The following is a 113890-nucleotide window of genomic DNA, read 5'->3' as shown; positions in this document are numbered from 1 at the left end:
GCCCTGAAGAGCGGCGGGTCCAGCGGTGGCGGGACCGGCGCGCTGGTGGCGCTGCTCGTGCTGCTGCTGGTCGGCGGTTTCGGGTTCTACGCCTTCTCCCGCAGCAAGCGCAAGAAGCAGGAGGCGCGCCAGGCCGCGGAGCTGGCCGCCGTCAAGCAGACGGTGGACGAGGACGTCACCAAGCTCGGCGAGGAGATCACCGCGCTCGACACCGACGTCAAGCTCCTGGAGAACAAGGCGGGCACCCAGGAGGACTGGGCGCGGGCCCTCGACTCCTACGAGCGCGCCAAGGTCGAGCTCGACCGCGCGAAGCGGCCGGAAGAGCTGCGCAACGTGACCAACGCGCTGGAGGAGGGCCGCTACGCCCTGGCCTGTGTGAAGGCGCGCGTCAACGGCGAGCCGCTGCCCGAGCGGCGCGCCCCCTGCTTCTTCAACCCGCAGCACGGCCCGTCCGTCCGCGACGTGCGCTGGGCCCCGCCCGGCGGCGCGGTGCGCGACGTCCCGGCCTGCGCGGCCGACGCCCAGCGCGTGGAGCAGGGCTTCGACCCGCACACCCGCGAGGTCATGGTCAACGGCGAGCGCAGGCCCTACTACGACGCGGGCCCGGCCTACGCGCCGTACGCCTACGGCTACTACGGCGGCTTCGGCGACATGATGAGCATGATGCTCGTCGGCACCATGCTCGGCAGCATGATGAGCGGCGGCTTCGGCATGGGCGGCTACGGCGCCGGTTACGCCGAGGGCTACCAGGACGCCGGCGGCGACTTCGGCGGCGGAGGCGACGCCGGCGGCGGTGGCTGGGGCGACTGGGGCGGCGGCGGCGACTGGGGCGGCGGCGACTTCGGCGGCGGAGGCGACTGGTAACCGGCCCGGACGATCGCCCGGCCCGGCGCTCGCGCCGTACGGCTCAGGGTCATCGGGACGGCCCCCCGGCATCTCGCCGGGGGGCCGTCCCCTTTTCGCGGGTACGGCCGAGTTCGCGGGTACGACGGGGTCCCTTCGGGGGTACGACCAAGGTGGAGAGGAGCGGCGGCATGACGGGTGATCCGGGGCTGTGGGGGAAGCTCCGCTTCGCCCTGGGGTTCCGGCTCCCGGACGTCCACCGGGACTGGGTGCGGCATGAGCTGCTCGACGCGGGGTGGCGCGGGCGGATGCTGGGCCGGGAGCTGACGGTGATCCTCCCGATCTGCGGCGTGCTGGCGCTGCTGCCCGGCTCGTGGTGGGTCCACCTGGCGGTGCCGGCGCTGGTGTTCCTGCCGAGCCTGTTCGCGATAGCCGTACACGCGGACACGATCCGGGACGCCCGGCTCCGGCAGCACCGGCTCACCACGCCCGAAGGATGATTTCGGGCGGCCCGAAAGAGGAAAAATAAGGGACTTCTTTCATCATTAACCCCCAAATGCAGATTAAGGGGAGCGGATTACGGTTTCCTCATCTAGACTCCACGGCAACCTGGGGCCTTTGTGGGGAGATAACCATGCCACTCCGGGCGCTGCTCACCGGCGTTACCGTGTCCGCGACCACCACGCTCGAAGGCGTCGCGCCGCCCGGGGCCGCGACGGGCGCGCCGGACGGCCCGGGCACCGGTGTGATCGCCCTGGTGGTGGTCGCCCTCCTCCTGGGCACCGGCATCCTCATCCCCACCGCCCTGGTCATCAAGGGCGCCAAGGCCCGCCGCGCGCGCGAGGCCGCCGAGTTCGAGACCGCCCGCAGGCTCGCCGAGGAGGACGTGGACCGGCTGGCCGAGGAGATCCGGGCCCTCGGCGACGGCCGCGACACCTCGGACAACCCCGCGGTGCGGCAGGCCTGGCAGAGCGCGCTCGACGCCTACGACACCGCCAGGTCCACCCTCTCCGGCGCCCGCCGCCCGCTGGACCTCCGGGCCACGGCCAACGCCGTCCAGGAGGCCCGCTACGCCCTCGCCAACCTGAGGACCCATCTCCACCACGACACCTGACGCCCGGTCCCCGGACCTCCCTCACTTCGGAACGTTCCCGGATTTCCTCCGGTCGCGCGGAGCGGCGATTTCCGTCCGCCGTTCACGGCCCCGCGACCCGGCCCGCCCGCGAGAGGCGGAGAAATCGCGATATCGCCGCGGAGAAGCGGAGCGGAAAACGCCCGCGAGACGGTCTCGGGCGGCGGTACGGCGGGGCGGGGTCAGGGTGACGGGGGCAGGAGGGAGCGCGTGAGGGATTCGAGGGCGGCCAGGCGGGGCGCGGACGCCAGGTGGGTGGCGACGGCGGCCAGGAGCAGCTCGGTCACGGCTATCTCGTGGGTGAGTGGGGCGATGGGCCCGGCGGCCTCCCTGGGCAGGCGGATCAGGAGGTCCGCCTCGGAGGACAGGGGGGACTCCCAGGCGTCGGTGACGAGGAGGAGGCTCGCCCCCCGGGCCTTCGCGGCCCGGGCGTAGCGGGCGGTCTCCTCGGAGTAGCGGCGGAAGTCGTAGGCGACCACCACGTCGGCGGGGGTGAGATCCACGAGGGTGCGGGCCTGGGCCGGCACGCCCTGGGGGACCCGGTGGGCGTCGGGGCGCAGGGACGCGAGCTGCCGGATCAGGTACTCGGCGGCCAGCTCGCTCAGCGGGCCGCCCAGGGCCCAGACGGCGTGGGCCTCGGCGAGGCGGGCGGCGGCCGCCGACAGGAGGGGCCGGGGCAGGGCGTCGAGCGTGCGGTCCAGGCCCGTGCGCAGGTCGTCGGCGGCCTGGTGCGGGTCGGGGGACCGCGTCACGTAGTCGCGGAGCCGGGACCGGTCCTGGGCGCGGGCCGTCGCGCGCACCGCCGCCTGGAAGCCGGCGAAGTTCTCGTAGCCCAGGCGGGCGAAGAGCCGGGAGGCCGTCGGCGGGCTCACCCCGGCCCTCTCGGCCAGGGCGCGGAGGGACCCGAGGGCGGCGTACGGATAGTCGTCGAGGATCACTCGGACGATGGCTCGCTCGGCCTTGGGCAGGTCGGGGTAGACCTCGCCGAGGCGGGTGACGACCGGATCGGGCTCCATGGTCACGAATGTTACATGTGAACGCCTCGATGAAACGAATGTTAGGGTTCGACCCATGGGCACCTGGAATGGGCTGATCGACAGCCCGTATCGGCGTTGGCTGGCCGTCACCGAGAACACCCGCGCCGTGTCGCTGGGCGAGGGGAACACGCCGCTGCTGCGGTCGGCGCACCTGTCGGCCGTGACGGGGTGCGACGTGTGGCTGAAGGTCGAGGGGGCCAACCCGACCGGGTCGTTCAAGGACCGCGGCATGACCGTGGCGATCAGCCGGGCCGCCGAGGCCGGGGCCGAGCTGGTCGTCTGCGCCTCCACCGGGAACACCAGCGCGTCCGCCGCCGCGTACGCCTCGCGGGCCGGGCTCGCGTCGGCCGTACTCGTGCCCCGGGGACGGGTCGCGATGGGCAAGCTGGGGCAGACGCTCCGGTACGGCGCGCGGCTGATCGAGGTCGAGGGGAACTTCGACGACTGCATGCGGATCGCCAGGGAACTGGCCGCGCGGCACCCGGTGGCGCTGGTCAACTCGGTCGGGAACGAGCTGCGGCTGTCGGGGCAGCGCACCGTGGCGTACGAGGTCGTGGACGCGCTCGGCGACGCGCCCGACATCCACTGCCTCCCGGTCGGGAACGGCGGCAACATCACCGCGACCTGGGGTGGATACCGGACGTACTTCAAGGAGGGGCCCGCCGCCCGGCTCCCCCGCGTCTGGGGCTTCCAGGCCGCCGGCGCCGCCCCCTTCGTCCACGGCGGCCCCGTGCCCTCCCCCGAGACCGCCGCGACCGCGATCCGCGTGGGCAACCCGGCCACCTGGGACGACGCCCTCGCGGCCCGCGACGAGTCCGGCGGGCTCATCGCCGCCGTGACCGACGAGCAGATCTTCGCCGCCTACCGCGACCTGTCCCGCCACGACGGGATCTTCGCGGAACCCGCCTCCGCGGCGGGCGTGGCCGGCCTCCTCGACCAGCACGCCCGGGGCCTCCTGCCGCCGGGCCTGACGGTCGCCGTCACCCTCACCGGCAACGGCCTGAAGGACCCCGACAGCGCCCTCCTGTCGGCCCCCGGCTCCACCGCCACCCCGCCCACGACGGGTGCCGTGGCCCGGGCCCTCGACCTCACCTGATCCGCGCCGCCGTACGGCCCGCGCGGCGGGGCCCGCCGGGTCAGGTCCCGGCGGGTCGAGGACGAGCGGGTCAAGGACGAGCCGGGCAAGGACGAGCCGGTCAGGGTCGGGCGGGTGAGGGCCGGGCGGCTCAGGGCCGGGCGGGTCAGGGTCTACCGCGTCAGGGCCGGGCGGGGACGGGCGCGGGGGCCGGGGCCGGCGGGATCCGGGGGCGGGCGACGGGCCAGGGGGTCCACCAGTTGGCGGGGCCGGCCAGGCGCATCACGGCGGGGACCAGGAGACCGCGGATCAAGGTGGCGTCCAGGAGGACCGCCAGGGCCAGGCCGACGCCCACCATCTTCAGCAGGACCAGGCCCGAGGTGGCCAGGCAGATCATCACCACCGCGAAGACCACGGCGGCGGAGGTGAAGAGCCTGCCGGTGCGGTCCAGGCCGAGGGCCACCGCCTCGGTGGTGTCCCGGACCCTGCGGTGCTCCTCGGTGATCCGCGACAGGAGGAACACCTCGTAGTCGAGGGAGAGGCCGAAGGCCACGCAGAACAGCAGGCTGGGGACCAGCACGTCGGTCGTGCCGGACACAGCCACGTCGCCCACCATCCAGAGCAGGTGGCCCTCCTGGAAGATGTGGACGAGCACGCCGAACGTCACCGTGAGGCTGAGGGCGTTGAGGACCAGCGCCTTGACCGCCAGCACCGGGCTCCCGGTGAGGAGCAGGATCAGGCCGAGGGTCGTCACCGCCACCAGGCCGAGCGCCGCGCCCAGGCGGTCGCCGATCGCGTCCCGGGTGTCGACGAGCTGGGCGCTCGGGCCGCCGACCAGCAGCGGGCCCGGGGCCTCGGTCCGCCGGATCCGCTCCACCACCGCCCCGCTCTCGGCGGTGTACGGCTCGCCGTCGAGCGTCACGCTCACCCAGGCCCCGCCCGCCCCGATGTACCGCGAGCCGCCCCAGCCCGAGGCGATCGGCCCGCACCCGGCGACGTCCCCCGCCCGGCCGTCGCGGGGGCCCCGGCCGCCGCCGGGTTCCGGCGCCCCCGCACGCGCCGCCCGTTCGGCCCGCGCGCCGCGCTCCCCCGGCGAGCCGGCCTCGCGGCGCTCCTCCCGATCCCGGGCCTTCGCCGCCTTCTCCGACGTCGCCGTCTTCCCCGTCTCCTCCGGCTTCGCGGCCTGCTCAGCCTGCTCAGCCTTCTCCGGCCCCTTCTCCGGCCCCTTCTCCGGCTCGGCCGCCTTCGCCGCCTTCAGCGCTTTCGCCGTACGGCCGGCGGAGGCCGGGCGGGGCTTCGCCCCGGGCTCCCCCTGGGTGCTGACGGCGTGGAGGCGGGAGCGGCGGCCGCCCTCGCAGGGCCGGGGGCGGGGGTACGTGCCGGTGGCGGTGGCGACCTCGCGCACGCCCTCGATCCCGGTGAGCCTGCTCGCGTAGGCCGCCAGGTGGGTCGCCGCGTGCGGGCCCTTGAGGGCCGGGAGGGCGATCATGGTCGCGCCCACGGTGGCCTGGGCGTCGAAGTCCTGCCGGAGCGTCTGCGCGGTCTGCGCGGCGGGGGCGGCGGCCGGGAGCAGGCGGTCGTCGAAGACGCCGAACTTGACCTGCGTGAACGGGGCCGCCAGCGCCAGCAGCAGGACCGTCAGCGGCACGGCCACCAGCAGCGGCCGCCGCATGACCACGCGGGCCGTGCGCCCCCAGATCCCCGGGCCGCGCGGCGTGATCACCCGGCCGGGGACCCGCAGCGCGTCGATCCGGGGACCGAGGACGGACAGGAGCGCGGGCAGGACCACCAGGCTGCTCAGGGCCGCCAGCAGCGTGACCGTGATGCCGCCGTAGGCGATGGAGCGGAGCGTCGGGACGGGGAACAGCAGCAGCGCCGACAGGGAGAGGACGACCGTGGCCGCCGAGAAGAGCATGGCCCGGCCGGTGGTGCGCATCGTGGTCACGATCGCGTCGTACGGCGGGCGGCCGCGGGCCAGCTCCTCCCGGTACCGGGTGACGATGAACAGGCTGTAGTCCACGGCGAGGGCGAAGCCGAGGGCGGTGGCGATGCTCATCGCGAACACCGACACCAGCGTCAGGTCGGTCAGGACGCGCAGGACGGCCATGGTGCCCGTCACCGCGAGCAGGCCCATGAGGACCGGGAGCGCGGCGGCGACCAGCCCGCCGAAGACCAGGAGCAGGATCAGCAGGGTCAGCGGGGCGGCGACCAGCTCGGCGCGGCGGAGGTCCTGCTCGCTGCGGCGCTCGGCCTCCACCTTGACCTGCGCCTCTCCGGTGACCGAGACCGTCAGCGGCCCCTGCCGGCCGCGTACGCCGGGGGCGACGCGGGCGGCGGCCGACGGGACCTCGGCCTCGTCGCCGTGCAGCCGGACGAGCACGAGCCCGGCCCGGCCGTCGCGGGAGCGGAGCGCGGGGGCCGGGGTGGTCCAGTACGACGTGACCTGGGCGACCTCGGGGTCGCGGCGCAGCCGTTCGGCGAGGCCGCGGCCGGCCGCCGCCACGCCGGGCTCGTCCACGGGACGGCCGGCCCGCGCGATCAGGACCAGGTGGGGCGTGCCCGCGCCGAAGTGCCGGGCCAGCCAGGCGTTCGCCCGCTCCGACTCGGCGCCCTCGGGGTTCGCCCCGCCGACGATCAGGCGGTCGTGCACGTCGTGGCCGAACAGCGACGCCACCACCAGGCCGATCGCCGCGAGCGCCAGGACGAGCCGGCGCCGCCGTACCAGACCGCCGATGGGGCCGCGGCGGCGCCGCCCCGCCATCAAACCCGCTCTCCCGGGACGCCGTCCGCGGGGTCGGCCGCGAAGAGGGCGGCCAGGGCCGCCGGGAGGGAGACCGGCGGGGGCAGGCCGAGGTCATGCCCGTCCCTGGCCGGGTCGCACGTCCAGGCCCGCGCCGTCATCTCCCTGACCTTGTCCCGGTTGAGCCAGGGCGTGCGGCCACCGGCCTCCGCGGCCCACGCCGCCGCCCTGACCAGCGGGATCGGGACGGGGACCACGACGGGAGGCCGCCGGCCGAGCGCCCGGGCCAGGGCCGCGCAGACCTCCGCCCACGTGTACTCCCGGCCGTCGTCCACCTCGTAGACCCCGTGCGACGGATCGCCCGGGCGGACCGTCCTCCCCCGCTCCGCCGCCGCGATGAGCACCTCGCACAGGTCGTCCACGTGGATCAGGGAGTACCTCCGCTCACCCAGCCCCGCCTTCGCGACCAGTCCGAGGCGGATCATCGGCAGGAGGGACGGGAGCAGCGCCGGGTCCCCCGGGCCGTACACGATCGGCGGGCGCACGATGATCGTGGGGACGCGGCCGGCGTACTCCCGCGCCACGTCCTCCCCGGCCCGCTTGCTCAGGCCGTACAGCGAGACGGGCCGGCCGGTGAGGCGGGGCCCGGCGGCGGCGAGCGAGGAGCACAGCACCAGGCGGGGCGGGACGGGCCGCTGGGCCAGCGCGCGGACCAGCAGCGACGTGCCGTAGTGGTTGACGCGGAAGTATCCGGCGGCGTTCCTGGCCCGGACCACCCCCGCCAGGTGCACGACGTGGTCCGCGTCGCGCACGGCCTCCTCCAGCCCGTCGCCCGTCGCCAGGTCGCCGATCACCGCGCGGACGGGCAGCGGGAGGCCGCGCGTGCGCCGTACCAGCGCCGTGACCTGCGCCCCCTCGGCCAGCAGCCGCTCCACCAGGCGCCGCCCGACGAATCCCGTGGCCCCGGTGACCAGGTAGCGGCCGCTCATTCAGATCCCCCGTTTGAAGATGCGGTACGTCTTGGACCGCGCGCACCCGATCCCGGACGCGGCGCTGTTGGCGGCGGCGTTCGTGGCGAGGATCCAGGACACCTCGCCGGTCCGGTAGCCGAGCCCGCGCGCGGCCTCCAGCGTGCGCAGGAACATCACCGCCTCGACGCCGCGCCGGCGGAACTCCGGCAGCACGCCCGTCGCCACCACCCGGCAGCCGTCGATCCGGCGCATCGCCGACGCCATGCGCAGCGCCGAGCGCGGCGTCAGCCGGCCGCCGGCGGCGTACAGCGCCTGGTTCACGTCCGGCAGCGTGAGGCAGAAGCCCACCGGCTCCCCGTCCGCCTCGGCCATCAGCACCAGCTCGGGCCGGACCACCGGGCGCAGCCGCCGCGCCTGGGCCGAGAACTCGCGCTCGGTCATCGGCACGAAGCCCCAGTTCGACTCCCACGCCGCGTTGTAGATCCGGCGCATGCGGGCCACCTCGGCGTCGAAGTCGCGCATGTCCACCGGCCGCACCCGCACGTGCGAGGCCAGCCGCTCCGCGACGCGCGCCAGGCGGGGGTCGGCGGGTTCGGCGACCTCGCGCTCCCACGCCCACAGGTCCATCGCGGCCCCGAACCCGCACTCGGCCAGCAGCAGCGGATAGTAGGGCGGGTTGTACGGCATGAGCACGGCCGGCCGCCGGTCGAACCCGTCCACGAGCATCCCGCACTCGTCGTTGGTGGAGAAGTTCACCGGCCCCGACATCGAGGTCAGGCCGCGCCGGCGCAGCCAGTCCGCGGCGGTCTCCAGCAGGGCGTCCGCCGCGAGCAGGTCGTCGGCGCACTCGAACAGGCCGAAGAACCCGTCGGGCGAACCGTGGAACTCCGTGTGGCGGGGGTTGCTCACCGCCGCGACCCGCCCCACCGGCTCACCGCCGCGCCGCGCGAGGAACAGGGCGACCTCGCCGTACTCGAAGAACGGGTTCCGGCTGCGGCTGAGCAGCGCGCGGGCGTCGCGGCGCAGCGGCGGGACCCAGCGGGCGCTGCCGCGGTGGAGCCGGTAGGGCAGGCCGAGGAAGGCCGCCCGGTCGGCGCGGGTCTCGACGGGGGTCACGGTGAGGCCGGCGGTCCGCCGTACGGCGTCGGCCGTCACGGGGCGCCGCGCCCGCTCGCCGGGGTCCCCCGCCGTGTCACGCATCGCACCTCGCACATGGTCGAGCAGTAGCACGTACGGCGGCCGGGGGTGACGGAGCGTCACGCGTGTCGCCGATCGAAGGGAAAGGCTTTAGCCGGGCCGGACCTGGCGGAGCACGAGTCGGCATGGGGACGGCCAAGGACGGCACAAGGAGCGGGGACTGCGCGGCGCGCCTGTGATATCACTGAACGTTACTGCGGGAAGGAGTACGCATCCATGGCCGACGTCTTCGACAAGTGCCGTGCCTGGCCCGACTACCGCGTCGCGGTGGCCGCGGGCATCTACGCCTACTGCACGCCACTGGTCGAGCGGGGCGACGGGACCGAGGTGACCGTCCACGGCGACCGCAAGGTGATCATGGCGGGGTCGAACGACTACCTCGGGCTGTCCACGGACCCGCGGGTCAAGGAGGCCGCGATCGCGGCGGTGCGCTCGCTGGGCACCGGCTGCTCGGGATCGCGGCTGCTCAACGGCACCCTCGCGCTGCACGAGGAGTTCGAGGCGCGGATGGCCTCGTTCCTCGGGCGCGAGGCGGCGATGGTGGGCTCCACCGGCTTCTCGACCAACCTCGCGCTCGCCGCGCTGCTGGGGCAGGGCGACGCCGTCTTCGCCGACCGGCACAACCACGCCTCCCTGGCGGACGCCGTACGGCTGAGCCCGGCGCGCTGCCTGCGGTACCGCCACTCGGACATGGACGACCTGGAGTCGCTGCTCACCACGACGGAGACGGACGCGGCGCGGGTGATCGTGACCGACGGGCTGTTCTCCATGTCGGGGGACCTGTGCGACCTTCCGGGCATCGTGAAGCTGGCGCAGCGGCACAACGCGCGGGTGATCGTGGACCAGGCGCACGACCTGGGGCTGCTCGGGCCGAACGGGCGCGGTGTGGCGGAGTACTTCGGGCTGGAGCCCGAGGTCGACCTCATCGCGGCGACGCTGTCGAAGAGCTTCGGGTCGATCGGGGGCGTGCTGGCCGGGCCGCGCGACGTGATCGACTACCTGCGGCACCAGGCCCGCTCCATCATCTTCACGGCCGCGCTCCCGCCCGCCTCGATCGCGACCGCGCTGGCCGCGCTGGAGATCGTCCGTGGTGAGCCGGAGCGGCGCGGCCGGGTGCTCGACAACGCCGAACGCCTGCACAACGGGCTGCGGGCGCTGGGATACGACACGGGGACCTCGGCGACGCCGGTCATCCCGGTGTACGTCCGGGACGCGCTGCTGTGCATGCGGTTCTGGACGGAGCTGCTCCAGGAGGGCGTGTTCACGAACGCGGTGATCCACCCGGCGACGGCGGTGGGCAACGAGCTGATCCGGGTGAGCGTGATGGCCACCCACACCGAGGAGCACCTGGACCGCGTGCTGTCGGCGTTCGAACGCGCGGGCAGGCGTCTCGGGGTGATCCCGGCGCGGCCGCCCGCCTCCTTCGACCAGGTGAGGATGGCGCGGCCATGACCGGTCTCACCCGGGGCGAGTACCTCCGCGCGTCGCCGCCGCTGTTCGAGTCGGCGCTGCTGGACCGGTTCACCCGCGTGCGGCCGGCGGTGGTGCTCGCGCTGTACGCCCCGGTGGTGGCGGGCCTGGCGGCCGTCTCCCTGGGGCGGCAGCCCTGGCCGGCCGTCCTGGGGCTCGCCCTGGCCGGGTACCTCGTGTGGTCCCTCGCGGAGTACTGGACGCACCGCCTGCTGCTGCACTTCACCCCGCGCGGGCGGCTGACGGCCCGGGTGCACTGGCTGGTCCACGGCATCCACCACGAGCACCCCCAGGACCCGCTGCGCGCCGTCCTGCCGCCCCTGGCCAGCCTCGTCGTGACCCTGGCCGGCCACGGGGTGCTGCGCCTGGCCCTCGGCCCCGACCACGCGCTCCCGGCCACGGCCGGCTTCGTGGCGGGCTACCTGTCGTACGACCTCCTCCACTACCACCTGCACCACGGCCGCCCGCGCACGCGCCTCGGCCGCTGGCTCCGCAACCGGCACCTGCGGCACCACTTCGAGGACGACACCCGCTGGTACGGCGTCAGCGCCTTCTGGTGGGACCGCCCCTTCGGGACCGCCGGCCCCCGCTGAACCCGCCGGGCCCCCGCTGAACCCGCCGACCTCCGCCGACCCCCGCTGAATCCCGCTGAACCCCGCCGGCCGGGCGGTCAGCGGCCGAACAGGCCCACCAGGGTCCCGCTGGCCAGTTCCCGGTCGGCCACGGCGGCGTGGACGTCCTCGGCGCCGGGCGTCTCGGGCAGGTCGATGTAGTCGCTGAGGGCGAAGACGCGGAAGAAGTAGCGGTGCGGGGGGTCGCCGGCCGGGGGCTTGGGGCCGCTCCAGCCGACGACTCCGGCGGTGTTGGGCCAGGCGACGCCGCCGACCGGGAGCATGCCCTCCTCGCAGCCGCTGGCCCTGGGGTCGATGCGGGTGACGAGCCAGTGCAGGAACGTCCCGCCGGGCGCGTCGGGGTCCTCGCACATGAGGACCAGTTCGGTCGTCCCGTCCGGAGCGTGGGACCACTCCAGCGCGGGGGACACGTTGTCGCCCGTCTGCGCCAGCCGTTCGGGCATGAGCGTGTGGTCGCTGAACGCCTCGCTGCGGATGTCGATCCCCGCCATCGTGTGTCTCCCCCGTTGTCCGCTTCGCCCGTCTACCGGTCGTCCGGGTCGATGATCCGCTCGCCCGAGCCCCACGCGCCCGAGCCGGACTCGTACCCCGCGTCGGGACCCTCGTCCGGGCCTCCCATGTCGTCGAGGTCGAACAGCTCGGACGGCGGGTCGCCCTCCTGGGTGTGCGTCGCGACCACCGGTTCCTCGGTCTCCTCGTGCTGGATGCTCCGCCCGACCGCAGGCTCGTCCTCGCGCACGTCGTACCCCCGGTTCCGTAGACCTGGCGTGTCTGGTTCCGCGCTACCTGTCTGCCCCGTGCCTTCCCGACTATTCGGCCTGGGTGAGGGTCAGGCCCATGGCCTCGTGGACCTCGGCGAGGGTGGCGCGGGCGATCTCGTTGGCGCGGCGGTCGCCGGCCGCCAGGACCTCGCGCAGGTGGGCGCGGTCGGCGGCGTACTCGGCGCGGCGGGCCCTGATGGGGGCCAGGAAGTCGTTGACGGACTCCGTGACCACGCGCTTGAGCCGCGCGGCCCCGCCGTCGCCGATCTCCTCGGCCACTTCCCGGGGGTCGCGGTCCCGGGTGAGGGCGGCGAGCCGCAGGAGGGTGGAGACCCCGGGGCGGCGGTCCGGGTCGTAGGTGATCCGGCGGTCGGCGTCGGTGGGCGCGCGGCGGATCAGCCGGGCCGTCTCGTCGGGTGTCGCCGACAGGGGGATCGAGTTGCCCCGGCTCTTGCTCATCTTCTGGCCGTCGAGGCCGGGCAGGAGCGGCGTCGCGGACATGAGCGCGTCGGGCACCGGGAAGACCGGGCCGTAGCGCTCGTTGAAGCGGCGCGCGATCACGCGGGTGAGCTCCTGGTGCGGGAGCTGGTCCTTGCCCACGGGCACCAGGTTGGCCTTGCAGAACAGGATGTCGGCCGCCTGGTGCGCCGGGTAGGTGAACATCAGCCCGCTCACCGCCTCACGCCCGGACGCGGCGATCTCGTCCTTCACCGTCGGGTTGCGCCGCAGCTCCGACACGCTCACCAGCGACAGGAACGGCAGCAGGAGCTGGTTGAGCGCGGGCACGGAGCTGTGCCGGAAGATCGTCGCGGTGGACGGGGCGATCCCGGCCGCGAGGTAGTCCGCGACCAGCCCCTCCACGTGCTCCGGCAGCCGCTCGGCCACGTCGCGGTCGGTGAGCACCTGGTAGTCGGCCACCAGCACGAACATCTCGACCCCGGCCCGCTGGAGCCGCACCCGGTTGGCCAGCGTGCCGAAGTAGTGCCCCAGGTGCAGCGGCCCCGTCGGCCGGTCCCCGGTGAGCACCCGGAACCCGGCGGGGTCCCGCGCGATGGCACGTTCCAGCTCGTCGGTGCGGCGGCGCGCCGCCTCGAGCACGACGTCCACGTTCTCCATGATCTCTCCCCATCCGGTACGGCGGGCCGGCCGGGCTCCGGCCGTACCCGGAAAAGGGGAAGGGCCGCCCTGCCGGACGGCCCCGCGCGCGCGAAGGAGACCGTCCTAGGACGGCCACCAGCTCAGGCACGCGAAACGATTCATCGGCGCCAGGCTACCGCCCCGCCGCCGGGGACTTCCACTCGCCGGCCAGGACGCTCATCTCGTACGCCGACCACCACTCGCCGCCCGCGTGCGCCACCTCGCGCGCCAGGCCCTCCCGGACGAACCCGAGGCGTTCGTACACCCGGATCGCGCCCGCGTTCTGGACGTACACGCCGAGTTCGACGCGGTGCAAGCCGAGCTCCCCGAAGGCGTGGTCCACGACGTGCCGCACCATCGCCTCGGCGTGCCCCTTCCCGCGCTCGGCCGGGTCCACGATGACCAGCCCGACGCGGCCGGTCCACCCGGGGGTGTCGGTCCGCAGCGTGATGTGGCCCACGGGCTCGCCGCCGTCGCAGGTCAGGGTCCAGGCGCGGCGGGAGTCGCGCTCGTAGAACCGCAGGATCTGACCGCCGTCGAGGGGCCAGGTGAAGCCGCACTTCCCGGACCAGAGCACCATCTCATGGGCGTCCCTGACCCAGGAGGCGATGGCGGCGGCGTCCCCGGGCTCGAAATCACGCATCTTGGTCATTCCGCCTTGCTATCCGAACCCCGGGGATTCGGTCAACCGATACCGGCGGGGTCGGCTCCGCGCCCCCGGGTGTCAGCCCTGCGCCCCCGGGTGTCAGCCCTGCGCCACAGGGTGTCAGCCCTGCGCCCGCGGGGTCAGCCCTGCGCCTGCGGGACCGGCCGGCCCTCGCTGGCCTGGACGAGCACGAAGCCCCGGCCCTGGAACGCGAGCTGGAACGCCTCCCCGCTCCCCCGGCCCACCAGCGCCGACAACTTCACCGTCCGATGCACCCCGACCTTGAGGTCGGCGCTCCAGCAGACGGCGGACTGCGCGTCGGCGAAGGTGGGGGCCGCTCCCGCGTCGAGCAGCACCGGCGCCCCGTGCGCGGTCACCGCGACCCAGCCCGAACCCCGCAGCGTCGTGTTGAACAGGCCGCTGGTGGCCATCCCCGCGCCCTGCACCCGCTGGATGTCCCAGGAGAGCCCCGCGTCGAACGCCAGCAGGTTGCGCCCGTTCACCGTCAGCGCCTCGTTCTCCAGGTAGAACAGGTGCACGTCGTCGGCGTTGTCCGCGACGTACAGGTCGCCGTGCCCGCTCACCCGCATCAGCGGGGCGCCCTCCCCGGTCATCGCCTTCTTCAGGAACTTCCCGATCCCCCCGGCCCCCTGGTAGGCGAAGTCCATCTCCCCCTGATAGGCGACCATCGACCCCTGCCGCGCCATCACCTCCGTGCCGTTCAGCCGGATCCGCGCCATCTTGGAGTTCGCCAGCGCGAAGCCCCCGGGCGACCCGGCCTGGTCGAGATTCCCGAAGAACGATCCCCGCATGACCCGCCTCCCTGCCCTGAGAGCCCCGTCCGGGCCCCGTGCCCCGTAGAACGGCCCTCACCCTCCCCCGGTTCCCCCGCCCGCGCCGTACGGCTCCCGCCGGCCCCCTCCGGCCACGTAAGGCGGGCAGGGGGCGGGCCAGCAGGGCGGGGCGGGGCGGGGGCGGGGCGGGGGCGGGGCGGGGGCGGATCAGCCGGGTCTGGGGCGGGTCAGCGTCCGGCGGTGGCGCGGTAGGCGGCCGGGGACAGCCCGTAGGCGCGGCGGAAGGCGCGGCTGAAGCCCGCCGGGTCGGGGAAGCACCAGCGCGCCGCGATGACGGCCACCGGGTCCGGGCGGGTGAGCAGGTCGCGGCGGCAGCGCTCCAGGCGGCGGGAGCGGATGTGGGCGGCGACGGTGCGCCCCTGGGCCTGGAAGACCCGGTAGAGCTGGCGGACCGAGATGTGGTGGGCGCGGGCCACCACGGCGGGGGTCAGCGCGGGATCGCCGAGGTGGTCCTCGATCCAGGACTCGATCACCGGGAACGGCGGCCCGGGGCACGGCGCCTGCGGGGCGCCGGTGCGCTCGGCGATCGCGCCGGTGACCAGGCTGAGCACGGCCTCGCCCAGGTGGTGCGCGGCCGGGCCGTCCAGCGCGGCGGGGTCCTCGGCCAGGGAACGCAGGAAGGCCGCCACCGGCCGGCCGGAACCGGGGCCGGGGAGCAGGGTCCCGGTCAGCTCGGCGACGCGGCCGGCGGGCAGCGGGAGCACGCCGTGCGGGACCATGACCGTGAGCAGCCGGTGCGCCTCGAAGGTGATCTCCACGGGCCGGGCCACGTCGTAGATCACCACGTCCCCCGGCCGCGCGACGACGTACCGGCCCGACTGCTCCAGGGCGCACGAGCCCTCCAGCATCAGGCCCAGCTTGTAGTACTCCCCCTGCCCGCGCCCGGTGTGGCGGGCGGCCCGCCGTACCTCGTGGGCCGGGGCGCGGACCTCGCTCACGGTCACCGGGCCGAGCGCGCGGCCGACCAGCGCGCCCGGGAAGCCGGGCCCGTCCAGCGGGCGCACCTCCAGCGGGCCGAACGCCGCCGCGACCGCCGCACGCCAGCGGTCGGCCTGGTCACGAGGGGGGAGGAGGGTCGTGTCGACCCGCATGGCGCCTCCTGTGGGCGGACATGGGGCGGCGAGCCCCGCGTTCCTCGCCTGACGCCGGAATGGCACGAGTGGACAACACCACGGCAGGCGTAGTCAACCCGGGCCTGTCAGCCATCGCTATACAGGTGGAACCGACATCCTCCGGCGGGCCCACCCCCGCCCGCCCGTCCCCCGAGGAGTTCGCAGATGGACGACCGCGTCCCTTCCCCCGAGCCCGCCGAGCCCACCGAGGGCGGCATAAGCCGCAAGCAGTTCATGACGACCGTCGGCCTGGGCGCCCTGGCCACGCCCGTCGTGCTCTCCGGCGGCGCGGCGGCGGCCGAGCCCGCCCTGACGCCCACGCCGAGCTGCGACGACGGCGACGACCCGACGCCGGCGCAGATCGAGGGCCCCTACTTCAAGCCGAACTCGCCCCGCCGCACGAACCTCATCACGGCCGGCGTCACCGGCACGCGCCTCACGCTCACCGGCGTCGTCTACACGATGTCCTGCGCCCCGGTCGCGAACGCGCTGCTGGACTTCTGGCAGGCCGACGCGTACGGCCGGTACGACAACGTCGGCTACCGGCTGCGCGGCCACCAGTTCACGACCGCCACGGGCTCGTTCACGCTGCAGACGATCGTCCCCGGCCTCTACCCGGGCCGCACCCGGCACATCCACGTCAAGGTCCAGGCCCCCGGCCGCCCCATCCTCACCACCCAGCTCTACTTCCCCGGTGAGCCGCGCAACGCCAGCGACGCCTACTACAACCCCGCGCTCCTGATGTCGGTCCAGTCCACCCCCACGGGCCGGACCGCGCAGTTCGACTTCGTCCTGCGCATCCCCTGATCCGCCCGTCCGCCTCCCCATCGCCGGTACGGCGTCCTGCCCTGCGCCCGCGGGACGCCGTACCGGAACCACCCCCGCGCGGCACGCTCCCGCCCCGCCGTACGGCTCATGCCGGGGCGGGCCGTACGCCTCACCCGGGCAGGCGTACGGCCCGCGCCGGGCTCGGGGCGCCGTACGGCGGGCCGAGCGCGCGTCGTGGCGCGAACGGTCGAGATCGACGGTAGAGTTGTGGAACACACCGACGCGGGGTGGAGCAGTTCGGTAGCTCGCTGGGCTCATAACCCAGAGGTCGCAGGTTCAAATCCTGCCCCCGCTACCACGTCGAAGGCCCTCCGGGATCTCCCGGAGGGCCTTTCGCGTTCCCGGATCAGAAGCGCCGGCAGGTCACGGCCCAGTTCCCGTTGAGCCGGACCCGAGGCCGATCCTCCTCCGGCTCCTCGTCCTCGGCCGTCCCCTCGGTCACGTCCGCGTCCCAGGCCGCCGCGTCGGCCCGGTAGGACAGGCCGCACCACTCCATGAGATTCCCCCGCCCCAGAAGAGCGAGGTCGGCCCCGCCCGGATGACGGTCGGCCCCGACGACCGGAAACAGCCCCACCAGCCCCGGACAACCCCCCGCCAACGACCCCGAGCCGCCTCCCACGCCACCACCGGCACGAACCACACCACGGCCTCCACGGGCTCTGGGGGCCTGGGCCGGTGGAGGGGATCCCGCATCGCGGGGGTCTCGGTGGGGCATGCGGGCGAATGTAACGGGTCCGCGGTGGAGAATCCGGCCTCGCGCGGAATCCTCCGGAAATCAGCGCGATATCCGTACATAGGGGAAGCACCGGGCAGGCGGCATGCGAAAGGCCCTCCGGGAGATCCCGGAGGGCCTTCGACGTGGTAGCGGGGGCAGGATTTGAACCTGCGACCTCTGGGTTATGAGCCCAGCGAGCTACCGAACTGCTCCACCCCGCGTCGGTGTGTGTCTAAACACTATCCGGGGCCGGACCCGGTGGCAAATCGGTTACCCGCGCCACGCGAAAGCCCGCGCCCGAATTCACGGGCGCGGGCTTTCACGGTGATCGGCGCGTCAGCCGTTCGGTGACGGTGTCGGCGCGGGTGTGCCCGCCGGTGTGGGAGCCGGCGTGCCGGTCGAGGCCGGGGCCGGGGTCCTGGCCTTGTCGCGCTCCTCCTCCAGCCGCTTGAGGGCGGCCTTGAGGTCGGCCTGGGCCTTGGCGTAGCCCGCCAGGTCCTTCTTGGCGAGCGCGTCCTCACCGGCCTGGAACGCCTTCTGGGCGGCCTCGATGGCGCTGAGGACACCCGGTGTCAGGGTGCTCGTCTCGCCCGGCTGCTGCTGCCCCGGCGGCGGCCGGTCCCCCTCGGGCGTGACCGGCGCGTCGCCGAAGACCTGCTTGAGCGCGTCGCCCAGCGTGTCGCCGAAGCCGACCTTGTTGCCGAACATCAGGGCGACCTTCTTCAGGATCGGGTACGGCTCCTGCCCCTCCCTCGGCGCCGCCTGGACGTAGACCGGCTGGACGTACAGCAGGCCGTTGCCGAAGGGGAGCGTCAGCAGGTTGCCGTTCAGCACCTGGGTGGCGCTGTTCGTGCCCGGGCTGCCGCGCAGCAGGTTGAGCTCCGTGGACACCTTCGGGTCCGCGTTGATCGTGTTCTGCGCCTGGCCCGGTCCCTGTATCGCCGTGTTGCCCGGGAGCTGCAGGATCCGCAGCCTGCCGTACGACGCCCCCGGCGTCGCGTCGACCGCCATGAACGCCGCCATGTTCGGGCGCTTCTGCGGCACGAACGCCGTGGTCAGCGAGAACGACGGGGCGCTGTCGCCGGGCATCTTGAGCGACAGGTAGTACGGAGGCTGCCGCATGTTCCCGCGCTCGGTCGGGTCGTTCGGGATGTTCCAGAAGTCCTGCCCGCCGTAGAACGCGTCCGGGTCGGTCACGTGGTACTTCGACAGCACGTCGCGCTGCACCTTGAACAGGTCGTTCGGGTAGCGCAGATGCTGGCGCAGCTCCGGCGAGATGGCCGACTCCGGCTTGACCACGCCGGGGAACGCCTTCATCCACGTCTGCAGGACCGGGTCCTTCTTGCCCCACTCGTAGAGCGTCACCGTGCCGTTGTAGGCGTCCACGGTGGCCTTCACCGAGTTGCGGATGTAGTTGATCCGGTCCCTCGGCTGGCGGGCCAGGCCGCCGGTCTCCGTGGCGGTGTCGCGGGTCGCGTCCTGCAGGCTGCGACTCTGGGAGTACGGGTAACCGTCGGAGGTCGTGTAACCGTCCACGATCCACACGATGCGCCCGCCCACGATCGCGGGGTACGGGTCGCCGTCCAGGGTCAGGAACGGCGCGACCTTGTTGATGCGCTCACGCGGGTTGCGGGTGTAGAGGATCTGCGACTTCTCGTTGATGTCGCCCGAGAGCAGCAGGTTCTTCTCGCCGAACTTGGCGGCGAACAGCAGCCGGTTGAAGAACGACCCCATCGGGACGCCGCCGTTGCCGGCGTAGGTGGTGTTCTGCTGGCCGCTGCCCCCGGTCTCGGGGTAGTCGAGCTCGATGCTCTTGCCACCCTTGGGCCCGCCCACGATGGAGTAGACCGGGGAGTTCTCGCCGAAGTAGACGCGCGGCTCCTTCAGGCCCGTCTGCTTGACGAGATCGCCGGTCGGCGGCATGTCCCCGGCCTCGAAGGCGGGCAGGCCGTACTGGTCCACCTTGTTGCCCGGCGCGGCCACGAAGCCGTATCCGTGCGTGTAGACCAGGTGGCGGTTGATCCAGTTGTCCTGCTGGGCGGGCGGCCCGCTGATCTCGCGCACGGCCACCACGGTGTCGCGGATCGCGCCGGTGGCGTCCGGGTAGCGGTCGATGTCGAGCTGGTCGGGGAACTGGTAGAAGCCCCGGATCTGCTGGAGCTGCTGGTAGGTCCGCGCGAGCAGGGCCGGGTCGAGCAGGCGCACGCCGGAGATCGTCGCGGCCTCGTTCGCCAGTTCCTGGGACGACGCCGTGATCTTGGCGTCGTAGTTGGTCACCTCGGCCTTGTCCACGCCGTACGCCTTGCGGGTCGCCTGGATGTTCTTGGCGATGTACGGCGCCTCCTTGCCCTGCTGGTTCGGCTTGACCTGGAACTGCTCGACGAGGGCCGGGTAGACGCCACCGATCAGGATGGCCGACAGGACCAGGAGGCCGAAGCCGACGCCGGGGAGCATGCCGCCGGGCCGTACGACCGCCGCGAAGAACAGCGCCGCGCAGATGACCGCGATGCTCGCGAGGATCGCCTTGGCCGGCAGGACCGCCGTGATGTCGGTGTACGAAGGCCCCTCGACGAAGCCCCGGTCGGAGAACGCCAGGCCGTACCGGTCCACCCAGTAGGCCACGCCCTTGAGCAGCACGAAGACGCCCAGCAGGACGGCCAGGTGGGCGCGGGCGCCGCGGGTGGCGCGCAGGCCGCCCGGGCTCTGCAGCCGGAAACCGCCGTAGAGGTAGTGCACGACCGTCGCGGCGATCGCGGCCAGCACCACGGCCGCGAACAGGAAGCCCAGGACCAGGCGGATGAACGGGTAGGTGAACGCGAAGAACGACACGTCCAGCCCGAACTGCGCGTCCTTCTCCCCGAAGGGGGTGCGGTTGACGAACTGCAGCCAGGTCTTCCACTGCCCGCTCGTGGACGAGCCGGTGAACAGCGCCAGCACGCCCATCGCGATCAGGAAGATCAGCTTGCGGTGCGGGTCCACGGCCAGCCGGTAGCGTTCGACGCCCTGCTGGCCGCCGAACATCGACATCGCGAACATGGGCCGCAGCCGGTAGGCCAGCAGCATGTTCCCGCCGACGATCCCCACCATCAGCAGCGCGCCCAGCACGAACAACGTCGCCTGGGTCAGCAGCATCGTGGAGAACACCGACGAGAAGTTCACCGACTCGAACCACAGCCAGTCGGTCCAGATGCCGGCGAACACGAAGAACAGCGCGACGACCGCGACGAGCGCGATCGCCACGGGAATCAGCAAACGCGGGCGCCGCGCCATGCGCGCGGAACGTCCCGCTCCGGGGGTCCGGAAGCTCACGCCTCCCCCTCGTCATCAGCGACGGTATGTGACTGAAAACCTACACCCGCAGTGACGTTCGGGAGATCCGCGCCGTTCCCGATTCGCCCGTGGCGATCGGCGGCGCGTCCCGGCGGTGATCAGCGAAGGGGCGCGCCGGGGCTTCGCGGCAGGGGCCCGCCGGGCCCGGCGAGGGGCGACTCGCCGGGCTCACCCGAGGTCAGCGGGCGGACTTTCCGGCCGGGCAGGAGGGGGCGTCGCCGCCCTCGCGCAGCGACTCGACCGAGGTCAGCGCGTCGTGCAGGGTTTCCACCTTCACCAGGCGGAGCCCGTCGGGCTTGGCCTTCACCGCGTCCGCGCAGTTCCCCGCGGGGGTGAGGAAGATCGTGGCGCCGGCGCGGCGGGCGCCGACCATCTTCTGCTGGATGCCGCCGATCGGGCCGACCTTGCCGTCCTCGTCGATCGTGCCGGTGCCCGCGATCGACTTCCCGCCGGTGAGGGAGCCGGGCGTGAGCTTGTCGATGATCCCGAGCGAGAAGATCAGCCCGGCGCTGGGCCCGCCGACGTCGCCGACGGAGATCTTGACGTCGAACGGGAACTTGAACTCCGTGCCCATCACCACGCCGACGACCGACTCGCCGTTGGCGCCCTTGGCCGTGGCGAGCGTGAGGTCCTGCGTCTTCCCGCCGCGCCTGACCTGGAAGCGCACCGGCTCGCCGGGCTTGTGCGAGCGTACGGCCTTGGCGATCGCGTCCACGTCGCCGGCGGGGCGGCCGTCCACCCGCACGATCTCGTCGCCGGGCTTGAGCACGTCGTGCGCGGGGCGGCCCTTCTGGGTGGAGGAGACCTTGACGACCGTCGAGATCGGGATCTTGAGCTCCTTGAGCGCCGCGGCGGTGGCGGTCTGCTGGGAGGTGCTCATCTCCCGGAAGTTCATGTCCTCGACCTCCTTGACGCTCCGGGCGCGCGGGAAGATCGTCTCTTCCGGCACCACGGCCTCCTTGGAGTCGAGCCAGCCCCGCAGCGCCGTGAACAGGTCCACGCGGCTGCCCGGACCGCCCTGGTACGTCACGGTGACCAGGGTGAGCTTCCCGTCGGTCGGATAGGTCTGCCGGCCGCTGATGCTGATCAGCGGCGTGCCCTTGATCGAGCCGAGGGTGTTCTCGGTCGGTCCGGGACGCAGCACGACGTACGGCACGGGCAGGAACGCGCCGGCGACCCCCAGGGCCAGTACGAGGAAGGCCGCCACCATCAGCGTCAGCGCTCTTCGGGACATGGATCGAAGCCTATGCGCTGCGCTCACTCACAGGCGCCGACCCACTCCGCCGAGCCGTCGGCGAAGAGCTGGTGCTTCCAGATCGGCACCTCGCGCTTGAGATCGTCGATCAGCCGCCGCGACGCCTCGAACGCCTCCCCCCGGTGCGGGCAGGCCACCGCGACGATCACCGCGAGGTCGCCCAGCTCCAGGTCGCCCACGCGGTGGACGGCCGCGAGCGCCGACACCGGGTAGTCGGAGGCCACCTTCTCCGCCACCCGCCGCAGCTCGGCCTCCGCCGAGGGGTGCGCCGAGTAGGAGAGCCGGGTGACGCTCTTCCCGTGATCGTGGTCCCGGACGGTCCCCACGAAGAGGGTGGTCCCGCCCGCGTGGTGGTCCCCGACCGCCGCGAACACCTCATCGAGCGACAACGGCGTGTCGCGGATCCCCAGAAGCCGGATGACGTCCACCCCCCGAAGGTACCCCCTCCCCCTTCCCCGCCCGAAGCCCCTCCCCGTCACTCCCGGGCGGCCGGGCCTCCCGCGCCGCCCCTTCCCGCCCGGCTTCGCCGGCCGGGGGCGCGTCGCGTGCCGGGGCGACGGTCCGGCCTGGCTCCGGCCGTACGGCGTGAGCGCGGGCGGGGGCACACGCCGTACCGCCGGACGGGCTTGCGGAGCCGGACGGCCGGCGGAGCCGGGGGGCAGCGGAGCCGGGGGGCAGCGGAGCCGGCGGGGGCAGCGGCGGCGGGCGGTCGGCGTCGGCAGGCAGCGGGGGCGGGCGGTCAGCGGCGGCGACGGCGGCGGGCGCGCCTGACGATGGCGGCGGTGCCGATCACGGCGACGGTGGCGCCGGCGGCGGTCAGGGTGGCGTCCTTGCCGGAGACGCGGCGGCCGACCAGGGCGTGCTTGCCCTCGCGGAGGGCCAGCAGCTCGGACAGGGCGGCCTCGTTGGTCCAGGCGGGCTTCCAGCCGGCCGCGCGGAGGGTCGCGGGGTCCACGACCCACGGGTAGACGACGTAGTGGAGGTCGGTCGCCGGGGCCGGGGTCACACCCAGCCGGTGCAGGCGCTGGGCGGTGCCGAACGTCAGGCCCGCGGGGAGCTCGAAGCGGCGCAGGCCGGAGGTCTCCTCGACCTGTTCCTGGGTGAGCCAGCCCTCGGAGCCGACCGCGACCACGCCGGTGACCTCGCCGAGGGCGGCGAGCTGCAGGGCGCTGACCAGGTCGTCCACGTGGCAGAACTGCCAGGAGGGGAGCGAGCCCTTGACCACCAGGAGGCGGGGGGCCTCGAAGTGGCGGGTGACCACGGTGTCCACACCGGGGCCCACGAGCGCGGCGGGGCGCAGGACGGTCAGCGACAGCCCGGGGTGGGACCGCAGGGAACGGCGGGCCAGGGACTCGATCTCCAGGTAGTCGCCCACGACCCCGGAGTCCGGCTCGGCGGCGACCGGGGAGTCCTCGGGGAGCGGGACGGGGTTCTCGGCGTCCGCGCCGTACACCATCGCGGACGTCACGAGCACGACGCGCTTGACCCGGGCGGCGGCGCTCGCGGTCAGCACGGTCTGGGCGCAGCGCAGGTTGAACGCGCGGCGCTCCTTGGACGGCGCGTCCAGCGATCCGTCGAACGCGAGGTGGACGAGCACGTCGATGTCGGAGATGCGGTTCGCCAAGAGCGGATCCCGGATGTCGAGCACGCGCCAGGTCACGTCCGAGACGTCCCCGCGTTGCTCGTCAATGGCCACTACCCTGCGGAAAAGTCCCGATTCGGCGGCGCGTGCGACGAACGCGCGACCGACCCCGGAGGCGGCGCCCGTGACGGCGACGACTGGTCCTCGGCGGCGTTTTGCGGTGGTCACCCTGCACCCACTTAGCTCTATGGCGGATAACGTGGCGGTTGTGCACTCCATCCTGCCTGAGGTCGAGCGATGACTGGCAATGAGCCCACGGGCCCGAACCCGAACGACCCGAACGACCCTTTCGGCCTGTTCGGGAATCCCGAGCAGATGGCCGCGGCGATGCGGCAGTTCGCCGACATGCTGTCGGCGCAGGCGCAGGCCGCCAAGAGCGGTGAGGCACAGGGGCCGGTCAACTGGGAGATGGCCAAGAACCTCGCCCGCCACGCGGTGTCCGCCGAGGGCGATCCCAGCCTGACCGACGCCGAGAAGCGTTCCACGGTCGAGTCGCTGCGCCTGGCCGACCTGTGGCTGGACGCCGCCACCGAGCTGCCCGCGGCCACCTCCGCCCCCGAGGCGTGGAGCCGGTCCGAGTGGATCGAGAAGACCGTCCCGGTGTGGCGGCAGCTCTGCGACCCGGTCGCCGCGCGCATGGTGGACACGATGGGGTCGGCCATGGGCCAGGACCTGCCCTCCGAGGTGCAGGCCATGGCCGGGTCGCTGCTCGGCATGGTGCGCCAGATGGGCAGCATGATGGTCGGCGGCCAGATCGGCCAGGCCCTCGGCGAGCTGGCCCGCGAGGTCGTGGGCAGCACCGACATCGGCCTCCCGCTGACGACCAACCCCGCGCTCGTGCCCTCGGGCGTCAAGCGCTTCGGCGAGGGCCTGGAGATCCCCGAGGAGGAGATCCGGCTCTACCTGGCGCTGCGCGAGGCCGCCCACCACCGGCTGTTCCAGCACGTCCCGTGGCTCCGGTCGCACCTGCTCGGCGCGGTCGAGGAGTACGCCAGGGGCATCACCGTGGACCTGTCGGGCCTGGAGCAGGCGTTCGCGGGCATGGACCTGTCCAACCCGGAGCAGATCCAGGAGGCGCTGTCGAGCGGCGCCCTCCTCAAGCCCGAGGAGACCGAGCGCCAGAAGGCCGCGCTCGCCCGCCTGGAGACCGCGCTCGCGCTGGTCGAGGGCTGGGTCGCGACCGTCGTGGACGACGCCGCCGAGGGTCGGCTGCCCTCCGCGGGGGCTCTCGCCGAGACCGTGCGCAGGCGCCGGGCGTCGGGCGGTCCGGCCGAGCGCACCTTCGAGACCCTGGTCGGGCTGGAGCTGCGCCCGCGCCGGCTGCGCGAGGCCGCGGCGCTGTGGAACGCCGTCAAGGCCGACCGCGGCGTCGAGGGCCGCGACGCCCTGTGGGGCCACCCGGACCTGATGCCGACCTCCGAGGACCTGGACGACCCCGAGGCGTTCGTACGCCGCGGCGGCGGCGACTGGGACATCTCCGCGCTGGACGACGACAAGTGATGGGCGGCAAGTGACGATCGCGCTCAGCCTCCGCGACGACGCCACGGCCGTGCTCTCCGCCTGGACGGCCCCGTCCGAGGAGCAGGACGCCGTGCGCCGGGACTTCCTCGGCCACCTGGCCGCGCACGAGGACGCCATGTGGCGGTCGTGCGTGCCCGGGCACCTGACGGCGAGCGCGGCGGTGTTCTCCCACGACGGGTCCCGCGTGCTGCTCACGCTGCACGGGATCGTGAAGAAGTGGCTCCAGATGGGCGGGCACTGCGAGCCCGGGGACACCACGCTGGAGCGGGCGGCGCTGCGCGAGGCCACCGAGGAGTCGGGCATCCACGGGCTGACCCTGCTGCCGGGCGGCCCGGTGGCCGTGGACCGGCACCGGGTCGGCTGTCACGGCGGCTCGTGGCACCTGGACGTGCAGTACGCCGCGGTCGCCCCGCCCGGTTCGGAGCCGGTGATCAGTGACGAGTCGCTGGACCTGCGGTGGTTCCCGGTGGACGCGCTGCCCGAGCCGACCGACGACGCCCTCCGCCGGCTGGTCGCGGCGGGGATCGGCCGCCTCGCGCGCTGAGCGCCCGGCATCCGGCCCTCACCGGGCTCCCGGGGCGTCCCGCCCGCTGCCCGTGGCCGGCTGTCCGTCGCCGGCTGCCGGCTGCCGACTGTCCGCCGTCCGGCGCCGGCGGTCCGCTGTCCGCTGCCCGCTGTCCGCTGCCCGCTGCCCGCTGCCTGCTGTCCGCTGTTCGCGCGGAATCTTCACAGCGGGCGCACCCGGGCTTCACATCGCGGCGGCTAGCGTCGGAGTGTGCTGACCGAAGAGGCCGTGCGGCCCGCGCGCCGGGCCCGGCTGTCGCGGGGTCTCCTCGCGTGGGCCCTCGTCGGGCCGGTGGCGGCGTTCGCGGTGCTGCGCGCCGGGGGGCTCGAACGCGGTAACCCGCTGGTCGTGCTCGTGTCGTTCACGCCGTACGCCGCGGTCCTCGCCCCGGCGGGAGTGCTGGTAGCCGTGTGGGCGCGGAGCCGGGCCGCCGTGATCGCCGGGGTCGTGGCGGCGCTCGCGCTGGCCGCCTGCGTGGTCCCCCGGATGTTCGGGACCGAGGCCCGGCCCGGGGTGCCCGTGCGCGTGATGACCGCGAACCTCCTGTTCGGCCGGGCCGACCCCGCCGCGCTCGTGGATCTCGTACGGCGGTCGCGCCCCGACTTCCTCAGCCTCCAGGAGCTCCCGCCGGACGCCGTCGCCCGCCTGGACGCGGCCGGGCTCGGCGGGCTCCTGCCGTACCGCGTCTACCACGCCGGGGAGGGCCCGGACGGCTCGGCGATCTACGCGCGGCACCCGCTGCGGGAGCTGAAGGGGCTGTTCACTCCGGTCGGCCACAACATGCCCGCCGCCCGCGCCGAGGTCCCCGGGGCCGGCCCGGTGGACATCATCGCCGTCCACCCCGCGCCGCCGCTCCCTGGCGCGCGCTGGGCCGACGGCCTGCGCTCCCTCCCGCCCGCCACGAGGGCCGCCCCGCCCGCGGCGATGGCGGGACGCGGATCCGCGGCCCCGGGCGGCGCGGTGCCCCGCATCCTCGCGGGCGACTTCAACGCCTCGCTCGACCACGCCCTCCTGCGGAGCCTCCTCGCCACCGGCTACCGCGACGCCGCCCGGGACGCGGGGCAGGGCCTCACGCCGACCTGGCCGGCGAACCGCCGCCTCCCCCCGCTCTTCACGATCGACCACATCCTGGCCGACCGCCACTTCACCACCGCCTCCGCCGAGGTCCACACCATCCCCGGCACCGACCACCGCCCCGTGACCGCCACCCTCCACCTGACCCCACCCCCCTGACCCTCACCGCCCTGACCCTCACCGCCCTGACCCCACCGCACGCCCCACCCTCTCCACCCGGCCCCCAAGCTCCCGGCGACGACCGGCCACCCCACCTCCCCAGCCCCCGGAAGCCGAAGGCGCTCTTCACGCCGGTCAGCCCCAACATGCCCGCCGCCTGACCAAGGCCCCCGGACCGGCGCGACGGACATGATCGCGGTCCACCCCGCCCTGGAGCGGCGCTCCCCTGCGGAGATTGCGGTCCCTTGTGACGGGGGGAGGAATCCTGGGTCGTCGGCTCAGCGCTCCCGGGAGCGGCGGAAGCCACCTCCCCACAGGTCACCACCCGAAGGTCACCTCTCCACAGGCCCACCTCTCCACAGGCCCACCTCTCCACAGGCCCACCTCTCCAGGGAGAGCTTCCCCGGAGGCACCTCCCAGCTACGCCCCTGCGGATCATTTCCCCCTGGGGCCACCTTTCCGGAGGCCAACCGCCCCGGGGGGGATCGCTCCCTCCCGGTCATCGCCCCAGGCGCGTCTCCCCCAGGGGCGTCTCCCCCAGGCGCGTTTCCCCCAGGGGCGTTCTCCCCGGAGACCTCCTGTCGGGGCGCGCCCCCCTCGCGTCCGTTTCCTCGGCCACCACGGTCGCCGGGGGTGCCCCTCTCGCCGTGATCATGCAGTTTTAATCACAGGGTGTGCGCAAAACTGCATGATCACGGCGACGGTTGAGGGGGTGAGGGCCGGCTCCCGTGGCCGCGCGGTGGGGGTGGCGTGGGGGCGACGGGGAGCCAGGCGGGCCGGGGCTGCTTCATGTCGGGGCGGACTGCCCGTCAGGGGTCCACGCGGACACCAGAGACTCCGGACCCGAACCCGGCGCCAGCCGTACGGCATGAGCCCGCCCCCGGCTTCGCGATCTCGCCATCGTTCGCCCGCCCGGCGCCTCGCCGGAGTACGGCGGGCGCCGGCCGGGGTCATGACGCGGACGGCATCGGGAGCGAGGCGCAGCGCCGGTTCGTCGCGAACGCCTCCCACGAGCTGCGGACCCCCCTGACCCTGCAGCGGGCCATGGCCGAGGTCGCCCTGGCGGACCCGGACGCCTCCGCCGGCTCCCTCCGCGCGGTCCTGACCCGCCTGCTGGCGTCGGGCCGCCATCAGGAACGCCTGATCGAGGCCCTCCTCACCCTGGCCCGCGGCCACCAGGGCGTCCGGCACCCCGAGCCCGTGGACCTGGCGGAGCTCGCGGCCAGATCCCTGGCCCGCGTCCCCGAACCCGGCCCGCGCGTGCGCTCCGACCTGCGGCCCGCTCCCGTGTACGGCGACGCCGCCCTGCTCGACCGCCTCGTCGCCAACCTCCTCGACAACGCCGTCCACCACAACGTCCCCGGCGGCTGGATCGAGATCACGACCCGTGCGGACCAGGCGGGGGCCATCCTGACCGTGGCCAACGGCGGGCCCCTGATCCCGCCCGACCGCGTATCCGCCCTGCTCCAGCCGTTCCAGCGCCTGGACCCGGCCCGCCGTGCCTCCGGCGACCGCCTCGGGCTCGGCCTGTCGATCGTCCAGGCCATCGCCCAGGCCCACCACGCCGCCCTCCGCCCCCGGCCCCTCCCCCAAGGCGGCCTCCAGGTGACCATCGCGTTCCCGCCCGCACCCCCCTCCTGATCATCCGACGACCAGGGGTCCAGCGGACGGCCCGCGGACCGCGGGGACCGGCTCGCGAGATCACAGCGCGGGCCGCGCCGTACGCCACGGGCGGGCGCCCGTCGCCGCAGCCGGGCCGCCGCGTCCTCACCGCGACGAGGCCACCTCCGTCCGCCGTGATCTCGCGGTCCCGCCTCGGCCTCTCCCGGTGTGACCTGGGGGGACGAGGGGCCGGATCGCGAGATCGCGGCGCGGGGCGGCCTGCCGTACGCCGGGGGTCAGCGCGGGAGGGGGTGGCCGGAGAGGAGGGCCCGGGTGGCGTCCCAGCCTTCCAGGGCGGGGTCGAGGTGGTGGAGGTCGGCGGGGGTGCGGAGGCGGTGCCAGCCGGGGGTCTTGGCGACGTCGGGGCGGTCGGGGGCGGCCTTGCGGAGCCGGACGCCCGCGGCGGGGGCGTCGGGGTCGATCCCGGCGGCCCAGCCGGGGAGGGGGAGGCGGGCGGCCAGGGCGACGAGGCCGCCTCCGTCGGCCGGGGCGTAGGCGACCTTCGCGCGGCCCAGGGCGCGGAACAGCTTGGCTATGAGGAGGGGCGGCAGGTCGGGGGCGTCCGCGGTGATGACGGCCGCCTCCGCGCCGGGGGCGGTCGCCAGGCCGGCGAGGGCGTCGAAGGCCGCGGAGGCCGAGGCGGCGTCGATGACGTGGGTGCCGGGCCAGGTGAGGTCGTCGAGGCCGGGGATCGGGGTGGCCAGCGCGAGGCGGACGCCCTCCAGGTTGGAGAGCAGGTCGCAGGTGTCCTCGGTGATCGCGCGCAGGAATTCGCGGGGGTCGATGCCGGGGGGCGCGGCGGCCGCCATGGCGGGGGTGGCCAGGACGGCGACGAAGCGCTCGGTCACCGCGGCAGCTCCTGGTGGGAGGCGCTGGTGTAGCCCTCCAGGAATCCGCGGGCGCGCTCGGCCTTGGGGTAGCGGGCCACGAGCGCCCAGAAGCTCGGGCCGTGGTTCGGGACGAGGAGGTGGACGAGTTCGTGCATGAGCACATAATCGACCACCCAGGAGGGCATGCCCCGCAGGCGGGTGGACAGCCGGATCGTGCGCTGGTCGGGCGTGCACGAGCCCCAGCGGTGCTGCTGGTTGTCCACCCAGCGCACGCTGTCGGGCTCGGCGCGCCCGTCGAGGTAGCGCCGCGAGATGTCGCGGGCTCGCTCCAGGAGGTCGTCGTCGCTGGGCTTGCGGCGGCGCTCCTTGGCGGCGAGCCGGTCCAGCATGCGGCGCACCCATTGGTCCTCGTCGGACTGGCTCAGCCCAGCGGGCAGCAGCACGACGGTCTTGTCACCGTCGCGGTACGCGGAAACGGTTCGTCGCCGTCTGGGACTGCGACGAACCTCGACAGTCTCGGGGGGCACATATGAACGGTAGCCGAGACTCCAGGAATTCCACAGGGGGTGACCGGTATCTTCGCTGGTCAGTCTGTGTTTCCCCAGCTCCGGTAAGAATCGTCCACAGGGTGCTCCACAGGTGTCACACGCCCCGGAAGGCCCTCACCTCCTCCTTTTCACGTCTCGCCCCGGCCGTGCCCGTCAGCGGCCGGTGAATTTCGGCGCGCGGCGCTCGCGTTGCGCGGCCAGGCCCTCCACGAGGTCCTCGGAGGCCATCGTCACGGGCTGGGCGAGGGACTCCCAGCGGAGGGCGGCGTCGAGGGTGGGGTGACCGCCGCCGGCGAGCGCGACCTTGGTCAGCCGCGTGGCGACGGGACCCTTGGCCGCGATCCGGGAGGCGACCTCCAGCGCCTCGGCCAGCACGCGGTCCTTGGGGAACGCGCGGTTGACCAGCCCGAGCGCCGCCGCCTCCGCGCCGGTCACCGTGCGGCCGGTGAGCAGCATCTCGCGTGCCACGCCGATGCCCGCGGCCTTGGGCAGCAGGTGGGTGGCCGCCATCCCCGGGTGGATGCCGAGCGAGGTGAACGGCACGAGCAGCTTGGCGTCGTCGGCGGCGTAGAGCAGGTCGCACGCGAGCGCGAAGCACAGGCCCGCGCCCACGGCGGCGCCGTTGATCGCCGCGATCGTCGGCATCTCCAGCTCCCCGATCGCCAGCCACGTCCGGTAGAAGCCGAGCATGCGGTCGCGCAGCTCGGGGACCGTCCGGGTGTTCCCCTCGGCGATCCACCCCAGGTCGCCCCCGGAGCAGAACGCGCTCCCCGCGCCCGTCACCACCACGCACCGCGCCTCGCGGTCGGCGGCCAGGTCCGCCATCGCCTCCCGCCACGCCCCGGTCAGCTCGTCGGTCATCGCGTTGCGCCGGTCGGGCACGTTGAGCGTGAGGACGACGACGCCGTCCGGCCGCCGCTCGATCAACAGTTCGTCCATGCGCCGCAGAGTAACCCTCCATCGCGCGGCGGCGGGCGGGCCCCGGGCCGCCTGTGGACGGACGCGGTCGTCCACAGGGCGGTTGTCCACAGGCGGCGGGAATCGGCCCCGGGACGGAACGGATCGGTGGCATGGTCGGGGCATGCGACCACGACTGAAGACGGCCCTGCGGCGGGTGCGCCGGGGCCGGCGGGCGGTGCAGTTCGGGCTGCACCCGGCGAGGGCCGTCGTGATCGGCGACCTCGAAGAGCCGCTGATGGAGTTGCTGGGCCACCTGGACGGCACGCTGGATCTCGGGCAGGTGATCGAGCAGGCGGCGGAGCTGGGCGTCGAGGAGGCCACGGTGCGCCGGCTGGTGGAGTTCCTGACGGAGGGCGGCGTGCTGGAGGACGCGTCGGCCCCCGCCGACCCGCTGCGGGCCTGCCTGCCCGGGGAGCGGGACCGGCTGCGCATGGAGATCGACGCGATCGCCTCCCGGCCCGGGGTGACCGACGGCGGCATGCTGACGCTGGCCCGCAGGCGGGCCGCCCACGTGCGGGTCCACGGCGCCGGGCGGGTGGGCGCGCAGATCGCGGCGCTGCTGGCGGCGGCCGGCGTCGGGCATCTGTGCGTGGTGGACCCCTCGCCCGTGACCATGCTCGACGTAACCCCAGGCGGGCTGCGCTGGGATCAGCTCGGCCGGCCGAGGGAGGACGCCGCGGTGGCGCTCGCCCGCGAGGCGATGCCGGGGATCAACGCCTGGAGCGGCGACGGCGCGGCCGGCCCCGGCGACGGACCCCGGCCGGACCTGGCGATCGTGTGCCCGGTCACCCCGCTCGACCCGGCGCGGGTGCGGTCGCTCATGTCCGGCGGCGCCCCGCACCTGGTGGTGACCGCGCTGGAGGACCACGCCACTGTGGGGCCCCTGGTCGTGCCCGGCGAGACGGCGTGCCTGCGATGCCTCGACCTGATCCGGCGCGACCGCGACCCGGCGTGGGCGGAGGTGGCGGCGCGGATCGGCGGGCACCCGCCCGGGGAGGGGGTGTCCGGCGCGGCCCTGGCGGCGGCGACGGCGGGCCTCTCCGCAGGCCAGGCGCTCGCGTTCCTCGACGGGGAGCGGCCCACTGTGATGAACGCAACAGTAGACGTAATGCCTGATTGGCGCTGGAGAAGACGCTCGTGGTCGAGCCACCCGCAATGTGGTTGTAGTCGAAACGACCCACGATCGCTAACAATGGTTGCGTGAGTGACCTCCCCCGCCGCGCCGTAACGCGGTCCGCAAAGCTGGCAGCCCTTCCGCTCGGTTTCGCGGGTCGCACCGCGCTGGGGTTGGGCAAGCGCATGGGCGGCAAGTCCGCCGAAATTGTCGCCCAGGAAATCCAGGAGCGCACCGCCGAGCAGATCTTCAAGGTGCTGGGCGAGCTCAAGGGCGGCGCGATGAAGCTCGGGCAGGCACTCTCGATCTTCGAGGCGGCCCTGCCCCCCGAGATCGCCGGACCCTACCGGGCCACGCTCACCAAGCTCCAGGACGCCGCTCCCCCGCTGCCCGCCTCGACGGTCCACCGGGTGCTGCGGGAAGAGCTCGGCGACGACTGGCGGGAGAACTTCCTGGAGTTCGACGACAGGCCGGCCGCCGCGGCGTCCATCGGGCAGGTCCACAAGGCCGTCTGGCACGACGGGCGCGAGGTCGCCGTCAAGATCCAGTACCCCGGCGCGGGCAAGGCGCTGCTGGCCGACTTCAACCAGCTCTCCCGCCTCGGCAAGCTCTTCGGCGTGCTCCTGCCCGGCCTGGACATCAAGGCCGTCCTGGCGGAATTACGCGAACGCGTAATCGAGGAACTCGACTACTTCCGCGAAGCCGAGGCGCAGCAGGCGTTCGCCGTGGAATTCAAGAACGACCCGGAGTTCCACGTCCCCGAAGTGATCGCTTGCAACGAGCACGTGCTGATCACCGAATGGATGGACGGCACCCCTCTCTCGCGCATTATCAACGAGGGAACTCAAGAGGAGCGCGACCGCGCGGGGCTGTTGTTCGTGCGTTTCCTGTTCTCCTCCCCGTCGCGCGTCGGGATGCTCCACGCCGACCCCCACCCGGGCAACTTCCGCATGACGCCCGACGGCCGCATGGGCGTGCTCGACTTCGGCGCGGTCAACCGCCTCCCCGACGGCTACCCCAAGGTCTTCGGCACCCTGACGCGCATCTTCAACCAGGGCGACATGGACACCGTGGTCCAGGGCCTGCGCGACGAGGGCTTCATCCGGCCGCACATCGAGGTGGACGTGGACGCCCTGCGCGCGTTCCTCGCCCCGTACGTCGAGCCGACCGCCGTGGAGTCCTTCAAGTTCTCCCGCGAGTGGCTCCAGCGCCAGGCCGCCAAGGTCACCGACCTGCGCCCCACGAACGTCGTACGCCAGCTCAACCTGCCGCCGTCCTACGTGCTCATCCACCGTGTCCACGCGGCCGGAGTGGGCGTCCTGTGCCAGTTGGAGGCCGAAGCGCGATTCCGCGACGAGGTCATCCGCTGGGTTCCCGGCTTCGCCGAGTCCGCCACCCAGGAAGAGACCCCAGCCTGACCCGCATGCCGTACCGGCGCCGCTTTTCTCACGCGGCGGCGAAAACCCTTCCGGCATATCCGGATATGTCGGACCGCCACCTGTCGGCAGGTCAGTAAAGCGCGCGCGAACGCCGCCCGGAGGTCACCACCACTCGGGATCCAGGCGGCTCTCTATGCTGCGCAGGTTGTCCCTGCCGCACCTCGGGCACAGGCAACGCTCGGCTCGCTCACCCACGTCCACGGTCCACCCCAGCGTCGTCTCGCCGGTGGCACCGCATCCACTGCACACGACCATGGCTCCGTCACCCCACTCGGTCACCGCCCGCCAGTCTCCCACGCCGGCCCTCCCCGCGAGTGACCCTTGGGGCGTACGGCCCGCGAGCGACCCCCGATCCCCGCGCTCTCGTACGGCCGGCGCGTCCGCCCGATCTCGCGGGGGACAGGGGAAAGGGGAGGAAGCGGGTGCTTCCTCCCCTTTTCTCGGGTCATCGGGCCGGAGGCACTTCGCCCCCCTCGGGCGTCATGCCGAGGTGCCTCCGGCCCTTCCGCGCGCTGGACTCCCTCAGGCCGGATCAACCGGCGAGGAGGATCGCGCGGCGGAGGCGGGACCTGGCACGCTCGGCCCGGCGGTGCGCGCGGCGCAGGGCCACGAGCCGGCGTACCTCGCGTGCCGTCTCCGCCTCCTCTCGGAGGCCGTGTATTCGGTCACGGACCAGTTCTTCTTGGATATATGACGCGCCGGAGGTCCGCTGGGCGGGGACTCGGTAAGTGCTGATCATCTGTCCTGGTCTCCTCGATGTGATGTCGCTCGGTGTGCTGGTGATGTATTAGCTGGTCAGGCCGCGATCTCGGTCTTGCGCGGGCGGCCGCGGGGGCGCTTGCGGGGCACCACCACGCCGCGGAGGACGAGCTCGCCGCCCCAGACGCCCCAGGGCTCCTCACGCTCGAGGGCGCCGGCCAGGCACGCCTGCCGGATCGGGCAGGAGCCGCAGAGGGCCTTCGCGAACTCCACGTCCTGCGGGGACTCCGCGAACCAGAGGTCGGGCGGGTTGGACCTGCACGGGATGTCCGCGTCGTCGAGCCACGCGGTCGCCGGGGCCGCCATGGTCGCCACCTTCCTGTCGTCGTCGCTGCTGGTGTCGGTGCTGGTCAGGGGTTTGGCGGGGTGGAGCGTCGGCTGGAACAAGGGTTCTCCTGGTCGGGGAAACGAAAAGGCCGCGGATCCGGTCTCGGATCCGCGGCCTGGAAGACGCCGGTCGTCAGGTTAAGACCGGTGGTCTCCAGGTCAGCGGACCCTGCGCTTCGCCATTGGCGGCGGCACGCATGAACGGCTGGTCGGCGGAGATCTGGCTGGCGCCACGCTCGGCACCCAGGTGGCCCTGGGACAGCTTGGCGACGGGCGCGGCGGCGACGGCGGTGCCACGACGGCGGACGCCCCGGCCGAGGACAGAGATCTCCCCACGGAGCTCGGTCCCGGCCGCGCACAGGTCCGCCATCAGATAGCGCGACCCGGCGGTCGCGACGACGCCGGCGCGCGTGACACCGGTGGTGTCAGCGCCGGAACGCGCGAAGCCGCGCGCGTCAACGGACGCAGGGGCGAGCCAGAGCTGCGCCGACGACATCGAGATCGTGGTAACCACTGGACTCACCCCTTTCTGTGATCGGCAGGTCGGTCAGAACCGACCTGCACCGGTTGGCTTGCTCTAGACCCTATGTAGCGATGGGAAACTGAGCAACCTATTTTCTACCTGCGATTTCTCACATCTTCGTGAACTTCTTCGCCGCCCCGGGCACCCCGGACCGGCCCACCCGGCCGCCCGCCCCAGCCGCCCGGGCCGTACGGCGGGCCGGGCCGTACGGCGGGCCGGGCCGTACGGCGGGCCGGGCCGTACGGCGGGCCGGGCCGTACGGCGGGCCGGGCCGTACGGCGGGCCGGGCCGTACGGCGGGCCGGGCCGTACGGCGGGCCGGGCCGTACGGCGGGCCGGGCCGTACGGCGGGCCGGGCCGTACGGCGGGCCGGGCCGTACGGCGGGCCGGGCCGTACGGCGGGCCGGGCCGTACGGCGGGCCGGGCCGTACGGCGGGCCGGGCCGTACGGCGGGCCGGGCCGTACGGCGGGCCGGGCCGTACGGCGGGCCGGGCCGTACGGCGGGCCGGGCCGTACGGCGGGCCGGGCCGTACGGCGGGCCGGGCCGTACGGCGGGGCGGCCTGTGGCGTGTGGCGACTGCGGCCCCCGGCTCAGTCGAGGACGCGGATCATGGCCTCCTGGACCACCGAGACGGCCAGCTCGCCGGACGCGGTGAAGACCTGTCCCCGGGCCAGGCCGCGCGCCTGCCCGGAGATCGGCGACTCCTGGGCGTACAGCAGCCACTCGTCGGCCCGGAACTCCCGGTGGAACCACATCGCGTGGTCCAGCGAGGCCCCCATCATCCGCGACTCGCCCCAGGCCAGGCCGTGCGCCAGCAGTATGGTGTCCACCAGCGTGAAGTCCGAGGCGTAGGCCATCAGCACTATGTGCAGCAGCGGGTCGTCCGGCAGCTCGCCCTCCGCCCGCAGCCAGACGTTCGTCTCCGGCTGGCGCAGCGCCGGGTCGCGCCGCGCCTCCCAGGTCATCGGCGTGACGTAACGCGCGTCGAACGGGCGCGGCCCGCTCCACCACGGATCGGTGTCGTCGCCGAAGATCGACCGCATGCGTTCGTTCCATGTGGGGAGCGACTCGGGCAGGGGCACGGCGGGCATCGTGGCGCCCTGGTGGCTGATGCCGGGCTCGGGCACGTGGAACGAGGCGGACATCGTGAAGATCGCCTTGCCGTGCTGCAGGGCCACGACGCGGCGCGTGGTGAACGAGCGGCCGTCGCGGATGCGGTCCACGGTGTAGACGATGGGCACGGAGGGATCGCCCGGCCGGATGAAGTAGGCGTGCAGCGAGTGCACCCGCCGGTCGTCGGGGACGGTGCGGGCCGCGGCGACCAGGGCCTGACCGGCGACCTGCCCGCCGAACACCCGCTGGAGGCGGTCCTCGGGGCTGCGGCCGCGGAAGATGTCGAGCTCGATCTGCTCCAGGTCGAGCAGGTCGAGCAGTTGCTTCAGCGCCTCGTTCACAGGTCCTCCCCGCGTATCACCTCAAGCACGGCCGCGCCGTACCTATCAAGTTTGACGCGTCCCACACCGGCGATCGACAGCAGGTCCTGCTCGGTCAGCGGCGCCCGCTCGGCGATGGCCTGGAGCGTGACGTCGGTGAAGACGACGTAGGGAGGGATCCCGGCCGTGCGCGCCACGGCGGCCCGCCACCCCTTGAGGCGTTCGAGCAGGGCCTCGTCGTAGTCGGCCGGGCAGCCCGAGCACCGCCCAAGCTTGCGGTCGGTCACCGAGACCAGGGTGGCGCCGCAGACCCGGCACCGCAGCGGGGCGGCGACCGCGCGGCTCACGCGGGGGGCCGCGGCCGGTCCCGCGGACGAGCCGCCCGGGCGGATGCCGTCCAGGAACCGGGAGGGGCGGCGGCCGCGGCGGCCCCCGGGCGAACGCGCGAGGGCCCACGAGAGCTGCAGGTGCTCGCGCGCGCGGGTGACCCCGACGTAGAGCAGCCGGCGCTCCTCCTCGACCTGGTCGGGCGTCTCGGCGTAGATGATCGGGAGGGTGCCGTCCACCAGGCCGACGAGGAACACGGCGTCCCATTCGAGGCCCTTGGCGGCGTGGAGGGAGGCCAGGGTGACGCCCTCCATGGGCGGCGCGTGCTGCTCGGCGGCGCGGCGTTCGAGGTCGGCCACGAAATCGGGCAGCCGGGCGGCCGGGTCGGCGGCGGCGACGTCCTCGGCGAGCTGGGCGATGGCCTTGAGCGACTCCCAACGCTCGCGGGCCTGGCCGCCGCCGGGCGGCTCGGGGGTGAGGCCGACGCCCTGGAGGATGTGGTGGACGGCCGGGGCCAGCGGCTCGCCCTGGTCGGCGCGGGCGGCGCCGCGCAGGAGCACGACGGCCTGGCGCACCTCGGCGCGCTCGAAGAACCGCTCCGCCCCGCGCAGCAGGTAGGGGATGCCGGCCTTGGCGAACGCCTGCTCGTAGGGCTCGGACTGGGCGTTGATGCGGAACAGCACGGCCATCTCGCGCAGCGGCACGCCCTTGTCGGCCAGCTTGGTCACCTGCCGGGCCACCGCCTGCGCCTCGGCCACCTCGTCGTCGTATTCGACGAACGACGGCTTGGGCCCCTCGGGACGCTGGGCGATCAGCTCCAGGTGGTGGTGGCGGGGGCGCGACCCGGCGGCGATGACGCGGTTGGCCAGCTCGACGACCTGCGGGGTCGAGCGGTAGTCGCGCACGAGCTTGACCACGGTGGCGTCGGGGTGTTCGGCGGTGAAGGTGGTCAGGTAGCGCGGGGTGGCGCCGGTGAACGAATAGATCGTCTGGTTGGGGTCGCCGACCACGCACAGGTCGTCGCGCCCGCCGAGCCAGGTGTCGAGCAGGAGCTTCTGCAGCGGGTTGACGTCCTGGTATTCGTCCACCACGAAGTGGCGGTACTGCTGGCGGACCTGGCCGGCCACCTCGCGGTGCTCGGTCAGCACGGCGGCGGTCAGCTCCAGGATCGTCTCGAAGTCCAGCAGGTGGCGCTCGCGGCGCAGCCGTTCGTAGGCGTCGTAGAGCCGCGCGACCTCGGCGGCCTCGATCGGCGGGGTGCGGCGGTGCTTGGCGGCCTGCGCGGGGTATTCCTCGGGCGCGATCTGGCTGACCTTGGCCCACTCGATCTCGCTCGCGACGTCGCGCAGCTCGGCCCTGTCGGGGTTGCGGCGCAGCATCCGGGCGGCGTCGATCAGCAGCGGGACCTTGGACTCGATCACACGCGGCGGGTCGCCCCCGATGACCTTGGGCCAGAAGTAGGTGAGCTGGCGCAGCGCGGCGGCGTGGAAGGTGCGGGCCTGCACGCCCGGCGCCCCCAGCGCGCGCAGCCGCTGCTTGAGCTCCCCGGCGGCGCGCGTCGTGAACGTCACGGCCAGCACGCCGGTGGGCTCGACGGCCCCGGTGTGCACGGCGTAGGCGATGCGGTGGGTGATCGCCCTGGTCTTGCCGGTGCCCGCCCCGGCGAGCACGCAGACGGGACCGCGCACGGCCTCGGCCACCGCGCGCTGCTCGGGGTCGAGCCCGGCGAGGACGTCGGCGGGGTTCACGGTCCCTCCTCCCGATCCGGTTTCCGATCGAGCTCCGATCGGGTCCCGATGCGGCTCCGATCCAGTACGGCTGACGCCCCATCCTCCCAGCCCGGGCCCCCGCCCGCGCCCTTCACCCCGCCCCCTGTGGAAAACCTCTCACCCCCGCCCCTCCCTGTGGACAACCCGCCGTACGGCCCCGGGCCCGGAGCCGGGCGGAAGCCGTACGGCGGGGCGGCGGCAGCCGTACGACCTGCGGGGACGGGGGCGGCGGAGGGCGGGAAGTTGTCGGGGGCGCGCGGTGTTGGCACTCTCTGAGACGTTCCGAACAAGCGGACGAGAGGGAGAAATGAGCGCTCTGACCGTCTACACGACCTCCTGGTGCGGCCCCTGCCGGCGGCTGAAGACCCAGCTCACGCGAGAGGGCATCGCGTTCGAGGAAATCGACATCGAGCGCCACCCCGACGCCGCGTCCTTCGTCGAGAGCGTCAACAACGGCAACCAGATGGTCCCCACGGTCGTGGTCGAGACCCCGGCCGGCAGGACCGTTCTCACGAACCCCCCGGTGGCCCAGGTCAAGCGCCTGCTGGAGGCCGCCCCGCAGCCCCAGTCCTGAGCCCGCCCGGATCTCCGCGCCGACCATGCGCCTTCAAGCACGGCAGGTGCCTGCGAGCGCCATGGTGCCTGCGAGCACGCCAGGCGTCTTCGAGCCGCCGAGCGTCTTCAAGCCCGCCGGGTGTCCTCGATCGCACCAGGTGATTGAAAGCGCATGATCGGCGCGAGGAAGTCCTGACCGGGAGGCCCCGGCTCGTCGTGAGCCGGGGCCTCCTCGTCACCAGGAGCCCGGGAGCGGGCCGCCGTACCAGGTCTCGATGAGCCTGCGGGCGATCGACACCTCCGACGGGAGCATGATCTCCCCGGTCGTCGCGGCCAGCGCGAGCTCCTCGCGGGTGAGCCAGCGCGCCTCGGCGATCTCCTCGGCGTCCATGCGGATGTCGTACGAGACCGCGCGGGCGAAGAAGCCGAGCATCAGGCTGCGCGGGAACGGCCAGGGCTGGCTGCCCAGGTACCGCGTGTCGGTGACGTCGATGCCCACCTCCTCCGCGACCTCGCGGCGCACCGCGCCCTCCAGCGACTCCCCCGGCTCCACGAAGCCGGCGAGCACCGAGAACCGGCGTTCCGGCCAGGACGGGTTGCGGGCCAGCAGGCAGCGGTCCGCCCCGTCGTGCACCAGCATGATCACGGCCGGGTCCACGCGCGGGAAGTGCTGGCTCTCGTCCCGCGGACAGAGCCGCATGTGCCCGCCCGCCGTGACCAGCGTCTCGGTCCCGCAGCGCGGGCAGTGCGTGTGGGTCGAGTGCCACGCCTCCAGCGCGACCGCGTACACCAGCAGTCCCGCGTCCCTGTCGTCAAGCTGCGCGCCGGCCTGGCGCAGGTTGGCGGGCTCGGCGTCCGGCCGGCCCGGCAGCCCGGCCGGATCGGGCAGCGGCGCCGCGACCGCGAAGTACGCGACTCCGGCGTCGTCCACCCCCAGTAGATAGCGTTCCCCCTCCGGAGCCCGGTCCGGCGGCAGCAACACGAGTTCCGCGCCCGCCGCCCCCCGGCGTACCAGGGCCCGCGCGTCATCGACGACGAGCACGCGAGTGCTCGGATCCGCCCATGCCCGGGCCAGCCATTCGGTGTCCCCGCGCAGCAGCGCCGACCTGTCGACGGTGCTGCGCGCCAGTAGTAACGGCCCGATCAGGCCTGCTTCCTCAGCGGCGATCTCCACTTCACCATCCTCGCGCACGCCTCCGCCGCACGGACTAAGGGCATATGCCCGATGGAAACCGCCCAACACGGTCAAGATGTGGTAACGGACGACGCTCGATCCGGTATCGATGGCGGCTTCGCGAGGCGTTATGATGCGGCGGGTTAGGTTAGCCTCACCTCAACTGGAGTGGCTCCCGTGCGGCTCTACATCACCGCGCTCAACCCGACCGACTCGGTCACGCTGGGGTTCTGGCCCGCCGCGCGCGCGCTCGGGCACCCCGTGACCGTGCTGACCGACCAGCCCGCCGCGCACGAGGGGTTGTACGGCCCCGCCGAGGTGCTGCCCTGCGAGGTCCGCGACTTCCGTGCGGTGATCGACACGATATCCCGTCATGATCGTCCTGTGGCGATCTTCTCCAATTCCGACCACCTCCAGGCGCCCACCGCCCTCGCCGCGACGTACTTCGGCCTCCCCGCCAAGGACTGGCGCGCCGCCCTGAACTGCAAGAACAAGGCCCTGATGCGGTCCACGCTGGCCGCCGCGGGAGTCGAGCGCGTCCACTCCGCCCGGCTCCGCCCCCCGCCCCGCCCGCCAGGCCCCGCGCCCCATCCCGTACGGCCCGAGCCGGGCGAGCCCGCCGCCGGCGCCGTACGGCCGGGGCCCGGGGCTCACGCCGTACGGCATGAGCCCGGCGGTGACGCGGGGGACGGCGGGCCGGGGCGCGCGGGGGACGGAAACGTTCCCGCGGACGACGACCTGGGGTACGGCGGGCCGTATCCGGCGGTGGTGAAGCCGCGGGAGGGGGTGGCCAGCGAGGACGTGGTGCTGGTGCGGGACGCGGCGGAGCTGCGCGCGGCGGCCGGGGCGATCGCGGCCCGGCGGCCCGCGGACCCGCTGGTCGCGGAGGAGTACCTGCCCGGGGAGCTGCGCACGCTGGAGACCCTCGGCGACGGGGAGCGGCTGCACGTCCTCGGCGGGTTCCGGACCACGCTGGGCGCTCCGCCGCACTTCGTCGAGGAACGCCTCGACTGGGATCCCGGCGAGCCGGCCAAACGCGAGCACGTGCTCGCGGCGCTGCGGGCGCTCGGCGTGGGGCTGGGGGCGTGTCACACCGAGTACGTCACCACGCCGGCCGGTCCCCGGATCATCGAGGTCAACTACCGGGTCATCGGCGACAACTGCGACCTGCTGCTGGCCGAGTTCCTGGGGATCCCGCTGTTCGAGCTGATCCTCCGCCTCCACCTCGGCGAGCCGCTGCCGGCGGGCCTGCCGCGCCCCGGGGAGGTGAAGGGCGCCGCGGCCGCGGTGAGTGTGGTCGCCGACCGCGCGGGAACCATCGTGAGCGCTCCGCCCGCCGCCGACCCCCTCCCGGGCGAGGAGGTGCGCCTCTGGCACCGTCCCCTCCGCTCCCCCGGCGACCGCGTCGAGCCGGCCGGGACCAACCGCGACTACCTCGCGGTGATCCGCGCCATCGCCCCCGACCCGCAGACCCTGGACCACGCCGTCAACGCCCGCCTCGCCGCCGACCCCTGGGTGATCGCATGACCGCCGTTCCCGTGCCCGACCACGCGACCTCCGAACCCTCCGGACCTTCCGGACCTTCCGGGTCCTCCGGCTCTTCCGGGTCCTCCGGGCCCTCCGGCTCTTCCGGGCCTTCCGGGTCTTCCGGGCCGCATCGCACCGCCGCGCCGCCCGCCTCCGCCAGGCCCGCCGCCTCCGTGCGGTCCCCCGCGCCCGCGAAGCGCTCCGCCGCGCCCCCCGGCTCCTCAGCGCCCTCCGGAAGATCCGCCGCGTCCTCCGGCTCCTCAGCGCCCTCCGGAAGATCCGCCGCGCCCTCCGGGAGATCGGTCGTCCCCCGGGCGCGGCGCCGACCGGCGGGCCCGGCCGGCGCCGAGGACCCGGAGGCGTACCTGTCGGGACGGGTGCTGGACGCGCTGCTGCGGGAGGACTACGGGGGCCTGGGGCGGCGCGTGTCGCGGGTGCGCGGCGGCATCGTGCTCGACCTGCCCACCGGGGAGGCCGTACGGCTGGCGCCCGGCGGGTTCACGCAGGACTTCGTGGTCGCGCCGGGGGCCGCGCCGCCGCTGGAGACGGTGCTGCGGACGCTGGAGGCGCTCGCCGATCCGGGGGACGACGTGCCCGGGTTCGCCGAGGAGTGCCGCGAGACGCTGCGCACCCTGGAGCTGCACGCGGCGGCCTGGCCCTCGGTCACCGGGCGGCTGCGGCCCCTGGCCGGGGTCGCGTCCATCGCCTACTACGACACGCTCGCCGCGTACGCCGACCATCCGGTGTACCCGACCGCGCGGCGCAGGCTGGGGCTGTCGGAGGAGGAGCTGCGGGCGTACGCGCCGGAGTTCCACCCGGAGTTCGCCCTGCGCTGGCTGGCCGTGCCCCGGGACACCGCCGTCGTCGAGGGCGATCTCCCCGCCTGGTGGCCCGACGCGGGGCCCGATCACGTGGCGTTCCCGGTCCACCCGCTGACCGCCGCCCGGATCCCCCGCCTCGGCCTCACCGGCCCGGGCCCCGTCCCCGCCGGCCCGGGACCCGGCGCCCCCGGTGATCCAGGGCCCGGTGCCCCCGGCGTCCCCGGGCCGCGCCCCGGCGGCTCCGGGTCCGGCGTCCCCGCCTCCTTCCCCGGCCTCGGCGGTCCCGGGTCCGGCGGTCCCGGGATCTCCGCCCCCGATCCGGCCGCGCTCCCCGGATCCGCCGCGCCGCGCCTCGTCCCCGGGCCGTCCGTCCTCCCCGGGGCGGGCGCCCTCCTTCCCCTCCTCGGCGTCCTCGGTCCGGGCCTCCCCGGCCCGGTCCCGCGCGGGCCCGGGGGCGGCGGGCGGGAGCCGTACATCCCGGTGCGGCCGACGCTGTCGATGCGGACGGTCGTGGTGAGCGGCGAGCCCGGCACGCACGTGAAGCTCCCGCTGCCGACGAGCACGCTGGGCGCGCGCAACCGCCGGTCGATCAAGCCGGGGACGCTGCGCGACGGCGCCCTCGCGCAGCGCCTGCTCGCCCGGATCCTCGACCGCGAGCCCGCCCTCCGGGGGCGCGTGCTGCTGCCCGACGAGAGCACGTACGGGCACGCCGGCGACGAGTACCTCGGCTGGATGGTCCGCCGGTACCCCGAGGTCCCGGCGGACGCGGAGGTCGTCACCGTGGCCGCGCTCGCCGCGCCCGCGCCGTACGGCGGGACGGTGCTGACCGATCTGGCCGTACGGCACCGCGGCGGCGACGTGGCCGCGCTGCTCGATGAGTACCTCCGCCTGCTCCTCGACTGGAACGTGACGCTCTTCGCGCGGTACGGCGTCGCGCTGGAGGCGCACCAGCAGAACCTGGCGATCGTGCTGAGCCGCGGTGAGCCGCTGAGGCTGCTGGTCAGGGACAACGACGGGCTGCTCGCGGACCCGGGGCGGCTGCGCGCGGCGGGGCTGGACGCGCCCGCCTTCGGGGACGCCCGCATGTGCACGCAGGACCCGCACGCGCTCGCCGACGTGTTCGTGACGATCACCCTGCACCTGGCGGCGGCGGCCGTGGTGTTCGCCGCCGGGCTCGGCCCCGCCGTGCTGCGGGACCGGCTCGCCGAGGCCCTGGACGCGCACGGCGGCGAGCCGGCCGCCCGGCTGCTGCGCGCCCGCACGCTCGACGCCGCCCGCCTGGTCGGCAAGTCCATGGTGACCGCCGGGACGCTCGTGCCCAAGGAACGCACGGGGGCCCGCGACGTCAACAAGTTCTACGGCATCACCGGCCCGAACTACCTGCGCCGGTCCTCCTGAACCCACGCCCGCCGAAGTCCCGCCTCACCGAGTCAGGAGCCCGCCTTGAGCCTGCTTTCCGTCACGCCCGCCGCCGAGGCCGCGACGGCCGCCGGTCATCCCGCGCCCGCCGGGCACGCGGCGCCCGCGGATCACCCGGCGTCCGCCGAGATCGCGACCGCGCACGCGCTGCTCAGATGCTGCGTGCGCGAGCTGGCCGGTCCGCGCGGGCAGGTGTGGCCCGCGGAGCCGTACCTGCTGCTGCGCCTGGCCGGGACGCTGCTGCGCGTGCGCGGCGGGCCGGTGGGCTGCTCGCTGCGGTTCTCGGGCGCGCCCGACGAGCTGCGCGACGGCGTGTGGCGGCCGGTCGGCTCGGAGCGGCTGGCGGAGCTGGCCGAGGCGGAGCTGACCGCGGTCACCGGCGTCCCGAACGGCGAGTTCGCCGGGCAGGTCGCGGCCGGGCGCGCGGCCATCGAGGCCATCCTGGCCGCGCGCGCCGGGGCCGCGCCGCCGCCGGACCGGTGGCTGGAGTCGGAGCAGTCGCTGGTGTACGGCCACGCGTTCCACCCCACTCCGAAGGCGCGAGGGGGCGCGCCGGGCGCGTGGCTGGAGTACGCCCCGGAGGCGCACGCGTCGTTCCCGCTGCGGTTCCTCGGCGTGCGCGACTGCGTGATCGGCGGCGACACGGGGGTGATCGACTCGCTGGCCCCGCCCTGCCCGCCCGGCCACACCCCGCTGCCCGTCCACCCCTGGCAGGCGTCCCTGCTGGCCGCCGAGCTGGCCGGGCCGCTCTCCGACGGCCGCCTGATCGACCTGGGGCACGGCTCGCCGGTCGTGCCCACCTCGTCGGTGCGGACGGTGTACGACCCGGCGGCGGGGGTCTGCCTGAAGTTCAGCCTCGACGTGCGGATCACGAACTGCGTGCGCAAGAACGCCTGGTACGAGCTGGCCGGGGCGGTGGAGCTCACGGACCGGCTGGGACCGGTGTTCGACGCGCTCGCGGCGGACTTCCCCGGGGCCCGGTGGCTGCGCGAGCCCGGGTACCGGGCCCCCGACCTGGGCACCCGGCTGCTGGAGGGGCTGGGCGTGATCGTGCGCGAGGGGCCCTGGGGCGTGGTCTCCCCCGGGGTGACCCCGGTCCTCGCGGGGGCGCTGACGAGCGGGCACGGGCGGGCCGCGGCCGTGATCGGATCGGCGCCGGACCCGCTGGAGTGGTGGGCGGCGTACGTGTCGCTGGTCGCGCCGCCGGTCCTGCACGCCTACCTCGCGCACGGCGTCGTCCTGGAGCCGCACCTGCAGAACGTGCTGGTCGGGCTGGACTCCGGGGGGCATCCGGTCGAGGCGGTCTTCCGGGACCTGGAGGGCACGAAGCTGGTCGGGCATGATCTGTCCGGATTGCCGGAGGGCGTCGCGCGGTCTTTGACGTACAACGCCGAACGGGGCTGGTCGCGCGTGGTGTACTGCCTGGTGGTCAACCATCTGGGCGAGGTCGCGGCGGAGGTGTCGCGGCACGTGCGGGATCAGGGGAGGGTCTGGGCGGTGGTGCGCGAATGCCTGGCGTCGTACGCGGACGAGTTCGGCTGCCCGCTGCCGCTGGCCGACCTGCTCGCGGGCGCCCCCCTGCCGGCGAAGGCGAACCTGGGCGTGCGCTGGGCGCGCGACGCGGACCGCGCGGCCGGATACGTCCCCGTCGGCAACCCGCTCGCCGCCTCCTCCCCGCTGCCCGCAGGAACCGCCTGATGCCCGACCTGGTCCTCCCCGAGCTGGGGTCCCTCCCGGCGTACGTCTACGACCTGGGCGGGCTGACCGCGCACACCGCCCGCATCCGCTCGGCGGTCAAGGGCACCGAGCTGCTGTACGCCGCCAAGGCCAACCCCGACCCGAACCTGCTGCGGGCGATCGCGCCGCACGTGGACGGGTTCGAGGTGGCCTCCGGCGGGGAGCTGGCGCACGTCCGCGAGACCGTGCCGGGCGCGCGGATCTTCTTCGGCGGGCCGGGGAAGACCGACGCCGAGCTGGCCGCGGCCCTGGACCTGGGGGTGGAGCGCGTCCACGTGGAGAGCCCGCACGAGCTGCGGCGACTCGCGGCCGTCGCGGGCGGCCGGTTCGCCGACGTCCTGCTGCGCGCCAACCTCGACGTGCCCGTGCCCGGGGCGTCCCTGACCATGGGCGGCGAGGCGACGCCGTTCGGCATGGACCCGGCGGGCCTGAGCGAGTGCCTGAGCGTCCTCCACGAGGCGCCCTGGCTCCGCCTGCGCGGCGTCCACGTCCACCTGGCCAGCGGCCTGGCCGCGCCGGAGATGCTGGCCCTGACCGAGAGCGTGCTGGCCTGGGTGCGCCCCTGGCTCCGCGCCTGCGCCCTCCGCCCGGTCGAGCTCAACCTGGGCGGCGGGATGGCCGTGAACTACGCCGACCCCGCCGACCGCTTCGACTGGGTGACGTACGGCGAGGCGCTGGCGGCCCTCCGCGAGCCCGAGGAGACCTTCCGCGTCGAGCCGGGCCGCGCGGTGGCGGCCTACTACGGCTGGTACGTCACCCGGGTGCTGGACGTGAAGGTCAGCCACGGCGAGACCTTCGCGGTCCTCACCGGCGGCACCCACCACCTGCGCACCCCCGTCACGAAGGGCCATGACCAGCCCTTCTCCATCGTCCCGGCGCCGGGCGGCCCCTCCCCCGCCGACCGCGCCCCAAGCCCGGTCCCGGTGCTGAGCGGGGGCCCGCGCCTCCCCGGCCTGCCGGCCCCCGTCCCCGTGGCGTACGACCGGCCGGTCACGCTGGTGGGCCAGCTCTGCACCCCCAAGGACGTCTTCGCCCGGCGGGTGCGCGTGGAGCGCATCGCCGTGGACGACCTCGTGGTCTTCTCCATGGCCGGGGCGTATGCCTGGAACATCTCCCACCACGACTTCCTGATGCATCCGAAGCCGGAGTTCCACTACCTGCCCGCGTGACCCGCCCGCGCGGCACTCCCGGTGAGCGAACGCGGGCGCGCCCGTACGGCCCGGCGCGGGATGACGCCCTGGGCCACCAGCGAGCGGAAGGTGATCAGCACGGTGCCCACGGCGGGCGGGATGACCCAGGCGAGCGGGTGCAGGTCGCTCATCTGCACCGCGAACGCCGTGACGAACGCGACCGCGCTGGACGCCATCAGGTTGAGGTGCCAGATGAACCAGCCCCGGGGCCTGCGGGCGGCCAGGGCCAGGCCCGGCCCGATCATGGCGAGCACGAGCACCGCGATGATCCCCAGCGGCCACAGCCGCGGTTCGTGGCCGATGAGCGCGAGGGCCGACACGGACATGAGCACGGCGGCCCCCGCGTACACGCGCCCCAGCACGGTGTGGACGCCCCTTCGCTTGCGGACGAGCAGCACGGGACCGGCCAGCAGCAGGCCGATGAAGCCCGTGATGACGTGGACGACGAGCAGGAATCCATACATTCCACTCTCACCTCTCAATGTGGAGGGTCATCTCTTCTGGATCGTGGACCTTCCACAGTGGAACGTCAAGGGGTTCAGCGGACCTGACACAATGGAATGTCGAGGAGGTGCTGCGGATGCCGGAGAAGAAGGCCCTCAACGCGACCGCCGCGTCGCTGCTGGGGTTCCTGCACGACCGGCCGATGAGCGGGTGGGACCTGGTGGAGACCGCCCAGATCACCATCGGACAGTTCTGGTCGCTCACGCCGAGCCAGGTCTACCGGGAACTGGCCGCCATGGCCGAGGACGGCCTGGTCGAACGCGGCGAGAAGGGCCCCCGCGAGCGCCAGCCGTACACCATCACCGACGCGGGCCGCGCCGCCTTCGAGGAGTGGACGACGCGCGAGCCGGGCCCGGAGACCATCCGGTACCCGCTCCTGCTGACCCTGAGCTTCGGCCGGCACATCCCCCCGGACCTCCTGGCCGCCCACCTGCGGCGGCATCGCGACATCCACGTCACGCGGCTCGCCGACCTGGAGGCGCTGGCCGGGGGCGACGCGGACCCCTACACCGCCGCGACGCTGGACTTCGGGCTGGCGTACGAGCGCGCCGTGCTCGACTGGTTCGACACCCTCCCGGGGCGCATCCCCGGTCTGTGAAACCCGCGCCCCGGCAGGCGATCGGGCCTCGCCGTACGGGCTAGTCGATCTTCTCGATGGTCTCCAGGAGGGCGCGCAGGCCCTCGGCGTCGAGGAGGTCGACCGGGCGGACGGTGACGTTGTCGCGGACGTAGTGGAAGGCGGCCCGCACCTGGGTGAGCTCCACGCCGGCCAGATCGGCCCAGGCCAGGCGGTAGGCGGCGAGCTGGACCGAGGCCGCCTTGGCCGCCTGCCCCCTGGGGCGGGTGCCGGTCTTCCAGTCGACCACGTCGTAGGTGCCGTCGGGGGAGGCGAACACCGCGTCCATGCGGCCCCGGACGAGCCGGTCGCCGATCATCGTCTCGAAGGGGACCTCGACGTCGTAGGGGCGCCGGGCGGCCCAGTCGCTCTCCTCGAAGCGCTCCTGGAGCTCGGCCAGCTCCACCTCGGCCTCGGAGATCTCGTCGGCGGCGCCGGGGATCTCCCACTCGTCGATCAGGCGCTCCTGCCCCCAGCGGGACTCCAGCCAGCGGTGGAACTCCGTGCCCCGGCGGGCGAACGGGGCCGGGGGACGCGGCAGGGGGCGGCGGATCTGGCGGGCCAGCGCGGCCGGGTCCGTGGCCAGGGTGACCAGGGACGAGACCGTGAGGCGCTCGGGCAGCTCGACCAGGGCCCCGCCGCGCCGGCGCGACCGGTCGCGCTCGGCCAGGAGGAGTTCGGCGTCCCGGGCCCAGGCGGCCAGCCGGCGGCGGTCGCGCTCGCGCAGCCCGGCGTACGCCGCCGCCGGGAAGGAGCGCGCGACGCCGGCGATGGCCTCCTCGACCAGGCGGGCGCCGTCCACGACGGCCTCGTGCCGGTCACCTTGCGGCGGGGACGGCCAGACGGCGGCCGGCGGCTCGGCGAGCATGGGGTTCTCCGCGCCCTCCTCGGGCTCCCCGGCCCAGACCGGCACGGCGTCCGCGTGCTCGCGGATCTCCTCCAGGAACACCGAGGGCGACAGCGGCTTGGACGAGCCTCCCCAGCGGTACCCCGAGGCGATCAGCAGGAAGTGGGCACGGGTGACCGCGACGTAGGCGAGACGGCGCTCCTCCAGCTCGTCACGGGTGCGGCAGGCGTCCTGGAACCCCTCCAGGGACTCCTTCGCCAGGTCGGGCAGCCTCGGCAGGTCCCCGCTGTCCCCCCGGAGCGGGTACGGCAGCTTGCGGGGGTTCTCCGTCCACCGGCTGTTGCCCACCGGGGTCGCCGGGAACACGCTGCCGACCGTGACGTATCCCTTGGCCGACCGCGCCTCCGACATGCCCGGCACGATCACGACCGGCCACTCCAGGCCCTTGGCGGCGTGCACGGTCATCAGCTTGACGCTGTTGCTCTCGCCGACGCGGCCCGCCTCCAGGCCGAACTCCTCGGCCTCCGCCGCCTTCAGGTACGCCAGGAACGCCCCGAGCGTCGGGTCCTCGGAGTCCCCCGCGAAGCGGCTCGCCGCGTCCACGAACGCGTCCAGGTCGGCCCGGGCCGTGAACAGCCCCCGCCCGCGCGCCCCCACCTCCACGTCGAGGCCGAGCGCGCGCTCCACGTCGGTCACCAGGTCCGGCAGCGGCTGGCCGGTCAGCGACCGGAGGTAGCGCAGCTCCATCGCCAGGGCGGGCAGCCGCACCCGCGCCAGCGGCGAGAACCGCTCCAGCAGCTCCGGGTGCCCCGGCAGCTCGTCCAGCGCGTCGATCAGGCTCCCGCGCTCCTCGGCCAGGTCCGCCACCGCCTGGTCCAGCGGGTCCTCGTCCCGGCGGGTCCGCGAGCCGTCCTCGGCCTCCCGGTTCAGCTCGCGCGCGAGGTTGCCCAGCTCCAGCAGGTCCGCGGGGCCGAGCCGCCAGCGCGGCCCGGTCAGCAGCCGGGTCAGCGCGTCGCCCGCCGTCGGGTCGTGGAGCACCCGCAGCGTCGCCACGATGTCGGCCACCTCGGGCACCGTCAGCAGCCCGCCCAGGCCGACCACCTCGACCGGCACGTCGCGCTCCTCCAGCGCCTTGCGCAGCGCCGGGAACTGCGACCGCTTCCGCGCCAGGATCGCGATCTCGTTCGGCTGCACGGGCTGCGCCCCCGGCTCCAGCGGCAGGCCGTCGGGGGCCACGTCCGTGCGGAGCACGCGTACGACCTGGTCGGCGAGCCAGGCGGCCTCGGCCTCGGCGGTCTCGTGCAGCGCGGCGACGACCCGCCCCCGGTCGCGCCGGTTGTCGCCCGGCCGCAGCACCGGCACCTCCGGCGACTCCAGCCGCAGGTCGCGCTGGACTCGGGCGGCGGCGGCGAGCACCCGCTCGCCGTTGCGGAAGCTCATCGTGAGCTTGCGGACCGGCGCGGGCCCGTCGTGCGCCGGGAAGTCGCGGGGGAACCGCAGCAGGTTGCCCGACGACGCCCCGCGCCAGCCGTAGATCGACTGGCAGGGGTCGCCCACGGCGGTGACCGGGTGGCCGGTGCCGAACAGCGCGCGCAGCAGCACGAGCTGGGCGTGGCTGGTGTCCTGGTACTCGTCCAGCAGGACCACCGAGTAGCGCCCGCGCTCGATCTCCCCGACCTCCGGGTGCCGCGCGGCGATCCGCGCCGCCAGCGCCATCTGGTCGCCGTAGTCCATGACCTCGCGGTCGGCCTTCACCCGGTTGTACGCGGCGACCAGCGGCAGCAACTGCTCCCGCGCCCGCTGGGTGGCGATCACCTTCTTCACGCCCGCGAGCACCCGCCCCTTGACCTCGGCGAGGCGTTCGTCCAGCCAGGCCCCCACCCCGCGCACGTCGTCGGCGTCGCGCAGGTGCTCGGACATCTCCCCGGCCAGCTCCAGCACCGCCGCCGTCACCGAGGCCGGGCCCAGCTCCACCTTGTCCATCGGCCCGTCGTACGCCGCCACGACGCGCGAGGCGAGCTGCCACGACACCGCCGGGCTGATCAGCCGCATGGTGGGCTCCAGCGCCTCGCGCAGCGCATGGTCGGCCACGAGCCGGGCGGCGTACGCGTGGTACGTGGACACGGTCGGCTCGCCGTCCAGCACCTCGGCCGGGACCAGGTTCTCCTTGCCGAGCTGGTCCAGCCGCTTCCGCACCCGCGCCGACAGCTCGGCCGCCGCCTTGCGCGTGAACGTCAGGCCGAGCACGCGCTCGGGCCGTACCAGCCCGTTCGCGACCAGCCACACCACGCGGGCCGCCATCGTCTCGCTCTTGCCGGACCCCGCGCCCGCCACGACCAGCATCGGCGACAGCGGCGCCTCGATCACCGCCGCCTGCTCCGGCGTCGGCGGCAGCACCCCGAGCCGGGCGGCCAGCTCCCCCGGCCGCACCACGCCCAGGTCCGCCGGGCGCGCCCACCCGGCCCCGTCCGCCCAGGCCGGGGCCCGCGTCAGCACGTCGGCGTACGGCGTGAGCCCGGCCGCGCCGTCCGAGAGGTCCAGGGGCGTCTCGCCGTACGGCAGGAGCCCGGTGCCGCCGGGGTCGTCGGGGGTGCGCTGGTCGGTCATACGACGTGGTTCCCCTGGTCGTTCACGGGGCAGGAGGAGCGGACGGCGCAGGTGCGGCAGCCGTCGTTGACGGTCGCGCGGAACGTGCCGCTGCTCATGCCGGTCGCCACGGTCTCCACCAGTTCCCTCGCCCATCCGGGGTCGCCGTCGTCGCCGAGCGCGCCCTGCTTCTGCTCCTTGGCGCTGTCGGTGGTCCCCGCGGCCTTGCCCACCTGGACCAGGGACGCGCCGCCCGGCTCGGTCATGCCGTGCCGCTGGAACGCTCCGAGCAGCGCGGCGAGCTGGTAGACGCCGAGCTGCGGATGGCGGTCCAGTTCGCCCTCGCGGGGCTTGGTGCCGCCGGTCTTGATGTCCACGACGAACGCGCGGCCCTCGCCGTCGCGCTCGACCCGGTCCACCCGGCCCTTGATCAGGATGTTGCCGGGCAGCTCGGCCGTGAACGCCTCCTCGACCTTCACCAGCTCGCGCGGGTTCTCCCGGTGCCAGGCGAGGAAGCGCTTGACCATCTGGCCGGCCACCTCGCGCTGGCGCTTGTTGAACCACACCCCGCCGAAGTCCAGATTCTCCCAGATGTCGTCGAGGCGTTTGTCCAGCGCCTCGTCGGACTGGGGCTCGGTCGCGGCGAGGGCGGCGATCGCGTGGATCACCGTGCCGAGGTGGCGGACGACGTCGGAGCTGGTCGCGCCCACGGCGGTCTCCAGGAGCCAGCGCAGCCCGCACTTGGTGAAGTTCTCCACGGCGGACGGCGAGATGCGCACGATCCCGTCGGGCCAGGTCAGGGCGCTGTCGTCGGAGAGCGGGGTCAGGGCGTACCACTCGCTCGGATGCGCGCCGCGGACCCCGGCGCGGGCGAGGCGGGCCAGGTGGGCGGCGGCGGCCCGCCGTACGGGCTCGGGCCTGGCGGCGTCCACGACGGTGGAGCGCAGCTCGGCGACCAGGGAGGGCAGGCTCAGCCAGCGCTGGCGCTCGTCCAGCCCGGCGGGCTCGACCTCGCCGGGGGCCAGCTCCTCCAGGAACCGGGAGGGCCGCTCGTCGGTGTCCTCGCCGCCGACGGCGGTCACGACCAGCTTCTTCCTGGCGCGGGTCGCGGCGACGTAGAACAGGCGGCGTTCCTCGGCGAGCAGCTTGGAGGTGAGCGTCGCGCTGGTCACCTCGGGGTTGTCCGGGTCCTGGCCGGCGGCGAGCTCGATCAGCTCCTCCACGCCCAGCAGGGAGCCGCGCAGGCGCAGGTCGGGCCAGAGACCCTCCTGCACCCCGGCCACCACGACGACGTCCCACTCCAGCCCCTTGGACCGGTGGGCGGTCAGGACGCGCACGGCGTCGCCGTCGGGGGCGCGCTCCGCGAGCGTGTCACCGGCGATCTCCTGCGCCACCAGGTCGTCGAGGAACACCTCGGGCCCGGCCCCGGGCAGCCGGTCCACGAACCGCGCCACCTGGTCGAACAGGGCGACCACGGCGTCCAGGTCCCGGTCGGCCTGCGCGCCCCGCGACCCGCCGGCCAGGCTCGCCTCGGTCCACCGGTCGGCCAGGCCGCTGGCCTGCCACACCTCCCAGAGGACCTCCTCGGCGCTGCCGCCGCGCTTGGTGCGGTCCTTGACCAGCTCGATCAGCGCCGCCAGCCGCTCGGCGGGCCGCGCCGTCTCCGGCTCGACCGTGAGCAGTTCCCGCCTGTCCTTCAGCGCCGCGACCAGCAGCTCGCCGGCGCTCCGGGGCGGCAGCGGCAGCATGTCCGCGTCGCGCGACGCCCGCTCCTCGGCGGTCCGCAGCGCGCGCCGGAGCCGCCGCACGCCGATCATGTCGGTGCCGCCGAGCGGCCCGGTCAGCAGTTCCTCGGCGGTGCCCTCGTCCAGGGTGTGCGGCCGCAGCGCCACCCGCAGCAGCGTCATCAGCGGGCGCACGGCGGGCTCCTCGATCAGCGGGACCTCGTCGCCCCCGATGATCACGGGCACGCCGGCGGCGAGCAGCGCCCTCCGCAGCGGGGGCGTCTGCACGGCGGCGGACCTGACGAGCACGGCCATCCGCGACCACGGCACGCCGTCCACGAGCCGCGCGCGGCGCAGCGTGTCCGCGATCAGCGCCGCCTCCTGGCTCGCGCTGTCCGCCACGAAGACCCGCACCTCCCCGGGCTCCACCCCCTCTCCCGCCCGCAGGTCCCGGTGACTCCCGGCCCCGCGCTCCGGAGCCGCGCCCCCGGCGACAACCGTCCCGTTCGCGGGCGCGGTCCCGTTCGCGGAGGTCGCGTGACCGTTGGCGGAAGGGTACGCGGCGCCACCGGGGATCTCCGCGCCCCCCGTCCCGCCTGTGGAGAACTCTCCGTTCCCGTTCCCGTTGGTCCCCGGAGCGTGGAGGGGACCGCTCCCGTTCATGGATCGGGAGCCGTCGCCGGAGTACGGCGGGGCGCCCTCCGGCCGTACGCCGCCCGCGGGAGACGCGGGCTCAGGCCGTACGGCGCCGGGGGGAGACGCGGGCCGGGCGGGGTCCTGGGAGGGGCGGGGGGCGGCGGGGAGGCGGGCGGCGACGCGGCGGGAGGCGGCGAGGAGCTCCGGGCCGCTGCGGCGGCAGACGCGCAGGGCGATGACCGGGGCGGGGGCGCCGTCGCGGGTGCGGAAGCGGTCGGGGAACTCGGTGATGCCGCGCACGTCGGCGCCCCGAAATCCGTAGATGGACTGGTCGGGGTCGCCGACGACGACCAGGTCGCGGCCGTCCCCGGCGAGCTGCTGGAGGAGGTACTCCTGCGCGGGGTCGGTGTCCTGGTACTCGTCCACGAAGATCACGTCGTAGGCGCCGCGCTCGCGGTGCCGCACCTCGGAGTCGCGCAGCAGCCCCGCGGCGCCGCGGATCAGCTCCGCGTAGTCGAGCACCGGCACCGGTTCCAGGTCGAACCGCGCGGCGTACCGGTCGGCGAACTCGCCCGCGGCGACCCAGTCCTCGCGGCCGTACACCTTGCCCAGGTGGACCAGGTCCTCCCCGGCGATCCCGCGTTCGGCGGCGCGCAGCAGGAAGTCGCGGACCTCCTCCGCGAAGCCCCGGGTCGCCAGCAGCGGCCGCATCGACGACGGCCAGTGCAGCGCGCCGTCCGCCAGCTCGCCCTGGAGCAGCCGGCGCACCTCCAGCAGTTGCTCGGGACCCGACAGCAGCCGCGGCGGCGGCTCCTCGGCCAGCAGGGCCTCGCGGCGGAGCAGCGCGTAGGCGTAGGAGTGGAAGGTCAGCGCCAGCGGCATCCGCGTGGTGCGCCGCATCCGCGCGGTGATGCGTTCGCGCAGCTCCTCGGCGGCCTTGCGGCTGAACGTCAGCACGAGCACGCGCTCGGGATCGACCCCGCGCCGCTCGATGCGGTCGATCACGCTCTCGACGATCGTGGTCGTCTTCCCGGTCCCCGGCCCGGCGAGCACCAGCAGCGGCCCGCCGTCATGCTCGACGACGGCCCGCTGGTGCTCGTCCAGCACCGGCACAACGGCCGGCCCCGAAGCCCCCCGCCGCACCAACCGATAAGTCGGACCACTCACACCTCACGATTTCACCAGATGATCGCCACCATTTCCCCCACGACGCGTCCATTGCCCACCTCCAACCCCGGCTCTCACCGCTTTCACCAGCCCCGATGTGCTTTCCACCACGTCAACTCCCGCCCCACGCCCCTGGGCGCGTCCCGCTCCGAGGGGAAATGTCGGTGGCCGCCCCTACGCTTGCGGGGTGATCGAGACCAGTGAGGCCGGGACGTCGCGGCTGCCGTGGACGGAGCTGCTGTCGGCCGTGAACCGCGCGGCGATCTCGGATGACGACCGTATGTCCAAAGATTCGTGGATGGGGGCGCCGGGGGCCTCGGAGGAGGAGATCGCGGCGCTGGAGAGGCGGCTCGGCGTGTCCCTGCCCCCGAGCTACCGGCAGTTCCTCGCGGTGAGCGACGGCTGGCGGGAGTTCTGGGAGGACGAGGAGCCCGGCCTGCTCCTCCCCGCCGCCAAGGTCGGCTGGACCCGCGACCTCGACCCCCACCTCGCCTCGCTGTCCGAAGAGTGGGAGGAGATCCCCGACTAGGAGTACCTCGTCTACGGCGCCGCCCAGAACACCTCCCTCATACGCAGGGAGTACGTCGTGGACACGCTGCTCGTCGGCAGCTACGACGACGAGGGCTCCATCCTGCTCAACCCCCACGTGGTCACGCCGGAAGGCGAATGGGAGGCGTGGTACATCGCGGCCTGGATGGCCGGAGCCGCCCGCTACCGCTCGTTCTGGGACCTCGTGTCCGCGGAATTCGAGCGGAAATGAACGCCGGAAGGAACCGGGACCCACGCCCCATCGCACCGGCCCTCGCCGTGATCACGCGGTTCGCGCACACCGTGTGCGTGAGACCGCGTGATCACCGCGAAAGGGTCGGCCCGGGTCAGGGGCCGAAGACGTGGGTCACCAGGCGGGCGGCGGCCTGGCCGTCGTCGTAGGGGCAGTATTTCCGTATGAAGGCCTCGTAGCGGGCATCCGGCGCGGCGGGACCGGCGGTGGCCAGGTCGCGGAGGGCCGAGACGACCGCCTCGGAGGTGGCGAGGAGGGGGCCGGGGGCCTCGGCCTCGAAGTCGAAGTAGAAGCCCCGCGTGGAGTCGCGGTAGCGGGCCAGGTCGTAGGTGAAGAAGAGCATCGGCCGCCGGGTCGAGGCGAAGTCGAACATCACCGACGAGTAGTCCGTGATCAGGACGTCCGAGACCAGCATCAGCTCGGTGATGTCGGGGTACGACGTCACGTCCACCACGAAGCCCGACGGGTCGTGCAGCCCGGGGCCTGCCTGCATCAGGTGGCCGCGGACCAGCAGGACGTGGTCGTCGCCGAGCACCCGGCGCGCGTCGTCCACGTCGAGCCGGAGGGACGGGTTGTCGCGGTCGTAGTCGCGCCACGTCGGGGCGTAAAGCACGACCCGCTTGCCGTCGGGGATGCCCAGGCGGGACCGCACCACGGCCTTGACGCTCGCGTCGGCCGTGGTCAGGAGGTCGTTGCGCGGGTAGCCGCACTCCAACAGCTCGCCCTCGTAGCCGAAGGCCCGCCGGAAGATCGGCGACGCCCACGGGGTCTGGGAGACGAGCAGGTCCCAGTTGGGCACCTCGGCGGCCTGCCGGTGCCAGAAGTCGGGCTTGGGGCCGGGCCGCTGCATCCAGGGCATGTCGTTGCCGATGCGCTTGAGCGGCGTGCCGTGCCAGGTCTGCACCATCACCTGGTCGTCGCGGATCCTGGCCCACTTCGGCAGGTAGGTGTTCGCCACGACGTACTTCGACCGGGCCATCGCCTGGTAGTACTCCCGGCTGCCCGCGCGCACCACGGTCGGCGTGACGCCCGGCTTGCCGGTGACCTCCAGCGAGCCCGGCGGCACGAACGCGCCGTCGGCGACCAGCCAGACGTGCTGGAGCGGGAGCTCGCGGCGCAGCAGCTCCTCGTAGACCGCGCGCACGCTGTCGCTGTACTGCTTGCCGTTCCAGCAGACGTAGAGCACCGCGTCCTTGAGCGGCTTCTCGCGCTCCTTGGGGTAGTACGAGCGGCGCAGCAGCGCCTGCCCGGGCACGCCCCGGTCGGCGTCGGGCACGTCCTCCTCGGCGTGCAGCACGGCCTCGTCGTAGCCCACCGCGAGCACCCGGAACCGCCGCCCGTCCACGGTCACCCGCTCGGACGGCAGCGCCTCCAGCTCCCCGTGGTCCACGCGGACGCGCGCGAGCGCCCCCGACAGGTCCCTGACGTACAGCGCCCAGGTGCCGGAGTTCAGCGGGACGGACGAGCCGAAGCGGGCCATGCGGGCCGGCGTCAGCCGTACGGTGAAGCGGTCCTCGTCCCAGGCGGGGGTGACGGCGTGGACCCCGGCGCGCGCGTGGCGCAGCACGAGGTCGCCGCGCCCGGCGAAGTGACGGCCGACCAGCTCCAGCACGCCCGGGGAGACCCAGGTGGCCGAGGTGAGCAGCGGGGTGTACGGCCGCACGGCCACGGAGACGCGCTCGTCCAGCTCGCGCAGGACGGCCAGCTCGTGGCCCTCGGGCTCGACCAGCGAGGCGACGAGTTCCTCGGCGGCCATGATCACCGGCCGGGGGCGGTCCCCGTCGGGGTTGACGCGCAGCTCCCAGGCGCCCGGCGTGAGCGCTTCCAGCGGCACCGAGGCCGCGAAGGTGGTGCCGGAGTACGGATAGGAGAGCTTCGCCGAGTGGTGCCGTAACTCCAGGACGCCGGAGCCGGAGCGCGGCAGCGTGCCGGTCAGCAGCAGGCGGTCGCCCTCGACGCAGGCGGCGGTGAGGGACGGCCGGGCGCCCTCGATCCGCAGCTCCAGCCGCCGGTCGGGCCCCCAGGCGGGGCGCACGCGCGTGCCGCGCCCGATCCGCCGGCCCACCGGGCGCTCGGCCTGCCCCTGCGCGGGGCCGCGCAGCGGGGCCCTGCCGGACGCGCCTCGGCTCTGCACCACCGCGTCCACCTGCCAGGACACGTCGTCGCGCCGCCCGGTCAGCCTCAGCAGCGCCAGCCGCCACTTCAGCGAGAACGGCCGCACGCTCGCGGCGAACCCGGCCCAGTCGTAGTTGTATCCGGCCTCCTTGGCCATCACCGTCGCGCGCACGTTGCGGGTACGGCTGGCGCGGACGCGGATCGGCGGGATCCAGCCGGGGCCGCGCAGCACCAGCCGCGCGTAGTTGAAGCGGGGCCCGCGCACCGACATGCGCGGCAGGTAGGCCCACCCGGACAGGCGCAGCCGGTCGCCGTCCCAGACGACCTCCTCGACCTGCGTCTTGGGCACCAGGTCGGCGCCCTCCAGCCGGAACACCCGGTCCGGGATGCGCTTGTCGCCGCGCAGCGGCAGGTCGGCGTACCACCGCAGGCCCTTGCGCACCCGCGCCGGCTGCTTCTTGACCGAAGCCAGCTCGGCGAACTCCTTCTCCAGGCCGTGCTCGATCAGGTGGTAGCGGAGCCGCCGGGGAGCCGGGACCTCGCGCTTGACCGAGGGGTGCACGTCCTTGAGGTACGGCCCGGCCAGCCCGATCAGCTCGCGGACGCGCTCGGGCCCGCCGTCGGCCGCCGCGTCCAGGTAGGAGGGCAGCAGGTTCGTGAGCACGTGCAGGTCGTAGGCCCGGCGCTCGTCTCCCCGCAGGACGCGGAGGGCGTCGGCGACCGCGGCCATGACCCCGCCCAGCGGCTCGGCGGGCGCGGGCGGCGCGGGCCGCGACAGGTCCACCAGGTCCACGGCGGAGGCGCGGGCGAAGGCGCGCACGGCGAGTGCGGGCTCGAACCAGGCCACGTCGGCGGGCGGCGCGAGGCGGTCCCAGGCGGAGCGCCGGAAGAGCATGTGGGCGATCGGCCGGGCGAGCACCGTCTTGGCGAACTCCCGGGGCGAGGCGCCCTCGCGGGAGAACCGGGGCGCGGCGACGGCGAAGTCGGACGCGCTGTCGTCGAGGGAGCCGGCCAGGATCTCCCAGACCTCGGGGTCGAACGCGGCCGGGTCGCAGAAGGCGAAGTAGGCGCCCGAGGCGTGCGCGACCCCGGCCAGGATCGCGGCGGTGCGGGCGGCGGGGTGCTCGACCGTGAGGACGCGGTGGTCGGACTCGGCGAACTTGCGGGCCACCTCGCGGGACGCGTCGGCCGAGCCGCGGTCCACGACCACGACCTCCAGGTCGGCGCCCGGCCGGTCCGCCAGCGCCGTCAGCCGCTCGGCGAGGGCGTCCTCACCGTCCAGAACAGGCACGACGATGCTGATTCTGGGCACGTTAGCCTTCCGGGTTCGAGATGGGTTCCCGCAATGGTACGGCCCTCCCAGGGGTTAACAGACGCCTCTTTTGTTGATTCTTGACCAATCGCTAAGGCCCCGGCCAGCGAGCGTGACGCATGTCGACACGGTCGCCACGCAGCGCTGTGCCCTCCTCGCGCCAGTGGGCGCGCGCCCGGGCCTCGTGCCCGGGCGGGGCGGAGCCGTCGGCCCTGATCACCCGCCACCAGGGGACGCCGCCGCCCCACAGGGACATCACCCGGCCCACCTGCCGGGGGCCGCCCTCGCCGAGGTATTCGGCGACGTCGCCGTACGACATGACCATGCCGGGCGGGATGCGCTCGACCAGGTCGAGGACCCGCTCGGCGAACTCGTCGGGTTCCCTCACTCGTTCCATTCGACGAGCCCGGCGGCGAGGATCTCCTCCAGCTTGCCGAACTCGTGGACCTTGCCGTTGCTGCGCTGCTCGACGATGCCGTCGCGGATCGTGTAGACCTCGCCGTCCTCGCCGGTCAGGCGGGCGCCGAAGACGTCGGCCAGGCGCGCGAGCCAGGCGACGTGCCAGTCCGAGCTCGGCTGCCCGGCCAGCTTGCCGGACCCCGGGTCCCCGGACCAGCGGGCGACCACGTTGCCGTCCACGACGACGTCACGCGACTCAAGGAACGACAGGTCCCCTTCCGTCTCCAGGACCCTGGAGACCTCGTCCACGGTGAGCGGTTGGTCCCGCTCCAGGCGCAGCTCGTACCCCATGAACGGCGACCTTAGCGAAGATTTGTTCCGTCGCGTGGCGCAAAGGCCGATGTCAGCGCCTGCCGTGATGAGACCTTCCCCTATTCGTGATCTTCAAGACGCCGCCGCGACCGGCGCAGCAGGACGGCGATCGCGCCGCCGAACACCAGCAGGGACGCCGCCAGACCCCCGCCGTACGCCCACATCCGGGGCGGGTCCGCGCCGGGGCTCACGGGGTCCCCGGCGTCGTACCCCTTCCCGAAGCGCTCCTGCGGCGGGGGCACGGCGGAGCGGTACCCGGCCAGCCGGTCCGCGGTCGCGAGCGCGGCCCCCGCGTCCACGACGCCGAAGCCGACCTCGTCGTCGTACCCCTCGCGCGGGTGCGGCCGGGCGGTGGAGGTGATCGCGCGGGCGACCAGCTCGGGGCGCATGCGCGGGTGCCTCGACTTGATCAGGGCGGCGACGCCGGAGACGAGGGCGGCGGCCGGGCTGGTGCCCTCGGCCCGGGCGTACCGGCCGCCTGAGAGCACCATCGCGATCCCCACGCCGGGGGCCGCGACGGAGACGGACAGGTTGTCGTTGGAGAACTCGCCCCTGCGGCCGTTCCTGTCCACCGCGCCGACGCCGATCACGCCCGGGTATCCGGCGGGGAAGCTCCAGTAGGACCGGCCCTCCTCGCGGGAGGTCTTGGTGTCGCCGTCGTTGCCCGTCGCGGCGACCAGGACGACGCCCCTGGACAGTGCGTAGTTGATCGCCTCCCGGTCGCGCCTGCGCACCTCGTACGCGCCCAGCGACATGTTGATCACGTCGGCGCCGTTGTCCACGGCGTACCTGATGCCGTCGCCGAGGGACAGGTCGGACGCGCCCGAGCCCCGGAAGCTCCAGTACTCGGGGTCCTCCTCGTCCACGAGCACCCGCACCGACAGCACGCGCGCGTCCGGGGCGACGCCGAGGACTCCGCTGTCCTCCCCGGTCCCGCGCCCCGCGATCAGCGAGGCCATGCCGGTGCCGTGCAGGCCCCAGCCCGGGTTGTCGGGGCTGGTGTGCGTCGAGGTCAGGTCGGGGCCGCTGCGCACCTTGCCCCGCAGTTCGGCCACCCCCGGGTCCACCCCGGAGTCCAGCACGGCGACGGTCACGCCCTCACCGGTCGAGGAGCGCCAGGCGGCGGCCGCGTTGATCGCCGAGAAGACCCAGCGCTGCGCGTCCCGCACCTCGTCCGCCCCGGGCCGCCACCGCGTCCCGGTCTCGATCCGCCCGGCGACCGCGGGCCCCGGCCGATCCGGTACGGCTCGCGCCCCCGGCCCGGGTACGGCGGCGCGCGCGGGCCGGTCCGGTACGGCGGGCACGGCGGCGGCCGACGGGGCGGGGGCGGCGGGCGGGGCGGGCGCGTGCCGTACCGGGTGCCCGGCGGCGTGCGCGGGTGAGGCGGGCACGGCGGGCGCGGCGGGCAGGGCGGGCAGGGCGGGGAGGAGTGCCGCGAGGGCGGCGGCCGGGGCCAGGCGTCTCAGCATGTGTCTCCCCGGGTGCAGCGCGGCACGGGCGGCGGGTCGCCCAGCAGGCGGGCGATGCGCCCGGCGATGGTCTGCGCGGTGGGCCACAGCTCGCTGTGGGTGGACTGTTCGGGGGGCACGGCCTCGCGGGTGCGGCCGTCGGTGTATCCGGCGGTGGAGAAGACGATGTACGGGCCGGTGCTCACCCAGCCGGTGCGCTGGCGCTGCGCGACGCCGAACCCCTCGGTGACCGTGCGCGGGAACCCGACGGGCAGCACCCCCACCCGGTCGTCCACGGGCAGGCGCTCCGCGGCCCGCTGCCGCGCCGGCTCGTCCTGGAGCACCGCCACGCCGACCGTGATCATGAAGGTGGCGGTCTGGTCGACGTAGGTCGCCCGCAGCAGCCGCAGGCACCCGTTCGCGACCAGCGGCTCGCTGGCCTGGCGGTCCAGCCCGTTCGCGCAGCTCGTCTCCGGGGCGATCCCGACCCGCTTGGCCTTCTGCCGCACGCGGGCGAGCCCGAGGTACTCCACGTCGTCGGGGAACACCTTGCCCACCGGCCAGGCGTGCCACCGCCGCGCGATCTCGTCCCGGACGTACTGCTCCTGCTCGGCGGCGGTCAGCGGGCGCGGGCCCGTCTCGTGCAGCAGCCCGCCCCCCGCCGAGACGGCCGCCGCCGCGGCCAGCGTGATCAGCACCGACATCAGCACCACGAAGATCCGGTGGCGCCGCATCCCGCGTTCCAGCGAGGCGTCGGGGTTCTCGGCCGCGATCGCGCCCCGCCGGAGGCCGCCGAGCGCGATCCCCCTGGGCGCGCGGCCCGGCCCGGCCGTCCCCGCGGTCCCCGCGGTCCCCGCTCCGCCCGTACGGCTCGCGCCGACGCCCCTCGGGCGCCCGCCGGGAGGGGCCCCGGGGGCGGCGCGGGTGGCGGGTCCCTCGGCGGGGCGGGCCGCGCCGGTGCGCGTGGCCTTGGTCCAGGTGCCGCCGCGTCCGGCGCCGCGCGGCCAGGCCCCGGTGGAGCGGCGGCGGCCGATGCCGGGCACGGGGTTACCCCCGGCCCGGGACGCCTCGGCGCGGGCGGGTGCGCCCGAGGCGCCCTGATCGGCGCGAGTCCCCGGCGCGACCATCGGCGGCGTCATCCGCGGCGTCCGGCCCCCATCGCGCGCGTCCCGGTGATCCGGGGACCGCCCAGCCTGCTCAGGGGACATATCTCGATGCTACGCAACCGTCGGGGATTGCCGAAGCTCGGCTTCGTCGCGCTCAGCCAACCCTTTGCCGCCGGCCCCCGCCACGGCCCACCTCGCAACCCCACTCATATTCCGGGACATACCCGATTTTCGGGATACCTTCGCACCACACCGCCATCACGCCCCCGACACCATCCCTTCCCACGCCTTTCCCCCGGATTCCGGAGAACCGATGTGGGACCCGATATCGCGGAACGCCCGCGGCGGGTCATCCGCCGAAGACGTCCGCGCGCCGGCGGGCGCGGCGGAGCTTGACGACCATGAAGAGGATCGAGCCGAGGAAGCCCGCGGCGCAGGCCGCCGCGATCCCGCCGTACAGCGTGATGACCTGGCGGTCGCGGTGGATGATCTGGACCGGCTCTCCGGGGTGGGGGCCGCCGGCCGCCCGGCTCACCCGGAAGGGGCGCGACGGGTCGTGGGCGGCGGCCTTCGTGGTGTACTTCGCGAGCTTGGCGGCCTCGCGCAGGGCCGCGGCGGCGTTGACGACGCCGAAGCCGAGGTCGGGGTCGTAGCCGCGGGCGGGGCGGTGGGTGGTGCTCGCGGTGATCGCCTGGGCCACGAGCGCCGGGGCGAGGTCGGGGTGCCGGGAGCGGACGAGCGCCGCGACGCCGGAGACCAGGGCGGTGGCCTGGCTGGTCCCCCGGCCGACCCAGTACTGGTCGCCGGGGCCCGCGCCGATGACGTCCACGCCGGGGGCCGCGACCAGGACGCCCGCGTTGCGGTTGGAGAAGGGGGCGCGGCGGTGGACCCGGTCGGAGGCGGCCACGGAGATCACGCCGGGGAAGGACGCGGGATAGGAGTACGGCGCGAAGCCGCGCTTGTCCAGCTTGTCGGGGATCGCGCCCTCGTTGCCCGCCGCCGCGACCAGGACCGCGCCCTTGGAGATCGCGTAGGCGACCGCCTCGCGCTCCTGCCTGGTCGGGAACTCCTTGGAGATCGACATGTTGATCACGTCGGCCCCGCGGTCGGCGGCGTACCGGATGCCCCGGGCGACCACGTTCTCGTACCGGCTCACCGAGTTGAACGTGCGGAACCCCGGCTCCTCGTCCTCCAGGATCACCCGCACCGACAGGATGCGCGCCTCCGGGGCCACGCCGACCACGCCGTCCGCGCGCCCCGGGCCGTGCCCGTGCCCGGCGATCAGCGAGGCCATGTACGTGCCGTGCAGCCGCCGCGGCGGGACGCCCGGCGGGTTCGCCCCGGCGGTGAAGTCCTTGCCGGTCACGACGGAGCCCGCGAGGTCGTGGTGGGCGGCGTCCACGCCGGAGTCGAGCACGGCGACCGTGACCCCGCGCCCGCGCGTGCTCTGCCAGGCCCGCTCGACGTCGAGCGTGTTCAGCACCTGCCGCTGGCTGGCCCGCACCTCGTCCGCGCGCGCCGGGGGCGCCGTCGCGAGCGCGGCGCAGGCGGCCAGCGTCCCGGCGAGGAGCCTCCTCAGCACGTCCACTCCTTGGCCCCGCAGCGGGGCGTCGCGGGCTCGGTGAGGACCCGCAGGACCTCCTCGCTCATCTCCGAGGCGGGCCCGAAGACCGCCGGGCGCTGCTGGCGTACGGCGGACGCGGGGCGGCCGTCGAGGGCCCCCGCGGTGGTGAGCACAAGGTAGGGGCCGGCCTGCCGTACGGTCGCGGCCTGGCGGGCGGAGTCGCGGAACCGCGCGGTGATCGTGCGGGGGAAGCCCAGGGCGCGCAGGCCCGGCGTGGGCTTGACGTGCTCGGGCAGGGCCTCGCGCGCGGCCAGGGCGGCGCGCTCGTCGGGGAAGGCCACGACGCCGACGGTGATCGCCAGGCCCTGGAGGGCGTCCACGTAGGTCGCGCGGAGCACGCCCCGGCAGCCGCGCAGCTTGGCCAGCAGCCGCGCGTCCAGGCCGGCGTCGCAGGAGGTCTCGGGCGACACGCCCACCCGCTGGGCGGTCTCCTCGCCGCCCTGCTCCGGGGAGTAGGCCAGCCCGGAGGGGAAGATCTTGTTCGCCGGCCAGCGGGCCCAGCGGCCGGCGATCTCGGCGACGGCGGCCCGGCGCAGCTCCTCGTCGGTCGGGCCCCGGCGCAGCTCGGCCCCGGCGCGCAGCCCGCCGAACACGGCCCCGGCCAGGCACAGCGCCGCGATCGCCCCGGCCGCCACCTGCCCGGGCCAGCGCCGCCGCCGGGGCGGGAGGACGGGCGGCGCCTCCGGCGGGACCGGGGCGGCGTAGACCTGCGGCAGGTCGGGGAAGGGCGGCCGGTCGAGCGGCACGACCCCCGGCGGCAGCGGCCGGCCGTTCCGGTCGCGCGCGGGCACGGGCGCGGCGGCGGGGCGCGCGGGCGGCGCGAAGCCGTACGGCCCGCGGGCAGCGTCCAGATCCGGCGAGTGCCGGTGATGGCGCTCGCCGCCCGCGGATTCCGTCACACAACGACTTTAAGCCGACCGGCCCCGTGCCAAACCCCGGGTTGCGCAAGCCGTACGGCGAAAAGCCGCCGATCCCGAAGGACCGGCGGCTTTTCCGGAAAATGTGTCGATACGGCATCGGCCGCACCCCGCGGTCACCGACCGATCACCGATCGGCGGGCGGGGATCGGACCGAACCGCAGGCGGGGATCGGGCCGCTCGGCGAGCGAGATCAGTACGTCGGGAGCGACGGGTCGATCTGCTTCTGCCACGCCAACACGCCGCCGCCGACGTGGACGGCGTCGGCGAATCCGGCGTTCTTCACGATCGCCAGCACCTCGGCGGAGCGCACGCCCGACTTGCAGTGCAGGACGATCTTCTTGTCCTGCGGGAGCCGCTCCAGCGCGGAGCCGTTGAGGAACTCGCCCTTGGGGATCAGCGTCGCGCCCGGGATCGAGAGGATCTCGTACTCGTTCGGCTCGCGGACGTCGATCAGGAAGATGTTCTCGCCCTTGTCCTGCATGTCCTTCAGCTCGCCCACGCTGATCGTGGAGCCCGCCGCCGCCTGCTGGGCCTCGTCGGAGACCGCGCCGCAGAACGCGTCGTAGTCGATCAGCTCGGTGATCGTCGGGTTCTTGCCGCAGAGCGGGCACTCGGGGTCCTTGCGGACCTTGACCTGGCGGTAGGTCATCTCCAGGGCGTCGTAGATCATCAACCGGCCGACCAGCGGCTCGCCGGTGCCGGTGAGCAGCTTGATGGCCTCGGTGACCTGGATGGAGCCGACGCTGGCGCACAGGACGCCGAGCACGCCGCCCTCGGCGCAGGAGGGGACCATGCCGGGCGGCGGGGGCTCGGGGTAGAGGCAGCGGTAGCAGGGGCCGTGCTCGGCCCAGAAGACGCTGGCCTGACCGTCGAAGCGGTAGATGGAGCCCCAGACGTACGGCTTGCCGAGCAGCACCGCCGCGTCGTTGACCATGTAGCGGGTGGCGAAGTTGTCCGTGCCGTCCACGATCAGGTCGTAGCCGCTGAAGATCTCCATGACGTTGTCGTTGGAGAGCGACTCGTTGTGGATGATCACGTTGACGAGCGGGTTGATCTCCTTGATGGAGGCCGCGGCCGACTCCGCCTTCGGGCGGCCCACGTCGGACTGCCCGTGGATGATCTGGCGCTGGAGGTTCGACTCGTCCACGACGTCGAAGTCGATCACTCCGAGGGTGCCCACGCCCGCGGCGGCGAGGTACATCAGCGCGGGGGACCCCAGACCGCCCGCGCCCACACAGAGCACGCGTGCGTTCTTCAGGCGCTTCTGCCCGGCCATCCCGACGTCGGGGATGATCAGGTGGCGCGAGTAGCGGCGGACCTCGTCGACGGTCAGCTCGGCGGCCGGCTCGACCAAGGGTGGCAACGACACTGGCTGGCTCCCTGCTGCGGGGGTTCTTCACTTTTCAGGTCTGGCATGAGGGTACGGCTCGCGCACGTCGTCGTGACGCTGCCAGTTGTCAACCTAAACCAGGCCATGCCGCATTCCCGAATGGGCCCGCTCCTGCGGGGTACATCGCAGCGGTCCGAGAAACCGGAGGTGAAGACCAGATGGGTCTCATGGACAAACTGCGCAACAAGACCCAGGAGCTGAAGGGCCGGGCCAAGGAGTCCACCGGGCGCGCGACGGACAACGAGCGCCTGGAGGCCGAGGGCCGCGCCGACCAGTTCAAGGGTGAGACCAAGCAGGCCGGCGAGCGGGTCAAGGACGCGGGCAAGAACGTCCGCGACGCCCTGGACCCCGACCGTTAAACGGCCGCGCCTCGGGCCCGGGCGGGTCACCCGCCCGGGCCCCGGCGTGTCCGGGCCCCGGCGTGTCCGGGCCCGGCGGCGGCGTGTCCTGGCCCGGCGGCCCCGCGGGCTCAGCCTCCCGGGTACCCGCTGGGCACGGCCTCGGCGCGGAGAGACCTGAACTCGCGGGCGACCAGGGCCGGGCACTCCATCTGGGCGACGTGGCCGCAGTGCGGGAGCAGAACGTTGCGCAGGTGGGGGAACGCGCGACCGGCCCGCGCGGCGCGGCGCGGGTCCACGAGCCGGTCGTACCGCCCGTGGATCAGCAGCGTCGGCGCCTCCACCCGGGCCGCCTCGCGCCACAGGTTCCGGGGCCCGCGCCGGAAGTACTCCGCGATCAGCCCCCGCAGTGCCCCGAGGATGGCGCGGTCGCCGTACGGCATGCCGTCGCGCTCCCTGACCGACGCGACGGCCTCGGCGACGCGGCGCGGGTGCACGGCCGAGGGGTCGTGGTAGATCATCTCCATCGAGGCGCGGACCCGCTGCTCCGGGGGGAGCCGGCGCAACTGGCCCAGCGCGAACGGGCCCAGCAGCGGCGTGCCCGCGACGGCCGTGCGGATCGGGCCGAGACGCGGCGTCAGGTCGGGCAGTGCGGGCGAGATCAGCGTGAGGGAGCGCACCAGCTCCGGCCGTTCGGCGGCGACCCGCACCGAGACGGCCCCGCCCAGCGAGTTCCCGAACAGGTGCACCGGACCGGCGTCCAGGCCCGCGATGAACCGCGCGACGACCCGGGCGAACCCGGTCACGGTGTAGTCCCCGTCCGGCGGCGGCGGGGAGAGCCCGAACCCCGGCAGGTCCACGGCGTGCCCGCGCACGACGTCCCGCAGCTCCCCCATGAGGTCGGTCCAGTTCGTCGCCGACCCGGCCAGGCCGTGCACGAACACGGCGGCCTCGCCCCGCTCCTCCGGCGTGGACCGCACGAACAGCGTGGTCCGCCCGGCCACGACCTTCTCCCCGGGCCAGGCCGGGATCGGCTCCCCCATCTCACTCACCGCTCAACCACCTCCGGCGCGTACACACGCCCGTGACCTTCCCACACCTCATACCCCACCGGAATCCCCCTCGGCCGCGCGTCCGGGGGGCCCGCGGTGATCACGCCGTCTCGCACCCACCGCGTGCGCGAACGTACCGGATCACGGGACGTCGCCGGGCCGGAGGCCCGGGCGGCCGGGCGTGGGTCAGGAGGCCTTCTTGCGGCGCTCGGCGGTCTTCTTCTCCGCCGGCCTCTTGTCCGCCGCCTTCTTGGCCGCGGGCTTCTTCTCTGCGGGCTTCTTCTCGGCGGTCTTCTTGTCCGCCGCCTTCTTCGCCGCGCCCTTCTTCTCGGCCTTCTCGGCCTTCCCGGCGGCGGCCTTCTCGGCGGCCTTCTTCTCGGCGGCGGGTTTCTTGACGTCCGATCTCGCGGACGCGTCGGCCACCGTCCGCCGCCCGGACGCCGGGCGCTTCTCGGCGGGGGCGCGGCCCTTCTTGGCCGCCTCGACGCTGGCGCGCAGCGCCGCCATCAGGTCCACCGCCGGGCCGGCCTCCTCGGGCTGCTCGGGCTGGACGATCTCCTTGCCCGCCACCTTGGCCTCGATGACCTGCTGAAGCGCCTCGCGGTAGGTGTCGTGGTACTCCGTGGGGTCGAAGTCGCCGCTCATGGTGTCGATGAGCGACTCGGCCATCGTGAGCTCCTGGGCGCGCACGTCGATGTCCTCGTCGAGGAAGCCGAACTCCGCCTCGCGCACCTCGTCCGGCCAGAGCATCGTCTCGACCACGAAGACGCCGTCGCGCACCCGCAGCGTGGCCAGCGACTCCCGCTGCCGGATCGCGATCTTGACGATCGCGACCTTGCCCGACCGTTCGAGCGCGTCCCGCAGCAGGACGTACGGCTTGGTGCCCGGCCCGTCGGGCTCCAGGTAGTACGCCTTCTGGAAGTAGATCGGGTCCACCTGCTCCAGCGGCGAGAACTGCAGCACGTCGATGCGCCGGGACGACGTGAGCGGCAGGTCCTCGAAGTCCTCGTCCGTCAGCACGACCATCTCGCCGGTGGCCAGCTCGTAGCCCTTGGCGATGTCGCTGTACGGGACCTCCTCGCCGTCGATCGTGCACACGCGGCGGTACTTGATGCGGCCCCCGTCCTCGCGGTGCACCTGGTGGAAGGTGACGTCCTTCTGCTCGGTGGCGGAGTAGAGCTTGACCGGGATCGTGACCAGCCCGAAGGAGATCGCGCCCTTCCAGATGCTGCGCATGGCCTCTCCTGTCCCTCGGCGCGCTCACTTACATTTTCGTACCCGCGTTCGATTCTGACGAGAGCCGGATCGAACATCTGGCTGTCCCGCCACCTAAATTGGGCAGATACCCGTGCATGGGGCATTCGATGCCAAGGCTGGTAGAACCCATGCTGGCCGTCCCCGGTGAGCGACCGGACGACCTCGGTCCGTACGCCCTGGAGGTGAAGTGGGACGGCGTCCGCGCCGTCTCCTACGTCGACGGCGGCGCGGTCTGGGCGACGAGCCGCAAGGCCACCGACATCACCGCCCGCTACCCCGAGATCGCCGCGATCGGCCCGCAGCTCGCCGGGCGCCGCGCGATCTGCGACGGTGAGGTCGTGGCGTTCGACGAGCTGGGCAGGCCCAGCTTCGAACGCCTCCAGCAGCGCATGCACGTGTCCGACCCGGAGGCGCGCGGCCTGCTCACCCTGGTCCCCGTGACGTACGTCGTCTTCGACCTCCTCTACCTCGACGGGCACCCGCTCTTCGACGTGCCGTACGGCGAGCGCCGGGCCCTGCTGGACGCGCTGGAACTGGCCGGTCCGGTGCTGGCCCCGCCGGGCGGCGGGGAGGAGATGCTCGGCTTCACCTCGCGCCGGGGCCTGGAAGGGGTGGTCGCCAAGCGCCTCACCTCGCCCTACCGCCCCGGCCGCCGCAGCCCGGACTGGGTCAAGATCAAGCACCTGGCCACGCAGGAGGTGGTCATCGGCGGCTGGAAACCGGGCAAGGGCCGCCGCGCGGGCGGAATCGGCTCCCTGCTGCTCGGGGTGTACGACGGGCCGCGGCTGCTCTACGCGGGGCATGTCGGCACCGGCTTCACCGACGCGGTCCTCGACCACCTGCGCGAGCTGCTGGAACCGCTGGAGATCCCGCGCAGCCCGTACGACGAGGAGGTGCCCCGCGAGTTCGCCCGCGACGCCCGATGGGTGCGACCGGGCCTCGTGGGGGAAGTGGGATACACGATGTGGACCAGAGAGGGCAGGCTGCGCACACCGACGTGGCGCGGCCTGCGCGAGGACAAGCGGCCGGAGGAGGTGACGCGGCGATGAGCGACAGCAAGGTGCGGGTCAGGGTCGAGGGCCGCGAGCTGACCCTGACGAACCTGGACAAGGTTCTCTATCCCGACAAGGGCTTCACGAAGAGCCAGGTCATCGACTACTACACGCGAATCGCCCCGGTCCTCCTCCCCCACCTGGACGGCCGCCCGCTGACGGTCAAGCGCTACCCGAACGGCGTGGAGGACAAGTTCTTCTTCGAGAAGAACGCCCCCTCGCACAACCCCGACTGGATCCGCACGGCGCGCCTGGCCACGCCCGGCAGCACCAAGGACCGCGACACCGCCAACTTCCCGATCATCCGCGACCTGCCCAGCCTCGTCTACTACGCGAACCTCGCCGCCCTGGAGCTGCACGTGCCCATGTGGCGGGTCGGCCCGCGCGGCAAGGTCCACGCCCCCGACACGCTGGTCTTCGACCTGGACCCGGGCCCGCCCGCCACCATCGTCGAGTGCGCCCGCGTCGCCTGCCTCCTGCGCGACCGGCTCGCCGAGGACGGACTCACGTCGTACCCGAAGACCAGCGGGAAGAAGGGCATGCAGCTCTACGTGCCGGTGCGCGGGGTCAAGGCCGGCACGAGTCAGACCAGCGACTACGCCAAGGCCCTGGCGCAGCGGCTGGAGGCCGAGCGGCCGGGCGAGATCGTCAGCCGGATGGCGAAGAAGGAGCGCCCGGGCAAGGTCTTCATCGACTGGAGCCAGAACAACCCGGCCAAGACCACCGTCGCGCCGTACTCCCTGCGGGCCGCCGCCCTGCCGACGGCATCGACGCCACTGGAATGGGCAGAGGTGGAGGCGTGCGAGAAGCCGGCCGACCTGGTCTTCACCTCCGACGACGTGCTCGCCCGGGCGGAGGAGCTGGGAGATCTGTTCGCGCCGCTGCTCGGCGACGAGACCAGAGGGGTTCTAGGCTGAGACGGGCCGGATGGCGTGAGCCGGGCGATCGCGGGCATCACGCCGTACGGCCCGGCAACCGCCGGCCGAGTGGCCGACGATCGCGAACGCGAGCGGGAGGGGCACGCGAGCATGTCTGAGATGGATGTCCGGGGGGACTCGTTCGCCGACGAGGAGGACCCCATGACCGACGACATCGAGGCGCCGGAGGCCGACGCCGTGGAGCAGCACCAGAGGCTCGATCCGCCCGACGACCTCCCGGGCGGCTATCCCCGGAGCGTTCCGTTCGACGTGGACCCGGCGGACGCGGCGGACCAGGAGCGCGAGGTCAGGCTGGACGAGGACGAGTACCGCTGACGTGGGCAGGCGAAGTTACGCACCCGTAGTATGGCGCGAAACGCGGCGGACGGTCCGACCGCGCGTGCGACACATCGGGAGATTGCGGTGACTGCGACCCCGGACGCGAAGCCACGGGGCACCCGGCTGCCCCGGATGGCCCGGCGGCGCCAGCTTCTCGGCGCCGCTCAGGAGGTGTTCGTCGCCCACGGCTACCACGCGGCGGCCATGGACGAGATCGCCGACCGGGCGGGCGTGAGCAAGCCGGTGCTGTACCAGCACTTCCCGGGCAAGCTGGAGCTGTACCTCGCGCTGCTGGAGCAGCACGCCGAGGAGCTCGTGAGCAAGTGCCGCGACGCCCTGGCCTCCACCCACGACAACAAGCTGCGGGTGAGCGCCACGTTCCAGGCGTTCTTCGACTTCGTGTCCGGGCGGGGCGAGGCGTTCCGGCTGGTGTTCGAGTCCGACCTGCGGCACGTCGCGCCCGTGCGGCAGCGCGTGGAGCGCATGAACGCCGAGTGCGCCGAGATGATCGCCCAGGTCATCCAGGAGGACACGGGCGTCTCCAGCGAGGAGGCACACCTGCTGGGCATGGGCCTCGTCGGCATGGCCGAGACGAGCGCCCGCTACTGGCTGTCGGCCTACGGCACCATCCCCAAGGACGCCGCCGAGCAGCTCATGGCCCGCCTGGCCTGGCGCGGCATCAGCGGTTTCCCCCGCACGAGCTGAGTTTCGGGCCTTCCCCGGGCGGGCATCAACGCCCGTCCCCGGGGAAGCCGTCCGGTACGGCCGCGCGGGTCCCGGCGGCGCCGTTTCGCTGGAGGCGATTCCGCTGCCCGCGATCACGCGCGCGGCCCGGGCCGCCGGGGCGTGAGGATGGGCGCGCGGGCGGGCCCGCGTCCGCCCCGCCCGGGGCCAGGACGGGCCCGCCGGCCAGGACGGAGGAGACAGCGTGGAGATCAAGATCGGGGTGCAGTCCGTGCACCGGGAGCTCGTGGTGGACACGGACATGAGCGCGGAGGACGTGGAACAGGCCCTCCGCGACTCGCTGCCCGACGGCGTGCTCACCCTCACCGACAAGCGGGGCAAGATCGTGATGGTCCCGGCGAGCGCCGTCGGCTTCGTGGAGATCGGCGGCGAGGAGATCCGCCCCGTGGGCTTCGGCGGCACCCTCTAGCCCGTCCGGCGCCCTTCGGCCCCCTCTGAACGGGCGCCCCCTCTGAACGGGCGCCCTCTCTGAAGGGGCGCCCTCTGGACGCGCTTTCCGTACGGCTCGCGCCCGGCGCGAGCCGTACGGAACGGGCGGCGGGCTTCGCGGGGAGGGGTCAGCTCAGGGAGAGCAGGGCCATGCGCTTGCCGTGGGACTCGGTGAGGCGGGCGAACATGCGGCCGATCTCGGCCAGGTCGCTCACGCCGGCCTCGGCGGCGGCGTCCACGAGGAGGCCGGCCAGATCGGGGCGCTCGGCGGCGACGCGCTGGGCCTGGCTCAGCGCCTCCCCCACCAGGCGGCGGGCCCACAGGGCGAGGCGCCCGGCGGCGGAGGGGTCGGCGTCCACCGCGGCGCGCACCCGCTCGACCACGAACTCGGCGCGGTCCTCGTCGGCCAGCACCTCGTCCACCAGCTTGGCGGTGTCCCCGTCGAGGTGGCGGGCCGCCTCGCGGTAGAAGTCGCCGGCGATCCCCGTCCCGACGTACGCCTTGACCAGCGCCTCCAGCCAGTCGCTCGGCGCGGTCAGGCGGTGGAACCCGTCCACGGCCTCGGCGTACGGCGCCATCGCGGCGTCCGGGTCCACGCCCAGGGACACGAGCCGGTCGCGCAGCAGGCGGAAGTGGGCGTACTCCGCGGCGGCCACCCCGGCCAGCGCGGCGCGGTCGCCCAGGGTCGGGGCCAGCCTGGCGTCCTCCGAGAGCTGGAAGAAGGCGGCCAGCTCGCCGTACGCCAGCACGCCCAGCAGCTCGGCGACGGCGCCGGTGGCCGTCGCTCCGGCCCTCTCCTCGGCAGGGGTCCCGGCGGGGGAAGACTCGCTCATGTGTGCAGCCTAACGCCCTCGCCGCGGCCGAAAAGGCGGGCCAATACGGGATTGCGGATATTGAAAGCGATCCGCAAGCGATCGGCAATCGATCGCCACTTGACAGTCGAGTAGACTGGGACGTGAAAGTGCGACCGCGAAGCGTGATCTTCACGGGCCCATCCCCGAAACAGGCCCGAGACGGACTTACGGGTGACGCTACGCCGCAGCCAAGGCGCTACGCCGCAGCTCACGCCACGGGGGAGCCACGCCGGCGCGGTCGTTTGCAAACGCCGGATGCGACCTTTCCGCGCGGGCCCGCTGAGCGATGGCGCGCGGCCCCGGAAAGGACGCCGCAGGCCCTAGCTTTAGGCAGGACACGCTGACGACCTTCCGAGACCTCGGAGTCATTCCGGAGATCGCCGACGCCCTCGAAACCGAGGGCATCGTCTCTCCCTTCCCGATCCAGTCGATGGCGCTGCCGCTCGCGCTCTCCGGTCAGGACGTGATCGGCCAGGCCCGCACCGGCACCGGCAAGACCTACGCCTTCGGTGTCGCGATGCTGCAGCGCATCGCCCAGGCCGAGCCCAAGCGGCGCAAGGGCAAGAGCGCGCCGCCGCTCGGCCTCGTCGTCGTGCCGACGCGCGAGCTCGCCCTCCAGGTCACCGAGGACCTGATCGTGGCCTCCGGCAAGCTGGGGGCGCGCATCCTCTCGGTGTACGGCGGGCGCGCCTACGAGCCGCAGATCAACGCCCTGCGGGACGGCGTCGAAGTGGTGGTCGGCACGCCCGGCCGCCTGCTCGACCTGGTCAAGCAGCGCCACCTCGACCTGTCCAAGATCGCCTCGCTCGTGCTCGACGAGGCCGACCGCATGCTCGACCTGGGCTTCCTGCCCGACGTCGAGCGCATCGTGAGCCTGGTCCCCGAGGACCGGCAGACCATGCTCTTCTCGGCCACCATGCCGGGTGAGATCGTCGCGCTCAGCCGCCGTTACCTGCGCCGCCCGACCCACGTCCGCGCCGAGAGCGCGAGCGAGTCCCAGGCCACGCCGCAGACCACGCAGCACGTCTGGCGCACGCACCGGATGGACAAGATCGAGATCGTGGCGCGGCTGCTCCAGGCCGAGGGCCGCGGCCTCACCATGATCTTCTGTGAGACCAAGCGCGCCTGCGACATGGTCGCCGAGGAGCTGGGCCGGCGCGGTTTCGCGGCGGCGCCCGTCCACGGCGACCTGGGCCAGGGCCAGCGCGAGCAGGCCCTGCGGGCGTTCCGCAACGGCAAGGTCGACGTCCTGGTGGCCACCGACGTCGCCGCGCGCGGCATCGACATCGACGACGTCACCCACGTGGTCAACTACGACTGCCCGCAGAGCGAGGACGCCTACGTCCACCGCATCGGCCGGACCGGCCGCGCGGGCCGCACCGGCGTGGCCGTGACCTTCGTCGAGTGGAGCGAGCTGACCCGCTGGAAGGTCATCAACAACGCGCTCGGCCTGGACTTCGCGGACCCCGAGGAGACCTACTCCACGTCCAAGCACGTCTACACCGAGCTGAACATCCCCGAGGGCACCAAGGGCGTGCTCCCGAGGGCGCAGCGGCAGCGGGCGGGCCTGGACGCCGAGGAGCTGGAGGACGTCGGCGAGACCGGCCGAACCAGGTCCAAGTCCCGGGACAGGGACAGGGACAGGGATCGGGACCGGGACCGGGACCGGGACCGGGACCGCCCGGCCCGCAAGCAGCGTGAGCGCCGCCGCACCCGCGGCGGGCGCGGCTCCGAGGACGAGGCCGCCCCCGTGGCCGCCGCGACCCCGGCCGCCGAGGAGGCCGCCCCCGCGGGGGACCGGCCCAAGCGCACCCGCACCCGGACGCGCCGCTCCGACGCCGCCGCGCAGGCGACCGAGGCCGGTGTGGTCGAGGCGGTCGAGGCCGGGGTGACCGAGGCGGCCGTGCCGGTCGCCGAGGAGGCCGCGGTCGTGGCCGAGCCGGTGGAGGCCGAGAAGCCGAAGCGCACGCGCACGCGGACCCGCAAGGCCGAGGCCGCCGTCGCGGAGCCGGTCGAGGACGCCGCGCCGGTGGCCGAGGTCGCCGAGCCCGTCGAGGAGCCGGTCAAGCCGAAGCGCACCCGCACCCGCAAGGCCACCGCCGAGACGGCCGAGCCCGCCCCGGCCGCCGAGGCCCCGGCCCCGGTCGCGGAGACCACCGAGGCCACCGAAGAGCCGGCCAGGCCCCGGCGCGGCCGTACGGCCAAGGCCGCCACGGCGGTCGCCGAGGACGCGGCTGAGGCCGTGGAGGTCGCAGAGGCCGCCCCGGTCAAGCGGACGCGCGCGCGGAAGGCGGCCGCCGAGGCCGTCGCCGAGATCGCCGACGAGGCTCCCGCCGCCGTGGCGGAGTCCGTCGAGGAGCCGGTCAAGCCGAAGCGCACCCGCACCCGCAAGGCCACCGCCGAGACGGCCGAGCCCGCCCCGGTCGCCGAGGCCCCCGAGGAGCCGGCCAGGCCCCGCCGGAGCCGTACGGCCAAGGCCCCCGCGCCCGCCGACGCCCCGCAGGCCGAGGACGCGGCGGAGACCGTGGAGTCCGTGGAGTCCGTGGAGGCCGTGGAGGCCGTGGAGGCCGCCCCGGTCAGGCGGGCCCGCGCTCGCAAGGCCGAGGCGCCCGCGCCGGTCGCGGAGACCGCGGAGACCACCGCGACCCCCGAGGCCCCCGAGGCCGCGGAGGAGCCGGTGGCGGCCGCCCGTCCGGAGCCCGCTCCCGTGCTGGAGCGCGCCCCGGTGACGAACGACCCGTTCTCGGTGATGTTCATGGCGCCGCCGAGCCTGGGCGACCCGGACGACTTCGACGAGGAGCCGGCCTGGCAGCCGCCGCCCCGGCGCAACCAGGGTCAGGGCCGTGGCGGCCAGGGCCGGGGGCAGGGGCGCGGCGGCCGGAGCCGGCGGCGCTGAGACGAGTCCCGAGGGGCCGCCCCCGCCCGCGTGAGGACGCGGCGCGGGGGCGGGCCCGAGGGTGATGACCTGGAGACTTACCCGTGAGGTACCCGATCGGTCCGCCACGCTGGGTAAGCTGAGCTTACGTGAGTACCCCGCGATTTCTGACGCTGCCTCCCGGCGTGCTTCCCCGCTCGATCGAGACACCGGTGGGGACCTTCGCAGCCCTTGAGGCGTCTCCAGCCAGCGGGGCCACCGAGCGCTGGCCCGCCCTCCTCGTGCCCGGGTTCACCGGGAGCAAGGAGGACTTCATCGCCGTCCTGCAGACTCTCGCCCAGTCCGGGCGCCGCGTGGTCGCCATCGACATGCGGGGGCAGCACGAGTCGGCTGGCGGCGCCGCGCCGGAGGCCTACACCTGCGAGGCGCTGGGCCGCGACATCGCCGCCATCGCCGGAGTGTTCGGCGACGACCCCGTGCACCTGGTGGGGCACTCCTTCGGCGGGCTCGTCACCCGCGAGGCCGTGCTGGGCGGCGGGATCGAGGTCGCCTCCCACACGCTGATGAGCTCCGGCCCCGGCGCGGTGGGCGGACGCCGCGCGACGGCGGGCTGGGCGCTGCTGGAGCGGCTGCCGGAGATGGGCGTGCGCCGCATCTGGGAGACCGCGATGGAGCCCGAGGCCGTGGCCGCGGGCATCCCCGAGGAGATCGTCGCCTTCCTGCGCCGCCGCATGCTCAACAACTGCCCGACGGGCCTGGCCACCATGGGCCACGAGGTCCTCACCTGCCCGGACAAGGTGGCCGCGCTGGCCGCCCTGGAGCTGCCCACGCTGGTCCTGTGCGGCGAGAACGACGACGCCTGGCCCACGGACGTCCAGGCGGCCATGGCCCGCCGCCTCAACGCCGACTGCGTGGTCCTCCCCGGCGCGGCCCACTCCCCCGCCGTCGAGGCCCCGGAGACGACCGCCGCCGCCCTCGTCCGCTTCTGGAACGAGGCCGAGCGCATCGCCATGACCCACCCCCGCGAGGACCCCCTCTCCCAGGCCACCCCGACCCTCTGACCCCTGGTCCCGGCCCCTCCCTCGCGCTGATCACGCGGTTCCGGGCACACCCTGTGCCCGAGGCCGCGTGATCCCGGCGAGGAACGGCGCGGCGGTCGGGCGAGGATGGCGCGAACGGACGGCCTCGTGGTCGGTGGCGGCCCGGCTCGCATTCGGGGACACCGTCTTCCCGATCAGGCCCATCACCGTGAGCATCGTCGGCGCGCAGAAGGGCCCGGAGAGGAAGACGGCGGCCGGCGGCGAGGCGATGCCCGGATCGAGGGGAGACGGGGAGACGGGGAGCCGCGCCGGCCCGCCTCAGGGGCGGTCGGCGCGTTTCACGCGCTCCAGGAGTTCGCGGTGGGCATCGCCGCGTTCCTTCTTGTCGCGATGGTCCAGTTCGTCGCGGATGTACTCGCGGGCCCGCGCGGCCTCCAGCAACGGACTGTCGTTGTCCTTGAGAGCCAGGGCCAGGGCCACCAGTTGGATCGTGGGGACTTCCGCGTACGGCCTGCCGGGGGTCACGAGCGGAAATCTACCGGTCTGGGGTGACTATCCGTCCAGGGAGATCGCGTTCTTGGCGCGCTCCACGGACTCCTCGGCCGCCGGGCCGCCGGGGTTCTCCGTCGCCAGCGCCTGGTTGAGCTCGACGAAGGGGCGCATGCGCTTCTCGTAGCGCGTCAGCGCCTCCTCCGGGTCGCGGCCCAGCTCGTCCGCCAGGACGTACGCGCCGACCAGGGCCAGGCTGGTGCCCTGGCCGGACAGCGGCGAGGCGCAGTAGCCGGCGTCGCCGAGCAGGACCACGCGGCCCTCGGACCAGCGGTCCAGGTGGATCTGGGCCATCGAGTCGAAGTAGAAGTCGGGGGCCTTGGCCATCGCGTCGAGGATGCGCGTAGTCTCCCAGCCCAGGCCGGCGCAGCGCTCGGCGATGATCCGGCGCTGGGCCTCCACGTCGCGGTGGTCGTACTCGAACGGCTCGGCCATGAAGCCGACGTTGACCCGCAGCTCGGTGTTGCCGCGGACCGGGTAGAGGCCGTAGCCGACGTCGCCGTCGCGCATCCACACCTGCCAGTCCTCAAGGCCGAGGAAGTTCTCGGCGCTGCAGATCGCCAGGTAGATCCCCAGGTGCCGGATGAAGCGGGACTCGTCGCCGAAGACCAGGCGGCGGGTGTTCGAGTGGAGCCCGTCGGCGCCCACGACCAGGTCGAACCGGCGGGGCGCGCCGCGCTCGAACGTCACGTCCACGCCGTCCGCGTCCTGCGCGATCGAGGCGATCGAGTCGCCGAAGACGTACTCCACGTCGTCCTTCGTGCGCTCGTACAGCAGGCCCGTGAGGTCCTCGCGCAGCAGTTCCACGTCGTCGCTGTCGAGGCGGCCGCCGCTGACGGTGGCCTCGGTGCTGCGCATGATCTCGTTGCCGTCGCCGTCGACCATGGACATGCCGCGCATGCGGGTCCGGGCCCGCCGCACCTCGTCCAGGACGCCCAGGCGGGCGGCCACCTCAAGCGCCACGCCGCGCACGTCCACGGCCTGCCCGCCGGGCCGCGGGGCCGGGGCCCGCTCGACCACGGTGACCGCGAAGCCCTTCCGCGCGAGCAGGCCCGCCAGGGCCGGACCGGCGACGGACGCTCCGGAGATGAGCACGTTCTCCATCGGGAAACCCCTCTCGTATGCTGTACGCGGACCTGACTGTACGGCGTACACAAAGCCCTGACAACCTGCGATTTCGCGGGATCTGTACTAGAACAGAAGGTGTTCGGCGGCCGATCACCCCGGTAGGGTCTGTACTAGTACAGGGATGGGAGGCCCGAAAAAATGCCGGAAAAGACCGCCCCCTACCTCCGGATCGCCGCGGAGATCCGGCGGCGCGTCGCCGACGGCGAGCTGTCCCCCGGCGACCGCGTGCCCTCGACGCGCCAGATCGCCCGCGAGTGGAACGTCGCCCTGGCCACCGCCGCCAAGGTCCTCACCACCCTGGCCCAGGAGGGCGTGGTCCGCCCCGAACCCCGCGTCGGCACCGTCGTCGCCGGCCCCGCGCCCGCCCCCGCCGTACGGCAGGGCGAGGCCGTACGGCCCGCGCGACCGGCCACCGGGACGGCGCGGGGCGCGCGGAAGGGCGCCGGGGGCGGCGGGCCCCACCCGGGGGAGATCTCGCGGGAGCGGGTGGTGCGCGCGGCCATCGAGATCGCGGACCGCGAGGGGCTGGAGGCGGTGTCGATGCGCGCGGTCGCCGCGCGGCTCGGGGCCGCCACGATGTCGATCTACCGCTACGTCCGGGGCAAGGACGACCTGGTGATGCTGATGGCGGACGCGGCGTACGGCGAGGCGGCCTATCCCGGCGAGGTCGCGGGCGGCCGGCGGGAGCGGCTGGAGCTCGTCGGGCGGACCCTGTGGACGCTGTTCCGGCGGCACCCGTGGCTGGCCCAGGTCAACCCGCTGACCAGGCCGGTCGCGCTGGAAGGGGTCACGGCGCACGGCGAGCGGCTGCTGTCGGCGCTGGACGGGCTGGGGTTGCCGGCGACCCGGGTGATGGACCTTCAGGTGCTCTTCTACAGCTACGTCCAGGGGATGGCGATCCACCTGGAGGAGGAGGCGCGCGCCGAGGCCGCGAGCGGGCTGTCGGCCGACGACTGGGTGGACCTGCAGCAGGAGGCGTTCGACCGCATCGCCGCCTCCGGGCGGTACCCGGTGTTCGCCCGGATCCTCTCCGGGCTGCGGGACGGCTACGACCTCGATCTGGACGCGCTGTTCGAGATGGGGCTGCGCGCGCTGCTCGACGGCCTCGCCGTCCACCACCCGGCCCTGGGCGTACGGCACGGCGAAGACCCCGGCGGGGACCCCCGGGAGGACGGGCCGGACGGGGCCATGTAATTATCTACTTACTATGGGACGAGTCGAAGACAGCGTGGTGCAGCCGCCTCACACCGTGACGTGGCTCGTGCACATCGATCGCGGCATGTGGGTGGGCGGCGTCCGGGGCCTGATGCTCCAGGCGCTCCACCCCCTGCCCGCCCGGGGCGTCTGGCAGAACTCCAACTTCCAGCAGGACCCGTTCGGGCGGCTCCGGCGCACGGCCGACTTCGTGGGCGTGGTGACGTTCGGCAGCCCGGAGGAGGCCGTCGCGCTCGGGGCCAAGATCCGCGGGATCCACCGCATGCTGCGGGTGGAGGACACCGAGACCGGGCGCACCCACCGCGTGGACGACCCGGAGCTGCTGCTGTGGGTCCACTGCGCGGAGGTGTACTCCTACCTGGAGATCATGCGCCGCGGGGGCCTGCGGCTCAGCGACGCCCAGGCCGACCGGTACCTCGCCGAGCAGCGCCGCAGCGCCACCTACGTGGGCCTGCACGCCGAGGACGTGCCGGGCTCGGTCGCGGAGATGGAGGAGTACTTCGCCTCCGTCCGGCCGGTCCTGCGCGTCTCGGAGGAGGCGCGCCAGATCATGCGGTTCCTCCTGTGGCCCACCATGCCCGAGGACCTGCGCCGGCTGGCCCCGGTCAAGCCTGCCTACCTCCCCTTCGGGGCGCTCTGCTACTACACGCTCCCCCGCTGGGCCCGCGACATGTACGGCCTGCTCCCCGAGGTCCCCCAGCCCGCGGTCACCGCGGCCCTGAAGGCGTTCCGCCTGAGCCTGAACTCCCTCCCCGAGCCCGTCCACGACCTGGCGTTCATGCCGAGCACCCGCGACATGCTGGAGCGCTCGCGCCGCCGCCTCGGCGCCCTGGGCTACGACATGGGCAAGGGCCTGAAGGGTCTCACCGACCCCCGCCGCTGGCCCCACTGGACCTCCCGGGCCGCCTGACCCGGACCCCGCCCCGACCCTCGCGAGACCTGCGCGCGTGTGGGCGCGACGCCCGCGAGGGCGTGAGCGGCGCGCGCGAGCCGTACCCCGGACGGGACGGCCCCGTCCGGGAGGGGCGGGGGTCAGCCGGCCAGGCCGTCCCAGGGCTGGTGGGCGGGGGCGGCCTCCTGGCCCTCGGGACAGGCGGCGCGGAAGTCGCACCAGCCGCACATGGGGCCGGGGTTGGGCGGGAAGTCGGGCTTGGCCGCGGCCCGGCCGCCCGTCTTGTACGTCTCCTCGGCCTCGGCCGCCTCCAGGGCGATGTCCTCGGCGCGGGCGAGGTGGCGGGCCAGGGACTCGTCGGTGTGGCGCCAGGAGACGACGGTCTCGGTCGGGAGGTGGTGGAGCTCCACCCGGTAGGCGGGGACGCGCAGGACGCGACCGGCCGCCACGGCGTACATCGCCAGGGCCAGGGAGGAGCGGGCGTCGTCCTCGGTGAGGGGGCGGCGGCCGGTCTTGTAGTCCACGATGACCAGCTCGTCGCCGCGGCGGTCGATGCGGTCCACGCGCCCGGACAGGGCGATGGCCTCCGTGCGGGTCGCGACCGTGCGCTCGACCCCGACCGGCTCGTCGTCGGGGTCGATGGCCGCGACGTACCGCTCGACCATCCCGCGGGCGCGCTCACGCCACAGCGTGGACTGGCCCTCGTCGCGGAAGCCCTCCTTGAGCCAGCCGGCGGCGAGCAGGTTCCCGGCGGACTCGACCGTGCGGCGGCCGGCGGGCAGGCGCCACCAGCCGGCGAGGGCGTTGTGGATGGAAGCGCCCATGCTGTTGTGCGCCCAGGGCGGGCCCTTGGGCGGGGACGGCCGGTCGAGGTACGTGAAGCGGTACCGGCGCCGGCAGTCCAGCCAGGTGTTCAGCCGCGACGGCGTGCAGGAGAAGAGCCGTCGCGGCATCCCGGGCAGGCCGAGCTGTTCGCTCATACCCCCTCAGACTTGTCCGGCTTACCGGACTTGTCGACGTCGGTGTCGCTGTCGGTGTCGTCGGCGTCCCCGGACTCCGCGGAGTCCGCGGCCTCCTCGGACGCGGGCGTCGTGGTGAGCCTGCCGGACAGCCAGTCGTCGAAGTGCGGCTCCTGCTCCTCGACCGTCGTCTCCTCGCCGTGGGCGGGGAGCACGCGGGTGTCCGGCGGCAGCGAGATCAGGTGCTGGCCGATCGAGGTGAGCTGCGTCGGCAGGTCGGGGTAGGTGTCGTAGACCTTGCCGGGGCCGTCGGCCTGGAGCGTCTTGCCGGTGAACACCACGCCGAGCTCGTCGCAGGTCAGCGAGATGCCGCCGGGGCTGGCGCCGGGCGTGTGCACGACCTCCAGGATCACGTCGCCGACGGCGAACTGCCCGCCGGGCTCGACCTCGATGTCCGGCTGCGTCTCCGGCCAGGTCTCGCGCCACAGGGCCTTGTCGCGCGGGTGCAGGGCGACCACCGCCTCGTCCCGCATGACGATCTCGATGGCCGCGCCGACGTGGTCCGGGTAGCCGTGGGTGCAGATGACGGCGAGCACTTCGCGTTCGCCGACCTGCTCCATGATCTTCTCGGCGTCCCGCGCGGGATCGATGACGATCACCTCGTCGTCGTCGCCGATGATCCAGGTGTTGTTGTCGACCTTGTACTCGACGTCGTCGTGAGTCACGACGCCGGAGGTCACCACTCGCTCGATGCGCGCTGTCACGGCACCGAACACTACCGACCATCGGCGCGGAACGCGACGAGCGGCGAGGAAAGGCCCCCGTGGAGGAGGTGTCTCCGGCAGGCCCCCGGGAGCCGGTCAGGCCCCCTTCAGCAGACTCCGGATCGCGTCCACGATGAGCTGCACGGCGATCGCCGACAGCAGCAGGCCGGCGATCCGGGTCACGAGCTCCACCCCGTTGTCCTTGATCACCCTGATGATCGACACGGAGAACCGCATGGTCAGCCAGAGGAGGACGTGCACGAGCGCGATCGCCAGCGCGAGGGTCAGGATCCGGCCGGTGTCGCCCCTGACCTGGTCCACGAACACGATCGTGGCCACGATCGCGCCGGGCCCGGCGAGCAGCGGCGTGGCCAGCGGCACGAGCGCGACGTTGACGTTGGCGCGTTTGCGGTCGGCGGGCGCCTCGGTCTTGCCGGTGAGCAGTTCCAGCGCGACCAGGAGCAGCAGCAGCCCGCCCGCGATCTGCATCGACGGCACCGTGACGTGCAGGTAGTCCAGGAGCGCCCGCCCGAACAACGCGAAGATCACGATCAGGCAGAACGCCGCCACCGACGCCTGCCAGGCGATGCGCTGCCGCTGCTGCAGTGAGTTCCCGCCGGTGTAGGCGAGGAAGAGCGGCACGATCCCCGGCGGATCGACGATCACGAACAGCGTCACGAACGCCTCACCGAAGAACCGGGCGTCGAACCCCATTCATCCCCCCATCTCGATCGACGGGGGGTCTGCTCCGATGCTACTAACCACCCCCTCCACCCCGCTGACCAGGTACGGCCTGAGCCTGCGGCCCCCCACCGGACGAGGCTCACGCCGTGCGGCGGGCCGGGCGCGGGCCCACGCCGTGCGGCGGGCGGGGGGCGGGGTCAGGACTTGAGGGGGGACGCGCCGGTGGCCTCGGCGACCAGGAGGTCGTAGACCTCCGGGGCGGTGGTCTCGGAGCCGAGGATGTGCCCGGTGAGCTCGCCGTGGTCGTCGCTGGAGCCGGTGACCGCGAGGTCCAGGCGGGCCGCGAGCGCGCGGAGGCGGTCCCGGGTGGCGGGGTCGTGACCGCGGTGGTCGATCTCCAGCCCGAACAGCCCGGCCGCGGCCATCTCGGCGATCACGTCGTCCGGCACGGCGCGGTTGTCCGCCCCCGGATGCGCGAGGACGGGCACCCCGCCGGCGGCGCGCGTCAGCCGTACGGCGTCCACCGGGTCGAGGGCGTAGCGGGACACGTGCGCGCGGCCGCCGGGGCCGATCCAGTCCGGGGTGAACGCCTCCTCGAACGTGCCCACCGCCCCGGCTTCGACGAGCGCGCGGGCGATGTGGGGGCGGCCGACCACGCCGTCCCCGGCCAGTTCGCGGACGCGCTCCATGGTCAGGGGCACGCCGAGGGCGACGATGCGGGCGACCATGGCCTCGGCCCGGTGGATCCGGTCGTCGCGGATCAGCGCGCACTCGCGGGCGAGGTCGGGGTCGTCGGGGTCGAAGAGGTAGGCGAGCAGGTGGACGCTCTGGCCGTCGCGGGCGCAGGACAGCTCCATCCCGGGCACGAGCGTGAGCCCCGGCGGGAGCGCCCGCGCCGCCTCGGCGATCCCGGCCACGGTGTCGTGGTCGGTGAGCGCGATGACGTCGAGCCCGGCCAGGGCGGCCCGCCGCACGACCTCGGCGGGCGGCTCGGTGCCGTCGGACGCGGCGCTGTGGCTGTGGAGGTCGATCAGCGCGGTCAAGAGCCCGCCTCGCCGCCGAGACGGGGCGTGAGCGCGCCGTACGGCAGGTCGGGCAGGGCGCCGTCGCGCAGATCGCGCAGGTCGAGCTCTTCCAGGGCGACGAGGACCCCGGCCTCGGGCGGCCAGGCGACGGCCCAGAGCCAGTGGCCGAGGGCCTCCCCGACGTACACGGCCCGGTCGTCCGCGCCCTCCACGCACCACAGGGCGGTGGGGTGCCCGCAGGCGTCGAGCTTGGCGTGCGAGGGGCCCGCGCCGAACCCCGGGCCGGGGTCGGGGCCGGGCAGCCCTGCGTACGCCGCGCCGAGGCCGACGCCGGGCTCCTCGGCGACGAGCAGCATGTCGGCGGGCCCGTCCACGATCGAGGGGCCGGAGATGGCGACGACGCCCGCCCGCGCGCCGCTGCGCTCGTCGCCGACCCAGGCGAATCCGGTGACCAGCCAGGCGGGCGGCAGCGGCCACGGCAGCCACACCGGCACCCGGGTCCGCTGGATCAGGGCGTCGAGCGCGCTCGCCGACGGGCGCAGGGCGGGCTGGAGGGGCAGCACGTCTCCGTGTACGCCACAGCGCCACGCGCTCGACCACGGACTCGGCGCGTGCAGCGGCTCGAAACACCGCGGACAGCTCGGCGCGGCTCTCACGCTTACCGACGGTGCTCTGACTTACCCTCGTACGTCAAGGGCACATGCCGTGAACTGGACGTAATCTTCGATTCCCATGCGAATGCGTTGTGTCGGCGCCGTCGTCCACGACGACTCCCGCCGCCTCCTCCTGATCAAGCGCGCCAACCCCCCTGGCCAGGGCCTCTGGTCCCTGCCCGGCGGGCGGGTGGAGCCCGGCGAGACCGACTCCGAGGCCCTGATCCGCGAGATGCGCGAGGAGACCGGCCTGGAGATCGAGGTGGGCGATCTGGTCGGCCGCGTGGACGTCCCCGGCGCGTCCGGAATCGTCTACGACATCCACGACTACGCCGCCACCCCCACCGGCGGCACCCTGAGACCCGGCGACGACGCCCTGGAAACCCGCTGGGTGACCGCCGAGGACCTCCACCACCTCCCCCTGGCCCCCGGCCTCCTGACCGCCCTCACCACCTGGCACGCCCTCCCCTCCTGACCGCGCCACGCACGCCGGCGCGTCCTGCGGTCAGGGGAGGCGGGGCTGGGGGCGGGAGGGGGGGTCGGGGGCTTGGGGTTGTTTGGGGACCATGATTTTGCGGCGGAAGACGCAGACGACGGTGCCGTCCTGCTTGTAGCCGCGGGTCTCGACCTCGACGACGCCCCGGTCGGGCTTGGAACGGGACTCGGCCTTGGCCAGGACCGTGGTCTCCCCGTAGATCGTGTCGCCGTGGAAGGTGGGGGCCACGTGGCGCAGCGACTCGACCTCCAGGTTGGCGATGGCCTTGCCGGACACGTCGGGGACGGACATGCCGAGCAGGAGGGAGTAGACGTAGTTGCCCACGACCACGTTGCGCTTGAACTCCGTCGCCTCGGCGGCGTAGTGCGCGTCGAGGTGGAGGGGGTGGTGGTTCATGGTGAGCAGGCAGAACAGGTGGTCGTCGTACTCGGTGACCGTCTTGCCGGGCCAGTGCTTGTACGTCTCGCCGACCTCGAACTCCTCGAAGTACCTGCCGAAGCGCATGCCCTCCGCCTCTCTCCCGAAGACCTGCCGCACAAGTTACCTGTGGGTACGGCTGAGCGCCCGCCCCGGCGCGGAAAAGTGATCAGCGGCGCAGCGTGGAGCGCCACAGGGTCACGTGGTCCTGGGTGTAGGTGGTGCTGCGGCCGATCGCCACGACCTGCTCCCCGACCACCGTGACCCCGTCGAGGCGCTGCACCCCGGGGCCGGACAGGCCGGTGCCGGTGGGGCTGCGGCGCTCCCAGGTCTCGCCGTCGGCGGAGGTCCACGCGGCGCTGTCCTGCGTGCCCGGGGAGCCGGAGGCCCCGACCGCGACCAGTCCGTACGCCGTCGCGACCAGGTCGTCGATCTCGGCTTCGCCGGAGCGGGGGAACCAGTGCGTGGTCCAGGTGCGCCCGCCGTCGGAGGAGACCGCCGAGAACGGCACCCGGTCCCCGCCCCTGCGGGCCAGGCCGACGGCGGTGACCGCGTCGCCGCGCGCGACCACGTGGCGCAGCCCGGTCTCCTGCGCCCCGGAGGGGACGATCTTGGCGCCGGCCGTCCACGCGCGGCCGTCCGCGGAGGTCCAGACGACGGCGGTCTCGCGTTCGCCGGAGCCCGCGCCGCCCACCGCGACGAAGCCGGTGGCCGTGGCCGCCACGTCGTGCAGGCGCACGCCGGAGGCCCCGGAGGGCAGGCCCGTCACGCGGGTGAAGCCGCGCAGGTCGGCCGAGTGCCACAGGGCCGGGCTCTCCGCGCCGGAGGCGTTGTCGGTGCCCGCGATGACGTAGCCCTTGGCGCCGGCGGCGACCGCCGAGGCCGCCAGGGAGCGGTTGTCGTCGCCGGTGGGCTGGAGCGCCGGGCTGCCGACCCTGCGCCAGGCCTTGCCGTCCGCCGAGGTCACCATGAGCGCCGCCGTACGGTCGGCCTCGGGGCTCGTGCTGCCGACCGCGAGCCAGCCGCGCGGGCCGCGCGCCACGTCCAGGAGCTCCTGGCGGCCGTCGCCGCCGAAGGTGCCCGGGTCGTGGGCGGCCCGGGTCCAGGACCCGCCGCCGGGGCTGGTCCAGATCGCGGCGTCGCCGTGGGAGCCGCCGACGAGCACGAGCTGCCCGTCGCCCGCGACCAGCCGGTTGGCCCGCCGCCAGGGCCGGCGCAGCCCCTCGACGCCGCCCGCCTGCACCTGCTCGGCCGGGCGGCCCCGCGACGCCTGCCACAGGACCAGGCGGTTGTCCACGTCGGCGGCGCTCTGGTCGCCCACGACCGCCAGGCCGCCGTCGGAGGCCACGGCGAGCCCGTTGAGCTGGCCGCCGCTCATCTGGCCCAGGTCGTGCGACCGGTTCCACCGCTTGCCGTCGGCGCTGGTGTAGACGGCGAACCTGCCGAGGCCCACCTCGACCACGGCCGCCGCCGACGCGCCGTTCCCGGCCACCGCGCGCACGCCCGCGCCGTCGTACCCCAGCCCGCTCATCGACCCGCAGGCCTGCCAGCGCTCGCCGTCGGAGGAGCACCAGACCGGCAGCGGCGCGTTGGCCCCGCCGGGCCGCTGGATGGCCGGGATCAGCACGAACCCGTCCTTCACCGCGGCCAGCCCGCCGTCCTGCGGGGTGAGGTTCTGGATCTGGGCGGCCACCGGCTGCCAGTCGCGGCCGCCGTTGACCGAGCGCAGCACGATCGACTTCTGCGAGTCGCCGGGCGACTCCGACAGCGCCACCACGACGTTGCCGCGCGCGACCACGTCGTTCAGCGGTCCCACGAGCTCCGGGCGGCCGATCGAGCCGGCCTCGATGCGCCGCCAGCTCCGCCCGTCGGGCGAGAACCACGCGACGGGAGAGGCCCGGTCCGCGCCGGGCGCCGCCGCCGTACGGCCGACGGCCACGAATCCGGTGGGCGTCGCGGCGAGGTCGGCGACGTGGTCCCCGGGCCGGAACGCGCCCAGCGCGGAGGGCGGCAGCGCCTTCCAGCTCCGGCCGTCGGCGCTGGTCCACATCCCGGCGAACGACTCCCAGGAGCTGACCGCCACCCAGCCGAGCGGTCCCCCGGCCACCTGGTCGGCGGTCGCGGCGACGGGCTCTCCGCCGGTCGCGCCGGTGACCGAGGCCATGCGCCAGCTCCGCCCCGAGTCCTGGGACACCAGGAACAGCGGGCGCGGGATCACGCTCGCGGTGTCGCTGCCGACCGCGACCATGGCCGATCCGACCGCGCCGACGTCGCGCAGCGCCTGCCGCGCCCCGTCGCCCCGCGCGCCGTCGATGGCGGGCAGCGACTGGTCGATCGGGGTGACCTCCCCGGCGGCGAGCGTCAATCCGGAGCGGGCGGGCGCCTGCGGGCGTTCCATCCAGTTGAAGACGACGAGGCCCGCCCCCGCGCCGACCAGCACGATCGCCAGCACGAGCAGGGGCACGACCAGCCCGCTGCCGCGCCGCCGCCGGGGCGGGCGGGGCGGCGGGGGCGAGGTGCGCCGGGTGAACGGCGAGCGCCGCTCGTCCCCTCCCCGTAGCGCGCGGCGGCGCGGCGGGCCGGAGGCGACGAGCTTGTCCCCCGGGGCGGCCGGCGGCGCCTCGGCCGGGGCGGTCTTCCCGGCGGGCTGGACGACGTCGCGCAGCGAGCGCGCCTTGCGGCCCTTGCCCGGCGCCTTCGGCGTGCCCTTCACCCGCTCCTTGGGCGGGGCGTCGGGCGCGAGCGGCTCGCTGCGGTGCCGGGGCAGGTCGGGCGGCGGCTTGGCCCCGCCGGGCCCCGCGGCCTCGCGCACGGCGTCGGCCGGGGCGGCGGGCTCGCCGGAGTCGACCGGCTTGATCGGCTCGGTGGGCGCGGCGGGCTCGGCGGACGCGGCGGCGTCGGGGGTTCCGCCGGGTCCCGCGGCGGGCTCCGCCGCCGGCCCGGGCCGGTAACCGGGGCCGGGGAGGACGACGGCGCCCTCGCCCCTGCTCACCGGCCTGCGGCGCTCCTCGCGGGGCTCGGGCCGTACGGCGCCCGGGTCGACGCCGACGGGGGGACGGGGGCGGGGGCGGCCGGTGGCCACGAGCTTGTCCCAGGGGCCCAGTTCGGGCGCGTCGTCGGGGGGCGGCGCGGAGTAGGGCATGGTGCGGCTGTGCCGGGGCCGGGTCTCGCGGGGACGCTCGTAGGGCGGCCGGGTCCAGGAGTGGGACTCGTCCTCGGCCCCGCGCCCGCCGTACGGCATGCCGCGGCGGGGCGGCTCGTCGGCGGAGGAGCGGTGGGGGGCGCCGTCGGCGGAGCCGCTGGTGAGGTCGTCGGCGCCGGAGCCGGAGTCCGGGCGGGGGCCGGGCGGGCGGTGTTCGAGGGGTGGCGGAGGCTCTTGGGACGCGCGTGAGGGAGGCGCGGGCTCACTGTCGGCGTCGTCTGGGGACGAACCCGACGAGCGCGGGTCGCGGGGGTCCGAGGCCACGCTCTGTACCTCCTCTTTGGGCAGCCTACCCCGGCCCCGGAGCCAGGCAAGTTCCCCGGCATTCCTGGGCCGAACACCACGATCGTCAACAGAGCGCCGCAACCGCCGAGCCGAGCGACAAACCGTGCGCGATCATACTGATACCCAGCCGCCGATGCGTGATCACTCGCGCGGGAACCCCTGTCGTGTCGGGCATTCCGTGGCCTGGGCGGGGGCGCGAAAGGTCAGTTCCATGTCACCGGGAGGCCATGCGGGGGGGCCGTGCCGATCACGCGCGGCTCACCCCCCGGCCACAGCCGCAGGGTCACCTCGAAGATCACGACTCCGTCGTCGTCGCGGCGCGGCTCGAACGCCAGATGCGCCACCGGAGCCCGGGGCGTCGCGGCCTCGCCCGCCCGGGAGAGGCTGCCCTCGATCGTGCGCCACTCGGCGGGGGTGACGTACTGCCGCATGATCGAGTGCCAGACGACGGTGACCACGCCCTCCGCCGGGGCCAGGTCCGCGAGGAAGTCGGCCCCGCCGGCGCGGACCAGCGTGGCGGGGACGCGTTCGGCGACCTCGCACGCGCCGCGCAGCCGGGCGATGCGGTCGGGCTGGTCCGGCCAGACGTACGACAGGAGCCCGAGCCGCCCCTCCGGGCTGGCCCCGTCGATCGGCATCGGGTCGCAGCCGATCCGCTCGGCCACCTCCAGCGGGGCGTCCAGTGGCGGGCCCGAGTTGGTCCACGCCGGGGAGAGCAGCACGGGCGAGACCGCCGGGCCGTACACCCGGCTCCCGAGGTCGTAGCGGAAGTGGTCGAAGCGCAGGTTGAGGCCCGCGCTGGTGCCGATCTCCAGCAGCCGAACCGGCAGGCGGGTCTCGGCGGCGATGCGCAGCAGCCCGCCCAGCAGCGGCGCGGACCTGCCCACCTCGTTCGTCTGCGGCGGCGCGTCGAGGCGGGCGCGGATCTCGGCCTCGTGGGTCTCCAGCACCCGGTGGAACACCGGCCAGGCCTTGAGCGGGTCCGCCGTGCCGCCGACGCTCGGGTAGTAGACGGCGAGTTCCGGCACGCGGCCCTCCAGCACGAGCCGGTGCACCGCGCCGAGCAGGCGGAGCGCCAGCGCCGCCCGCTCGGGGGCGTCCTCGTGGCCGGAGAGCACGTGCGCGACCACCCCGCCCCGGGCGACGTCGGCCGCGGCCTCGGTCAGCAGCTCGGCGTACATCGGCGAGCCGAGCCGGGCGCAGGCGCGGGCCTGCCGCCGCAGCCGCCCTTCCAGCGGGAGCAGCGCGTCGAGGGGATCAGTACTGTCCACCGCGGCACCCTACTGTGATCGGTACTCCTCGAGCAGCCGCCTGCCGATGATCATCTTCTGGATGTCCGCCGTGCCCTCGCCGATCAGCAACATGGGCGCGTCGCGGTACAGCCGCTCGATCTCGTATTCCTTGGAGTAGGCATACCCGCCGTGGACCCGGAAGGCGTCCTCCACGACCTCCTTGCAGTACTCGCTCGCGAGGTACTTCGCCATGCCCGCCTCCAGGTCGTTGCGCTCCCCGGAGTCCTTGCGCCGCGCCGCCATCACCACCATCTGGTGCGCCGCCTCGACCTTCGTCGCCATCTCGGCCAGCCGGAACATCACCGCCTGGTGCTCGGCGATCTTCTTCCCGAACGTCTCCCGCTGCTGGGCGTACGCCACGGCCAGCTCGAACGCGCGCCTCGCCACCCCGGCGGCGCGCGCGGCCACGTTGACCCGGCCCACCTCGATGCCGTCCATCATCTGGTAGAAGCCCCGTCCCGGCTCCCCGCCGAGCACGCTCGCCGCCGGGACCCGGAACCCGTCGAAGACCAGCTCCGTCGTCTCCACGCCCTTGTACCCGAGCTTGTCGATCTTGCCGGGGATGGTCAGGCCGGGGGCGACCTCGCCGTACCCGGGCTCCTTCTCGACCAGGAACGTCGTCATGCCGCGGTGCCCGGCCGCCGGGTCGGTCTTGACCAGGGTCGCGATCACGTGGGAGCTGGCGCCGTTGGTGAGCCACATCTTCTGGCCGTCGATCACGTAGGAGTCGCCGTCCGGCACCGCCCGGGTCTGGATGGCCGCCACGTCCGAGCCACAGCCGGGCTCCGACATGGAGAACGCGCCGCGGACCGAGCCCTCGGCCATCCTCGGGAGCAGGCGCTCGCGCTGCTCGGGCGTGCCGTGCCTGCCGATCATGTAGGCCACGATGAAGTGGGTGTTGAGGATGCCGCTGACGCTCATCCAGCCGCGCGCGATCTCCTCCACCACCAGGGCGTACGTCAGGAGCGACTCGCCCAGCCCGCCGTACTCCTCGTCGATCATCAGCCCGAACAGGCCGAGCCCGGCCATGCCGGAGACGATCTGCTCGGGGTAGGCGTCCCGGCGTTCCAGTTCCCCGGCGACCGGGATGATCTCCTTGTCCACGAACCTGCGGACGGTGTCGAGGATCTCCTGCTGGACGTCGGTCAATCCCTCGGTCTGAGCGAGACGGCCCATGGCGCTCCCTTTCCCAGCGGGTAACTAGAACGTAAATCTAGTCACGCCACCGGGCCCGTTGGGAAGGTCCGCGCCCGCGCCCACCCCCGGGCGGCCCGCGCCGCGCGGACTCATGTCGTACGGCGTGAGCCGGGGCCGCCCCGGGGTGCAGGCGGAGGCCGGCCAGAGGTCAGGCGGAGGCGGCGGCGGGCTCGGCGGTGACCGGGCGCGGGGTCACGACGTCGACCCGGCCCCGGCGGGCCAGGAGGATCACGGCGACGGAGAAGACGCCGAGCTGGACGATCGTGCCGGCGATGGCCTGCCAGGGGACCTCGCCCTGGATGAGCGCGTCGTCGAGCTTGCCGGCGGCGGCGCTCGGGAGGAACGCCGCGATGTTGTTGACCACGTGCAGGCCGATCGCCGCCTCCAGGCCGCCGGTGCGCACCGTCAGCCAGCCCGCGACCACGGCGAACGCGAAGACGTCCACCTTGCCCCAGACCTCGTAGCCGTGCAGCAGCATGAACGGCACCGCGCCGACCACGATCCCCGCCCACGGGCTGCGCAGGAACGCGCCGAACGCCTGGAGCAGCCAGCCGCGGAAGACGTACTCCTCGGCGGCCGCCTGGAACGGCACCAGCACCAGCACGACGGCCAGCGCCGGCAGGAACGTGCCCCACCCGGCCCAGCCGAACAGGTCGCCCACCTCCTCGCCGGTCGCGGTGTAGACGAGGACGCGGGTCAGCTCGGCGAGCACCACGGCGATCACCGCGACCCCGGCGCAGCGCAGCAGCCAGCCCCAGCGCACGCGGTAGAGCACCGACGTCAGGCCGCCGACGGGCCGCCGCTGGATCAGCCAGGTCACGCCGAAGACGATCGGGATGAGCAGCGCGATCGAGGCGAGCTGGAGCGCCAGGTCCAGCAGCGGCTCCTCGAAGACCCGGTCGCCGCTGGTGACCAGCTCGATGCCCGTGACCTGGGCGAACAGCATCGCCACGAGGAAGAGCGCGAGCACGACGACGAACGCGCCGACCACGATCATCACCGCGCCCAGCACCGGCCGCCACCAGCGGTTCAGCGGGTTGCGCGCGAGGTGGTCGAACGTCGCCCCGGGCGGCGCGGACTGGATCCACGGCTGCGGGGGCGGCGGCGGGCCCCACTGCTGCCACGGGCCCGCGCCCGGGTAGTGGGGCTGCCCCGGCTGCCGCTGGTACGGCTGCTGGTGGGGGCCGCCCTGGTAGGGACCGCCCTGGTAGGGACCGTGAGGCTGGTTCCCGGCGTACGGCCCGCCGCCGTACGGTTGCCCGCCCGGGTGCGGCGCGTTCCCGGGGTACGCGTTCCCGGGGTACGCGTTCCCGGGGTACGCGTTCCCGGGGTACGGCGTGGCCGCGGGGTAGGGCGCATTCCCGGGATACGCCTGGCCCCCGCCGTAGGGCTGACCGGCGGCGTGGGGCTGACCGGCGGCGTCCTGCGGCCCGCCGTACGGCTGGGCGCCCTGGTGCGGGCGGTCGCCGTCGTGGGGGCCGCCGCCGTACGGCTCGCGCGGGGCCTGCGGCGCGGGGTCCCCCGGCAGCGCCCACGCGGGCGTCGCCTGGTCCGGCTGGGCCGGCGTCCCCTGGCCCGGCGCGCCCTGGGCGGGCGATCCCTGACCCGGCGCGCCCGGCGCGTCCGGCCGGCCGGTCCCCGCGTCCGCGCGGTACGGCTCGCCGGACCCTCCCCCGGCGTACGGGAGCGACCCGTCGGGCGGGGCGAAGTCGGGGCGGGCGGGCGGGGCGGGGTGGGACTCCTCGCCGGCCGGGGCGTCGGGAGACGGCGGGTCCTGCCGAGGAGGCTCAGGCTCGTGCATACCCCATTCCTATCCCGTCCGGCGGGGCGACACCTCCTCGCGGCGATCTCCAACTGCGGAAACGCCGCCGGGGGAAGCGGATTCGGGGGCGCGAGCGCGTATTTCTTCATGGAATCGACCCCTCCGCCGGCCGTATCCGTACTTACTGGAGGAGAGCCGCCCGACCACCGGAGTCGACCATGAAGCGCCTCGGCCCGATCCACACCCTGCTCGCGGGCGTCGCGCTCGTGCTCGCCCTCGGCGTGCTCACCTCGCGGGCGGCACGCGAACCGGCCCCCGCCCAGGCCGGGGGCGGCCGGTCCCCCGCCCCGGCCCCCACCGTGACCGCCACCTCCACGGCGACGCCCTCCCCCGCGGGCACCGCCGCCCCCGCCCCCACGCCGGCCCCCGTTCCGGAACGCGTCGACTTCGCGGGGCGCGCCTCGCGGACACGGGCCGTCGTGGCGCTCTCCATCCGCGACGGCAAGGCGATCGCGTACGTCTGCGACGGCCGCCGCACCGAGGCCTGGCTGCGCGGCACCGTCGAGGACGGCCTGCTCGCCCTCTCGTCCCCGGCGGGCGCGCGGATCACCGGCTCGGTCGGCGAGGGCGAGGCCACCGGCGCCGTCATCCTCCGCACCGGCCGGTTCGGGTTCACCGCGCCCGCCGTGACCGCCCCGTCCGGCCTCTACCGCGCCACCGCCGTCGTGCGCGGCGCGCGGGTCAGGGGCGGCTGGATCGTGCTCCCCGACGGCACCCAGGTCGGCGTGCTGAACCGGGGCGGCCGGCCCGCGCCCGCCCCCGAACTCGACCCCGCCTCCCGCACCGCCGTCGTGGACGGCGTCACCGTCACCGCCGAGCCCGTCTCCGGCGGGGGCGGCTTCTGACCGGCGCCCGACGACTCCCAACGTTTTCCGACGACTTCCGACGACTTCCAGCGGCTTCCGACGCCTGCAGAGGAGCCCTCATGAACCCCCAGGACCCGCCCGCCCGCGACGGCCTGGCCCCCGTACTGCTCCCGCTGGCCGCCGGCGCCCTGGTCGCGCTGGCCCTCGGGGTGTACGGCAGGGTGCACACCCCGACCGCCTTCGCCGTGAGCGTCGCCGGGTTCTCCGGCCCGCTCCCGATGAAGTCCTGGCTCACCACGCTCACGCTCCTGCTGGCGCTCGCCCAGCTCGGCTCGGCCCTGCTGATGTACGCCCGGCCCGCCGCCGCGCCCGCCCCGCGCCGGCTGGGCGCGCTGCACCGGTGGTCGGGGCGGCTGGCGTTCCTGGTGAGCGTGCCCGTGGCGTACCACTGCCTGTACGCCCTGGGGACGCGGCTGACCGAGCCCCGGGTCGTGGCGCACTCGCTGCTCGGGTGCTTCTTCTACGGCGTGTTCACGGCCAAGATGCTGGCGCTGACCCGGCGCGGGGTCCCCGGGTGGGCGCTGCCGGTCCTGGGCGGGCTGGCGTTCACCGCGATCGTCGGGCTCTGGCTGACCTCGTCGTTCTGGTTCTTCACGACCTTCGGCCCGCGGCTCTGAACCCCTCGCGCGGTTCCCCGCCACTCCGCGCGGCGTCCGCGCCGCCCCGCGCGGCACGGACGCTCACAGGAGTCCGACCCCGTCACCTGGGTAAACACCTCGGGTGACGACCTGGCGAGGGAACCCGTGGGCGATCCTGATGGCCCTGTGCCTCGGGTTCTTCATGACCCTGCTGGACCTGACGATCGTGAACATCGCGATCCCCAGCATGATCGATCACCTGCGGGCCTCGCTCGACGAGATCCTCTGGGTGATCAACGCGTACGCGCTGGCCCTCGCCGTACTGCTCATCACCGCGGGACGGCTCGGGGACCTCTACGGCCGCCGCCGGATGTTCGTGATCGGCGTCGTCGTGTTCACGGTCGCGTCGGTGCTGTGCGGCGTCTCGCAGGGGCCGGAACTGCTGATCGCCGCGCGGGTGCTCCAGGGCGTCGGGGCCGCGATCCTGATGCCGCAGACGATGGCGATCATCATCGGCGTGTTCCCGCCGGAGCGGCGCGGCCTGGCGATGGGCGTGTGGTCGGCGGTGGCGGGCGTGGCGACGCTGGCCGGGCCCACCCTCGGCGGGTTCCTGGTGACCGCGTTCGACTGGCGCTGGATCTTCTTCGTCAACGTGCCCATCGGCGTGATCGTGCTGTTCCTGGCGATGACCGCGATCCCGCCGACGCGGATCACCCGGCGGCACCGGCTGGACGTGCCCGGCGTGCTGATCTCCACGGCCGCGTTGTTCTGCCTGGCGTTCGCGCTGACCGAGGGCGAGCGGTTCCACTGGAACCGGATCATCGTCGCGCTCGCGGTCGCCGGGCTCGTGCTGCTGGCGATCTTCCTGGACCAGCAGCGGCGGGCCCAGGGCGCCGAGCCGCTGATCCCGTTCGCGCTGTTCCACGACCGGAACTACACGCTGATGAACGGCGTGAGCGTCGCCATCTCCATCGCCATGATCGGGACGTTCCTGCCGCTCACGCTGTACCTCCAGTCGGTGCTGGGCATGTCCGCGCTCAAGGCCGGGCTCACGCTCGCGCCCATGTCGCTGACCTCGATGGTCGCCGGTCCGGTCGCCGGGCGCCTGGCCGACCGGGTGGGCGGGAAGTACCTGCTGATGTCCGGCCTCGTCATGTACGCCGTGGGCGTGGGCCTCATCGCGATCGTCGCCCGGCCGCACTCCGACTGGCCGGTGTTCGTGATCCCGCTGGTGGCGGCGGGTCTCGGAGTGGGGTTCACGTTCGCCCCGCTGGGCACCCTGGCCACGCTCAGCGTCCCGCCCGAGGTGGCGGGGGCCGCCTCGGGCGTGCTCAACACCAACCGGCAGCTCGGCTCGGTGATCGGCGGCGCGGTCATCGGCGCCCTGCTGCAGAACCGGCTGGCCGCCGCGCTGGCCGGCGAGGCGGAGAGGCGGGCGGGGCTGTTGCCGCCGCAGGCCCGGGAGCCGTTCCTCGACGGGTTCCGGCAGGCGGCCCGGGGCGGCCTGGAGGTCGGGGCCGGGCAGACCGGGGTCCACCCGCCCGGCGGGCTGCCCGCCGAGGCCGCCCGGCGCGTCGCCGAGCTGGCCCACGAGGTCTTCACGCAGGCGTTCGTCACCGCGATGCGGCCCACCCTCGCCGTGGCGGTGGTCGTCATCCTGTGCGGGGCCGCCCTGTCCTCCGCCGCCCGGCGCACGGTCAGGAACGGCGTCCCGGCCGGCCGCTGACTCCCGGGCGCGGGTACGGCGGCGCGCGGCGTAACGCCGTACGGCCGGCGCGGACGAGGCGGACGCCGTACGGCACCGCCGGGCGCGGCGGGACGCCGTACGGGCGGATCGGGGCGGGGACGGGGCGGCTCGCGGACCGGAGGACGCCTGGGGGCGTCCTCCGGCGGGGCTCAGCGGCCGACCGGGTTGAGGCCGAGCTGGCGGCCGAGGAGGCTCGCGCTCCGCTGGCCGAGGCGGTCGGCGATGCCGCGGAGCTCCCGGGAGGCCGGGGCCTCGGGGTCGGAGAGCACGATCGGCTTGCCGCTGTCGCCGCCCTCGCGCAGGCGGGTGTCGAGCGGGACCTGGCCGAGCAGGGGCACGCGCGCGCCGAGCTGCTTGGTCAGCGCGTCGGCGACCGCCTGGCCGCCGCCGGAGCCGAAGATGTCGATGCGCTCGTCGCAGTGGGGGCAGGGCAGGTACGACATGTTCTCGATGACGCCCGCGATCTGCTGGTGGGTCTGCACCGCGATGGAGCCGGCCCGCTCGGCGACCTCCGCGGCCGCCTGCTGCGGTGTGGTGACGACCAGCAGCTCGGCGGTCGGCAGGAGCTGCGCGACCGAGATGGCGATGTCGCCGGTGCCCGGGGGCAGGTCCATGAGCAGGACGTCCAGGTCGCCCCAGTAGACGTCGGCGAGGAACTGCTGCAGCGCGCGGTGCAGCATCGGGCCGCGCCAGACGACCGGGGTGTTGCCCTGGGTGAACATGCCGATCGAGATGACCTTCACGCCGTGCGCGTTGGGCGGCATGATCATCGACTCGACCTGGGTCGGGCGGCCGTCCGCGCCCAGCATGCGCGGCACGCTGTGGCCGTAGATGTCGGCGTCCACGACGCCGACCTTGCGGCCCTGGGCGGCCATCGCGGCGGCGAGGTTGACGGTGACGGAGGACTTGCCGACGCCGCCCTTGCCGCTGGCGACCGCGAACACGCGGGTCAGCGAACCGGGCTTGGCGAAGGGGATCTCCTTCTCCGGCTCGGCCGAGCCGCGCAGCTTGGTCTGGAGCGCCTTGCGCTGCTCGGGGCTCATCACGTCGAGGTCGACCTTGACGTTGCGCACCCCATCGATCCGCGAGACCGCTTCGGTGACATCTTTGGTGATCTTGTCGCGCAGCGGACAGCCGGCGACGGTGAGGTAGACCTCGACGCGGACGTCGCCGTCCGGGGCGATGTCCACGCCCTTGACCATATCGAGCTCGGTGATAGGACGCCGGATCTCAGGGTCGTTGACCGTGGCCAGCGCTGCCATCACCGCTTCCGGGGTGGGAGCCATGCATTCATGCTATGAACTGCCGGGCGCGCGGGCGAACACGCGGGGTGTGATGTGCGAGACGTACAGGTCTCGCGCCCTGTGACGGGCGCCCGTCTAGGATTGTCCCCGTGACCCTGACGGCCGGCGGCCCCGCGATCACCAACGAGGAACTCGCGGTCTGGCGCATGCTCCAGCGGGCCCAGGTGCGGATAACCCGCCACCTGGAAGCCGACCTCCTGGCCCGCCACGACCTGGCCCTGGCCTCCTACGACGTGCTCACCCAGCTCGCCGAGGCCCCCGGCCGCCGGCTGCGCATGAACGACCTGGCCGACCGGGTCCTGCTGTCCCGGAGCGGCCTGACCCGCCTGATCGACCGCCTCCAGCGGGACGGCCTGGTCAACCGCGAGGCCTGCGAGAGCGACGCCCGCGGCCTCTTCGCCGTGCTGACCGACGCCGGGGCCGCCCGCCAGGCCGAGGCCACCCCCACCTACCTCGCCGGCGTGCGCGCCCAGGTCCTGAACGTCTTCACCGGCGAGGAGCTCACCCAGGCCCGCCACATGCTCACCAAGCTCCTGACCTCCTCCCAGGACCCGCGAGCCTGACCGGGCCGCCGCGCCAGGGCCCGGGGTCACGGGCTCGGATCACGGGCTCGGTCGCCGGCCGGGGGCAGGGCTCACGGGCCGGGGCGGGGGTCCTCTTCCCTGGCGTCCTTGTCGCGGGGCTCCCTGTCGCGGGGCTCCCTGTCGCGGGATTCCTTGTCGCGGGATTCCTTGTCGCGCGGTTCCCTGTCCCGGTCGTCCCGGTCCTCCAGGAGGCGGGCCAGCTCGGCGCGGATGAAGTCCCGGGTGGCGACCTCGCCGACGGCGATGCGGAGGGCGGCGATCTCGCGGGTCAGGTACTCGGTGTCGGCCTGGTTGCGCTCGGCCGCCAGCCGGTCGTTCTCGTACTGCACGCGGTCGCGGTCGGCCTGGCGGTTCTGCGCGAGGAGGATCAGGGGGGCCGCGTAGGACGCCTGGAGGGACAGCATCAGGGTCAGGAAGATGAAGGGGTAGGGGTCGAAGCGCAGGTTCGCCGGGGCCAGGATGTTCCAGCCCACCCACAGGGCCACGAACCCGGTCATGTAGACGAGGAAACGGGCCGTGCCCAGGAACCGGGCGATCCGCTCGGACAGGCGGCCGAAGGTCTCCGGGTCGTAGTGCGGCAGGGCCACCAGCGGCCGGCGGACGTCCCGCGGCTGGTCGAGGCGGTTACTCAGCGCCATCGGTGCCTCCTGCCGGGAGCTCTCGCCAGTCCTCGGGGAGCATGTGGTCGAGGACGTCGTCCACCGTCACCGCGCCCAGCAGCCGCCCGGCCTCGTCGACCACCGGGGCGGCCACGAGGTTGTACGACGCCAGGTAGGAGGTGACGCCTCGCAGGGGGAGCTCGGGGCGGATGGGGTCGAGCGCGTTGTCCAGGATGGCGCCGAGGAGGGTGGCGGGCGGCTCGCGGAGCAGGCGCTGGAAGTGGGCGATGCCGAGGAACCGGCCGGTCGGGGTCTCGGTGGGCGGCCGCGAGACGTACACCTGCGCGGCCACCGCCGGGGACAGGTCCCGGTTGCGGATGTGGGCCAGGGCCTCGGCGACCGTGGAGTCCGGGGGCAGGACCACGGGCTCGGAGGTCATCAGGCCGCCCGCGGTGTCATCCTCGTAGCGCAGGAGGCGCCGCACCGGGGCCGCCTCGGCGGGCTCCATCAGGCGGAGGAGGCGTTCGGCCTGCTCGGGCGGCAGCTCGTGGAGGAGGTCGGCGGCGTCGTCGGGGCCCATGGCCTCCAGGACGTCGGCCGCGCGCTCGACCTCCAGTGTGCCGAGGATCTCGACCTGGTCGTTCTCCGGCAGCTCCTCCAGGATGTCGGCCAGGCGCTCGTCGTCCAGGGCCGCGGCCACCTCGACCCGGCGCTTGGAGGACAGCGTGTGCAGGGCGGTGGCCAGGTCCGCCGGGCGCATGCCCTCGAACGCCGCCAGCAGGCCCGCCGCCCCCTGGTCCTGCTGGACCTCGCCGAAGCCGCGGATCTCCTCCCAGTCCACGATGCGCGTCTCGCCGCGCCGCCGCCGGAACCCGCGCCCCTCGCCCCGCCGTACGGCGACCTTGGTGACCACCCAGTCGCGGTGCTGCTCCATCGCGACATCGAGCACGGTGACCCGCTCCCCCTCGACGGTCACCGCCAGGTCCAGCAGCTCGGCGATCACCAGGGTCTCGGACGCCCGCTGCTCGAACCGCCGCATGTTCAGCCGCCCGGTGAAGATCACGGCGCCCGGGTCGATGCTGGTCACCCGCGTGATCGGCAGGAAGACCCGCCGCCGCGGCTGCACCTCGACCACGAGGCCGTGCACGCGCGGCAACCCGGTGGGACGCAGCGCGACGACCACATCGCGCACCCGGCCGATCTGATCTCCCGCGGGGTCGAACACCGCGATCCCGGCCAGCCGCGCGACGAAGACCCGGGTCGTCGTGGCGCTCACCCTAGAAGGCTACCGAAACGACCTGATCACCCCTCCCCCGCTCCCGCCGAACCACCCCTCCGGCGATCGCGTGGTGCCGGGCGCCGGCCGGGAAGCCGGAGGAGACGGGGAGGGGGCGGGCAGGGGGACGCGGCGGTCAGGCGGGGAGGGGAGGGCGGGCGCGGACGGGCAGAGGGGGTGAACGGGGGCTGGCGTAGGCTTTCCGGGTGAGCGGGTTCGAGGTGCAGACCGAGGTGTTCGAGGAGCATCGTGGACTGCTCTTCGGGATCGCCTACCGGATGCTCGGCAGCGTCGGGGACGCCGAGGACGTGCTGCAGGACGCGTGGCTCGCGTGGGCCGAGAAGGACCGGTCGGACGTCGCGAACCCGCGGGCCTACCTCGCGCGGTCGGTGACCAACCTCGCGCTCAACCGGCTGACCTCGGCGCGGGCGCGGCGGGAGGCGTACGTCGGGCCGTGGCTGCCCGAGCCGCTGGTGACCGACTCCGCGGAGGACGTGGAGCGGGCCGAGTCCGTGTCGATGGCGATGCTCGTGGTGCTGGAGACGCTGTCGCCGCTGGAGCGGGCCGTGTTCGTGCTCCGCGAGGTGTTCGGGTTCTCGTACGGCGAGATCGCCGGGGTGCTGGAGCGGTCGGAGGCGTCGGTGCGGCAGCTCGGGCACCGGGCGCGGGACCACGTGCGGGAGCGCAGGTCGAGGTACGACGCGGACGCCGAGCTGGGCTGGCGCGTCACGAAGGTGTTCCTGAACGCGGCGGCGGGCGGGGACATCAACCAGATGATGGAGCTGCTCGCGCCGGACGTGACCGCGTGGACGGACGGCGGCGGGAAGGTGCGGGCGGCGCTGCGGCCGCTCTACGGCGCCTCGAAGGTGGCGCGCTGGCTGGCCGCGGTGATGCGGAACGAGCTGGAGGCCGGGATGACCTGGCGGTGGGCCGAGCTGAACGGCCGGCCGGGCGTCCTGGCGTTCTGGACGGACGGGCGGCCGGCGGGCACGGCGTCGTTCGAGATCCGGGACGGGCGGATCGTGGAGATGCACCTTGTGAACAATCCGGACAAACTCCGTCATTTCTAGCCTCAACCTCAAAACACCATCAAAGTCGCTATACTGGTGTTTTGACGTCGAGAAGCTCGGGGACCACCGCCATGCCGCTGAAGGGACTGATCCTCGCCGTCGTCTCCGCCTGCGCCTTCGGCGCGTCGGGCTCGATGGCCAAGCTCCTGTCCGGCGTCGGCGTCACCTCGCTCCAGGCGGTCTGGGTACGGCTGGCCGCCGCCGGCCTGGTCATGATCGTCGGGCTGGCGGTGCTGCGGCCGAAGGCCCTGCGGGTGCCCGCCGGGCGCGGCCGCTTCTTCGCCCTCTACAGCGTGGTCGCCGTGGCCGGGCCGCAGGCGTTCTACTTCGCGGCGGTCTCGCGGCTGCCCGTCGGGATCGCGCTGCTCCTTGAGTACACCTCGCCGCTGATCGTGCTGCTCTGGGTCCGGCTCGTCCGCCGGGTGCGCCTCCCGCGCGTCGCCGTCATCGGCGCGATCACCGCGATGGCCGGGCTCGCGGCCGTGGTCGAGGTCTGGGACGGCCTCCAGCTCGACGCGCTCGGCGTGCTCCTGGGGCTGGGCGCGGCCACCTGCGCCGCCGGGTACTTCCTGCTCAGCGACAGCGTCCAGGACGACGTGGACCCGCTCGGCCTGATCGCCTGGGGCCTGGCCGGGGCCTCGCTGGTCCTGCTGCCGATCTCCCGCCCGTGGCAGATCGACTGGACGGCGTTCGGCGACCCGGTGACCTTCGCCGGCCTGACCGCGCCCGCCGCCGTCCCGCTCGCCTGGATGGTCCTGATCAGCACCGTGCTCGCGTTCGCCACCGGCGTCGCCGCGCTCCGCCTGCTCTCCGCCGCCGTGGGCGCCACCGTCGCCACCCTCGAAGCCATCATGGGCGCGCTGATCGCCTGGATCGTCCTGGCCGAGACCCTGAGCCCCACCCAGATCGCCGGCGCCCTCCTGGTCCTGACAGGCGCCGCCCTGGCCCAGCGAGCCACCGCACCGGCCCCCGCCCCGGCCCAAGACCCCCACCCCGAACCCGCCCCCACCCACTGACCCACATCCCCGCCCCTTCGGGCACCGCTTTCCCCGTTCGCCCCGGTGGTCTCGCGGCTTATCCGGGCGGTCAGGGGGCGGGGAGGGGTTTCAGGCGGATCAGGTGTGACTCTTCGGCCCAGCGGGTGGGCTGGTGCTCCGCGTCGGTGGCGTTGAGGCGGTTCTTGGCCAGGAGGGGGGCCATCGTCTCCCACTCCTCGGAGCCGGGAGGGATGACGGTCACCTCGGCCTCCACGTCGCCCAGCGCGGCGCGGGAGTCCTTGCTGGGGAGGATGACGCGGACGGACGTCGCCTCGGGCAGGCCGGGAAGGTGCTGTTCCCGGCCGCCCGTGACGACGTAGATCGCCCCCTCGTGCCAGACGTGCCAGGCGATGCGGGGCCGGTCCAGGGCGATCCAGATCACCCCGGACTTCTTGGCGGCTTCCTCGATGAGTGCCGGGTTCACACTCCGAAGACTACGGGCGGCGGCTGGTGAGGAACCAGGCGGCGGGCAGGATCCCGGCGGCCAGCGCGATCTTGAGCGCGTCGCCGACGAGGAACGGCACGACGCCCTTGGCCAGCGCGGTGCCCAGGTCCATGCCGGTCGAGCCCATCAGCCACGGCACGCCGAGCGCGTAGATGGCCAGGGTGCCGAGCGCCATCGCGCCCACCGTGCCCAGGATCGAGCGGTCCCAGCCGCGCTTGGCCAGCGCGCCGACGAGGGTCGCGGCGGCGGCGAAGCCGAGGATGTACCCGAAGGTCGGCATGCCCCACCCGGAGGCGCCCTCGGCGAACCAGGGCATGCCCGCCATGCCCACGGCGAGGTAGAGCAGCATCCCGGCGGCCGCGCGGACCGGCCCGAGCGCGGCGCCCGCGAGCAGCACGGCGAAGGGCTGCATGCTGACGGGGACGGGCGTGCCGGGGATCGGGATCGAGATCTGGGCGGCGATGCCGGTGAGCACCGCGGCGCCCGCCACCAGCGCGACGTCCCGGGCGACCCGGCCGGGGATCAGGTCGGAGAGTACGGCGGGACGCGCGGTCGCGGCGGCCGGACTGGTCATGGATGCCTCCTGGAGATCGTATTTATCCCATTGTTCGCATAGCGGACGCCATAGGCGCATGCGGGGGTCGTCAAGAAGGCGGCCCGTGATTTGTGCCCAGCCGACAGAGGAGTCCCGGCATGGGCCCGTGGCGGGCGGCCCGTTACCGTGTCTCCAGATCGTGCCCGCCCCGCGCGGCCGCCGCGCCCTCGCCCGCGGCGAGCCCCGCCCGCAGAGCCCGTGCCCGCAGTACCCACGCCCGCAGTACCCACGCCCGATGTGATCCTCGCCCGATGTGATCCTCGCCCACAGCCCGCCGAAAGGACCTCCGAGATGGCCGCCCCGCTGCGTTCCCGCCGTTCCTGCCTCGCCGTGCCCGGCAGCAATCCGCGGTTCCTGGAGAAGGCCCAGGGGCTGCCCGCCGACGAGGTGTTCCTCGACCTGGAGGACTCCGTCGCGCCGCTGGCCAAGGAGGAGGCCCGCGAGAACGTCGTCGCCGCGCTGCGCGGGGGCGACTGGACGGGCAAGGTCCGGGTGGTCCGCGTGAACGACCTGACCACCAAGTGGACCTACCGCGACGTGATCGAGGTCGTCGAGGGCGCGGGCGACGTGCTCGACTGCGTGATGCTGCCCAAGGTGCAGTCCGCCGAGCAGGTGGTCTGGCTGGACCTGCTGCTCACCCAGATCGAGCGCACGATGGGCTACGAGACGGGCCGCATCGGCATCGAGGCCCAGATCGAGAACGCCCGGGGCCTGGTCGAGGTGGACCGGATCGCGGCGGCGTCGCCCCGGCTGGAGACGCTGGTGTTCGGCCCGGCCGACTTCATGGCGTCGATCAACATGCGCACGCTGGTCGTGGGCGAGCAGCCGCCGGGATACACCGAGGGCGACGCCTACCACTACATCCTCATGCGGATCCTGATGGCCGCCCGCGCGCACGGCCTGCAGGCCATCGACGGGCCGTACCTCCAGATCCGCGACGTGGACGGCTACCGCAGGGTCGCGGGCCGCGCGGCGGCGCTGGGCTTCGACGGCAAGTGGGTGCTGCACCCGGGCCAGGTCGACGCCGCGAACGAGGTCTTCTCCCCCAGCCAGGAGGACTACGACCACGCCGAGCTGATCCTCGACGCCTACGAGCACGCCACCGAGGTCGAACGGCGGGGCGCGGTCATGCTGGGCGACGAGATGATCGACGAGGCCTCCCGCAAGATGGCCCTGGTCGTCGCGGCCAAGGGCCGTGCCGCCGGGCTCACCCGCACCAAGACGTTCACCCCGGGCGCCTGAGACCGTCAGGTGGCCTCGGGGTCGTAGGGAGGGACCTCGCCGTAGGCCAGTTCCTCGTGGCCGCCGCCCGCGGTCACGGCGGGGGGCGGGTCGTAGAGGTCCGGCATGTCGCGAAGGTCGCGCAGGTCGTCGTCCTCCAGGAGGTGCTTGCGGACGAAGCGCTTGGGGTTGAGGTCGGCCGGGTCGAAGTCGGCGAACTCCGGGCCCAGCCCGGCGCGCAGGTCGTCCCGGGCGCTCGTGGCCATCCGGCGGATCTGCCGGAGCTGGCGGCCCGCCTGGGCGGCCACCTTCGGCAGTTTCTCGGGACCGAAGACGAGAAGGGCGATGACCACGAGAACGGCCACCTCAGCCCAGCCCATTCCGAACACCCTGAACTCCTAAGCAGCCGTGAGAGGACGGACCTCGCGGCCCGTCCTCTCAGAGTAATGCAGTGGGATCGGTCCTCAATCAGACCTGTCTGAGCTCCCGTTTCCCTACTTGGCCCCGAGTGTGACGGTCACCGTCTGCTCGCTCCCGCCGCGCTGGACCAGCATCTGCACCTTCTCGCCGGGGTTGCGGCTGCGGATCGCGACGATGAGGGCGTTGCCGTTCTCGACGGGCTTGCCGTCGAACTCCAAGATGATGTCGCCGGCCTTGAGGCCCGCCTTGTCGGCCGGGCCGCCGGGCTCGATCGGAGGGGTGCCGCCCACGCTCTCGGGGAGGATGCGCGCGCCGCCGCCCTGGTACCGGCTGTCGAGCGACGCGCCGATGATGGTGGTCTTCGCCTTGCCCGTGGTGACGAGCTGCTCGACGACCCGGCTGACGTGGTTGACGGGGATCGCGAAGCCCAGGCCGATGCTGCCGGTCTGGCCGCCGCCGAGCGAGCTGCGCCCGAGCGAGGCGATCGCGGAGTTGACGCCGATGACGCGCCCGGAGGCGTCCACCAGCGGCCCGCCCGAGTTGCCGGGGTTGATGGCCGCGTCGGTCTGGATCGCGTTCAGGTACGCCGTCTCGCCGCCCTGCTCGCCGCCGGCCTCGACCGGGCGGTTGAGCGCGCTGACGATGCCGGTCGTGACCGTGCCGGACAGGCCCAGCGGGGAGCCGATCGCGATGACCGGGTCGCCGACCACGACGTCGTCGGAGTTGCCCAGCGTCGAGACCGGGGCCCCGAAGGTGTCGTCAGGCTTCACCACGGCGATGTCGGACTTGGGGTCACGCCCCACGATGCGGGCGCTGGAGGACTTCCCGTTGGAGAAGTGCACCTTGATCTCGCCGCCCGGGTCCGCGGGCGCGACCACGTGGTTGTTCGTGACGACGTACCCGCCCTGGATCACGAAGCCCGAGCCGCTGCCGGCCTCGCCGCGCCCGGTGACGTCCAGCGACACCACGCTCGGCAGCACCTTGCTCGCGACCCCGGCGATGCTCTCCGGGGCCCGGCTCTTGGTGCCGGTCGGCGCGGCGGGCAGCTTGAACGAGGAGTTCGAGCCGGACCCGTCCCGGGTCGCCCAGTAGGTGCCCAGGCCGCCCGCGGTGCCCGCGATCAGCGCGATAAGCAGCGCCAGCGCGACCAGCGTGCCCATCGAGGGCCCGCGCCGCTCGGCCCGCGCCGGTCCCAGCCGGTCGCCGGGCGGCGGCGGCCACCCGCCCTGCCCGCCCATGCCGTACGGCTGCGCCGCGGCGGGCGCGCCGGTGTTCTCCCAGCCCCAGCCCGGCTGCGCCGTGCCACCGGGGCCGCCGGGACCGCTCGGGACGCCTGGGCCGCCGGAGCCCGGGGGAACCGGACCCGCTACCGGGCCCGCCGGCGGCGGCGCCACGTGCGGCAGCTCGGCCGTGACCAGGCCGGGCTGGCCGTACCGGCCGGGCTGACCCGGCTGGTGTCCCAGCGGAGGCGTGTCGTTGGGCAGGAAGTCGGGCCGGGCGTACGCCGCGGTGGGCCGCTCGGCCTCAGCCCCGGCGCGCTCGGCCCCCGCCTCGGTTCGCCCGGCCTCAGCCGCGGCCGCGGACCGGTCGGCCCCGGCCTCGGTCCGCTCGTCCTCGGAACCCGCGGCCCGCTCGTCCGCGAGACCCGCGGGGCGCTCCCCCTCGGCGCCCGCGCCACCGGCCGGGCGCCGGTCCCCCGCGCCGGCGTGCTCGGAGCCGGTCGGGGATTCCTGCGCCAGGTCCGTCTGGGTCTCGTCGGTCCCTCGGGACGCGTCCGGCCGCGGCACACGCGTCTCGTCGCTCATCGAATCTCTCTCCCGCCCCTAGGCGATCGCGCACGACACCGTGCGCACCTTCAACGATGCCCATACTGCCGTGATCAACATACGGGCGGCGTAAAAGTGGTCACCCGAACGGATTCACCCATGAAACGACCTTTTCCAGGCCCCGCCGGAGGCGGTCCCAGAGGCTCGGCCGGTCCACGTGCGGCAGGGCCCCGATCGCGCCCTCGACGGTGTCGGCGGGCGCGTCGGCGAGCAGAGTGTAGACGTGCCCGCCGCTCTCCCAGACCGTCTCCTGCTGCGGTGTGTCCCGCACCCACACCGAGTGGCCGCCCTGGCGCTGCTCGCGCCAGCCGGTCAGCTTGGCGGTGTCCAGACTGCCGGGCTGGACGAACACCGAGACCACCGAGAGGCCGTCGGAATACCCCAGGTGGAGGTATCTCCCCTCGGCCGAGGAGCCGTCCTTGGCCAGGAACAGCTCCAGCCGTCCCGGCAGCGTGCCGGGGAACCGCCAGCCGCGCGCGCGCACGCTCTCCAGCGCCTCGGGGCGCAGCGGCCCGGGCGCGCTCGCCCCGGCGGCCGTGGCGGACGCCGGGCCCGGCGGGTTCACGCGCAGGTCGATGAACGCGCTCGCGTGCGTGATGCGGCCGCGGGCGTCGATGATCTCGCGGCGGAGGACCAGGTGGCTGTCCGAGTCGATCCAGAAGCGCGCGGCGGGGGTGCCGTTCGTGCGCAGCACCTCGACGATGCGCGCCTCCCGGCCGCAGACCGTGCCCGAGCCCGCCTGGGCGACCCGGTAGTTGACCGCCAGGATGCCGAGCATGGCCTCGCTGGGCGCCGCCATGACGCCGTTCACGGTCCCGCCGCCCGATCCGGTGTGCACGCGCCCGCCCGGCCGGTTGCCCGTGGCCGGGAGGGTGAGCACGCTGCCCTGGCCCGGAGTGTGGCTGATGTCCACCAGCGAGGTGCTGGACTGGCCGCGCCCCCAGGTGGTGACGAACTGCACGCCGGAGTAGGACCGCGCCCGCGCCGCCGCCGCCGCGTCACGCAGCAGCGGCAGCGCCGTGTCCTCGTTCTCGTGCGGGTCCACCGGCGGCCGCGCGTGGGCGGGCGAGGCCACCAGCAGGCACAGGAGGACCACCGCCGAGACCACTCCCGCCGTCAGGCTCAGCCGGTGGGCGGCGGCCGGGGCGGGGGTTCTCACGGTGTGGACCTGACGGTTCCAGGCTGGAGCGGGACGACGTTGTTGCCGGTGGTGCCGAAGTGGTCGTTGTAGAAGACGCCCTGGACCGGCGGCGTCACCGTCGGCGTGTCGATGCCGCCGACGACGAACAGCGTGCCGAGCGCGACCGCCGCGGAGACGACCCCGACCGCGGCGTACCTGACGCCGCGCGATCGCGCGATCCCGCGTTTCCTCCCGGGCCTGCCGGGCCCGGACGACGGCCGGCCGTCGCGTGGCCCGCTCGTGCGCGCGGGACGCGCGGCCCCGGGCAGCGGGCGGGGGCGCGGCGGCAGCGGCTCGCCCGGCTCGGCCATGCGCAGCAGCGACATGGTCAGGTCGGCCGGGATCGCGGGCTGCTCCATCGCGCGCAACCGGCTCTTGAGCTTGCGGAGTTCGTCGGCCTCGGCGCGGCACTCATCGCAGCCCGCCAGGTGCCCGAGGGCGCGGTCGCGCTCCTGGTGCCCCAGCTCGCCGTCGATCAGCGCGGACAGGCGCTCTCCGAGGTGCTGACTCATTCCGTGGCCTCCCCAAGTTCCTGCCCCAGCGTGGACGATGACGCGGACCCGGGAGTCGGGGGGGAGTCCGTCTGGCCGTTCCCGGCGGAGCCGTAACGGGGCGCGCGGTGCTCCAGCGCCGCGCGCAACTGGGCGCGGCCGCGGTGGATGCGGCTGCGCACGGTGCCGAGCTTCACGCCGAGGGTGGCGGCGATCTCCTCGTACGACAGGCCCTCGATGTCACAGAGCACCACGGCCGCGCGGAACTCCGGCGCGAGCGCGTCGAGCGCCGCCTGCACATCCCCGTCGAAGTGCGTGTCGTCGTAGGCCTGGGCCGGGCTCGGCTCCCGGCCGCTCAGCCGTTCGGCCGCGTCCTCGGCCAGCCCCTCGAACCGGATCCGCTGGCGGCGGCGCGCCATGTCCAGGAACAGGTTCGTGGTGATGCGGTGCAGCCAGCCCTCGAACGTGCCCGGTGTGTAGCTGGACAGCGATCGGAAGACGCGGACGAAGACCTCCTGCGTGAGGTCCTCGGCGTCGTGGACGTTACCGGTGAGCCGGTAGGCGAGCCGGTAGACGCGGGCGGAGTGGTTGCGGACGACCTCTTCCCAGGAAGGCGGCGTCCAGTCGACCTGGGCGGCCTCCGTCCGGGGGTCGCGCTCGTGCACCAGCGCTCCTTCCTGCGGGGCTGTGGCCCTCGGGGCGGGAGCTGCCTGCGGGACAGCGGTCCTCGCCGCCGAGGCGTCCCTTGCGTCGGAGACGTCCTTCGGCAGTGAGACGTCCATTTCCAGTAAGACCATACTGCCTGGTTCGTCCCTTCTCGCCTACCCGGGTGCGCGACACGTCGCCGCCCGGTTTCGTCGTCACAGTGTGCAACGCGGGCAATCGGCCCCTAGTTCCCGTAGGCTCCTGGCCATGAGCGGTGTGGAGGCCAGCGTGGCCTATGCCGAGGACTTCGTCCCCGAGGACGACGTGCTGCGCAACGCGCGGCGACGGGGCGCCGAGGTGGGCGCTCCCCCGGTGCTGCCCGGCGGTGGCAGCGCCCTCCGGTTCCTCGCGGCGTCGATCGGCGCCCGCTCGGTCGTCGAGATCGGCACCGGCTGCGGCATCTCCGGCATCTGGCTCCTGCGCGGCATGCGCCCCGACGGCACGCTCACGAGCGTGGACGTGGAGCCCGAGCACCAGCGGCTGGCCCGGGAGGCGTACGCCGAGGCGGGGTTCGCCGGTTCCCGCGTGCGCCTGATCGCCGGGCGCGCCCTGGACGTCCTCCCCCGGCTCGCCGACGGGGTCTACGACCTGGTCTTCTGCGACGCGGTCAAGCAGGAGTACCCCGACTACCTGACCGAGGCCATGCGCCTGCTCCGCCCGGGCGGCATCGTCGCGTTCGACAACGCCCTGTGGCACAACCGGGTGGCCGACCCCGCCCAGCGCGACCAGGACACGGTCGCCATCCGCGAGCTCGGCAAGCTCGTCCGCGACGACGACCGCCTGGTGCCCGTCATGATCCCGCTCGGCGACGGCCTCCTCGCCGCGGTCAAGACCCGCTGAAGGACCCGCTGAGCCCGCACGACTCGCCCGGGCGTCCGGCCGCGCCGATCGTTCTCCGTACGGCCTGAGCCCGCGCCCGCGCCGGCCCCCCGGGGCGTTCCGCCTCCATCGGGGAACCGGGGAGCCGGGCACGCCGGGCCTCCTCCCGCCGGGGCGGCCGCCCGCGCGGGGTCAGGTGGTGGTGAGCCAGTGGAGCAGCGCGCGGGTGCCGAAGCCGGTGCCGCCCTTGGTGTTCTCGCCCTCGTCGGCGGCGCTGCGGCCCGCACCCGCGATGTCCAGGTGGGCCCAGGGGCGCTTGCCGGTGAACTCCCGCAGGAACAGGGCCGCGGTGATCGAGCCGGCGTTGAACGTGGAGCCCTGCTCGACGTTGGACAGGTCCGCCACCGGGGAGTCCAGCGCGGGCAGGTAGTCGTCGGGGAGCGGGAGGCGCCACAGCCGGTCGCCGGTCGCGTCGCCCGCGCGCAGCAGCTCGGCGGCCAGGGCGTCGTCGCTGGCGAACAGGCCGCCGTAGCCCAGCCCGAGCGCGACCTTGATCGCGCCGGTGAGGGTGGCGATGTCCACCATCACGTCGGGGTCGAGGTTGGCGTCGGCGTACGCCAGGGCGTCGGCGAGCACGAGCCGCCCCTCGGCGTCGGTGTTCATCACCTCGACCGTGCGCCCGCCGTACTGCGTGAGGACGTCGCCGGGGCGGAGCGCGCTGCCGGAGGGGAGGTTCTCCGCGGCGGCGATCAGGCCGGTCACGCGGCTCCGCACGCCCAGCGCGCGCAGCGCCGACAGCACCGCGATGACGGTCGCGCCGCCGGCCATGTCCGTCTTCATCGGCTTCATGGCCTCGGCGGGCTTGAGCGACAGGCCGCCCGAGTCGAAGGTGATCCCCTTGCCGACGATCACCACGTGACGCCCGTCGGGGTTGTCGGGGGTGTAGGACAGCTCGACCATGCGCGGCGGGCGCACCGAGCCCTGGCCCACGGCCAGGATGCCGCCGAAGCCCTCGGCCGCCAGCTCCGCCTCGGTCCACACGCGCGAGCCCAGCACCGCCTCCTCGGCCGCCGCCACCGCCTGGTCGGCCAGCCACTCGGGCGACTTCACCGAGGACGGCGTGTTGACCAGGTCGCGGCAGAGCGCGGTGGCGCGGGCGATCGTCGTGCCCCGGCGCACGGCCTCGGGGTCGGCCCCCGCGAGGCTGACGCTCGCGACCGGGACCGTGCGGCTCTCGCCGGTGGCCATGCTGAAGGTGTAGGACGCCAGGAGCGCGGCGACGGTGAACGCGGTGACCGCCTCGGGCGCGGCGTCCTCGGGCAGGCGCACGTCGAGCGCGCCGCGGCCCCGGGCGCGGCGGGCGAGCGCGGCCCCGGCCCGGCGCAGGGCCGCCGGGGACAGGTCGCCCACGCCGTACAGGTAGTGGCGGACGAGCCTGTCGCCGTCGGGCACGGGGACCTCGACGATCTCGCCCGGCTCGCCCTTGGCCTCGTAGTGCGCCAGCAGGGTCTCGGCGGGCACCGGCAGGCCCGCCACGGGGGCGGCCTCGGGCCCCGGGCGGACGGGAAGGGCGATGGCGTCGGCCTGGCCTGGGGGCAGGGCCGACGTCGTCAGCGAGGTCTGGATGGGCACGGAACTCCTCCGGGCGGGCGACGGCGGAAAGGGCGGGCGGCCTGCGCGTGAACGGCCGCGGCGTCCGGGCAACGGGAGTCTAGGCCGTGCCGAACCCCCCGGGAGCGCGAACCGGAAACGAACGGACGACCCCGGCAGCCGAGCAGCACGACGGCGGCGTGCTCCCCGGCGACCGAGGCCGTCTGGTCTGTCACGACACTGCGATGAGAGCGGTCACGGGACTGCCACGGCGCGGAGCCGGGTCAGCCCGTCACGGTCTTGAGCTCTTCACCGAGCGCGGCGGCCTCGTCCGGGGTCAGCTCGACGACGAGCCGCCCGCCACCCTCCAGGGGGACCCGCATGACAATGCCCCGTCCTTCCTTGGTGACCTCCAGCGGACCGTCGCCGGTCCGCGGCTTCATCGCCGCCATGCGCGTATCCCTTCCTGCTTCCGTTCGGGTGCCGGAGCGCACCGTGGGTTCGGTGAGCGCCCGTCGCATTCACGTGATCTGTGATGTCCTATTATCCCGCCTCCCCTGCCCGGATGCTAATAGCGATCACGACCGGCGCGGCCCGGCGCCCGCCGGATACGGATTGTGGGGACGTTTCCGGGCCTACAGACTGGTCATCGTGAACGCCCGCGCCACGTTGTTCGACCTCTACGGTGACCACCTGCGCGTACGCGGCGGGCGCGCGTCGGTCGCCGCGCTGGTCCGGCTCCTGGCCCCGCTCGGCATCGCGCCGGCCGCCGTGCGCACCGCGGTGTCCCGCATGGTGCGCCAGGGCTGGCTGCGCCCGGTACGGCTCCCGCACGGCCCGGGCTACGAGCTGACGCCCAAGGCCGTGCGCCGGCTCGACGAGGCGGCGGCCCGCATCTACCGCACCGCCGCGGCTCCCTGGGACGGCCGCTGGAACGTGCTCGTCGTGCCGCCGATCCGGGAACGCCCCAGGCGGGAGCGGGTGCGCGCCTCCCTGACGTACCTCGGCTACGCGCCGCTGACCGAGACCACCTGGATCGGTCCGCACGCCTCCACCGAGGTGGACGCGGTGCTGGCCGCGGAGTCCGTGGAGGCGACCCGCTTCGACGCGGTCCTCGACGGCGACCCCGCCGCGCTCGTCGCCCGCGCCTGGGACCTGGACGCCCTGGGCCGGTCGTACGAGACCTGGCTGAAGGACGCCGAGCAACTGGTCGGCTCCCTCCCGCCGGGCGCCGCCCCCGACGACGCCTTCGCGGTGCGCAGCCGGCTGGTCCACGGCTGGCGCAAGTTCCTGTTCACCGACCCCGGGCTGCCCAAGGAGCTCCTCCCCGCCGACTGGCCGGGCGAGCGCGCCACGGCGTACTTCGAACGCGAGGCCGCGCGTCTCCTCCCCCCGTCCGCCGCCTTCGTGGACCACTGCCTCACCGCCTGACGCCCGCCCTTTCCCGCCGGCGGCGGGCGCGCGAGCCGTACGGCAGGCACCGGGCGCGAGCCGTACGGGACGGGGCGGGCCCGGTGGGCGGGCGACGGGCGAGCGGTCCGGAGCGGCGCGGAGTGAGCGGGTCAGGGCGGGCGGGGGCGGGCGGGGACGGGTAAGGTCTGCGGGCATGGGACTCGACCTGGGGCTCGACGCCCGGGAACTGACCGCGCGGCTCGTGGACATCGAGTCGGTCAGCGGGACGGAGAAGGCGCTGGCGGACGCCG

The 113890-nt window shown here is 74.2% G+C and carries 104 protein-coding genes and 2 tRNA genes (2 of these 106 only partly in view); 43 read left to right on the top strand and 63 right to left on the bottom strand.

Annotated elements, in window-relative coordinates; all coding sequences use genetic code 11:
• The 3 genes from D5H75_RS12310 to D5H75_RS12300 form a co-directional block, all read left to right on the top strand.
• A protein-coding gene (locus tag D5H75_RS12310) for a hypothetical protein (protein WP_206781956.1) crosses the window boundary here: on the top strand, nucleotides 1–864 show its 3' portion. It extends 528 nt beyond the left edge of the window; 864 of the gene's 1392 nt are visible here — the last part of the coding sequence; the start codon falls outside the window, past its left edge; it ends in the stop codon at nucleotides 862–864.
• Nucleotides 865–1034: 170 nt separating this feature from the next.
• Entirely contained in the window at nucleotides 1035–1343 is a 309-nt protein-coding gene (locus D5H75_RS12305) for a DUF5313 family protein (RefSeq protein ID WP_119926497.1), read from the top strand.
• Between the two features lie 134 nt (nucleotides 1344–1477).
• Entirely contained in the window at nucleotides 1478–1957 is a 480-nt protein-coding gene (locus D5H75_RS12300; RefSeq protein WP_119926496.1) for a hypothetical protein, read from the top strand.
• A gap of 200 nt (nucleotides 1958–2157) precedes the next feature.
• On the opposite strand, the gene D5H75_RS12295 is transcribed toward D5H75_RS12300, so the two are convergent.
• On the bottom strand, nucleotides 2158–2991 hold the full coding sequence (locus tag D5H75_RS12295; RefSeq protein WP_202638066.1) for a MurR/RpiR family transcriptional regulator: 834 nt from the start codon (nucleotides 2989–2991) through the stop codon (nucleotides 2158–2160).
• 55 nt (nucleotides 2992–3046) lie between these two features.
• On the opposite strand from D5H75_RS12295, the gene thrC reads away from it, so the two are divergent.
• Complete coding sequence (gene thrC, locus D5H75_RS12290; protein WP_119926494.1) at nucleotides 3047–4108, top strand: threonine synthase; 1062 nt, start codon at nucleotides 3047–3049, stop codon at nucleotides 4106–4108.
• Nucleotides 4109–4268: 160 nt separating this feature from the next.
• Here thrC and D5H75_RS12285 read toward each other — a convergent pair whose 3' ends face one another.
• Genes D5H75_RS12285 through D5H75_RS12275 form a run of 3 tightly spaced genes read right to left on the bottom strand, consistent with a single transcriptional unit; the run spans nucleotide 4269 to nucleotide 8998 of the window.
• Nucleotides 4269–6848 carry an MMPL family transporter gene (locus D5H75_RS12285; RefSeq protein WP_119926493.1) on the bottom strand — a complete coding sequence of 860 codons (2580 nt, stop codon included), beginning with the start codon at nucleotides 6846–6848 and terminating at the stop codon, nucleotides 4269–4271.
• Nucleotides 6848–7816, bottom strand: a complete 969-nt coding sequence (locus tag D5H75_RS12280; protein ID WP_119926492.1) for an NAD-dependent epimerase/dehydratase family protein — start codon at nucleotides 7814–7816, stop codon at nucleotides 6848–6850. Before D5H75_RS12280 ends, D5H75_RS12285 begins: the two co-directional genes overlap by 1 nt.
• On the bottom strand, nucleotides 7817–8998 hold the full coding sequence (locus D5H75_RS12275; RefSeq protein WP_202638065.1) for a GNAT family N-acetyltransferase: 1182 nt from the start codon (nucleotides 8996–8998) through the stop codon (nucleotides 7817–7819).
• A 213-nt stretch (nucleotides 8999–9211) separates the two neighbouring features.
• Between D5H75_RS12275 and D5H75_RS12270 the strand changes: the two genes are divergently transcribed.
• A complete protein-coding gene (locus D5H75_RS12270) occupies nucleotides 9212–10447 on the top strand; it encodes an aminotransferase class I/II-fold pyridoxal phosphate-dependent enzyme (protein ID WP_119926491.1) in 1236 nt (411 codons plus the stop codon).
• Nucleotides 10444–11058, top strand: coding sequence for a sterol desaturase family protein (locus D5H75_RS12265; protein WP_119926490.1), 615 nt, complete (start codon nucleotides 10444–10446; stop codon nucleotides 11056–11058). The genes D5H75_RS12270 and D5H75_RS12265 overlap by 4 nt, the downstream gene beginning before the upstream one ends.
• 77 nt (nucleotides 11059–11135) lie before the next feature.
• Here D5H75_RS12265 and D5H75_RS12260 read toward each other — a convergent pair whose 3' ends face one another.
• The 6 genes from D5H75_RS12260 to D5H75_RS12235 all read right to left on the bottom strand — a co-directional run bounded on the left by D5H75_RS12260 (nucleotide 11136) and on the right by D5H75_RS12235 (nucleotide 15586).
• Nucleotides 11136–11588 carry a YbhB/YbcL family Raf kinase inhibitor-like protein gene (locus D5H75_RS12260; protein ID WP_119926489.1) on the bottom strand — a complete coding sequence of 151 codons (453 nt, stop codon included), beginning with the start codon at nucleotides 11586–11588 and terminating at the stop codon, nucleotides 11136–11138.
• A gap of 32 nt (nucleotides 11589–11620) precedes the next feature.
• Entirely contained in the window at nucleotides 11621–11836 is a 216-nt protein-coding gene (locus tag D5H75_RS12255) for a hypothetical protein (RefSeq protein ID WP_119926488.1), read from the bottom strand.
• 70 nt (nucleotides 11837–11906) lie between these two features.
• Entirely contained in the window at nucleotides 11907–12974 is a 1068-nt protein-coding gene (trpS, locus tag D5H75_RS12250) for a tryptophan--tRNA ligase (protein WP_119926487.1), read from the bottom strand.
• A gap of 154 nt (nucleotides 12975–13128) precedes the next feature.
• Nucleotides 13129–13647 carry a GNAT family N-acetyltransferase gene (locus D5H75_RS12245; protein WP_119926486.1) on the bottom strand — a complete coding sequence of 173 codons (519 nt, stop codon included), beginning with the start codon at nucleotides 13645–13647 and terminating at the stop codon, nucleotides 13129–13131.
• 134 nt (nucleotides 13648–13781) lie between these two features.
• Complete coding sequence (locus tag D5H75_RS12240) at nucleotides 13782–14453, bottom strand: AIM24 family protein (RefSeq protein ID WP_119926485.1); 672 nt, start codon at nucleotides 14451–14453, stop codon at nucleotides 13782–13784.
• Nucleotides 14454–14662: 209 nt separating this feature from the next.
• Nucleotides 14663–15586, bottom strand: a complete 924-nt coding sequence (locus D5H75_RS12235; RefSeq protein WP_119926484.1) for an AraC-like ligand-binding domain-containing protein — start codon at nucleotides 15584–15586, stop codon at nucleotides 14663–14665.
• A 186-nt stretch (nucleotides 15587–15772) separates the two neighbouring features.
• Here D5H75_RS12235 and D5H75_RS12230 point away from each other — a divergent pair, with 186 nt between their 5' ends.
• Nucleotides 15773–16414 (top strand): dioxygenase family protein, encoded by a 642-nt coding sequence (locus D5H75_RS12230; protein ID WP_119926483.1) that lies wholly within the window; start codon nucleotides 15773–15775, stop codon nucleotides 16412–16414.
• Nucleotides 16415–16656: 242 nt separating this feature from the next.
• Nucleotides 16657–16733: transfer RNA gene (locus D5H75_RS12225), tRNA-Met, on the top strand.
• 48 nt (nucleotides 16734–16781) lie between these two features.
• Here D5H75_RS12225 and D5H75_RS40860 read toward each other — a convergent pair.
• The 6 genes from D5H75_RS40860 to D5H75_RS12200 all read right to left on the bottom strand — a co-directional run bounded on the left by D5H75_RS40860 (nucleotide 16782) and on the right by D5H75_RS12200 (nucleotide 23596).
• A complete protein-coding gene (locus D5H75_RS40860) occupies nucleotides 16782–17009 on the bottom strand; it encodes a hypothetical protein (protein ID WP_147425127.1) in 228 nt (75 codons plus the stop codon).
• Nucleotides 17010–17294: 285 nt separating this feature from the next.
• A tRNA-Met gene (locus D5H75_RS12220) sits at nucleotides 17295–17371 on the bottom strand.
• Nucleotides 17372–17486: 115 nt separating this feature from the next.
• Nucleotides 17487–20420 (bottom strand): UPF0182 family membrane protein, encoded by a 2934-nt coding sequence (locus D5H75_RS12215; RefSeq protein ID WP_242454168.1) that lies wholly within the window; start codon nucleotides 20418–20420, stop codon nucleotides 17487–17489.
• 238 nt (nucleotides 20421–20658) lie between these two features.
• A complete protein-coding gene (locus tag D5H75_RS12210) occupies nucleotides 20659–21714 on the bottom strand; it encodes a YlbL family protein (RefSeq protein ID WP_119926481.1) in 1056 nt (351 codons plus the stop codon).
• 23 nt (nucleotides 21715–21737) lie between these two features.
• Nucleotides 21738–22163 carry a molybdenum cofactor biosynthesis protein MoaE gene (locus D5H75_RS12205; protein ID WP_119926480.1) on the bottom strand — a complete coding sequence of 142 codons (426 nt, stop codon included), beginning with the start codon at nucleotides 22161–22163 and terminating at the stop codon, nucleotides 21738–21740.
• Nucleotides 22164–22474: 311 nt separating this feature from the next.
• Entirely contained in the window at nucleotides 22475–23596 is a 1122-nt protein-coding gene (locus D5H75_RS12200; RefSeq protein WP_119926479.1) for an NAD-dependent epimerase/dehydratase family protein, read from the bottom strand.
• Between the two features lie 18 nt (nucleotides 23597–23614).
• Here D5H75_RS12200 and D5H75_RS12195 point away from each other — a divergent pair, with 18 nt between their 5' ends.
• The 4 genes from D5H75_RS12195 (at nucleotide 23615) to D5H75_RS12175 (ending at nucleotide 28337) form a co-directional block, all read left to right on the top strand.
• Nucleotides 23615–24877 (top strand): zinc-dependent metalloprotease, encoded by a 1263-nt coding sequence (locus D5H75_RS12195; protein WP_119926478.1) that lies wholly within the window; start codon nucleotides 23615–23617, stop codon nucleotides 24875–24877.
• Between the two features lie 10 nt (nucleotides 24878–24887).
• On the top strand, nucleotides 24888–25442 hold the full coding sequence (locus D5H75_RS12190; protein ID WP_242454167.1) for an NUDIX hydrolase: 555 nt from the start codon (nucleotides 24888–24890) through the stop codon (nucleotides 25440–25442).
• Between the two features lie 231 nt (nucleotides 25443–25673).
• Entirely contained in the window at nucleotides 25674–26696 is a 1023-nt protein-coding gene (locus tag D5H75_RS12180; RefSeq protein ID WP_242454166.1) for an endonuclease/exonuclease/phosphatase family protein, read from the top strand.
• A 789-nt stretch (nucleotides 26697–27485) separates the two neighbouring features.
• Complete coding sequence (locus D5H75_RS12175; protein WP_119926476.1) at nucleotides 27486–28337, top strand: sensor histidine kinase; 852 nt, start codon at nucleotides 27486–27488, stop codon at nucleotides 28335–28337.
• 257 nt (nucleotides 28338–28594) lie between these two features.
• On the opposite strand, the gene D5H75_RS12170 is transcribed toward D5H75_RS12175, so the two are convergent.
• The 3 genes from D5H75_RS12170 to D5H75_RS12160 form a co-directional block, all read right to left on the bottom strand.
• Complete coding sequence (locus tag D5H75_RS12170) at nucleotides 28595–29206, bottom strand: DUF2064 domain-containing protein (protein WP_242454165.1); 612 nt, start codon at nucleotides 29204–29206, stop codon at nucleotides 28595–28597.
• A complete protein-coding gene (locus tag D5H75_RS12165) occupies nucleotides 29203–29715 on the bottom strand; it encodes a M48 metallopeptidase family protein (protein ID WP_119926475.1) in 513 nt (170 codons plus the stop codon). The genes D5H75_RS12170 and D5H75_RS12165 overlap by 4 nt, the downstream gene beginning before the upstream one ends.
• 174 nt (nucleotides 29716–29889) lie before the next feature.
• Complete coding sequence (locus D5H75_RS12160; protein WP_119926474.1) at nucleotides 29890–30675, bottom strand: enoyl-CoA hydratase/isomerase family protein; 786 nt, start codon at nucleotides 30673–30675, stop codon at nucleotides 29890–29892.
• A gap of 142 nt (nucleotides 30676–30817) precedes the next feature.
• Here D5H75_RS12160 and D5H75_RS12155 point away from each other — a divergent pair, with 142 nt between their 5' ends.
• Both D5H75_RS12155 and D5H75_RS12150 read left to right on the top strand, forming a co-directional pair.
• Nucleotides 30818–31900, top strand: coding sequence for a ThiF family adenylyltransferase (locus tag D5H75_RS12155; protein WP_119926473.1), 1083 nt, complete (start codon nucleotides 30818–30820; stop codon nucleotides 31898–31900).
• A gap of 83 nt (nucleotides 31901–31983) precedes the next feature.
• Nucleotides 31984–33228, top strand: coding sequence for an ABC1 kinase family protein (locus tag D5H75_RS12150; RefSeq protein ID WP_479688590.1), 1245 nt, complete (start codon nucleotides 31984–31986; stop codon nucleotides 33226–33228).
• Nucleotides 33229–33351: 123 nt separating this feature from the next.
• Here D5H75_RS12150 and D5H75_RS40855 read toward each other — a convergent pair whose 3' ends face one another.
• The 5 genes from D5H75_RS40855 to D5H75_RS12125 form a co-directional block, all read right to left on the bottom strand.
• Nucleotides 33352–33546, bottom strand: a complete 195-nt coding sequence (locus D5H75_RS40855; RefSeq protein WP_147425126.1) for a hypothetical protein — start codon at nucleotides 33544–33546, stop codon at nucleotides 33352–33354.
• A 498-nt stretch (nucleotides 33547–34044) separates the two neighbouring features.
• A complete protein-coding gene (locus D5H75_RS12140; protein ID WP_119926612.1) occupies nucleotides 34045–34314 on the bottom strand; it encodes a WhiB family transcriptional regulator in 270 nt (89 codons plus the stop codon).
• Between the two features lie 154 nt (nucleotides 34315–34468).
• The gene (locus D5H75_RS12135) at nucleotides 34469–34849 is read right to left on the bottom strand and encodes a hypothetical protein (RefSeq protein ID WP_119926470.1); all 381 of its coding nucleotides are present in this window, start codon (nucleotides 34847–34849) and stop codon (nucleotides 34469–34471) included.
• Between the two features lie 599 nt (nucleotides 34850–35448).
• Nucleotides 35449–36312: an acyl-CoA thioesterase II gene (gene tesB, locus D5H75_RS12130; protein WP_119926469.1), complete on the bottom strand. Its 864-nt coding sequence runs from the start codon at nucleotides 36310–36312 to the stop codon at nucleotides 35449–35451.
• Nucleotides 36309–38366, bottom strand: coding sequence for an ATP-dependent DNA helicase UvrD2 (locus D5H75_RS12125; RefSeq protein ID WP_119926468.1), 2058 nt, complete (start codon nucleotides 38364–38366; stop codon nucleotides 36309–36311). Before D5H75_RS12125 ends, tesB begins: the two co-directional genes overlap by 4 nt.
• 328 nt (nucleotides 38367–38694) lie before the next feature.
• On the opposite strand from D5H75_RS12125, the gene D5H75_RS12120 reads away from it, so the two are divergent.
• Nucleotides 38695–38961, top strand: a complete 267-nt coding sequence (locus D5H75_RS12120) for a mycoredoxin (protein WP_119926467.1) — start codon at nucleotides 38695–38697, stop codon at nucleotides 38959–38961.
• A 216-nt stretch (nucleotides 38962–39177) separates the two neighbouring features.
• On the opposite strand, the gene nudC is transcribed toward D5H75_RS12120, so the two are convergent.
• A complete protein-coding gene (nudC, locus tag D5H75_RS12115) occupies nucleotides 39178–40116 on the bottom strand; it encodes an NAD(+) diphosphatase (RefSeq protein ID WP_119926466.1) in 939 nt (312 codons plus the stop codon).
• 177 nt (nucleotides 40117–40293) lie between these two features.
• On the opposite strand from nudC, the gene D5H75_RS12110 reads away from it, so the two are divergent.
• From D5H75_RS12110 to D5H75_RS12090, 4 genes are all read left to right on the top strand, one after another.
• On the top strand, nucleotides 40294–41643 hold the full coding sequence (locus D5H75_RS12110; protein WP_119926465.1) for an ATP-grasp domain-containing protein: 1350 nt from the start codon (nucleotides 40294–40296) through the stop codon (nucleotides 41641–41643).
• Nucleotides 41644–42020: 377 nt separating this feature from the next.
• Entirely contained in the window at nucleotides 42021–43862 is a 1842-nt protein-coding gene (locus tag D5H75_RS41480) for an IucA/IucC family protein (RefSeq protein WP_202638064.1), read from the top strand.
• Between the two features lie 45 nt (nucleotides 43863–43907).
• Complete coding sequence (locus D5H75_RS12095; protein WP_242454164.1) at nucleotides 43908–45581, top strand: IucA/IucC family protein; 1674 nt, start codon at nucleotides 43908–43910, stop codon at nucleotides 45579–45581.
• On the top strand, nucleotides 45581–46789 hold the full coding sequence (locus tag D5H75_RS12090) for a type III PLP-dependent enzyme (protein ID WP_119926464.1): 1209 nt from the start codon (nucleotides 45581–45583) through the stop codon (nucleotides 46787–46789). The genes D5H75_RS12095 and D5H75_RS12090 overlap by 1 nt, the downstream gene beginning before the upstream one ends.
• Here the strand turns inward: D5H75_RS12090 and D5H75_RS12085 are convergent.
• Complete coding sequence (locus D5H75_RS12085) at nucleotides 46774–47274, bottom strand: hypothetical protein (protein WP_119926463.1); 501 nt, start codon at nucleotides 47272–47274, stop codon at nucleotides 46774–46776. The genes D5H75_RS12090 and D5H75_RS12085 overlap by 16 nt on opposite strands.
• 116 nt (nucleotides 47275–47390) lie before the next feature.
• Here D5H75_RS12085 and D5H75_RS12080 point away from each other — a divergent pair, with 116 nt between their 5' ends.
• Entirely contained in the window at nucleotides 47391–47912 is a 522-nt protein-coding gene (locus D5H75_RS12080) for a PadR family transcriptional regulator (protein WP_202638063.1), read from the top strand.
• Between the two features lie 40 nt (nucleotides 47913–47952).
• Here the strand turns inward: D5H75_RS12080 and D5H75_RS12075 are convergent, their stop codons facing one another.
• Both D5H75_RS12075 and D5H75_RS12070 read right to left on the bottom strand, forming a co-directional pair.
• A complete protein-coding gene (locus D5H75_RS12075; RefSeq protein ID WP_242454194.1) occupies nucleotides 47953–51210 on the bottom strand; it encodes an ATP-dependent helicase in 3258 nt (1085 codons plus the stop codon).
• A gap of 170 nt (nucleotides 51211–51380) precedes the next feature.
• Complete coding sequence (locus D5H75_RS12070; RefSeq protein WP_242454163.1) at nucleotides 51381–54830, bottom strand: ATP-dependent helicase; 3450 nt, start codon at nucleotides 54828–54830, stop codon at nucleotides 51381–51383.
• A 247-nt stretch (nucleotides 54831–55077) separates the two neighbouring features.
• Between D5H75_RS12070 and D5H75_RS12060 the strand changes: the two genes are divergently transcribed.
• Together D5H75_RS12060 and D5H75_RS41475 are read left to right on the top strand one after the other, a co-directional pair.
• Nucleotides 55078–55419, top strand: coding sequence for an SMI1/KNR4 family protein (locus D5H75_RS12060; RefSeq protein ID WP_242454162.1), 342 nt, complete (start codon nucleotides 55078–55080; stop codon nucleotides 55417–55419).
• Between the two features lie 57 nt (nucleotides 55420–55476).
• Complete coding sequence (locus D5H75_RS41475) at nucleotides 55477–55650, top strand: hypothetical protein (RefSeq protein ID WP_202638062.1); 174 nt, start codon at nucleotides 55477–55479, stop codon at nucleotides 55648–55650.
• A gap of 115 nt (nucleotides 55651–55765) precedes the next feature.
• Here D5H75_RS41475 and D5H75_RS12055 read toward each other — a convergent pair whose 3' ends face one another.
• The 8 genes from D5H75_RS12055 to moeZ all read right to left on the bottom strand — a co-directional run bounded on the left by D5H75_RS12055 (nucleotide 55766) and on the right by moeZ (nucleotide 66336).
• Nucleotides 55766–59098 (bottom strand): bifunctional glycosyltransferase/CDP-glycerol:glycerophosphate glycerophosphotransferase, encoded by a 3333-nt coding sequence (locus D5H75_RS12055; protein WP_119926460.1) that lies wholly within the window; start codon nucleotides 59096–59098, stop codon nucleotides 55766–55768.
• A gap of 91 nt (nucleotides 59099–59189) precedes the next feature.
• Nucleotides 59190–59495, bottom strand: coding sequence for an MGMT family protein (locus tag D5H75_RS12050; RefSeq protein ID WP_119926459.1), 306 nt, complete (start codon nucleotides 59493–59495; stop codon nucleotides 59190–59192).
• Nucleotides 59483–59848: a hypothetical protein gene (locus D5H75_RS12045; RefSeq protein ID WP_119926458.1), complete on the bottom strand. Its 366-nt coding sequence runs from the start codon at nucleotides 59846–59848 to the stop codon at nucleotides 59483–59485. The genes D5H75_RS12050 and D5H75_RS12045 overlap by 13 nt, the downstream gene beginning before the upstream one ends.
• A gap of 80 nt (nucleotides 59849–59928) precedes the next feature.
• Complete coding sequence (locus tag D5H75_RS12040) at nucleotides 59929–61338, bottom strand: S8 family peptidase (RefSeq protein WP_119926457.1); 1410 nt, start codon at nucleotides 61336–61338, stop codon at nucleotides 59929–59931.
• A complete protein-coding gene (locus tag D5H75_RS12035) occupies nucleotides 61332–62360 on the bottom strand; it encodes a hypothetical protein (protein ID WP_147425125.1) in 1029 nt (342 codons plus the stop codon). The genes D5H75_RS12040 and D5H75_RS12035 overlap by 7 nt, the downstream gene beginning before the upstream one ends.
• Before the next feature lie 412 nt (nucleotides 62361–62772).
• A complete protein-coding gene (locus D5H75_RS12030; protein WP_119926455.1) occupies nucleotides 62773–64005 on the bottom strand; it encodes a S8 family serine peptidase in 1233 nt (410 codons plus the stop codon).
• On the bottom strand, nucleotides 63999–64946 hold the full coding sequence (locus tag D5H75_RS12025; protein WP_242454161.1) for a hypothetical protein: 948 nt from the start codon (nucleotides 64944–64946) through the stop codon (nucleotides 63999–64001). The genes D5H75_RS12030 and D5H75_RS12025 overlap by 7 nt, the downstream gene beginning before the upstream one ends.
• A gap of 211 nt (nucleotides 64947–65157) precedes the next feature.
• Nucleotides 65158–66336 (bottom strand): adenylyltransferase/sulfurtransferase MoeZ, encoded by a 1179-nt coding sequence (moeZ, locus tag D5H75_RS12020; protein ID WP_119926454.1) that lies wholly within the window; start codon nucleotides 66334–66336, stop codon nucleotides 65158–65160.
• Nucleotides 66337–66515: 179 nt separating this feature from the next.
• Here moeZ and D5H75_RS12015 point away from each other — a divergent pair, with 179 nt between their 5' ends.
• On the top strand, nucleotides 66516–66716 hold the full coding sequence (locus tag D5H75_RS12015) for a CsbD family protein (protein ID WP_119926453.1): 201 nt from the start codon (nucleotides 66516–66518) through the stop codon (nucleotides 66714–66716).
• Between the two features lie 110 nt (nucleotides 66717–66826).
• Here D5H75_RS12015 and D5H75_RS12010 read toward each other — a convergent pair whose 3' ends face one another.
• Together D5H75_RS12010 and ku are read right to left on the bottom strand one after the other, a co-directional pair.
• Nucleotides 66827–67738: an alpha/beta fold hydrolase gene (locus tag D5H75_RS12010; protein ID WP_119926452.1), complete on the bottom strand. Its 912-nt coding sequence runs from the start codon at nucleotides 67736–67738 to the stop codon at nucleotides 66827–66829.
• Between the two features lie 195 nt (nucleotides 67739–67933).
• Nucleotides 67934–68983 (bottom strand): non-homologous end joining protein Ku, encoded by a 1050-nt coding sequence (gene ku / locus D5H75_RS12005; RefSeq protein WP_119926451.1) that lies wholly within the window; start codon nucleotides 68981–68983, stop codon nucleotides 67934–67936.
• A 128-nt stretch (nucleotides 68984–69111) separates the two neighbouring features.
• On the opposite strand from ku, the gene ligD (D5H75_RS12000) reads away from it, so the two are divergent.
• From ligD (D5H75_RS12000) to D5H75_RS11980, 5 genes are all read left to right on the top strand, one after another.
• Nucleotides 69112–70053 (top strand): non-homologous end-joining DNA ligase, encoded by a 942-nt coding sequence (ligD, locus tag D5H75_RS12000; RefSeq protein ID WP_242454160.1) that lies wholly within the window; start codon nucleotides 69112–69114, stop codon nucleotides 70051–70053.
• On the top strand, nucleotides 70050–70973 hold the full coding sequence (gene ligD / locus D5H75_RS11995; protein WP_119926449.1) for a non-homologous end-joining DNA ligase: 924 nt from the start codon (nucleotides 70050–70052) through the stop codon (nucleotides 70971–70973). The genes ligD (D5H75_RS12000) and ligD (D5H75_RS11995) overlap by 4 nt, the downstream gene beginning before the upstream one ends.
• A 111-nt stretch (nucleotides 70974–71084) precedes the next feature.
• Nucleotides 71085–71309, top strand: coding sequence for a hypothetical protein (locus D5H75_RS11990; protein WP_242454159.1), 225 nt, complete (start codon nucleotides 71085–71087; stop codon nucleotides 71307–71309).
• An 87-nt stretch (nucleotides 71310–71396) separates the two neighbouring features.
• Complete coding sequence (locus tag D5H75_RS11985) at nucleotides 71397–72017, top strand: TetR/AcrR family transcriptional regulator (protein ID WP_119926448.1); 621 nt, start codon at nucleotides 71397–71399, stop codon at nucleotides 72015–72017.
• Between the two features lie 223 nt (nucleotides 72018–72240).
• Nucleotides 72241–72465: a DUF3107 domain-containing protein gene (locus D5H75_RS11980; RefSeq protein WP_119926447.1), complete on the top strand. Its 225-nt coding sequence runs from the start codon at nucleotides 72241–72243 to the stop codon at nucleotides 72463–72465.
• 148 nt (nucleotides 72466–72613) lie between these two features.
• Here D5H75_RS11980 and D5H75_RS11975 read toward each other — a convergent pair whose 3' ends face one another.
• The gene (locus D5H75_RS11975; protein ID WP_119926446.1) at nucleotides 72614–73318 is read right to left on the bottom strand and encodes a ferritin-like fold-containing protein; all 705 of its coding nucleotides are present in this window, start codon (nucleotides 73316–73318) and stop codon (nucleotides 72614–72616) included.
• Nucleotides 73319–73769: 451 nt separating this feature from the next.
• Here D5H75_RS11975 and D5H75_RS11965 point away from each other — a divergent pair, with 451 nt between their 5' ends.
• Together D5H75_RS11965 and D5H75_RS11960 are read left to right on the top strand one after the other, a co-directional pair.
• Nucleotides 73770–76235, top strand: coding sequence for a DEAD/DEAH box helicase (locus D5H75_RS11965; RefSeq protein WP_119926444.1), 2466 nt, complete (start codon nucleotides 73770–73772; stop codon nucleotides 76233–76235).
• A gap of 128 nt (nucleotides 76236–76363) precedes the next feature.
• Nucleotides 76364–77275, top strand: coding sequence for an alpha/beta fold hydrolase (locus tag D5H75_RS11960; protein WP_119926443.1), 912 nt, complete (start codon nucleotides 76364–76366; stop codon nucleotides 77273–77275).
• Between the two features lie 297 nt (nucleotides 77276–77572).
• Here the strand turns inward: D5H75_RS11960 and D5H75_RS11955 are convergent, their stop codons facing one another.
• Entirely contained in the window at nucleotides 77573–77779 is a 207-nt protein-coding gene (locus tag D5H75_RS11955; protein WP_119926442.1) for a hypothetical protein, read from the bottom strand.
• A gap of 27 nt (nucleotides 77780–77806) precedes the next feature.
• Nucleotides 77807–78907 carry an FAD-dependent monooxygenase gene (locus D5H75_RS11950; RefSeq protein ID WP_119926441.1) on the bottom strand — a complete coding sequence of 367 codons (1101 nt, stop codon included), beginning with the start codon at nucleotides 78905–78907 and terminating at the stop codon, nucleotides 77807–77809.
• A gap of 162 nt (nucleotides 78908–79069) precedes the next feature.
• Between D5H75_RS11950 and D5H75_RS11945 the strand changes: the two genes are divergently transcribed.
• Together D5H75_RS11945 and D5H75_RS11940 are read left to right on the top strand one after the other, a co-directional pair.
• Entirely contained in the window at nucleotides 79070–80125 is a 1056-nt protein-coding gene (locus tag D5H75_RS11945; RefSeq protein ID WP_119926440.1) for a TetR/AcrR family transcriptional regulator C-terminal domain-containing protein, read from the top strand.
• A gap of 13 nt (nucleotides 80126–80138) precedes the next feature.
• Nucleotides 80139–81056: an oxygenase MpaB family protein gene (locus D5H75_RS11940; protein WP_119926439.1), complete on the top strand. Its 918-nt coding sequence runs from the start codon at nucleotides 80139–80141 to the stop codon at nucleotides 81054–81056.
• A 122-nt stretch (nucleotides 81057–81178) separates the two neighbouring features.
• Here the strand turns inward: D5H75_RS11940 and D5H75_RS11935 are convergent, their stop codons facing one another.
• The 5 genes from D5H75_RS11935 to D5H75_RS11915 all read right to left on the bottom strand — a co-directional run bounded on the left by D5H75_RS11935 (nucleotide 81179) and on the right by D5H75_RS11915 (nucleotide 85126).
• A complete protein-coding gene (locus D5H75_RS11935) occupies nucleotides 81179–82018 on the bottom strand; it encodes a RecB family exonuclease (protein ID WP_119926438.1) in 840 nt (279 codons plus the stop codon).
• Nucleotides 82015–82761, bottom strand: a complete 747-nt coding sequence (locus tag D5H75_RS11930) for an MBL fold metallo-hydrolase (protein ID WP_119926605.1) — start codon at nucleotides 82759–82761, stop codon at nucleotides 82015–82017. The genes D5H75_RS11935 and D5H75_RS11930 overlap by 4 nt, the downstream gene beginning before the upstream one ends.
• A gap of 96 nt (nucleotides 82762–82857) precedes the next feature.
• Nucleotides 82858–83475, bottom strand: a complete 618-nt coding sequence (locus D5H75_RS11925) for a MarC family protein (RefSeq protein WP_119926437.1) — start codon at nucleotides 83473–83475, stop codon at nucleotides 82858–82860.
• A 167-nt stretch (nucleotides 83476–83642) separates the two neighbouring features.
• Nucleotides 83643–84488 (bottom strand): PHP domain-containing protein, encoded by an 846-nt coding sequence (locus D5H75_RS11920; protein ID WP_242454158.1) that lies wholly within the window; start codon nucleotides 84486–84488, stop codon nucleotides 83643–83645.
• Nucleotides 84485–85126: a DUF6758 family protein gene (locus tag D5H75_RS11915; RefSeq protein WP_119926436.1), complete on the bottom strand. Its 642-nt coding sequence runs from the start codon at nucleotides 85124–85126 to the stop codon at nucleotides 84485–84487. The genes D5H75_RS11920 and D5H75_RS11915 overlap by 4 nt, the downstream gene beginning before the upstream one ends.
• A gap of 76 nt (nucleotides 85127–85202) precedes the next feature.
• Between D5H75_RS11915 and D5H75_RS11910 the strand changes: the two genes are divergently transcribed.
• Entirely contained in the window at nucleotides 85203–85598 is a 396-nt protein-coding gene (locus tag D5H75_RS11910) for an NUDIX hydrolase (protein ID WP_119926435.1), read from the top strand.
• 30 nt (nucleotides 85599–85628) lie between these two features.
• Here the strand turns inward: D5H75_RS11910 and D5H75_RS11905 are convergent, their stop codons facing one another.
• The 5 genes from D5H75_RS11905 to D5H75_RS11885 all read right to left on the bottom strand — a co-directional run bounded on the left by D5H75_RS11905 (nucleotide 85629) and on the right by D5H75_RS11885 (nucleotide 93813).
• A complete protein-coding gene (locus tag D5H75_RS11905; protein ID WP_119926434.1) occupies nucleotides 85629–86123 on the bottom strand; it encodes a MaoC family dehydratase in 495 nt (164 codons plus the stop codon).
• 82 nt (nucleotides 86124–86205) lie between these two features.
• Nucleotides 86206–89502, bottom strand: a complete 3297-nt coding sequence (locus D5H75_RS11900; RefSeq protein ID WP_119926433.1) for a hypothetical protein — start codon at nucleotides 89500–89502, stop codon at nucleotides 86206–86208.
• 224 nt (nucleotides 89503–89726) lie between these two features.
• A complete protein-coding gene (locus D5H75_RS11895; protein ID WP_202638060.1) occupies nucleotides 89727–90794 on the bottom strand; it encodes a DUF2332 domain-containing protein in 1068 nt (355 codons plus the stop codon).
• 9 nt (nucleotides 90795–90803) lie between these two features.
• A complete protein-coding gene (locus D5H75_RS11890) occupies nucleotides 90804–91991 on the bottom strand; it encodes an acyl-CoA dehydrogenase family protein (protein ID WP_119926432.1) in 1188 nt (395 codons plus the stop codon).
• Nucleotides 91992–92160: 169 nt separating this feature from the next.
• A complete protein-coding gene (locus tag D5H75_RS11885; RefSeq protein ID WP_119926431.1) occupies nucleotides 92161–93813 on the bottom strand; it encodes a CPBP family intramembrane glutamic endopeptidase in 1653 nt (550 codons plus the stop codon).
• Between the two features lie 179 nt (nucleotides 93814–93992).
• On the opposite strand from D5H75_RS11885, the gene D5H75_RS11880 reads away from it, so the two are divergent.
• From D5H75_RS11880 to D5H75_RS11870, 3 genes are all read left to right on the top strand, one after another.
• Nucleotides 93993–94679, top strand: a complete 687-nt coding sequence (locus D5H75_RS11880) for a hypothetical protein (protein ID WP_119926430.1) — start codon at nucleotides 93993–93995, stop codon at nucleotides 94677–94679.
• An 80-nt stretch (nucleotides 94680–94759) separates the two neighbouring features.
• Nucleotides 94760–95317 (top strand): DUF6529 family protein, encoded by a 558-nt coding sequence (locus D5H75_RS11875; RefSeq protein ID WP_119926429.1) that lies wholly within the window; start codon nucleotides 94760–94762, stop codon nucleotides 95315–95317.
• A gap of 103 nt (nucleotides 95318–95420) precedes the next feature.
• A complete protein-coding gene (locus tag D5H75_RS11870) occupies nucleotides 95421–97004 on the top strand; it encodes a DHA2 family efflux MFS transporter permease subunit (protein ID WP_119926428.1) in 1584 nt (527 codons plus the stop codon).
• Nucleotides 97005–97174: 170 nt separating this feature from the next.
• On the opposite strand, the gene D5H75_RS42930 is transcribed toward D5H75_RS11870, so the two are convergent.
• Nucleotides 97175–98311: an Mrp/NBP35 family ATP-binding protein gene (locus D5H75_RS42930; RefSeq protein ID WP_119926427.1), complete on the bottom strand. Its 1137-nt coding sequence runs from the start codon at nucleotides 98309–98311 to the stop codon at nucleotides 97175–97177.
• A gap of 107 nt (nucleotides 98312–98418) precedes the next feature.
• Between D5H75_RS42930 and D5H75_RS11860 the strand changes: the two genes are divergently transcribed.
• Complete coding sequence (locus D5H75_RS11860) at nucleotides 98419–98892, top strand: MarR family winged helix-turn-helix transcriptional regulator (protein WP_242454157.1); 474 nt, start codon at nucleotides 98419–98421, stop codon at nucleotides 98890–98892.
• Nucleotides 98893–98963: 71 nt separating this feature from the next.
• On the opposite strand, the gene D5H75_RS11855 is transcribed toward D5H75_RS11860, so the two are convergent.
• Together D5H75_RS11855 and D5H75_RS11850 are read right to left on the bottom strand one after the other, a co-directional pair.
• Nucleotides 98964–99551, bottom strand: a complete 588-nt coding sequence (locus D5H75_RS11855) for a DUF1003 domain-containing protein (protein WP_119926426.1) — start codon at nucleotides 99549–99551, stop codon at nucleotides 98964–98966.
• On the bottom strand, nucleotides 99538–100788 hold the full coding sequence (locus D5H75_RS11850; protein ID WP_119926425.1) for a magnesium transporter MgtE N-terminal domain-containing protein: 1251 nt from the start codon (nucleotides 100786–100788) through the stop codon (nucleotides 99538–99540). Before D5H75_RS11850 ends, D5H75_RS11855 begins: the two co-directional genes overlap by 14 nt.
• Before the next feature lie 206 nt (nucleotides 100789–100994).
• On the opposite strand from D5H75_RS11850, the gene D5H75_RS11840 reads away from it, so the two are divergent.
• Both D5H75_RS11840 and D5H75_RS11835 read left to right on the top strand, forming a co-directional pair.
• Complete coding sequence (locus tag D5H75_RS11840; protein WP_119926423.1) at nucleotides 100995–101858, top strand: RNA polymerase sigma-70 factor; 864 nt, start codon at nucleotides 100995–100997, stop codon at nucleotides 101856–101858.
• Between the two features lie 41 nt (nucleotides 101859–101899).
• On the top strand, nucleotides 101900–102874 hold the full coding sequence (locus tag D5H75_RS11835) for an EamA family transporter (RefSeq protein ID WP_242454156.1): 975 nt from the start codon (nucleotides 101900–101902) through the stop codon (nucleotides 102872–102874).
• Between the two features lie 70 nt (nucleotides 102875–102944).
• On the opposite strand, the gene D5H75_RS11830 is transcribed toward D5H75_RS11835, so the two are convergent.
• Nucleotides 102945–103319 (bottom strand): hypothetical protein, encoded by a 375-nt coding sequence (locus D5H75_RS11830; protein ID WP_119926421.1) that lies wholly within the window; start codon nucleotides 103317–103319, stop codon nucleotides 102945–102947.
• A 10-nt stretch (nucleotides 103320–103329) separates the two neighbouring features.
• Nucleotides 103330–103914 carry a biotin transporter BioY gene (locus D5H75_RS11825; RefSeq protein ID WP_119926420.1) on the bottom strand — a complete coding sequence of 195 codons (585 nt, stop codon included), beginning with the start codon at nucleotides 103912–103914 and terminating at the stop codon, nucleotides 103330–103332.
• A gap of 312 nt (nucleotides 103915–104226) precedes the next feature.
• On the opposite strand from D5H75_RS11825, the gene D5H75_RS11820 reads away from it, so the two are divergent.
• Nucleotides 104227–105177 carry an HpcH/HpaI aldolase/citrate lyase family protein gene (locus tag D5H75_RS11820; RefSeq protein ID WP_119926419.1) on the top strand — a complete coding sequence of 317 codons (951 nt, stop codon included), beginning with the start codon at nucleotides 104227–104229 and terminating at the stop codon, nucleotides 105175–105177.
• Between the two features lie 5 nt (nucleotides 105178–105182).
• Here the strand turns inward: D5H75_RS11820 and D5H75_RS11815 are convergent, their stop codons facing one another.
• The 5 genes from D5H75_RS11815 to sigE all read right to left on the bottom strand — a co-directional run bounded on the left by D5H75_RS11815 (nucleotide 105183) and on the right by sigE (nucleotide 109738).
• Nucleotides 105183–105536, bottom strand: coding sequence for a sec-independent translocase (locus tag D5H75_RS11815; RefSeq protein WP_422673587.1), 354 nt, complete (start codon nucleotides 105534–105536; stop codon nucleotides 105183–105185).
• A gap of 114 nt (nucleotides 105537–105650) precedes the next feature.
• Nucleotides 105651–107381, bottom strand: a complete 1731-nt coding sequence (locus D5H75_RS42925; RefSeq protein ID WP_119926417.1) for a S1C family serine protease — start codon at nucleotides 107379–107381, stop codon at nucleotides 105651–105653.
• 100 nt (nucleotides 107382–107481) lie between these two features.
• The gene (locus D5H75_RS11805; protein WP_119926416.1) at nucleotides 107482–108561 is read right to left on the bottom strand and encodes a sigma-E factor regulatory protein RseB domain-containing protein; all 1080 of its coding nucleotides are present in this window, start codon (nucleotides 108559–108561) and stop codon (nucleotides 107482–107484) included.
• Nucleotides 108558–109094 carry an anti-sigma factor family protein gene (locus D5H75_RS11800; RefSeq protein ID WP_119926415.1) on the bottom strand — a complete coding sequence of 179 codons (537 nt, stop codon included), beginning with the start codon at nucleotides 109092–109094 and terminating at the stop codon, nucleotides 108558–108560. The genes D5H75_RS11805 and D5H75_RS11800 overlap by 4 nt, the downstream gene beginning before the upstream one ends.
• Nucleotides 109091–109738: an RNA polymerase sigma factor SigE gene (gene sigE, locus D5H75_RS11795; RefSeq protein ID WP_242454155.1), complete on the bottom strand. Its 648-nt coding sequence runs from the start codon at nucleotides 109736–109738 to the stop codon at nucleotides 109091–109093. The genes D5H75_RS11800 and sigE overlap by 4 nt, the downstream gene beginning before the upstream one ends.
• 247 nt (nucleotides 109739–109985) lie before the next feature.
• On the opposite strand from sigE, the gene D5H75_RS11790 reads away from it, so the two are divergent.
• Entirely contained in the window at nucleotides 109986–110618 is a 633-nt protein-coding gene (locus D5H75_RS11790; RefSeq protein ID WP_119926414.1) for an O-methyltransferase, read from the top strand.
• Nucleotides 110619–110789: 171 nt separating this feature from the next.
• Here D5H75_RS11790 and D5H75_RS11785 read toward each other — a convergent pair whose 3' ends face one another.
• Together D5H75_RS11785 and D5H75_RS11780 are read right to left on the bottom strand one after the other, a co-directional pair.
• A complete protein-coding gene (locus D5H75_RS11785) occupies nucleotides 110790–112229 on the bottom strand; it encodes a leucyl aminopeptidase (RefSeq protein WP_119926413.1) in 1440 nt (479 codons plus the stop codon).
• Nucleotides 112230–112471: 242 nt separating this feature from the next.
• Nucleotides 112472–112639, bottom strand: a complete 168-nt coding sequence (locus D5H75_RS11780) for a DUF3117 domain-containing protein (RefSeq protein ID WP_119926412.1) — start codon at nucleotides 112637–112639, stop codon at nucleotides 112472–112474.
• Between the two features lie 199 nt (nucleotides 112640–112838).
• On the opposite strand from D5H75_RS11780, the gene D5H75_RS11775 reads away from it, so the two are divergent.
• Both D5H75_RS11775 and dapE read left to right on the top strand, forming a co-directional pair.
• Nucleotides 112839–113618, top strand: a complete 780-nt coding sequence (locus D5H75_RS11775) for a PaaX family transcriptional regulator (RefSeq protein ID WP_119926600.1) — start codon at nucleotides 112839–112841, stop codon at nucleotides 113616–113618.
• 175 nt (nucleotides 113619–113793) lie between these two features.
• Nucleotides 113794–113890 carry the 5' portion of a succinyl-diaminopimelate desuccinylase gene (gene dapE / locus D5H75_RS11770; RefSeq protein WP_119926411.1) on the top strand. Its footprint extends 959 nt past the window's final position, so 97 of the gene's 1056 nt are visible here — the first part of the coding sequence; it begins with the start codon at nucleotides 113794–113796; its stop codon lies beyond the right edge, outside the window.

This window comes from Bailinhaonella thermotolerans, assembly GCF_003594875.1.
Lineage (GTDB): Bacteria > Actinomycetota > Actinomycetes > Streptosporangiales > Streptosporangiaceae > Bailinhaonella > Bailinhaonella thermotolerans.
Note: the sequence above shows the minus strand (reverse complement) of the source record. Positions and strands in the feature narration are given on the sequence as shown.

Coding starts and splice junctions, on each gene's coding strand:
- D5H75_RS12305 (WP_119926497.1), top strand. CDS start 1,035: ATGACGGGTGATCCGGGGCTGTGGGGGAAGCTCCGCTTCGCCCTGGGG.
- D5H75_RS12300 (WP_119926496.1), top strand. CDS start 1,478: ATGCCACTCCGGGCGCTGCTCACCGGCGTTACCGTGTCCGCGACCACC.
- D5H75_RS12295 (WP_202638066.1), bottom strand. CDS start 2,991: ATGGAGCCCGATCCGGTCGTCACCCGCCTCGGCGAGGTCTACCCCGAC.
- thrC (WP_119926494.1), top strand. CDS start 3,047: ATGGGCACCTGGAATGGGCTGATCGACAGCCCGTATCGGCGTTGGCTG.
- D5H75_RS12285 (WP_119926493.1), bottom strand. CDS start 6,848: ATGGCGGGGCGGCGCCGCCGCGGCCCCATCGGCGGTCTGGTACGGCGG.
- D5H75_RS12280 (WP_119926492.1), bottom strand. CDS start 7,816: ATGAGCGGCCGCTACCTGGTCACCGGGGCCACGGGATTCGTCGGGCGG.
- D5H75_RS12275 (WP_202638065.1), bottom strand. CDS start 8,998: ATGCGTGACACGGCGGGGGACCCCGGCGAGCGGGCGCGGCGCCCCGTG.
- D5H75_RS12270 (WP_119926491.1), top strand. CDS start 9,212: ATGGCCGACGTCTTCGACAAGTGCCGTGCCTGGCCCGACTACCGCGTC.
- D5H75_RS12265 (WP_119926490.1), top strand. CDS start 10,444: ATGACCGGTCTCACCCGGGGCGAGTACCTCCGCGCGTCGCCGCCGCTG.
- D5H75_RS12260 (WP_119926489.1), bottom strand. CDS start 11,588: ATGGCGGGGATCGACATCCGCAGCGAGGCGTTCAGCGACCACACGCTC.
- trpS (WP_119926487.1), bottom strand. CDS start 12,974: ATGGAGAACGTGGACGTCGTGCTCGAGGCGGCGCGCCGCCGCACCGAC.
- D5H75_RS12245 (WP_119926486.1), bottom strand. CDS start 13,647: ATGACCAAGATGCGTGATTTCGAGCCCGGGGACGCCGCCGCCATCGCC.
- D5H75_RS12240 (WP_119926485.1), bottom strand. CDS start 14,453: ATGCGGGGATCGTTCTTCGGGAATCTCGACCAGGCCGGGTCGCCCGGG.
- D5H75_RS12235 (WP_119926484.1), bottom strand. CDS start 15,586: ATGCGGGTCGACACGACCCTCCTCCCCCCTCGTGACCAGGCCGACCGC.
- D5H75_RS12230 (WP_119926483.1), top strand. CDS start 15,773: ATGGACGACCGCGTCCCTTCCCCCGAGCCCGCCGAGCCCACCGAGGGC.
- D5H75_RS12215 (WP_242454168.1), bottom strand. CDS start 20,420: ATGGCGCGGCGCCCGCGTTTGCTGATTCCCGTGGCGATCGCGCTCGTC.
- D5H75_RS12210 (WP_119926481.1), bottom strand. CDS start 21,714: ATGTCCCGAAGAGCGCTGACGCTGATGGTGGCGGCCTTCCTCGTACTG.
- D5H75_RS12200 (WP_119926479.1), bottom strand. CDS start 23,596: ATGGAGTGCACAACCGCCACGTTATCCGCCATAGAGCTAAGTGGGTGC.
- D5H75_RS12195 (WP_119926478.1), top strand. CDS start 23,615: ATGACTGGCAATGAGCCCACGGGCCCGAACCCGAACGACCCGAACGAC.
- D5H75_RS12175 (WP_119926476.1), top strand. CDS start 27,486: ATGTCGGGGCGGACTGCCCGTCAGGGGTCCACGCGGACACCAGAGACT.
- D5H75_RS12160 (WP_119926474.1), bottom strand. CDS start 30,675: ATGGACGAACTGTTGATCGAGCGGCGGCCGGACGGCGTCGTCGTCCTC.
- D5H75_RS12155 (WP_119926473.1), top strand. CDS start 30,818: ATGCGACCACGACTGAAGACGGCCCTGCGGCGGGTGCGCCGGGGCCGG.
- D5H75_RS12140 (WP_119926612.1), bottom strand. CDS start 34,314: ATGGCGGCCCCGGCGACCGCGTGGCTCGACGACGCGGACATCCCGTGC.
- D5H75_RS12120 (WP_119926467.1), top strand. CDS start 38,695: ATGAGCGCTCTGACCGTCTACACGACCTCCTGGTGCGGCCCCTGCCGG.
- D5H75_RS12090 (WP_119926464.1), top strand. CDS start 45,581: ATGCCCGACCTGGTCCTCCCCGAGCTGGGGTCCCTCCCGGCGTACGTC.
- D5H75_RS12085 (WP_119926463.1), bottom strand. CDS start 47,274: ATGTATGGATTCCTGCTCGTCGTCCACGTCATCACGGGCTTCATCGGC.
- D5H75_RS12080 (WP_202638063.1), top strand. CDS start 47,391: ATGCCGGAGAAGAAGGCCCTCAACGCGACCGCCGCGTCGCTGCTGGGG.
- D5H75_RS12050 (WP_119926459.1), bottom strand. CDS start 59,495: ATGGAACGAGTGAGGGAACCCGACGAGTTCGCCGAGCGGGTCCTCGAC.
- D5H75_RS12045 (WP_119926458.1), bottom strand. CDS start 59,848: ATGGGGTACGAGCTGCGCCTGGAGCGGGACCAACCGCTCACCGTGGAC.
- D5H75_RS12040 (WP_119926457.1), bottom strand. CDS start 61,338: ATGCTGAGACGCCTGGCCCCGGCCGCCGCCCTCGCGGCACTCCTCCCC.
- D5H75_RS12015 (WP_119926453.1), top strand. CDS start 66,516: ATGGGTCTCATGGACAAACTGCGCAACAAGACCCAGGAGCTGAAGGGC.
- D5H75_RS12010 (WP_119926452.1), bottom strand. CDS start 67,738: ATGGGGGAGCCGATCCCGGCCTGGCCCGGGGAGAAGGTCGTGGCCGGG.
- ku (WP_119926451.1), bottom strand. CDS start 68,983: ATGCGCAGCATCTGGAAGGGCGCGATCTCCTTCGGGCTGGTCACGATC.
- ligD (WP_242454160.1), top strand. CDS start 69,112: ATGCCAAGGCTGGTAGAACCCATGCTGGCCGTCCCCGGTGAGCGACCG.
- ligD (WP_119926449.1), top strand. CDS start 70,050: ATGAGCGACAGCAAGGTGCGGGTCAGGGTCGAGGGCCGCGAGCTGACC.
- D5H75_RS11990 (WP_242454159.1), top strand. CDS start 71,085: ATGTCTGAGATGGATGTCCGGGGGGACTCGTTCGCCGACGAGGAGGAC.
- D5H75_RS11975 (WP_119926446.1), bottom strand. CDS start 73,318: ATGAGCGAGTCTTCCCCCGCCGGGACCCCTGCCGAGGAGAGGGCCGGA.
- D5H75_RS11965 (WP_119926444.1), top strand. CDS start 73,770: ATGGCGCTGCCGCTCGCGCTCTCCGGTCAGGACGTGATCGGCCAGGCC.
- D5H75_RS11950 (WP_119926441.1), bottom strand. CDS start 78,907: ATGGAGAACGTGCTCATCTCCGGAGCGTCCGTCGCCGGTCCGGCCCTG.
- D5H75_RS11945 (WP_119926440.1), top strand. CDS start 79,070: ATGCCGGAAAAGACCGCCCCCTACCTCCGGATCGCCGCGGAGATCCGG.
- D5H75_RS11940 (WP_119926439.1), top strand. CDS start 80,139: ATGGGACGAGTCGAAGACAGCGTGGTGCAGCCGCCTCACACCGTGACG.
- D5H75_RS11935 (WP_119926438.1), bottom strand. CDS start 82,018: ATGAGCGAACAGCTCGGCCTGCCCGGGATGCCGCGACGGCTCTTCTCC.
- D5H75_RS11925 (WP_119926437.1), bottom strand. CDS start 83,475: ATGGGGTTCGACGCCCGGTTCTTCGGTGAGGCGTTCGTGACGCTGTTC.
- D5H75_RS11910 (WP_119926435.1), top strand. CDS start 85,203: ATGCGAATGCGTTGTGTCGGCGCCGTCGTCCACGACGACTCCCGCCGC.
- D5H75_RS11905 (WP_119926434.1), bottom strand. CDS start 86,123: ATGCGCTTCGGCAGGTACTTCGAGGAGTTCGAGGTCGGCGAGACGTAC.
- D5H75_RS11890 (WP_119926432.1), bottom strand. CDS start 91,991: ATGGGCCGTCTCGCTCAGACCGAGGGATTGACCGACGTCCAGCAGGAG.
- D5H75_RS11885 (WP_119926431.1), bottom strand. CDS start 93,813: ATGCACGAGCCTGAGCCTCCTCGGCAGGACCCGCCGTCTCCCGACGCC.
- D5H75_RS11880 (WP_119926430.1), top strand. CDS start 93,993: ATGAAGCGCCTCGGCCCGATCCACACCCTGCTCGCGGGCGTCGCGCTC.
- D5H75_RS11875 (WP_119926429.1), top strand. CDS start 94,760: ATGAACCCCCAGGACCCGCCCGCCCGCGACGGCCTGGCCCCCGTACTG.
- D5H75_RS42930 (WP_119926427.1), bottom strand. CDS start 98,311: ATGGCTCCCACCCCGGAAGCGGTGATGGCAGCGCTGGCCACGGTCAAC.
- D5H75_RS11855 (WP_119926426.1), bottom strand. CDS start 99,551: ATGGCGCTGAGTAACCGCCTCGACCAGCCGCGGGACGTCCGCCGGCCG.
- D5H75_RS11825 (WP_119926420.1), bottom strand. CDS start 103,914: ATGACCAGTCCGGCCGCCGCGACCGCGCGTCCCGCCGTACTCTCCGAC.
- D5H75_RS11820 (WP_119926419.1), top strand. CDS start 104,227: ATGGCCGCCCCGCTGCGTTCCCGCCGTTCCTGCCTCGCCGTGCCCGGC.
- D5H75_RS11815 (WP_422673587.1), bottom strand. CDS start 105,536: ATGGGCTGGGCTGAGGTGGCCGTTCTCGTGGTCATCGCCCTTCTCGTC.
- D5H75_RS42925 (WP_119926417.1), bottom strand. CDS start 107,381: ATGAGCGACGAGACGCGTGTGCCGCGGCCGGACGCGTCCCGAGGGACC.
- D5H75_RS11800 (WP_119926415.1), bottom strand. CDS start 109,094: ATGAGTCAGCACCTCGGAGAGCGCCTGTCCGCGCTGATCGACGGCGAG.
- D5H75_RS11790 (WP_119926414.1), top strand. CDS start 109,986: ATGAGCGGTGTGGAGGCCAGCGTGGCCTATGCCGAGGACTTCGTCCCC.
- D5H75_RS11780 (WP_119926412.1), bottom strand. CDS start 112,639: ATGGCGGCGATGAAGCCGCGGACCGGCGACGGTCCGCTGGAGGTCACC.